Here is an 81864-nt window from a genome sequence, read left to right as displayed (position 1 = left end):
GCGGGTGTAGCTCAGTCGGTTAGAGTGCCGGCCTGTCACGCCGGAGGTCGCGGGTTCGAGCCCCGTCACTCGCGCCATTTCTTCTTCTTACACTCCTCCTGTTTTTGCGTGCGCTAGCCCTGATTTGTGCACTGCGGCAATCTGTCTCTCCTTGCCGCTGTTTACGGTAAAGTCGGTCACGGCTTGCGATTCCGAGCTTTGTCGTCTCCACCCATTCGATCCTGTGTCGCGAACCGGTTTAATTGACCCTTGAAGGCTTGCGCACGGGCGCGGGCTGCGCTAACCACTCTGGCGTTGCAACATATTTTTCGGCCTGCGAGATCTGTTGTTCTGGCGCTCTCCCATGCGCCCTCCCGCAGGCAGGGACGGATAACAATGACTGAACTTCTCGGTTCCTACGTTCCGATCGCGATTTTCATTGGAATCGCATTGGTGATCGGTGTGGCGCTTCTGATTGCTCCCTTCGCCGTCGCCTTCAAGGCTCCTGATTCGGAAAAACTGTCGGCCTACGAGTGCGGCTTCAATGCGTTCGATGACGCCCGCATGAAGTTCGACATCCGCTTCTATCTCGTGTCGATCCTCTTCATCATCTTCGACCTCGAAGTGGCCTTCCTCTTCCCCTGGGCGGTCTCGTTCCATGAGCTGGGCTGGTTCGGCTTCTGGTCGATGATGGTCTTCCTCGGCGTGCTGACGATCGGCTTTATCTATGAATGGAAGAAGGGAGCGCTGGAATGGAACTAGCAGCATCCGGCACTACGCTCGTTGCGCCCAAGCCGAAGGGGATCATCGATCCCTCCACCGGCAAGCCGATCGGCAGCAATGATGCATTCTTCGGCGAGATCAACAATGAACTCGCCGACAAGGGTTTTCTCGTCACCTCGACGGATGAGCTCATCAACTGGGCCCGCACCGGCTCGCTGATGTGGATGACCTTCGGTCTCGCCTGCTGCGCGGTCGAGATGATGCAGATGTCGATGCCGCGTTATGACGCCGAGCGTTTCGGTTTCGCGCCGCGCGCCTCACCGCGTCAGTCCGACGTCATGATCGTCGCCGGCACGCTGACCAACAAGATGGCGCCTGCGCTCCGCAAGGTCTACGACCAGATGCCGGAGCCGCGTTACGTCATCTCGATGGGTTCTTGCGCCAACGGTGGCGGCTACTACCATTATTCCTATTCGGTTGTTCGCGGCTGCGACCGCGTCGTTCCCGTCGACATCTATGTGCCAGGCTGTCCTCCCACAGCAGAAGCGCTGCTTTACGGCGTGCTTCTGCTGCAGAAGAAGATCCGCCGGACCGGCACGATCGAGCGCTAAGGGCAGGGGGTCTTTGATATGAGTGAAGCCCTGAACGAGCTTGCGTCCTACCTGCGCGAAACACGCGGTGCGCTGATCTCCGACGCGTCGCTGAACTATGGCGAACTGACGCTGACGACGACGTCTGCGAACCTCATCGCGCTGCTCACCTTCCTGCGCGATGACGTGCACTGCGCTTTCATCAACTTCGTTGACGTCTGCGGCGTCGACTGGCCGCAGCGTCCCGACCGTTTCGATGTCGTCTATCACCTGCTGTCGCCGCGCCAGAACCTGCGCGTGCGCATCAAGGTCCAGACCGGCGAGAACGAGCCTGTGCCGTCGGCGACGCCGGTCTATCCCGGCGCTGACTGGTTCGAGCGTGAAGCCTACGACATGTACGGCATTCTGTTCACCGGCCATCCGGACCTGCGCCGCATCCTGACGGACTACGGTTTCGAAGGACATCCGCTGCGCAAGGACTTTCCGGTCACCGGTTTTGTCGAGGTCCGTTACGACGACGAAGCCAAGCGCGTCGTCTACGAACCCGTCGAGCTGAAGCAGGAATTCCGCAACTTCGACTTCCTCTCTCCCTGGGAAGGTACGGATTACGTCCTGCCCGGCGACGAGAAGGCGAAGGCACGGTGAGACTAAATGGCCCGCGGTAGCCGTTGAACGGCTGCCGTCCGGCCTGGAGCAATCGGTATGACCGAACATAACGTCCGCAATTTCAACATCAACTTTGGCCCGCAGCATCCGGCGGCGCACGGCGTTCTTCGTCTGGTGCTCGAGCTTGATGGCGAGATCGTCGAGCGCGTCGATCCGCATATCGGCCTGCTGCATCGCGGCACCGAGAAGCTGATCGAGACCAAGACCTATCTGCAGGCCGTGCCCTATTTCGACCGCCTCGACTACGTGGCGCCGATGAACCAGGAGCACGCCTTTGCGCTGGCGATCGAGAAGCTGACGGCCACGGAAGTGCCGATCCGCGGCCAGCTCATCCGCGTCCTCTACTCGGAAATCGGCCGCATCCTCTCGCACCTGCTGAACGTGACCACGCAGGCCATGGACGTCGGTGCGTTGACGCCGCCGCTCTGGGGTTTCGAAGAGCGCGAAAAGCTGATGGTGTTCTATGAGCGTGCCTGCGGCGCGCGCATGCACTCGGCCTATTTCCGTCCGGGCGGCGTCCACCAGGACCTGCCGCACGAGCTGGTCGAAGACATCGGCAAGTGGATCGATCCGTTCCTGAAGACCGTCGACGACATTGACGAGCTCCTGACGGGCAACCGCATCTTCAAGCAGCGCAACGTCGATATCGGCGTCGTCAAACTCGATGACGCCTGGGCCTGGGGATTCTCGGGCGTGATGGTGCGTGGCTCGGGTGCTGCCTGGGACCTGCGCCGCTCGCAGCCCTACGAATGCTATTCCGACATGGAATTCGACATTCCGATCGGCAAGAACGGCGACTGCTTCGACCGCTACCTGATCCGCATGATCGAAATGCGCCAGTCGGCGCGCATCATGCGCCAGTGCGTCGATCGCCTGCTCGGCGATGCCAAAGTCGGCCCGGTTTCGTCGCTCGACGGCAAGATCGTTCCGCCGAAGCGCGGCGAGATGAAGCGCTCGATGGAAGCGCTGATCCACCACTTCAAGCTCTACACCGAAGGCTATCACGTGCCGGCCGGCGAAGTTTACGCCGCCGTCGAAGCGCCGAAGGGCGAGTTCGGCGTCTACCTCGTCTCCGACGGCACCAACAAGCCCTATCGCTGCAAGATCCGTGCGCCGGGTTACGCGCATCTCCAGGCGATGGATTTCCTCTGTCGGGGACACCAGCTTGCCGACGTTTCGGCCGTGCTGGGCTCCCTCGATATCGTGTTCGGTGAGGTGGACCGCTGATGCGTCTCGTGCCCCTGGCCACGCTTGCTCTTCTCGCGTTTGCATCGACCGCTTCCGCACAGGAATCGGTCGATAGCGGCGCGACGTCGGGCGGCATGCGCGGGGGCTCGATGGCCGACCTTGTGGCCAAGGGCTACGAGATCAAGGCCGCGGTCGCCAATGGCACGCGCTACATCGTATTTTTGCAGAAAGACCAGTCAGCCTATGCCTGCGAATTCGTCTCTGTGACGAAATCGCGGTGCGGTTCGATTAACTGATAAGGTGTCCACTAGAATGTCCGTTCGTCGACTAGCCGAAGACACCGTCCAGCCAGCGAGCTTTGCCTTCAGCAAGGAGAACGCCGCCTGGGCGAAGGAAACGATCAAGAAATACCCCAAGGGTCGTGAGCAGTCTGCCGTCATCCCGTTGTTGATGCGCGCTCAGGACCAGGACGGCTGGGTCACGAAGGCCGCCATCGAGTCGATCGCCGACATGCTCGGCATGGCCTATATCCGCGCGCTCGAAGTCGCGACCTTCTACACCCAGTTCCAGCTGAAGCCGGTCGGTACGCGTGCGCACGTTCAGGTTTGCGGCACGACGCCGTGCATGCTGCGTGGCGCCGAAGACCTGATCAAGGTCTGCAAGAGTAAGATCGCCCACGATCCCTTCACCCTCAATGAGAGCGGCACGCTCTCCTGGGAAGAAGTCGAATGTCAGGGCGCCTGCGTCAACGCGCCGATGGTCATGATCTTCAAGGATACCTTCGAAGACCTGACGCCCGAGCAACTCGAGCAGATCATCGACCGTTTCGAAGCAGGCAAGGGTGCCGAAGTCACCCCCGGTCCGCAGATCGACCGTATCTATTCCGCACCGGAAGGCGGTCTGACGTCGCTGATGTTGGCTGATCTGGCTCCGGCCAAGGCGGCGACCAGCGCCAAGAAGGTCAGCGACGCGCCGGCCGTCTCCGTGCCGCCGTCCAACGCCGGCCGTGTCAAGACGGCTGCCAGCGAGACCAATGCTTCCCTGAAGACGCCGGCGACGGCAAAGGCCGAGGCTGCCGCCAACGCCAAGGTCGAAGGCGACACCGTCGACAAGTCGAAGCCGGTCAAGGCTGCAGCCGTTGCCGGCAAACCGTCGCTTGAGGACAAGAACCGCCCGGCCGGCATCGAAAAACCGGCTGCCGTCGACGACCTCAAGCTGATCTCGGGCGTCGGTCCGAAGATCGAGGGCACGCTGAACGAACTGGGCATCTACACCTACGCGCAAGTTGCTTCGTGGAAGAAGGCGGAGCGCGAGTGGGTCGACGGATACCTGAATTTCAAGGGCCGCATCGAACGCGACGACTGGGTCAAGCAGGCCAAGGCGCTCGCCAAGGGCGGCGAAGCCGAATACATCAAGGTCTTCGGCAAGAAGCCGCGGTAAAGAGGTGAATTATGCTCAGAGATGAAGACCGCATCTTTACCAACATCTACGGCCTCAAGGACAAGTCCCTGAAGGGCGCCATGGCGCGCGGCCACTGGGACGGCACCAAGCAGCTGCTCGAAAAGGGCCGTGACTGGATCGTGAACGAAGTGAAGGCCTCCGGCCTTCGCGGTCGTGGCGGCGCCGGCTTCCCCACCGGCCTCAAGTGGTCCTTCATGCCGAAGGAAAGCGACGGCCGTCCGCACTATCTCGTCGTCAACGCCGACGAGTCGGAGCCCGGCACCTGCAAGGACCGTGACATCATGCGTCACGATCCGCACACGCTCATCGAAGGCTGCGTCATCGCCAGCTTCGCCATGGGTGCGCATGTCGCCTATATCTACGTGCGCGGCGAGTTCATCCGCGAGCGCGAGGCGCTGCAGGCCGCTATCGACGAGTGCTACGCCTACGGCCTGCTTGGCAAGAACAACAAGCTCGGCTACGACATCGACATCTACGTGCACCATGGTGCCGGCGCCTACATCTGTGGCGAAGAGACGGCCCTGCTCGAAAGCCTCGAAGGCAAGAAGGGCCAGCCGCGCCTGAAGCCGCCGTTCCCGGCCAATATGGGCCTCTACGGCTGCCCGACGACGGTCAACAACGTCGAGTCGATCGCCGTCACCCCGACCATCCTGCGCCGCGGCGCCGGCTGGTACACGAGCTTCGGCCGGCCGAACAACCACGGCACCAAGCTCTATTCGGTTTCCGGCCACGTCAATCGTCCGTGCACGGTCGAAGACGCGATGTCGATCCCGTTCCATGAGCTGATCGAAAAGCACTGTGGCGGCATTCGTGGCGGCTGGGACAACCTGCTCGCCGTCATCCCCGGCGGTTCGTCCGTTCCCTGCGTGCCCGGCGCGCAGATGAAGGACGCGATCATGGATTTCGACGGGCTGCGCGAAGTCGGTTCCAGCCTTGGAACCGCCGCCGTCATCGTGATGGACAGGTCGACAGATATCATCAAGGCGATCTGGCGTCTCTCGGCCTTCTACAAGCACGAGAGCTGCGGCCAGTGCACGCCGTGCCGCGAAGGTACCGGCTGGATGATGCGTGTCATGGAACGCATGGTTCAGGGTCGCGCCCAGAAGCGCGAGATCGACATGCTGTTCGACGTCACCAAGCAGGTGGAAGGCCACACGATCTGCGCGCTTGGCGACGCAGCCGCCTGGCCGATCCAGGGTCTGATCAAGCATTTCCGTCCGGAAATGGAAAAGCGCATCGACGAATACACGCGCAATGCCTCGTCGCACGGCGCGGTTCTGGAAGCGGCGGAGTAACAGGCGATGGCCGGTGCACGCGAGGAGGGACAGATGAAAGGGCAGGCCGAAACAGGCATTCCATTCGCGCGTCCGCTCGGCGGTGATCCGGCCGATCCGTTCGGCATGGCCGAATGGATGAAGGGCCTGCCGCAGGTGTCGCTGCACCCGCTGATGGTTCACCCGGCTGCCGCTGTGGCGGCGGTAACAGCCATCGGTTTCGGTCTGACCAGCCACTTTGCTGGCGCCATGTTCGGCGCGATGCAGGGTGCGGTCGAGGCGGCTCAGAAGCGGGTGGAACCGGCAGAGCAGGACGTTACCGCCGTTGTCGCCGAGACGGCGCTCCCGACAGAAGCAGAAGCGAAAACGGTCGTGAAGCCCGCCGCTTCGCCAAATCGTATTGCGGCAAAACCGGTCGATGAGAAGGTCGCCGTCGAGAAGCCGGTCAAGGTTCGCGCGGCGCGCGCCAAGGCGCAAGCTGCTGACGACCTCAAGCGGATTTCCGGTATCGGCCCGAAGCTGGAGCAGGTGCTCAACGCGAAGGGCATTCGCGGTTTTGCCGATATCGCCGGCTGGAGCGAGGCGGACGTTGTTCGCTTTGACGACGAGCTCGGTTTCGGTGGCCGCATCAAGCGGGACGATTGGGTTGGACAGGCCAAGGCGCTGAAGGGCGCGTGAGACAATAGGGGCGGGAACCTGAGACGGTCATCGCCCGCAAGCAGCAAGGCTGTGTTGGAATTGTCCGTCGCCGGAAGGCCGATGGACGGAAGACAGGATTGAGTACGAAGATGGCAAAGCTGAAAGTCGACGGAAAAGAGATCGAGGTACCGGATCATTTCACGCTGCTTCAGGCGTGCGAAGAGGCCGGAGCCGAGGTTCCGCGCTTCTGTTTCCATGAGCGGCTGTCGGTCGCCGGCAACTGCCGCATGTGTCTGATCGAGGTGAAGGGAGGGCCACCCAAGCCCGCCGCTTCCTGCGCCATGGGCGTGCGCGACCTGCGTCCGGGCCCGAACGGCGAGACGCCGGAAGTCTTCACGACCACGCCGATGGTCAAGAAGGCCCGCGAAGGCGTGATGGAATTCCTGCTGATCAACCACCCGCTCGACTGCCCGATCTGCGACCAGGGCGGCGAATGCGACCTGCAGGACCAGGCGATGGCCTTCGGTATCGACAGCTCGCGTTATCAGGAAAACAAGCGCGCCGTCGAAGACAAGTATATCGGCCCGCTGGTCAAGACCGTGATGAACCGCTGCATTCACTGCACGCGTTGCGTCCGTTTCACGACCGAAGTCGCCGGTATTGCCGAGCTTGGCCTGATTGGCCGCGGCGAAGACGCCGAGATCACCACCTATCTCGAGCAGGCGATGACGTCCGAACTGCAGGGCAACGTCGTTGACCTCTGCCCGGTCGGCGCGCTGACCTCGAAGCCATTTGCCTTCACTGCTCGTCCGTGGGAGCTGAACAAGACCGAATCCATCGACGTGATGGATGCACTCGGTTCTGCGATCCGCGTCGACACCCGCGGTCGCGAAGTCATGCGCATCATGCCGCGCGTCAATGAGGACATCAACGAAGAGTGGATCTCCGACAAGAGCCGCTTCATCTGGGACGGCCTGAAGACGCAGCGTCTCGATCGTCCCTATGTCAAGAAGGACGGCCGACTGCAGCCGGCGACCTGGGGCGAAGCCTTCCAGGCGGTCAAGGCTGCCGTTGCCAAGACCTCCGGCGACAAGATCGGCGCCATCGCCGGCGACCTCGCTTCGGTCGAAGAAATGTACGCGCTGAAGCAGTTGATCGCAGCACTCGGCTCCGAGAGCGTCGATTGCCGCCAGGACGGCGCCGCACTCGACCCGTCGCTTGGCCGCGCCAGCTACCTTTTCAACCCGACCATCGCCGGCATCGAAAGCGCTGATGCGCTGCTGATCATCGGCTCCAACCCGCGCTTCGAGGCTTCGGTCCTCAACGCCCGTATCCGCAAGCGCTACCGCATGGGCAACTTCCCGATCGCCGTGATCGGGGAGCCCGGCGAGCTGCGCTACGAATACGAATATCTCGGCGCCGGCACCGAAACGCTCGCCGAACTCGTCTCCGGCAAGGGCAAGTTTGCCGCGACGCTCAAGAAGGCGCAGCGCCCGATGATTCTCATCGGCCAGGGCGCGATTGCAGGGGAGGGCGGCGCTGCCGTTCTTGCTGCCGCCGCCAAGCTCGCGGGCGCCGTCGGTGCGGTCACTGCCGAGTGGAACGGCTTTGCCGTTCTGCACACGGCCTCTTCCCGCGTCGGTGGTCTCGACCTCGGCTTCGTACCGGGTGCGAACGGCAAGACGGCGGCCGAAATGGTCACCGCTTCCGACGTTCTCTTCCTGCTCGGCGCCGATGAGATCGACCTTGCCGGTCGCAAGTCCGGCTTCACCGTCTATATCGGTTCGCACGGCGACAACGGCGCGCATGCCGCCGACGTCATTCTGCCGGGTGCGACCTACACCGAAAAGTCCGGCACCTGGGTCAACACGGAAGGTCGCGTTCAGGTCGGCAACCGTGCCGGCTTCGCACCGGGTGATGCGCGTGAGGACTGGGCGATCATTCGCGCACTCTCCGACGTTCTCGGCAAGAAGCTGCCCTTTGATTCGCTTGGCGAATTGCGCTCGAAGCTCTATGCGGCTCACCCGCATTTCGCGGATGTCGACGCGATCGCGACCGGCAACGGCGACGAAATTGCCGCACTTGCTCAAAAAGCCGGTGAGATGGGCAAATCCGTGTTTGCGTCTCCGGTCAAAGACTTCTATTTGACGAACCCGATAGCGCGCGCATCCGCCGTCATGGCCGAATGCTCGGCTTTGGCACGCAACAACTTCAAAGCTGCGGCGGAATGAGCGCGAGGGAATAGAGTATCATGGACGCTTTCGTTTCGACCTATGTCTGGCCCACGATCATCATGGTCGCCCAGTCGCTGCTGCTCCTGGTCGCGCTGCTGCTTTTCATCGCCTACATTCTGCTTGCCGACCGTAAGATCTGGGCTGCAGTTCAGCTCCGCCGTGGTCCGAATGTGGTAGGCCCGTGGGGACTTTTCCAGTCCTTCGCCGACCTTTTGAAGTTCGTCTTCAAGGAGCCGGTGATTCCGGCTGGCGCCAACAAGGCGATCTTCCTGCTCGCACCGCTCGTTTCCGTGACGCTGGCGCTTGCCGCCTGGGCGGTGATCCCACTCAACGCCGGCTGGGTCATCGCGAACGTCAACGTCGGCATCCTCTTCGTGTTCGCCATATCTTCTCTTGAAGTTTATGGCATCATCATGGGCGGCTGGGCGTCGAATTCCAAATATCCCTTCCTCGGCGCGCTCCGCTCCGCGGCACAGATGGTCTCCTACGAAGTCTCTATCGGCTTCGTCATCGTTACCGTCCTGCTCTGCGTCGGCTCGCTGAACCTGACGGACATCGTCAACGCTCAGTCCACGGGCATCGGCACGAATCTCGGCCTGCCGGCGTCGTTCCTCGACTGGCATTGGCTGGCGCTGTTCCCGATGTTCATCGTGTTCTTCATTTCGGCACTTGCCGAAACGAACCGCCCGCCCTTCGACCTGCCGGAAGCCGAATCCGAACTCGTCGCCGGCTTCATGGTCGAGTACGGCTCGACCCCGTACATGATGTTCATGCTCGGCGAATATGCCGCCATCTGCCTGATGTGCGCGCTGACGACGATCCTGTTCCTCGGCGGCTGGCTGCCCCCGGTTGACGTCTGGTTCTTGAACTGGGTTCCCGGCATCATCTGGTTCGTTCTGAAGGCGTCCTTCGTGTTCTTCATGTTCGCAATGGTGAAGGCTTTCGTTCCGCGCTACCGCTACGACCAGCTGATGCGTCTCGGCTGGAAGGTCTTCCTGCCGATCTCTCTTGCAATGGTCGTGATCACTGCATTCGTTCTCAAGCTGACGGGAGCCGCATGACGATGGCTCACGTTTGGCAGCATACCGCCGGTCGCTCCCAGGCCGGCAATTCTGGAGGTAAATGATGGCCGGTCTTTCGCAAGCCGTCAGCTCGCTGTTCCTGAAGGAATTCGTCGGCGCGTTCTTTCTGTCGATGCGCTATTTCTTCAAGCCGAAGGCGACGTTGAACTACCCCTTTGAAAAAGGGCCGGTCAGCCCGCGCTTCCGTGGCGAGCATGCGCTGCGCCGCTACCCGAATGGTGAAGAGCGTTGCATCGCCTGCAAGCTCTGCGAGGCGATCTGTCCTGCACAGGCCATCACCATCGAAGCTGGACCGCGCCGCAATGACGGCACCCGCCGTACGGTGCGCTACGACATCGACATGGTGAAATGCATCTATTGCGGTTTCTGCCAGGAAGCCTGTCCGGTTGATGCCATCGTCGAGGGCCCGAACTTCGAGTTCGCCACCGAGACGCGCGAAGAGCTTTACTACGACAAGGACAAGCTCCTCGCCAACGGCGACCGTTGGGAGCGCGAAATCGCCCGCAACATCGCAATGGACTCGCCCTATCGCTGAGGCCAGAGCGTCGCGCCGCCCCGGGGAGGGCGGTGCATGTGACATAGGTTTGGGCAACGGCCGGACGCGTGTCCGGCTTTGCCTGTGGAGTGGGGCCTGAAGCGCCTCACGCCGTGCAAGACGAAGAAGGCACCGATCATGGGTCTGCAGGTTCTTTTTTTCTATCTCTTTGCCTTCATCGCGGTGGCGTCGGCATTTATGGTCATTGCGGCCAGGAACCCGGTTTATTCGGTTCTGTTCCTGATCCTGACCTTCTTTAACTCGGCAGGCCTGTTCCTGCTGACCGGCGCCGAATTCCTCGCGATGATCCTGCTGGTCGTCTATGTCGGTGCGGTCGCGGTGCTGTTCCTGTTCGTCGTCATGATGCTCGACATCGACTTCGCGGAATTGCGGGCGGGCGTGCTCGAATACGCGCCGATCGGCGCGCTGATCGGCCTGATCCTGGCTGCCGAGCTTATCATCGTGGTCGGCGGCGCAACGTTCTCGCCTGAGATCGCCAAGGCGATTTCGATGCCGATCCCGGCCGTCACCGAGCGGACGAACACGGCAGCCCTCGGCGACGTGCTCTATACCCACTACGTCTACTTCTTCCAGATCGCCGGCCTTGTGCTGCTCGTCGCCATGATCGGCGCCATCGTGCTGACCCTGCGCCACCGCGAAAACATCAAGCGCCAGAATATCCCGCAGCAGGTTGCCCGTACGCCCGAGACCGCCGTCGAAGTGGTCACGGTCAAGCCGGGCCAGGGCATCTAAGTCGGACGCGAGATCGAGGAACATAAAATGGAAATCGGAATCTCCCACTATCTCACCGTCAGCGCCATCCTGTTCACGCTGGGCGTCTTCGGCATCTTCCTGAACCGGAAGAACGTCATCGTTATCCTGATGTCGGTCGAACTCATTCTTCTCGCGGTCAACATCAACATGGTCGCCTTCTCGGCGTTCCTGAATGACATCACTGGCCAGGTCTTTGCCCTGTTCATCCTGACCGTCGCGGCTGCGGAAGCGGCTATCGGACTTGCAATTCTCGTCGTCTTCTACCGCAACCGCGGCTCGATCGCTGTTGAAGACGTCAACATGATGAAGGGCTGATTGGGCTATGGATACCATCATCAAGGCTATCGTCTTCCTGCCTTTGATCGGCTTTCTGATCGCCGGCCTCTTCGGTAGTTCGATCGGCGCCAAGGCATCGGAATACGTCACCAGCGGTCTGATGATCATCGCCGCTGCGCTGTCCTGGTACGTCTTCTTCGACGTCGCCCTGGGCCACCAGGAGATGATCAAGGTTTCGGTGCTGCGCTGGATCCAGTCCGGCAGCTTCGATGTCGAATGGGCGTTCCGCGTCGATACGCTGACATCGGTCATGTTCGTCGTCGTCAACACGGTGTCGACGCTCGTGCATGTCTATTCGATCGGATACATGCACCACGATCCGCATCGTCCGCGCTTCTTTGCCTATCTGTCGCTCTTCACCTTCGCGATGCTCATGCTCATCACGTCGGACAACCTGGTGCAGATGTTCTTCGGCTGGGAAGGCGTGGGTCTCGCGTCCTACCTGCTCATCGGCTTCTGGTACAAGAAGCCGTCGGCGAATGCTGCCGCGATGAAGGCCTTCATCGTCAACCGCGTCGGCGACTTCGGCTTCTCGCTCGGCATCTTCCTCGTCTTCGTGCTGTTCGGCTCGGTCAACTTCGAGACGATCTTCGCCGTCGCCCAGACCTATCTGCCGGCCGAAGGCGCTGCAGCAGGGGAGGCGGTTGTCACCCTGTTCGGCATGCACCTCGACAAGGCTGACGCGATCACCGCGGCCTGCTTGCTGCTCTTCATGGGCGCGATGGGTAAATCGGCGCAGTTCCTGCTGCACACCTGGCTTCCGGATGCGATGGAGGGCCCGACCCCGGTTTCGGCTCTTATCCATGCCGCAACCATGGTTACCGCCGGCGTCTTCCTCGTCGCCCGCATGTCGCCGCTCTTCGAACTGTCGCCGGATGCACTGACCGTCGTGACGATCATCGGTGCCATCACCGCCTTCTTCGCCGCGACCGTCGGTCTCGTGCAGAACGACATCAAGCGCGTGATCGCCTATTCGACCTGCTCGCAGCTCGGCTACATGTTCGTGGCGCTCGGCGTCGGCGCCTATGGCGCAGCGATCTTCCACCTGTTCACACACGCCTTCTTCAAGGCTCTCCTGTTCTTGGGTGCCGGTTCGGTCATTCACGCCGTCGATGGCGAGCAGGACATGCGCTACATGGGTGGCCTCAGGAAGCACATCCCGGTCACCTACTGGATGATGTTCATCGGTACGATCGCGCTGACCGGTGTCGGTATTCCCGGTACGCTCTTCGGTACGGCTGGCTTCTTCTCGAAGGACGCGATCATCGAGTCGACCTTTGCCGCGCACAGCTCGGTATCCGGTTTCGCCTTCGCCCTGCTGGTGGTCGCCGCGCTCTTTACGAGCTTCTATTCGTGGCGCCTGGCGTTCATGACGTTCCATGGCAAGCCCCGTGCGTCGTCGGATGTCATGCATCACGTGCACGAGTCGCCGCAGGTCATGCTGGTGCCGCTCTACATTCTCGCCGCCGGCGCACTGGTCGCAGGTTTCCTCTTCCACGACCACTTCTTCGGCGAAGGCTATGCCGAGTTCTGGAAGGGTGCGCTGTTCACGTCGGCTGAAAACGAAGTCCTGCATGAGTATCACCACGTACCGCTGTGGGTTAAGTGGAGCCCGTTCTGCGCCATGGCGCTCGGCCTCTTCACCGCCTGGTACATGTATATCCGCCGGCCGGAACTGCCGAAGTATCTGGCAGAGCAGCACCGTGGCCTCTACCAGTTCCTGCTCAACAAGTGGTACTTCGACGAGCTCTACGACCTGCTGTTCGTGCGCTCCGCCAAGTGGCTCGGCACCTTCCTCTGGAAGGAAGGCGACGGCCGCGTGATCGATGGTTACGGCCCGAACGGCATTGCCGCGCGTGTGCTCAACGTCACTGACCGCGTTGTCCGCCTGCAGACTGGTTACCTCTATCACTACGCGTTCGCGATGCTGATCGGCATCGCCGCGCTTGTTACTTGGATGATGTTCAGGAGTTCCTTCTGATGACCGATTGGCCCGTACTTTCCGCGGTCACCTTCATGCCGCTCGTCGGCGTACTGCTTCTCTTGCTCACAAGGGAAGACAGCGCCTACGGCCGCCGGAACATCCTGAACGTTTCGCTGCTGACGACGATCTTCACCTTCGCGGTGTCGGTCTACATCTGGTACCAGTTCGATGCATCGAACCCCGGCTTCCAGATGCTCGAAAAGCACGAGTGGCTCGGCACCGGCATTTCCTACCATCTCGGAGTCGATGGCATCTCGGTGCTCTTCGTCGTGCTCTCGGCCTTCCTCATGCCGTTCTGCGTGCTCGCAAGCTGGCTGTCGATCGAGAAGCGTCTCAAGGCATACATGATCGCGTTTCTGGTCTTGGAAACGTTCATGATCGGCGTCTTCGTGTCGCTCGATATCGTGCTGTTCTACGTGTTCTTCGAAGCTGGCCTGATCCCGATGTTCCTCATCATCGGCGTCTGGGGTGGCAAGGACCGCGTTTACGCCAGCTACAAGTTCTTCCTCTACACGCTGCTCGGCTCGGTGCTGATGCTGCTCGCGATCATGGCGATGTATTGGCAGGCCGGTACCACCGACATCACGCAGCTGCTCGCCTACAACTTCCCGCGCCAGATGCAGACCTGGTTGTGGCTGGCCTTCTTCGCCTCCTTCGCGGTGAAGATGCCGATGTGGCCAGTCCATACCTGGCTTCCGGACGCGCACGTTCAGGCGCCGACAGCGGGCTCGGTCATCCTGGCGGGCATTCTCCTGAAGCTCGGCGGCTACGGCTTCCTGCGCTTCTCGCTGCCGATGTTCCCGCTGGCATCCGACTATTTCGCTCCGTTCGTCTTCACGCTGTCGGTCGTCGCTATCATCTACACTTCGCTGGTGGCGATGATGCAGACCGACATCAAGAAGCTGATCGCCTATTCGTCGGTGGCGCATATGGGCTATGTGACGATGGGCATCTTCGCCGCCAATGTTCAGGGCGTTCAGGGCGCGATCTTCCAGATGCTGTCGCACGGCATCGTCTCCGGCGCACTCTTCCTTTGCGTCGGCGTCGTCTATGACCGTTTGCACACCCGCGAGATCGCGGCCTATGGCGGTCTCGTCAACAATATGCCGAAATACGCCGTCGCCTTCATGGTGTTCACCATGGCCAATGTTGGCTTGCCGGGCACGTCTAGCTTCGTCGGTGAAGTGCTGACCTTGGTCGGCGCCTTCCGCGCCAACACCTGGGTGGCGCTCTTCGCCACGTCCGGTGTGATCCTTTCGGCCGCCTATGCGCTCTGGCTCTACCGACGAGTGATCTTCGGTGCGCTGGAGAAGGAAAGCCTGAAGTCTCTGCTCGATCTTTCCGGTCGTGAAAAGGCGATCCTCTATCCGCTGGTGATCCTGACGATCTTTTTCGGCGTCTATCCGGCACCGATCTTCGATGCAACCGCGGCTTCCGTGGATCTGCTCGTCAACAACTACTCCGCAGCCCTGCAGGCAGCGCAAAACGTTGCGCTTTCGGTGCAATGACCACAGGACGTGATTGGACATGACTGCTGAAACCCTCCTTGCAAGCCTGCAACTCTCGATCCCCGAGTTGATCCTCGCGGTCGGCGCGATGGCATTGCTGATGATCGGCGTGTTTGCCGGCGAAAAATCGGCGTCGACGGTCACCGGCCTTGCGGTTGCCGTTCTGATCATCGCCGGTCTCTGGCTCGTGCTAAAGACCGGCGAAGGCTCGGCCTATGGCGGCGCCTTCCTGTCGGATCCCTTCGCCAAGTTCATGAAGGTGCTGGCGTTGATCGGTTCGATCACGGCACTGGTGATGACAGTCGGTCACGCGCGTTCCGCCCAGATTGATCGCTTCGAGTTCCCGGTGCTTCTGGTGCTGGCAACGCTCGGCATGCTGTTGATGATCTCGGCCAACGACCTGATGTCGCTGTACCTCTCGCTGGAACTGCAGTCGCTGGCGCTCTACGTCGTCGCTGCGATCAACCGCGACAGCATTCGCTCGACCGAGGCCGGCCTCAAGTACTTTGTGCTCGGTGCGCTTTCCTCGGGCATGCTGCTCTATGGCATGTCGCTGATCTACGGCTTCACTGGCCACACCGGCTTTACCCAGATCGCCGCTGCACTGACGGCGGAGGGACGTTCGCTCGGCCTGATCTTCGGTCTCGTCTTCGTGCTCGCCGGTCTCGCCTTCAAAATCTCGGCCGTGCCGTTCCACATGTGGACGCCTGATGTTTACGAAGGTGCGCCGACGCCGGTCACCGCCTTCTTCGCGGCAGCGCCGAAGGTTGCGGCCATGGCGATCCTTGTGCGTATCGTCATCAATGCCTTTGATCCCGTCGTTGCCGACTGGCAGCAGATCATCGTCTTCATCTCGATCGCTTCGATGCTGCTCGGTTCCTTCGCGGCGATCGGCCAGAAGAACATCAAGCGTCTGATGGCTTATTCCTCGATCGGCCACATGGGCTACGCGCTGGTCGGCCTTGCTGCCGGCTCGATGGCGGGTGTTCGCGGCGTGCTACTCTACATGCTCATCTACATGGTCATGACGCTCGGCACCTTCGCCTGCATCCTGGCGATGCGGCGCAAGGAAGGCGAAAACGTCGAAAACGTCGACGACCTCGCTGGTCTCTCGCAGACAAACCCCTTCATGGCGACCGTCCTGACCGTCCTGATGTTCTCGCTCGCCGGCATTCCGCCGATGGCAGGCTTCTTCGGGAAGTACTTCGTGTTCATGGCCGCAATCGAAGCGCAGCTCTATGCACTCGCCATCATCGGCGTCCTCGCATCCGTTGTCGGCGCCTATTACTACCTGCGCGTCATCAAGGTGATGTGGTTCGATGACGCCAAGGGCGAGTTCGCCCGTACGGCTGGCGAACTGAAACTGGTGTTCGGTCTCTCGGGTCTGTTCGTCCTTGGATACGTCCTGATCGGCGGTCCGCTTGGAAGCGCTGCCGAGGCCGCGGCGCGGACCTTCTTTTGATCGCCCTTGAAAGCGGCGGCCGGATATCGCCCGACGATTTCCGGCACGTCGCTCTCGATGCGGTTGGATCAACAAACAGCGAATGCCTGGCGCGTGCGCGCCAGGGCGACCCGGGCAATCTCTGGGTCACCGCTGTCAGGCAGACCGGTGGCCGGGGACGCCGCGGTCGCGCCTGGTTCTCTGAGCCCGGCAATCTCTACGCATCGCTTCTCCTGATTGATCCGGCGCCGATCGAGCATTTGCATTCCCTGCCGCTCGCGGTTGCCGTTGCCGTGCACCGGGCAATCCGCCAGGTGATGCCGCCGGGCGCTGCACCGGTCGAGATCAAATGGCCGAACGATATTCTCATCGACGGCAAAAAGACCTGCGGCATCCTGCTCGAGGGTGAGGCGCTTGCAGATGGGCGCCAGGCACTGGTCATTGGCTGTGGCATCAACATTGCCGTGCAGCCGGATGAAGCCCTCTATCCCGTGACCTCGTTGAGGAAGGAAGGCGCTTCGGTTTCTCCGGACGAACTTTTCGCGCGGCTGTTCATGACGATGGCGGAGACGTTGTCGCTGTGGGAGCGCGGCGCGGGTATTGCAAAGACCATCGAGCAGTGGCGGTCGGCCGCCCGCGGCATCGGTGAGACGATAACTGTGAATCTGCCGGACCGGTCGCTTTCGGGCCGCTTTGCCGGTATTGATGAGACCGGGCGGTTGATGCTCGATACCGGGTCAGGCACGATGCACGCGATTGCCGCCGGCGACGTATTTTTCGGATAATTCCTAGAACAAGGGCGCGTTACAATATGGCGCAAGACGAAGAACTGGTGTTCTTGCCGCTTGGCGGCGTCGGCGAAATCGGCATGAATCTTGGCCTATACGGCTACGGGCGGCCCGGAAGCCGCCAGTGGATCATGGTCGATTGCGGCGTCACCTTTCCGGGGCCGGACCTTCCAGGCGTGGATCTGGTTCTCGCAGATATCAGCTTCCTGGCGGAAGAGCGCCGCAATCTCAAGGGCATCATCATTACCCACGCCCACGAGGACCATTATGGCGGCCTGAACGATCTTTGGCCGGGCCTCAACGTTCCGGTCTATGCCTCGCCGTTCACGGCGGGCATGCTGGAAGCCAAGCGCGATTTCGAGAGAAGCCGCAGTGAGATCCCGGTGACGATCTTCAAACAGGGCGACCGCATCAATGTCGGCCCGTTCGAGATCGAGGCGGTCGGTGTCAACCATTCGATCCCCGAGCCGATGTCGCTGATCATCCGCACCCCGGTCGGCACTGTCGTCCACACCGGCGACTGGAAAATCGACCTGCATCCGTCGCTCGGGCCCCTGACCGACGAGACGCGTTTCCGCCAGATTGGCGACGAAGGCGTCTTGGCGCTTATCTGCGATTCCACCAATGCGATGCGTGATGGTGTTTCGCCGTCGGAACAGGAAGTCTCCGAGAGCCTGACGAAGATCATCGCCAACGCCGAGGGCCGGGTCGCGATAACGACTTTTTCCTCGAATGTCGGGCGCATCCGCTCGATCGCCGAGGCGGCGGAAGAGGCGGGCAGGGATGTGCTGCTGCTCGGCAGTTCGATGAAGCGGGTCGTCGCCGTGGCTGCGGATCTCGGCCTGATGGAAGGGATCAAGCCTTTCCTTGCCGAAGACGAGTTCGGCTACGTGCCGCGCGACAAGGTCGTGGTCATCCTGACCGGTAGCCAGGGTGAGCCTCGGGCAGCACTCGCCAAGATTGCCCGCGACGAGATGCGCAACGTGGCTTTTTCCGCTGGCGATACGGTCGTTTTCTCCTCGCGCACCATCCCCGGCAACGAGAAGGCGATCAACGACATCAAGAATGGCCTGGTCGAGCAAGGCATACACATCATCACCGACAGTGAGGCGCTGGTGCATGTGTCCGGTCACCCGCGCCGCACCGAGCTGCAGCAGATGTATCAATGGCTGCGCCCGCAGATTCTCGTTCCGGTTCATGGCGAAGCCGCGCATCTGACGGCCCATGCCGAACTTGGTCAGCAGTCGGGCATCGCCAGCGTTCCGCGCCTTCGGAACGGTCAAATGCTGCGTCTTGCACCAGGCCCGGCCGAGGTCATCGACGAAGCGCCGCATGGCCGCATCTACAAGGACGGCAACCTCATCGGCGATTTCGAAGAGATGGGCATCGGCGAACGCCGCAAGCTCTCCTTCGCAGGGCACGTCGCCGTCAACGTCGTTCTTGATGGCCGCTACGATTTCCTTGGCGACCCGGACATCGTTGCGATCGGTCTGCCGGAATTCGATGACGAGGGCGAAGACATGGAGGATACGCTCTATGACGCGATCCTCGGTGCGGTCGAGAGCATTCCGCGGGCAAAGCGCAAGGATCTGGCCATGCTGCAGGAGGCGGTGCGCCGCGCCGTTCGCAGCACAGCCAACCAGACGTGGGGCAAGAAGCCGATTGTGACGGTGTTCGTCACCAAAGTCTGATTGGCGGTCGCCTCGCGGCAGTGTAAGCGGGGCCGGTACAGGACGCGGGAGGATCGCAATGCTGGGAAGAGTGAACCATATCGCCATCGCCGTGCCGGATCTTGCCTCCGCCGCCGAAAGCTACCGCTCGACGCTTGGTGCATGCGTCACCGAGCCGCAGACGTTGCCGGAACACGGCGTAACCGTGGTGTTCGTCACGCTGGCCAACACCAAGGTCGAGCTGTTGGAGCCGATCGGCGAGACCTCGCCGATCGCCGCTTTCCTGGCGAAGAACCCTTCGGGCGGGATGCATCACATCTGCTACGAGGTGGACAATATCCTCGCCGCGCGCGACGCGCTGCGTGCGGCCGGCGCTCGCGTTCTGGGGGACGGCGAGCCGAAAATCGGTGCGCATGGCAAGCCGGTGCTTTTCCTGCACCCCAAGGATTTCCAGGGTACGCTGATCGAACTCGAAGAGGTGTGACAGTTGACCGCGCGATGCGCATTTGTCTGATCGGGCAGGCGGCGCTATAAGGCGGACAGAATGTCGCGGAAGTCGCGGCGAAACGGCCTGCGGTCGTTGCGTCGATCGCCTTCACCGGGAGCCGGAAATGCCACTGTTTTCAACTTTTGCTATTTACTTCATCATTTGGTGGATCACGCTGTTTGCCGTTCTTCCCTTGGGAGTGCGCACGCAAGCGGAAGAAAACAGCGTCGTCCCGGGAAGCGTCGAAAGCGCGCCGGCCAAGTTCAATGCGAAACGGGTCGTGCTTTTGACCACGGCCATCGCGGCTGTCATCCAACTCGCCTGGTATATCGTCTCCGTCAAACTTGGCTACGGGATCGATTCTATTCCGCGGTTTTACCCGAAATTCTATTGAGAATTTCGGCAAGGCGGATGGGCTGAGCCGAACCGCAAGGCAATCGGAGAGTTTTCAGGATGCCGAGTGCTGGATTTCTGCGTCATGATGACGCCGCGCGCGATGCTGTGGGTGGAACCAGCGCAATTGCAGGATTGACCGCCGCCGAATTGACATAGTTCAATTTCTACACCTGCTTCGTGCTCGCGACGGAGTCGAGAAAAGCAAAAAAAAACAAGGCTAAAAGCCTTGTTTTTCAAGTTTCGCGTGATCCTAATCCGTTTCCGGCGGCAGCGACGAGGCGCGCCTAAGATCTTATCCTCCCAAGACTTGACCGCGAAAGTCGGCAAGAATTTAGTCTTCATGCCTGTTTTGTGAGCCGAAATTAGCCCAAACATTAAGCTGTGTCATCCTGTTTTTTTGCATTTTTGCTACAGTTGGGTAAAATATTCCCGTTGACAACTCCTGTCGTAATCTTGTTACTAGCGTGCTCTTTGACGCAGGCTTTTCCGGTCTTTTCCCCTCAAAATCAGTGGCTCCGATCTTTCCGGCGATGGCCTGAGAGTAGGGTTTTCTTCCGCCTGCGAAGCAGCTATGAACGCAAGGCTCATAAAGGTTCACGTTGGCTTTGCCGGCGATGGATAATGGAGAGCTCGACCCCGAGAAGCAACGGTCGCCCTTGCCAGTCTACCGGCGAAGAAGGCACCCGAGCTCAACGTCATTTCGCCCGAATCCGCCGATAGTGCGACGTTCATCAAGTTCTGGAACCCGTCATGCGCCTGTCCCGCTTTTTCATGCCCATCCTGAAGGAAAATCCTAAGGAAGCGGAAATCGTTTCCCACCGCCTCATGCTCCGTACCGGCATGATCCGGCAGCAGTCCTCGGGCATCTATACCTGGCTGCCACTGGGCAAGCGGGTTCTCGACAAGGTCAATGCGATCATCCGCGAAGAGCAGAACCGCTCAGGCGCAATCGAACTCTTGATGCCGACGCTGCAGTCCGCAGAGCTCTGGCAGGAAAGCGGCCGCTACGACGCCTATGGCAAGGAGATGCTGCGCATCAAGGATCGCCAGGACCGGCCGATGCTTTACGGCCCGACGAACGAGGAAATGATCACGGACGTCTTCCGGTCCTACGTGAAGTCCTATCGTGACCTGCCGCTCAACCTCTACCATATCCAGCTGAAGTTCCGCGACGAGATCCGTCCGCGCTTCGGCACCATGCGTTCGCGCGAGTTCCTGATGAAGGACGCCTATTCCTTCGATCTCGATCGCGAGGGGGCAGAACACGCCTATAACCGCATGTTCGCGGCCTACTTGCGCACGTTTGCGCGCATGGGTCTTCGCGCCATTCCGATGCGTGCCGACACCGGCCCGATCGGCGGTAACCTCAGCCACGAATTCATCATCCTCGCCGACACCGGCGAATCTGAAGTCTACTGCCACAAGGACTTCCTCGGCTTCGATATTCCGGGCGAAGAAACCAACTTCGAGGACGTCGCCGGCCTGAAGGCGATCTTCGACAAGTGGACCTCGCGTTACGCCGCAACATCGGAAATGCACGACGAGGCCGCCTTCAATGCGGTTGCCGAAGGCGACCGCCTGTCGGCCCGCGGCATTGAGGTCGGCCACATCTTCTACTTTGGCACCAAGTATTCCGAAGCCATGGGCGCCAAGGTTCTCGGCCCCGACGGCAAGGAGCATGCCGTGCACATGGGCTCCTACGGCATCGGCCCGACCCGCCTCGTGCCGGCGATCATCGAAGCGTCGCATGACGACAACGGCGTCATCTGGCCGAAGTCGATCTCGCCGTTCGATGGCGTCATCATCAACATGAAAGCGGGCGATGCCGCTTGCGACGGCGCCTGCGAGACGCTCTACTCCGAACTCGGCAAGGCGGGATTCGACACACTGCTCGACGACACGGACGACCGCGCCGGTGCAAAGTTCGCGACTGCGGACCTGATCGGTGTCCCGGTCCAGATCATCGTCGGCCCGCGTTCGATCGCCAACGGCGAAGTCGAGGTCAAGGATCGCAAGACCGGCGAGCGCGAGACCATGACCGTCGAAGCTGCGATCAACAAGCTGATCGCAACGAAGTGAAGAGGCGAGGGAAGGCAGGATGACCGCCGTGACTGAAGATCAGGTGCAGGCCGCAACGCAGCCTGAAAAGTCCTCCAGCCGTCCCTTTTCCGCCTTTGAGCGCATGGTGGCGTGGCGCTACCTGCGTTCCAGGCGCAAGGAAGCCTTCATTTCGGTTATCGCCGGCTTCTCCTTCATCGGCATCATGCTCGGCGTTGCGACGCTAATCATCGTCATGGCCGTGATGAACGGGTTCCGCACCGAGCTCATTTCCCGCATTCTCGGCATCAACGGTCACATGATCGTGCAGCCGATCGACGGGCCACTCAACAACTATGCGGAGCTGGCGACCAAGTTCTCGGGCGTCAAGGGCGTCACCATGGCAATCCCGTTGGTCGAGGGCCAGGTTCTGGCGCAAGGCATCGGCGACAGTTCTACTGGTGCTCTGGTGCGCGGCATCCGCGCCGACGATCTCGGCAAGATGAAGTCGGTCTCCGACCATATCCAGTCCGGCGACATGGTCGGCTTTGCCTCCGGCTCCGGTGTCGCGATCGGCTCCCGCATGGCCGAGCAACTCGGCATTCGCGTCGGCGGAACAATCACGCTGACCTCGCCCAATGGCGACGTGACGCCGCTTGGCATGAATCCGCGCGTCAAGGCTTACACCGTCTCGGCGATCTACGAGATCGGCATGTCGGAATACGACTCGACGATCATCTTCATGCCGCTTGAAGAGGCGCAGCTTTTCTTCAACGCGGAGGGGCTTGCGCAGTCGATCGAGATCTTCGTCGAGCATCCTGATGTCGTCGACGAACTGCGCCAGCCGATCGAGGATGCCGCGGGACGACAGATCTTCATTACCGACTGGCGCGACCGCAACAAGACCTTCTTCTCGGCGCTCGAAGTCGAGCGCAACGTCATGTTCATGATCCTGACGCTGATCGTGCTGGTCGCCGCGCTGAACATCATTTCCGGCCTGATCATGCTGGTGAAGGACAAGGGCAGCGACATCGCGATTCTCAGAACGATGGGCGCGACCTCCGGCTCGGTGATGCGCATCTTCTTCATGACGGGTGCCGCGATCGGCGCGGCGGGAACGGTCGCGGGCGTGGCGCTCGGCGTCGTCGTCTGCCTCAACATCGAATCCATTCGGCAGTTCTTCTCCTGGATCTCTGGAACCACACTTTTCAGCCCAGAGCTCTATTTCCTGAGCCAGCTTCCGGCCGACATGAATGCCGATGAGACCGCGCTCGTCATCGTCATGGCACTCACCCTTTCCTTCCTCGCCACAATCTTCCCGGCCTGGCGTGCTTCGCGCCTCGATCCGGTGCAGGCCCTGCGTTACGAATGACAAGGACATCAACTGAATGAATGCGCGCGTGGCACTGCAGCTTTCCGGCGTCGAGCGACACTACGGGGAAGGCGAAACGTTCCTGTCCATCCTCAAGGGTGCGGATTTTACCCTGAGAAGTGGCGAGACGGTTGCGCTGGTCGCGCCTTCGGGAACCGGCAAGTCGACGCTCCTGCATGTCGCCGGCCTGCTGGAGCGCCCGGATGGCGGCGAAGTGCTGGTCAACGGCGTCTCCTGTGGTGGCCTCAACGACGATCGGCGCACGGCGATCCGCCGCAACGAGATCGGCTTCGTCTACCAGTTTCACCATCTGCTTCCCGAGTTCTCGGCACTTGAGAACATCATGATGCCACAGCTGATCGCCGGCTTGCCCAAGGCTGAGGCCGCCGATAGGGCAAGGGCGCTGCTCGACTACATGCGCATCGGTCACCGTGCCGATCATCGCCCGACGGAGCTCTCCGGCGGCGAGCAGCAGCGCGTCGCGATCGCGCGCGCCGTCGCCAACGCGCCGCTCGTGCTTCTTGCGGACGAGCCGACAGGCAATCTCGATCCGGAAACCGCCGGCTATGTCTTTGAAGCGCTTGAGGCGCTCGCGCGCCAGTCGGGTCTCGCGGCCCTGATCGCCACGCACAATCATGAACTCGCCGGGCTGATGGATCGGCGCGTGACGATCGAGGACGGCAAAGTCGTCGAGATGAACTGATGGCACCGGCCGAGCGGGCGCATTGATCGCCCAGCGCCGTTGCCGCTCACTGTCTTTGGCCAGCGCGGAAGAAACGTCTCACAGTTCACGTCCCACGCCGCCCTGGGCGCGGCGTACGCGTCTTCTGGCGCCGCTTTTAACGCCGGATCAGCCCGCCACGATAGTCGAGTTCGTAAGCTTCCTCGCCATCGACGAAGATGACCTCGCGGCCGGAAAAATGTTCGGTGTCGCCGCGGCTGCTATCGATGTAGTAGCCATGTGCATGCCGAAACTCCATACCGCCGAGGAAGTGCCGCTTCTCACGATACATCGCCTGTAGCGCAGCCTTGATGACCAGACCTGCCTTCTCTCCAGTTATGAGCTCGGGGCGCATAATCCGGCCGAAGTAGTTCATCGCCCAGCGCGGTTCGCCATCCTGCCAGACCGTTTCCTGTCCTGCAAAATCGGTTCCGCCGTAATAGCTGTCGAGATAGCGCCAACTGCCCGTTTCGTAGCCGATGTCATGGGAGCCTTGGCGAGAGGAAGGCCGCGGCACGCCGCCGCCGACATAGGTTTTCGATTTGGCTTCGACGATAAAGTCCTTCAGTTGTTCGAGCGCGGCCATGTGGGTTCCTCATATGTTCTGGCCGAGGATGCCGTGGTCCGTGTTGGTTGTAAAGAACAAATAGAGAACAATCACCTGATTACTGAACGCCGCAAGCCTTCTGGCCGCGATCGTCGTTCCAGTCCTTGAGCAGGACGAGTTCGCCCTTGGTGGCTATGGCCTTGTCGTTGGATTTGCCCTTGCCTGTCAGAACGTTGAGGTCGCACTTCAACGTGTTGTCTAGATCGAGTGTATCGTAGGATGAGTAGGTATAGCCGGCGACCACGAACTCGAAATTGCGGTAGGCGACCGTCAGTTTCTGTTCCCAGCGGTCACGTCCGATGGAATCGTTGTGGCTGGAGATGAGCAAAGAACCGCTCGGCAGCGCCTCGACCCACGGCGCCTGTCCGGCAAAGTCAAAGTCGCCCCAAATCTTGTTCGGGATCGCCGCCTTCAGCTCAAGAGCGCCATTCTCACCGGTCAGATAGAGATAGACACCGTTGTCATCGTCGCTTCCATCTGCGGGGCGCACGATCAGGGCGAGGTCCGCGTCACCGTCCTTGTTCCAGTCGCCGGTCGCCGCGGAGACGATGCGGGCAGGGTCGATCGTTTCGGCCGCGGAGGCGACGGCCGGAACCAGAAACAGCAATGGCAGAATCAGGCGTGCATGCATGTCGGAACGCTCCGCTTGGTTGTTCCTCTTGATATGCGGGCGCGGCGCTTTCCTCAAGCGGCTTCCTGGCAGTTAACCTGCATTCGACTGCCGTGTTAACCATCGTCAACAGAACGTCTGTGCTTGGCTTGACGCGTGAACAAAAATAGAACAAAGTAAAAACATAACGGAAAAGGAGCCATGTTATGACTGATTTTGTTCGTGACCTCGCCGCCTTCGCTTCGATGAGCCTGTTCATCGCAAGCATCTCTTTCATCGCGCTCGGCCTCTGAGGAGCGTCGATATTTCCTCTCAAGCACCTCCCGAAATGCGCCCCCTGGATTGAATAAGGGGGACGACGTGTCAGGTGAAACTGGACATGTCGGGTGATAAACGGGATATCCTGCCGACCAGACAGGAATCAGGGTGCGAATAATGGCAGACGACGGCAAAGCAGCATCGAGCGAGGCGCTTGGTTCGGACCCGCAGTTTGTGCATCTGCGCGTCCACTCGGCCTTCTCCCTGCTCGAAGGTGCGCTGCCGCTGAAGAAGGTCATCGGCAAGGCGGTTGCCGATAATCAGCCGGCGATCGGGATCGCCGACACCAACAACCTCTTTGCCGCGCTCGAGTTTTCGCAGAAAGCAGCCGACGACGGACTGCAACCGATTACCGGCTGCCAGCTTTCCATCGACATGGAAGACGAGGCGGATGGCGAACGGCGCGGCCACGCGCAACATCTCGCGAAGCTGCCCGCGATCGTCCTGATCGCCGCGACCGATGATGGTTACACCCGGCTCGTGGATCTGGTGAGCCGTGCCTATCTCAGCGGCGAGGGCAGCCAGGCGACTCGGATCACGCGCTCCTGGCTTGCCGAAAACGGTACGGACGGATTGATCGCGCTGACCGGTGCGTCGGGCGGCCCGGTGGACCTGGCCCTGAAGGCGGGCTCGACGGCACTGGCCGAAGCGCGTCTCGAGGCGCTGCATGATCTCTTCGGCGACCGGCTCTATATCGAGCTGCAGCGGCACGGCGGATTTGACCGCCGCCATGAGAGCCGGATTATCGACCTTGCATACAAGTTCGACATTCCGCTGGTTGCCACCAACGAAGCCTTCTTTCCGTCACCGTCCGACTATGACGCCCATGACGCCCTGATGGCGGTCGCGCACAACGCGATGGTTTCGGACGACAGCCGCTTCCGCCTGACGCCGGACCACTACCTCAAGAGCCGCAAGGAGATGGCTGCGCTTTTTGCCGATCTGCCGGAGGCGCTGGAAAACACTGTCGAGATCGCACGGCGCTGCTCTTTCATGCTGAAGACCCGCGGACCGATCCTGCCGCGCTTTACCGGCGCCACCGCAGATCCGGAAGAGGCGGAGCGCGCCGAGGCGGACGAACTGCGCCGCCAGGCGGAGGAGGGGCTCGAAGAGCGTCTCGCCAGGCTCGGCATGGCGCCCGGCTATAGCGAAGAGGAGTATCGCGAGCGCCTGGCCTTCGAACTCGGCGTTATCGAGCGCATGAAGTTCCCCGGCTACTTCCTGATCGTTGCCGACTTCATCAAATGGGCGAAGCAGCACGATATTCCCGTTGGGCCGGGCCGTGGTTCGGGTGCAGGGTCGCTCGTTGCCTATGCGCTGACGATCACCGACGTCGATCCGATGCGCTTCTCGCTGCTGTTCGAGCGCTTCCTCAATCCCGAGCGCGTCTCGATGCCCGACTTCGACATCGACTTCTGCCAGGACCGGCGCGAAGAGGTGATCCGCTACGTGCAGCGCAAGTATGGTCGCGAGCAGGTGGCGCAGATCATCACCTTCGGTTCGCTGCAGGCGCGTGCCGCACTGCGCGACGTCGGCCGCGTGCTCGAAATGCCCTATGGCCAGGTCGACAAGATCTGCAAGCTGGTGCCGAACAACCCGGCCAATCCGACGCCGCTCTCCAAGGCGATCGAGGAAGAGCCACGCCTGCAGGAGGAAGCCGAGAAGGAGCCAGTCGTCGCGCGGCTTCTCGACATCGCCCAGAAGATCGAAGGCCTCTATCGCCACGCCTCGACCCACGCCGCCGGTATCGTGATCGGCGACCGTCCGCTGTCTCAGCTCGTGCCGATGTATCGCGATCCGCGCTCCGACATGCCGGTCACCCAGTTCAACATGAAATGGGTGGAGCAGGCGGGCCTCGTCAAGTTCGACTTCCTCGGCCTGAAGACCCTGACCGTATTGAAGGTCGCGGTCGATTTCGTGAAGCAGCGCGGCATCGAGGTTGATCTGGCGAGCATCCCGCTCGACGACCCGAAGACCTATGAGATGCTGTCGCGCGGCGAAACGGTTGGCGTGTTCCAGGTGGAAAGCGCCGGCATGCGCAAGGCGCTGATCGGCATGCGGCCCGACTGCATCGAGGATATCATCGCGCTGGTGGCGCTCTATCGCCCGGGCCCGATGGAGAACATTCCGGTCTACAATGCCCGCAAGCATGGCGAGGAAGAAGTCGAGTCGATCCATCCGAAGATCGATCATCTGCTCAAGGAAACGCAGGGCGTTATCGTCTACCAGGAGCAGGTGATGCAGATCGCCCAGGTGCTCTCGGGCTACTCGCTCGGCGAGGCCGATCTTCTGCGCCGCGCCATGGGTAAGAAGATCAAGGAGGAGATGGACAAGCAGCGCGCCCGCTTCGTCGACGGCGCGGTGAAGAACGAGGTGTCGAAGCCGCAGGCGGACCTGATCTTCGACCTGCTCGCCAAGTTCGCCAACTACGGCTTCAACAAGTCGCACGCAGCGGCCTACGCCATCGTCTCCTACCAGACCGCCTATATGAAGGCGCACTATCCGGTGGAGTTCCTGGCGGCGTCGATGACGCTCGACATGTCCAACACGGAAAAGGTCAACGACTTCCGTCAGGACGCAAAGCGCCTGGGCATCGAGGTGATTGCACCGTCGGTGCAGTCCTCATTCCGACATTTCCAGACGGGCGAAAACCGCATCTATTATTCGCTTGCCGCAATCAAGGGCGTGGGCGAATCCGCGGTTGAGCATATCGTCGAAGTGCGCGGCGACCGGACCTTCGTGAGCCTTGAGGATTTCTGCCTCAGGATCGACCCCAAGCTTCTCAACCGTCGCGTCTTCGAAAGCCTGATCGCTGCCGGTGCGTTCGAATGCTTCGGCTATGACCGTGCGGAACTGGTCGGCGGGCTCGACCGCATCCTCGGCTTCGCCCAGCGTGCGCAGGAGAACAAGACGAGCGGCCAGAGCGATATGTTCGGGGCAGGGGCGGCAACCGGGCCGGAGCGTATCGCGCTCCCGACCTACACGCCCTGGCTCGCTTCGGAGAAGCTGCATCGCGAATTCCAAGTGCTGGGTTTCTACCTCTCCGCCCACCCGCTCGACACCTACAATGCGCTGCTCGCCAAGATGCGCGTGCAGACCTTCGGCGATTTCGCCGGCGCGGTGAAGAAGGGGGCAACCGCCGGCCGGCTTGCCGGCACAGTGACCTCGAAGCAGGAGCGCAAGACGCGCACCGGCAACAAGATGGGAATCGTCGCCTTCTCGGACTCTTCGGGCCAATTCGAGGCCGTGCTGTTCTCCGAAATGCTGCACCAGTATCGCGACCTCTTGGAGCCGGGCAAATCGCTGGTCATGACCGTTGCCGCCGAGGAGCGGCCGGAAGGCATCGGGCTGCGCATCCAGACCCTGCGCTCGCTCGAGGAAGAATCGCTGCAACTGCAGAAGGCGCTGCGCGTCTATGTGCGCGATTCCGGCCCGCTGAAATCGGTCGCCTCGCACCTCAACACCAGGGGCGACGGTCTCGTCTCCTTCGTCGTCATCAAGGACAACGGTCAGCGCGAGATCGAGGTGGAACTGAGCGAAAAGTTCCGGATCTCGCCGGAGATCGCTGCGGCGCTGCGCTCCGCGCCGGGCGTGGTCGACGTCGAGTTGGTTTGATCGGCGGACTTCTCCGTTTCGTTCGAAGCGAAGAAATCACACCGATCACCTTGAGGGTGGGCAGCTGGGACAGAAAGCGCACATTGTGCTTTCCTGCGGTTGCTGGGGATCAGTCACCGGGACGCGATCGGGTGACGGTGATGAAATCGGTGCCCTGGCCAGTCTCCAGCCCGCTTTCCGTGTCGGCGATCGAGAGCGACGAGCCCTCAGCCAGCAGTCCTTCAACCCGCTTGCGAACGTCGTCGGATATCGTCATTCGCGCCAGCGTGCGCTGTATGCCGTTATAAGCGAAGGGGTCGGCCTCAATGGAAATGCCGAGCCGCTTCTTCATCGAGGCGGGCAGGTGGTTTTCAAGCGAGACGCCGAACCATTTGCCTTCGGCGCCTTCTTCTTCATTGTGCCGGAACTGGAGGAAATGCGTCCCAAGGGCCTCTTCCGGTTTGTCGATGGTGAGGCCGGCTTCGAAAAGCGGCTTGAAACCTTGCCGTACGAGGATCTTGCCGTTCTGCGGCGGCGTTCGGCCGGCCTTACGCAGGAGCTTGTCGGTCAGTTCCGGCGTCAGCTTGCCATCACTCTCGAGACCTTCGCCCGTCTGGAAGGCGCGGAGCGCCGCAATGGTTGCCGTGCCTGCATGGCCGTCGATCGAGCCGGGCGCGTATCCGAGGAATTCCAACGAGGTTTGAACCTCGCGCATGGTGTCGCGCGCGTCGCTGCGCGTGATCAGGATGCGGATCGGCTCTTCCATCGATCTGGAGGTGCCGGCACCGCCGGTCGGCTCCCTCATCGCCACTTCCACCGGCGTATCTCCGGCCTGGCTGATCGCCGGTCTGAGCGGAACATCGGAAAGCGGCGGCTGGATATCTACCGGAACCGGACGGAAGAGCAGCGCGCTTTTAACCTCTGCGGGCGATATCTGCCGGTCCGAGATCAGCACATGCACGCCGCGCTCGGTCATCTTGTAGAGCGAGGCGGCGAAAGCGCTCGGCAGGCGCACGCAGCCATGCGAGGCGGGGTAGTCGGGCACGTGGTTGGAGCCGTGCAGCGCAATACCCGACCAGGTGAGCCGCTGCATGAACGGCATCGGCGCGTTCGAATAGATGTTCGACTTATGATGGCGTCGCTTTTCCAGGATAGAGAAGATACCGGTCGGCGTCGCATGGCCGGCCTTGCCGGTCGACACCGGTGACGTCGCAATCACGGCATCGCCGTCATAGACGACGAGCGATTGCTGGTCTTTCGAGACAATGATTTGCAGCGGCCCGCGACTGCCTGCAAAGCCGGTGGCCGGCGACAAAAGCAGAGCGACGAAGCTGGCGGTGAGAGCGAAACGCGATACCATACACTCAACCCAACACGTGACTTGGCGAACGAGCCTAGCCGGCAATCTTTAAGGAATTCATCCAGTCCGTGTGTGGGCCACATCAAGGTTGCGTGATCGCCGTGTATCTACGTTCAGTGATCGCGTTTGCGGGTACCGAAGGTATAGCCGGTCTCGACGCTCTCCTTACCGAACTTGTCGCGCAGCTTGTTCATGGCGTCTTCGGCCGCTGCCCGGCGGGTTGCCGCCGGATCGACAAGGTCCGGAGGGTCGGCCAGATCCGGGGCGGATAGATCGCTGACGCCAATCCCGATCAGGCGATACTTCGTGCCATCCGCCTCTTTCTCCAAAAGCTGAAGCCCGGTGCGGAAAATGCGGTCGGCAAGCCGGGTGGGGCTGTCGAGCCGCCGGTTGCGGGTGCGAAGCTTGAAGTCGGTGGTTTTGAGCTTCAGAACGACGGTCTGGCCCGCGAGTTCGGACTTTCGCAGCCGGTGGGCCACCTGCTCGCTCAGGCGCCTAAGGTGCGTGACCAGGTCGTCGTAGCGTGCGATGTCGTCATTGAACGTCGTCTCCGCGGAAACGCTCTTCGCCTCGCCGTCGATTTCGACCGCCCTCTCGTCGAGCCCGCGCGACAGGCGATAGAGCCGCTGCCCCATGGTGCCATAGCGGCGCATCAGGTCGGCTTCCTCCATGGTCTGCAATTGCCCGATCGTGCGCACGCCATAGCGTTCCAGGGTGGCGGCGAAGGCCTTGCCGACGCCCCAGATCAGAGTGACCGGTTTTTCCCTCAGGAACTCCAGCGCCTCGGCCTGACCGATGACGGAAAAGCCGCGCGGCTTTTGCAGATCGGAAGCCACCTTGGCGAGGAACTTGCAGTAGGAGAGGCCAACCGAAACGGTGATGCCGATCTCCTGCTCGACACGGCGGGCGAAGCGCGCGAGGGTGCGGGCCGGCGGATCGTGATGCAGTCGCTCGGTGCCTCTGAGCTCAAGAAATGCTTCGTCGATCGACAGTGGCTGCACCAGCGGCGTCAACTCCTGCATCAGCGTGCGGACCTCGCGGCCGACGCGCGCATATTTCTCCATGTTGGGTTTGATGACCACGGCCTGCGGGCAGGCCTCCAGCGCCTTGAACATCGGCATTGCCGAGCGCACGCCGTGAATGCGGGCGATGTAGCAGGCTGTGGACACCACGCCACGCTTGCCGCCGCCGATGATCACCGGCTTGTCGGCAAGCTCCGGATCATCGCGTTTCTCGATCGACGCATAGAAGGCGTCACAATCGATATGCGCCAAGGTGAGATCGTAGAGCTCGCTATGGCGCAGCAGGCGCGGACTGCCGCAGGCCGTGCAGCGCCGCGCGCTAGCGGCCTGTTCCTTGAGGCAGTCGCGGCAGAAGCCTGGAGATTGAGCAGCGCTGTCGGGCATATCAGGAACAAATATTGAACATCGCGACCTTACGCTCTACGCTAGTGAGTCTCAAGGGAGGCTCTGTTGGAAATCACACTCCAGTTCTCACCTGTCACGGCAGATAGTTGGGCGGATTTCGAGCAGCTTTTTGGGCCGAACGGTGCCTATGGCGGTTGCTGGTGCACCGCGTTGCGCCTGCCGCATTCCGTTCGAACGGCGATGCCGGCAAGGGAGCGCAAGGCCTTTATCAAGGCTCGTATCGATACCGCGCCGTCGCCCGGTATCCTCGGCTATTTCGAGGGAACGCCGGTGGCCTGGGTTCAGGTTGGTCCGCGCCAGGATGTTCCGCAGTTCAATTCGCCGCGCACGGTCGCGCGACCGCTGGAGGACCGTGAAGCGACCGATCCGACGATCTGGGCGCTGAGCTGTCTGTTCATGCAGTCGAAGCTGCGGGGCAGGGGGTTGAGCCATCAAATCGTGCGCGCCGCGATCGACCACGCCAGGGCGGGCGGCGCGCGCTATCTCGATGCTTGTCCGATCGATCGTGCCAAACAGTCCAAGTCAGTCGCCCTTTGGGTCGGCGCGACGACGGTCTTCGAGGCTGCAGGATTCGACATCGTGGCGCGCCGCAAGGATGGTAGACCGCTGATGCGATTGGATTTGAACTGATGGGAACCGGCGCTGAACTGGCCCTCGAAATGCGCGCGGATGGTGGCCGCCGCTTCCGGCCAGTCGGCCACAGCGCGGATGCCGGCGTCCGGTTTTGGTGCAAGCGCGCGAAACTCCGCGTTAACCATCAGGTTGATCAGCAGGCAGGACGGCGTGTGATGCTGGACCGACTGCAGGTTGCGAAGAATATCATCCACGAAGACCAGCGGAACCGGGCGTCCGCCGTGCAAATTTTGGACGATCGGTCCCTTCGGTTCCTCGGAGGCAAGCAGCGGATAGGGAAGGCCAAGCCGGTCGAGCAAGGCACGGCGGACCGCCGCGTGATGCGGCGGCATCGCCGTCAGGAAAACGATGTCCGCTTCCTTCGACAGAGCAGCCAAAGTCTCGACGACCTGTGCAGCCGGCGTCTGCCAGCGATCCTGCGTCCCGTAGAAGGAATCAAGCAGGGCTTTGACCTCCGCCTCCGCCAGCGGTTGTTCGTTCGCGCGATCGATGATGTTGCCGGTCAGGCGGAACGATCGGGGCAGCAGCACGTGGCCGCAGCTATCGAGAAAGGCTTTGAAGGGATTGATGAATTCGAGCACGACCTCATCGACGTCGCTGACGATCAGCGGGCGCTCTCGAAGCTGTATGCGGTCGTCTATAGACCTGCCTGGCACGCTCAATCCTCAAAACCCGAATGGCCCGAAAGCGCCGCATGGGCGCTCACGACATCTTCCGGTGCCGTGCCGGTTGCCTGGCAGAATGCCATCAGCGTCGGCTCGTGGTCCATGAGAAAGGCGATGAGACCGCCCATGAAGCCGGGTTCGGCAATGGCATTGCGCAACGCCGTTGGATCGGTGCCCGTCAGTGCCAGGAAACGGGACAGAAGCTCAGGCTCGCCCGCGAGCCAGGCAAGGATGTCGATGGCGATTTCGTCAGCGCTCTTCAATGCTTCGTCCCCGTATGGTTTTTACGTGCGGAGTTACCTATTTTTCAACCAAATAGGCCTATCTCTGAAGTTGAGGAAATGGGTCGAGTCGTCGGCTCTGCAAGTTAAATGTCCTGAGGAGACTTGCAAGACGATGATGGACAGCAAGGGATCGACATGCCCAAACAGGTAATGATTGTTGAAGACAACGAGCTGAACATGAAACTGTTCCGCGACCTGATTGAGGCTTCCGGCTACGCGACGATCCAGACGCGCAACGGCATGGAGGCGCTCGAGCTCGCGCGCAAGCACCGGCCCGATCTCATTCTCATGGACATCCAGTTGCCGGAAGTATCCGGTCTGGAAGTGACGAAATGGCTGAAGGAAGATGACGAGCTTCACGTCATTCCGGTCATTGCGGTCACCGCATTTGCGATGAAGGGCGACGAGGAACGGATCCGCCAGGGTGGATGCGAAGCCTATGTTTCCAAGCCGATTTCCGTACCGAAGTTCATAGAAACGATCAAAACCTACCTGGGCGATGCCTGAGCGGCGGGAAAATTGATATGACTGCGCGTATTCTTGTCGTTGATGATGTTCCGGCCAATGTGAAGTTGCTCGAAGCCCGGCTGCTCGCCGAGTATTTCGATGTACTGACGGCCAATGACGGCTATTCGGCGCTGGCGCTTTGCGAGAAGACGCCCATCGATCTCGTGCTTCTCGACGTTATGATGCCCGGCCTCGATGGCTTCGAGGTCTGCGAACGTCTGAAGGCCAATCCGCGCACGGCGCATATTCCCGTCGTCATGGTGACGGCGCTCGACCAGCCGTCGGATCGCGTGCGCGGCCTGAAGGCCGGCGCCGACGACTTCCTGACCAAGCCCGTCAACGATCTCCAGCTAATGTCGCGCGTGAAGAGCCTGGTGCGGTTGAAGAATGTCAGCGATGAATTGCGCCTGCGCGCCCAGACGGCGCAGACCATCGGCCTCGAAGACGTCGGCGGTGCGGATCGTCCGGACGAGCCGGGCAATGTTCTGCTCGTCGATGGCCGTGGCTCGTCACAGGAGCGGCTGCAACGCGCCCTCAAGCCGATCGCCGATGTTTCGGTGATTTCCGATCCGCAGGCAGCGCTCTTCGAAGCGGCCGAGAACAACTTCGACCTGGTCATCGTCAATGCGAATTTCGACGACTACGATCCCCTGCGGCTGTGTTCGCAGTTGCGCTCGCTGGAGCGGACGCGCTTCATCCCGATCCTCTTGATCGCGGAGCAGGGCAGCGACGAGATGGTGGTGCGTGCGCTCGATCTCGGCGTGACCGATTATCTGATGCGGCCGGTTGATCCCAATGAACTGATTGCCCGCTCCATGACCCAGATCCGGCGCAAGCATTGCAATGACAGGCTGCGCTCGAGCGTGCAGCAGACCATCGAACTTGCCGTCACCGATGGCCTGACAGGCTTGCACAACCGCCGCTATTTCGACACCCACCTGAAACTGTTGATGGACCGGGCTGCGGCGCGCGGCCGGCCGCTCTCCATCTGCATGACCGACATCGACCGTTTCAAACAGGTCAACGATACCTACGGCCATGATGCCGGCGACGAAGTGCTGCGGGAGTTCGCCAACCGCATTCGCACCACCGTGCGCGGGGCCGATCTTGCCTGCCGCTTCGGCGGAGAGGAATTCGTCGTCGTGATGCCGGATACGTCGGCTGAAATGGCGGCGGGCGTCGCCGAGCGCTTGCGCATGATTATCGAAAGCCTGCCGTTCCCGGTTCCGCAGGCGGATGGCGTTTTGAAGGTAACGGCGTCGATGGGAATAGCGACGCTCAGGCCGGGTGCTGACACGGCCGAGGCTCTGCTGAAGCGCGCGGATACGGCGCTCTACCAGGCCAAGCACGAGGGCCGCAACCGCGTGGTGGCGGCGGCCGCCTGAGCGTTTGTCCGTCCAATCCGGGCGCTCCGCGACCCAGTGATTTTCTTGGGTCACCTCTTGCGGGTTGCATTTAAAGTTGTATTCTCGCCACAGCCGATGCTACCGGGGAGATTGGGTAGCCGCGGCGCCCATGCGTGTGCCTGTCTCAGTCTGATACAAAATTAACCATGCGCTTAGCGGCACCGCTTCGCGCATTAAGAATTCGTTGATTTTTTTCCATTTTCAGGTGATGCTGATGAACAAGTAGGCATCGCCTACCAACATTTTACTTACCCCATGATGCTCAGGTCCGCCGCATCTCCTGGGTCGTGGGGTCGGTCGGTTGGCTTTTGACTTCTGCGGAATCCTCGTGCCGCAGTCAGACGCCAGCCGACCCCCTTTTCCGAAGCGCCGTCCCATCTTGGGGCGGCGTTTTTGCTTTCTCGGCACCGGGCGAGGGGGCGCCGTGTCGGCATGTCTTTCAAGCATCCTTTGACCTGTCACCGAAGCCAGCGGTGCCTTGCGCGCCGTTTCCCGGACGTCCAAAAGGAAAGGGCGCCTGACCTTGCGGTCGGCGCCCTAAATTCCCGAGAAACGGTCGATCTTACTTGATCTTGGTTTCCTTGAACTCAACGTGCTTCTTGACGACCGGGTCGTACTTGGTCTTGGTCATCTTTTCCGTCATCGTACGGCTGTTCTTGGTCGTGACGTAGAAGAAACCCGTGTCGGCTGTCGAAAGCAGCTTGATCTTGATGGTGGTGGCTTTTGCCATGGTCGTCCTGCCTTTGTAACAATGAAAGCCGTGGACAACCGGTTGCGGGCCACGGGCAAGGTTGGCGCGAAACTACAAATCGCGGCCGAAAAGTCAAGGCCGTTTTGGCTTCAAAACGATCCTGACCACCGAAAGCGCGACATAGAGGCCGAAAAAGCCGGCGATCGCCCAGGCAAAGCCATTGTTGCCGGTGGCATCCATTGAAGCACCGATGGCCTGCGGCCCCGCAACCGTGCCGACGGCATAGGAGAACACGAAAGCGGCGTTGGCGGCGGCAAGATCGGCGCCCTGCAGCCGCGAGCCAAGGTGGCTGAGACCGACCGTGTAGAGCCCGGAGACGCAGCCGCCCCAGAACAGCAATACGATCGCCATCAGGAACCAGCTTTCGACCAGAAGCGGCAGGAACAGCGCGCCAACAAGGCCGATAACAGTCATGGCCGAGAGCAGGGTTCGCCGGTCTTTGACGCGGTCGGACAACATGCCGACCGGGATCTGGAAGATGAAATTTCCGACCCCCATGACAGTCAGCAGGAGGGCCGCCTGCGATTCGCTGAAACCGGCTCTCGTGCCGAAGATGAGGAACAGCGAAAGACCGCCTGATTCGACCGCGCCGAAGATGAACACGGCGGCGGTTGCGGTGGGCACGAGGAAGACGTAGCGCAGGAAATGCCGCTCCGGCTTCTCGTCTATGACGGGGCTTTCGTCGCGTGCGAGGAAGATCGGCACCGAGGCAAGCAGGATGACGCCGGCGCCAACCATGAAAGGCAGGATGCCTTCACTGCCGAGGATTGAAAACAACAGCGGCCCGGTCAGGAAGCCCAGCGACAGGAACGTGCCATAGATGCCGAGCACGAAGCCGCGCTTTGCCGGCGGCGCCGTGGCGTTGATCCAGAACTCGGAGAGAATGAAGAGGACGGTGATCGCCCCATGGAAAACGATCCGCAGCGGGAACCAGAGCCAGAAGTTGGTAATGTAGTAAAAGCCGAACGAACTCGTTGCTGCGATCAGGACGGCCCACAGCATTGTCGGCGCGACGCCGTGTCTATGAGCGAACTTGGTCGTGAACGGGGCGGCAACCATCGATGCCACGCCAGCCATGGCGGAGTTCAAGCCGATCAGCGTCGAGGAGATTCCGCGCTTCTCCATGATGATCGACAGGAGCGGCAGACCGAGACCAATTGCAATGCCGACCGCACTGATCGCTGCAACGGCGGCGATCAGCGACCGCCAGTGAATTTCCTCAACCGGTGCAACTGTACCGGGCGACGGCTGTGACATGCGACGAGGGTCCTTAGAGCAACGTGCGGACGAGGCGCCCACGGCGCGCGGCATAAAGTGGCACCTCTCGTTCGCAGGGGAGCGACGGATCGGTGTCGAGACTGCTTCTGAGGTCAGCAAGTATGATGGCGGTGATGTCGGGTATCCGTAGAGACGGAGAATCGTTCACATCGATCCACTGCAAATCCTGAAGCTCCCGGCTGTCCAGGAAGCGTGTCGGATCGATTTTGGCCTCGTCCGCAAACAATGCGAAGAAGCGCGTATCGAACCGCCGCGCGTGGCCCGGAGGGGTAATGGCCCGAGCCATATAGCGCAACTTTGCAAGATCGGGAAGAAATGGAACCGGCGCTGTGGCAGAGGGAGCCGGTTGCCCGACGGCGATGCCGGCCTCTTCGTAAAGTTCGCGCAGTGCGGCAAGGGCGAGCGCGCGTGCGCGTGCATCCGTCAGCTCGCGCGTGCCGGCCGCCTTCAGCGCATGCAGGACGGAAGGGTGCAGGTCGGAGCCGAAGCCGATGCGGTGATCGCCGGCATCGCGCCGCCCACCGGGGAAGACATAGAGATCCGGCATGAAGACATGGGCGCTGTGCCGTTTGCCCATCAGGACGCGCACGCGTCCCCCTTGGCGGTCAAGCAGCATGACGGAGGCCGCATCGCGTGGCCTGACGGCTGCGGAACGTTGGCGTTCGACCTCGCCGCCCAGGCCCCGCGCAGACGTCATGCCCTGTCGTCTCGCGGCGGCAGGACATCTTCCGGTGCGTCTTCGTGGCCGCCGAAACCGTGCATCCTGAGCGCCCATTGCAAGCCGATGACGGCACCCTTGATCGGCTGCAGCAGCGCCAACGAACTGATCACGGTGATCGGTGCCCAGATTGCCAGATGCTGCCACGTTGTCAGCGGCAGGATGAGATCGGTCATCATGTAGCCCGCAAGCACGACGTGGCCGACGATCGTCACGACGATATAGGGCGGGAAGTCATCGGCGCGGTGATGGTCCATGCGTTCGCCGCAGGCGGCGCAGGCATCGACGGACTTGACGTAGCTGCGAAACAGCTTGCCGCTGCCACAGGCCGGGCAACGGCCGAGAAAGCCGCGCTTCATCGAAAGGCCAACGGAGCGCTTGTCGCTTTCGCTACCGCCCAGTTGAAGTGTTTCGCCTGCCGCTGCTTTCATGCCTAATCCTCTGCCTTACGGGAGTTCTAACGCCTGCCTCGCGGCGGCCGCGTTCCCGGCGTCTTACGTGCTCCGGTGCGATCGCGCCGGCCGGACTTGTGGAAGGAGCGCGTTGCCGTCGGCATCTTGCGCCCCTCGCTTTGCATCTCGAACCTGAGCGCACCCGCAAGCGGCACAGCTTCAACGAGCTTAACGCGCACCGGATCGCCGAGGCGATAGCCGAGCCCGGTCTTTTCGCCGGAAAGCGCCTGATGCGCCTCATCATAGATGAAGTAGTCGCGCCCGAGCGTAGATATCGGAACGAAGCCATCGGCGCCATAGGCGGGCAGGGTGACAAAGAGTCCCGCCTTGGTGACGCCGGAGACGCGGCCTTCGAATTCCTCGCCGACACGGCCATTCAGATGGTGTGCGATCAGCCGGTCGACGGTGTCGCGCTCCGCCGCCATGGCGCGACGCTCGAAGGTCGAGATCTCGGCGGCGATGTCGTCGAGCACGCCCTCTTCCTGCGGCGTCAGCCCGCCTTCGCCAAGGCCGAGCGAGGCAACCAGCGCCCGGTGCACGATCAGGTCGGCATAGCGCCGGATAGGCGAGGTGAAATGTGCGTACTTCAAAAGGTTCAGGCCGAAGTGCCCGATGTTCTCGGGGCTGTAGATCGCCTGGCTCTGCGACCGCAGCACCATCTCGTTGACCATCGTCTCGAAGGGTTTTCCCTCGGCCTTGGCGAGAATGCCGTTGAAATGGTTCGAGCGCATGTTGCCGCCCTTGACGAGCGAGATGTCGAGCGTCGCCAGGAACTCGCGCAGGCTTTCCTGCTTGGCGAGCGACGGCTGGTCGTGCACGCGATAGATCAGCACCTGGCGCTTCTGCTCCAGCGTCTCGGCGGCCGCGACGTTTGCCTGGATCATCATCTCTTCGATCAGCTTGTGGGCGTCGAGGCGTTCCGGGACGAAAACGCGATCGACCGTGCCGTCGGGCTTCAGGATGATCTTGCGCTCGGGCATGTTGAGTTCGAGCGGCTGGCGCCGGTCGCGCCCGCGCGTGAGGATCCGATAGGCTTCCCAGAGCGGCTTCAGGATCGCGTCGAGGATCGGCCCGGTCTTGTCGTCCGGGTTGCCGTCGATCGCCGCCTGTGCCTGCTGATAGGAGAGCTTGGCAGCACTCTTCATCATGATGCGGTGGAAGGTGTGGCCGGCCTTGCGGCCTTCCTTGGAGAAGCGCATGCGCACGGCAAGCGCCGGACGATCGACGCCTTCCTTCAGCGAGCAGAGGTCGTTCGAAATCCGTTCGGGCAGCATCGGTACCACCCGGTCGGGGAAATAGACCGAGTTGCCGCGCTTCAGCGCTTCCAGGTCCAGCGCCGATTTCGGACGGACGTAATAGGAGACGTCGGCGATTGCGACCGTGACGATGACGCCGCCGGGATTGTCCTCGGACGGGTCGGGTTCGGCATAAACCGCATCGTCGTGATCTTTGGCATCGGCCGGGTCGATGGTGATCAGCGGCAGCGTGCGCCAATCCTCGCGATGGGCCATGGTGGCGGGACCGGCGGCGTTCGCCTCTTCGATCACACGCTCGGGGAAGATGTGGGGGATGCCATGCGCGTGGATGGCAATCATCGAGATTGCCTTCTCCGAGGCCACGGAGCCGATGACGTTTTGGACCTGGGCCCGTGGCAGACCGTAGCGACCGAGGCGCGAGAGCTGCACTTCGACCAGATCGCCATCCTGCGCGTTGCCGGTGAACTCCGGATCGACGAGCACTTCTTCGCCGCGCTTCTCGATCGGCATCAGCCGGCCGCCGCCGCCTGGAGTGGCGCGGAAGACGCCGAGCACGGCGTCCTTGCGCTTGTCGAGAACCTTGATGATGCGCGCCGTATAGGCAGGACCGCCACGCTCCTTGGCGGGGAAGATCTTGGCGAGCACCCGGTCGCCGAGACCGCCGACCGGTACCTTGCCCTTGGCCTTGCCGACAACCGACTGCTTGATCAGCACCGCCGGCGCGACGCCGTCATCGTCCAGCCACTCGGCGGGACGGCCGATCAGTTCGCCGTCGACGTCGCGGATGGTGATGTCGAGCACGGTCACCGGGGGCAGGGCGCCGGGACGCACCAGCGACTTGCGCTTCTTTTCGACGAGGCCGTCCACTTCCAGCGACTTCAGCAGCGCCTTGAGCTCGACACGGGTATCGCCCTTGAGCCCGAAGGCCTTGGCGATCTCGCGCTTGGAGGCGCGGTCCGGGTTTTCGGCAATGAAACGCATCAGCACGTCACGCGGCGGAACCGCGCCGTGGATGATGGGCTCGCTTGCCGGAGCCGGTCCTCCCTTGGCCGCGCGAGCAGGCTTCTTGCCCATGGCTCTTCTGCCGGACTGTTCGGTCGGATCGCGCGGTATTCTGGTCAAGATCAGCCCTTCTTGGCCTTGGCGGCCGTCTTCGTTTTGCTCTTGGCAGGTGCCTTGGCCTTGGTCGACTTGGTTGCGCCGTCCTCGGACTTTGCCGCCGCCTTGGTCGTCTTGGCCTTCACGGGCTTGCCCTTGGTAGTTCCACCCTTGGCGGCACGCTCCGAAATCAGCACGAGTGCCTCCTCGACCGTCACCGACTGCGGATCCTTGCCCTTCGGCAGCGTCGCGTTGACCTTGCCCCAGTTTACATAGGGGCCATAGCGACCGTCACGAACGGTGATGGAGCCGCCGTCCGGGTGGTCGCCAAGTTCCTTGAGCGAGGCGGCGGCGGTGCGGCCACGCCCGGCACCGGCCTTCGACTGCTTGTCGGCGAGAACCGACACGGCGCGATTGAGGCCGATCGAGAAGACGTCTTCGATCGATTCGAGATTGGCATAGGTGCCGTCGTGCAGCACGAACGGTCCGTAGCGGCCAAGGCCGGTCGAGATCATCTTGCCGCTTTCGGGGTGCGCGCCGATATCGCGCGGCAGCGACAGCAGCGCGACCGCCTTCTCATGGTCGATCGTCGATGGCGTCCAGCCCTTCGGCAGGCTCGAGCGCTTCGCTTCCTTGCCGTCGCCGCGCTGGACATAGGGGCCGAAACGGCCGCTGCGCAGGGTGATTTCCTCGCCGGTATGCGGATCCTTGCCGAGCGCCTGCGGTTCATTGGAGACCGCCGCTTCCTGGTCGCCGTTGCTTTCGGAGGAAAGCTGGCGGGTGAAGTTGCACTCCGGATAGTTCGAGCAGCCGACGAAGGCGCCATATTTGCCAAGCTTCAGCGACAGCTTGCCGGTGCCGCAGACCTGGCAGATGCGTGGATCACCGCCGTCTTCGCGCTTCGGGAAGACCAGCGGCGCCAGTTCCTCGTTCAGCGCATCGAGCACGTTGGTGACGCGCAGCTCCTTTGTTTCCTCGATCTGTGCGAAGAAATCCTTCCAGAAGTCGCGAAGTACATCCTTCCAGTTGACCTCACCGGCCGAGACCTGGTCGAGCTTTTCTTCGAGCGACGCCGTGAAGTCGTAGCCGACATAGCGCGTGAAGAAGCTTTCCAGAAACGCCGTCACCAACCGCCCCTTGGCCTGGGGTATGAGCTTGCGCTTGTCGTTGGTGATGTAGTCGCGGTCGAGCAGGGTCGTGACCGTCGCGGCATAGGTCGACGGCCGGCCGATGCCGAGCTCTTCCATCTTCTTGATCAGGCTCGCTTCCGAGTAGCGCGGGGGCGGCTCGGTGAAGTGCTGCGAGGCGTTGATCTTCTGCTTGGCGAGGTTTTCGCGCGCGTTGATTTCCGGCAGGCGGCCATCCTCCTCGCCATCATCCGTCTGCTCGCCGTCTTCCTTGGCATCCGTATAGGCGGCGATGAAGCCGTCGAAGCGGATGACCGAGCCGGTGGCGCGCAGGCCCGCCTTCTGGCCGCCGTTGTCGGCAGTGATTTCTGCCGTGGTGCGCTCGATCTCGGCCGATGCCATCTGGCTCGCGATGCCACGCTTCCAGACCAGATCGTAGAGGCGCAGCATGTCACCGTCGAGGAAGCGGCGGACCTGGTCCGGCGTCCGATTGAAGTCGGTCGGGCGGATGGCTTCGTGCGCTTCCTGGGCGTTCTTCGCCTTGGTCGAATAGAAACGCGGCTTTTCCGGCAGGTAGCGGTCGCCGAACTGGCTGGCAATCGCCTTGCGCGAGGCCTCGACCGCTTCCGGCGCCATCTGCACGCCGTCGGTACGCATATAGGTGATCAGACCGACCGTCTCGCCGCCGATGTCGACGCCTTCATAGAGCTTCTGCGCGACCTGCATGGTGCGCGATGCGGAGAAGCCGAGTTTGGAGGAGGCGGCCTGCTGCAGTGTTGAGGTGGTGAAAGGCGGCGACGGGTTACGCTTGACCGGCTTTGCCTCGATGCTGTCGACGACATAGGCGGCGCCATCGAGCAGGGTCTTCAGCCGGTTGGCCTCTTCGCCATTGCCGACAGCCCTTGGCGCGAGGCGCTTGCCATCGGCCGAGACGAGGCGGGCCTCGAACTCGTCGCCGCGCGGGGTCTTCAGCAGCGCGGAGATGTTCCAGTATTCCTCGGAGATGAAGCGCTCGATCTCGGACTCGCGATCGCAGACAAGGCGCAGCGTGACGGACTGCACACGGCCGGCCGAGCGGGCGCCCGGAAGCTTGCGCCAGAGGACCGGCGACAGGTTGAAGCCGACGAGATAGTCGAGCGCGCGGCGCGCCAGATAGGCGTCGACCAGCGAGATGTCGATGTCGCGCGGATGGGCGATCGCCTCGAGCACGGCCTTCTTGGTGATGGCGTTGAAGGCGACGCGCTTCACCGGCTTGTCGCCGAGCACCTTCTTTTTCTTCAAGAGGTCGAGCACGTGCCAGGAAATGGCTTCGCCTTCGCGATCCGGGTCGGTTGCGAGAATGAGGCCGTCAGCGGACTTTACCGCGTCGGCAATGTCCTTCATGCGCTTGGCCGAGGCGCCATCGACCTCCCAGGACATTTCGAAGTCTTCATCCGGACGGACCGAACCGTCCTTCGCCGGCAGATCGCGCACATGGCCAAACGAAGCCAGCACCTTGTAGTTAGGCCCGAGGTACTTGTTGATCGTCTTTGCCTTGGAAGGCGACTCCACCACTACAACATTCATCGTCATTTTCTGAGACAACCGGTTCTGGTTCGGGCGTCAGCGCTGTCAGCGCCGTGTGTCGCCTGGTATCGATGCCCCGAAATGGACAGGGATTCGTGCGGGGTCAAGAGGGTTCACCCAAAATAACGATGAGAGGAGGTGATGCAACTCATGCAAGATTGCATCGCATCTGCAATCTGGAATGGGTGCCTGCTCGCTTCCTCACGGCCGCGGGGTCGCCATCGCCGGTGCTCATTCGCTTGCCGTGAGAGACACGAGTCCTCCGGCGTGGCGATCGAGCCGCCCAGCGAGATCGAGCTCTAGGAGAAGAAGGTAGACCTGTGCCGGCGAAAGCCCGGTGTGCCTGACGATGTCGTCGGTTTCGACCGGCGTCGGACCAAGCGCATTGATGATGGCCGCACGGTCGCTGTCATTGGTCGCGGCAGGGGTGCTCGGTTGCGCATGCCCCTCCGGTTCCCTGACACTTGGCAAGCGTAGCTCGAACTGGCTGAGCGGCGCCAATGCTTCAAGGACATCGTCCGATGACGTCGTGACGATCGCGCCCTGCTTCAAAAGGTCGTTCGTGCCATGGCACCGGGGATCGAGTGGGGATCCCGGAACGGCAAAGACCAGCCGGCCGAAATCGGCGGCATAACGCGCGGTGATCAACGAGCCGGAGCGATTGGCCGCCTCGACGACGGTCACGCCGAGGCTGACGCCGGCAATCAGCCGGTTGCGCCGCGGGAAATCGCGTGCACGTGGCTCCCAGCCAAAGGGCATTTCGCTGATCGCCAGACCCCGGCCAGCGGTGATCTCATCCAGCAAGCCGATGTTTTCGGGCGGGTAGGGCCGATCCAAGCCGCCGGCAAGCGCGGCGATCGTGCCGGTTTCGAGGCTTGCGCGATGGGCGGCGGTATCGATGCCGCGCGCGAGACCCGAGGTGACGACATAGCCGGCGCGACCGGCATCGCGGGCAATCATCGCCGCGAACTTGGCGCCGCTGGCCGACGCGTTGCGCGAGCCGACAATGCCGAGCGACGGGCGGGTTGCTGCTTTGAGATCGCCCTTCATCGCGAGGAGAGGGGGAGCGCCGTCGATCTGCCGAAGCGCTGAAGGATAACCTGGCTCGCCGATGCCGACAAAGACCGCGCCGCAGCGTCGCGCCGCTTCCAGTTCCCGTTCGGCCTCGCTTACCGTTGCCACGCGATAGGCCTGTTTGGTCCCTCCGCGCCGGGATAGTTCTGGAAGCGCGTCGAGCGCGTTTTCCGCGGTGCCGAAGTGGTTGATCAGGTCCCTGAAGGCGATGGGGCCGACATTGTCGCTGCGGATCAGCCGCAGCCAGGATATTTTCTGTCGTTCAGTCAGCGCCACTCCGGTTCGTCCTGCGCTGTCCTCAGACATTATCCCTTGTCCCCGATCTTGCTTTCCGTGCCGGCGATCAGCCGTTGAATATTGGCGCGATGCTTCACCCAGCTAATGATGGTCATTGCCGCGAAGAGCAGGGCGACCTTTTCGTTCCCTACCGCGTAAAGTAGTACCGGAATGATAGCCGTTGCAACCAGGGCGGACAATGAGGAGTAACGGCTGATTTTCGCCATGGCGAGCCAGATCACCGCAAAGGCAAGCACCATGGCGGGAACGAGGCCGAGCAGGACGCCGATATAGGTGGCAACACCCTTGCCGCCCTTGAAGCCGAGCCAGACCGGATAGAGGTGGCCGATGAAGGCGGCGAAGCCGGCGGCGATCCCCGCTTCCACGCCCCAGTAGGAGGCGATGAAGGCCGCGGCGGTGCCCTTCAGGGCATCCAGAAGCAATGTTGCTGCCGCAAGTTTCCTGTTTCCGGTTCTCAGCACATTGGTCGCGCCGATGTTGCCCGAGCCGATCTTTCTGACGTCGCCCAGCCCGGCCATGCGGGTCAGGATCAGTCCGAATGGGATCGAGCCGAGCAGATAACCGAAGCCCAGGCTCAACAACGTCAAGGGCAGCCCAAGCTGCCAGGAAAATAGATCCACCGGTTCCCCTCCCGCGCGACCGCTTTGGGCTTATGCGGAATGCACAAGCTTGCCGGCAACATAGGTTTGCACAACCCGGCCGGTAAAGCGTGCATTTTCAAACGGCGTGTTCTTGGAGCGCGAGACGATGGCTTCCTTGTAGAGCACCCACGGCTCGTCGAGGTCGAGGACCGCGATATCGGCCTTGGCGCCCGGCCTCAGCGTGCCGGCGTTAAGACCGAAGATCGCCGCCGGGCGGGTCGACATGGCATCGATCAGGCGCATCAATGGAACTTGGCCGCTGTGGTACAGCCGAAGAGCGGCCGCTGCCAGCGTTTCAAGGCCGATCGCACCGTCGGCAGCGTCGGCAAACGGCAGGCGTTTGGTGTCGACGTCCTGCGGGTCATGCGAGGAGACGATGATGTCGATCGTGCCGTCGGCCAGCGCCTCGGCCATGGCCACCCGGTCGTCTTCGCTGCGAAGGGGCGGCGAAAGCTTGAAGAAGGTGCGGTACTCGCCGATGTCGTTTTCGTTGAGCGCCAGATTGTTGATCGAGATGCCGCAGGTGACGTTGGCGCCGCGCTGGCGTGCTGCACGAATGGCCTCAGCCGATTCGGGAACCGAGATTTGGGCGGCGTGGTAGGCGGCCTTCGTCAGGCCGGCGATGCGCAGGTCGCGCTCGAGCGGGATGATCTCCGATTCGCGCGGGATCCCGGCAAGGCCGAGCCAGCTTGCGAGCAGGCCTTCGTGCATGACGCCGTTGGCGCCGAGATACTTGTCGCGGGTCTCAAGAGAGATGACGGCGCCGAATTCGCGCGCATAGGTCATGGCGCGGCGCAGAACCAGCGTGTCGTGGATCGACCGTCGGCCATTGGTGAAGCAGACGGCGCCGGCTTCGCGCAGCAGGCCGAATTCGGTCATCTCTTCCCCGGCCAGTCCCTTGGTCAGGGCCGCGGCAGGATGGACATTGACGAGGGCCTTGTCGCGCGCCGTCTTCTTTACGTACTCGACCAGCGCGATATCGTCGATCACAGGATCCGTGTCGGGCATCGCAATGAAGGTGGTGACGCCACCGACCGCTGCTGCGCGCGACGCGGATTCGAAGGTTTCGCGATGTTCGCTGCCCGGTTCGCCGACGAACACGCGGGCATCGACGAGGCCGGGAACGGCGGTCAGGCCATCGCAGTCCTTGACGAAGGCGCCATCGGGCGCGCCCTGGTTCTGTGCATCCGCGCCGGCGGCCAGGATGCGGCCGTCGTTTCCGACGATGACAGTGCCGACCTCGTCAAGGCTGCGCGAGGGATCGACGATGCGGAGGTTCTTCAGAACGAGTGGTCTGGTCATAGGCGCGGCCCCTGGTTCTGCGAGAGAAGCAGCGTTTCCATCACCGCCATGCGTACGGCAACGCCCATCTCGACCTGCTGTTCGATCACGCTCTGCGGGCCGTCGGCGATTTCCGAGGCGATCTCGACGCCGCGGTTCATCGGCCCGGGGTGCATGACGAGCGCATCGTCCTTGGCCGCCTTCAGCTTCTGCGCATCGAGTCCGTAGTAGTGGAAGTATTCGCGCACCGAAGGCACGAAAGAGCCGGCCATGCGCTCGCGCTGGAGGCGCAGCATCATGACGACATCCGCATCCTTCAGGCCCTCGGCCATCGAGTGATAGACCTCGACGCCCATTTCGGCGATCCCCGAGGGAAGCAACGTCGCCGGAGCGACGACGCGCACGCGGGCGCCCATCTGGTTCAGGAGCAGGATGTTGGAGCGCGCCACGCGCGAGTGCAGCACGTCGCCGCAGATCGCCACGATGATGCGCGAGAGCTTACCCTTGGCGCGGCGGATCGTCAGCGCGTCGAGCAGGGCCTGGGTTGGGTGCTCGTGCTGACCGTCGCCGGCATTGACGACGGAGCAGGAGACCTTCTGCGCCAGGAGTGCGGCAGCACCCGCCGAGGAATGGCGCACCACCAGCACGTCCGGGTGCATGGCGTTCAGCGTCATCGCCGTATCGATCAGCGTTTCGCCCTTTTTCACCGAGGAGTTGCCGACCGACATGTTCATGACGTCGGCGCCAAGCCGCTTTCCGGCGAGCTCGAAGGACGATTGCGTGCGGGTCGAAGCCTCGAAGAAGAGGTTGATCTGCGTCAGCCCCCGCAGCGTGGAGGTCTTTTTCTCTCTTTGACGGGAGATTTGGACGGCTTCATCGGCGCGATCGAGCAGATAGGTTATATCCTGCTCCGTGAGCCCCTTGATGCCGAGCAGGTGGCGATGCGGGAAAGTGATCATGGGCCGCCCTTGCGCTCTGGAAATGTGGTCGCTCTATAAGACTTGGCCCCCGGTACGGCAAGGCTTGGGCGTCATCGTCCGCAGAAAACTTGCAACGGCCATCCTATCTTTTTCGCGCCCCGTTCCGTGGTCGAGAAACTTGCGCTAGAACCGGCCCATGAATCAGATGAACCGGACTGAACAGAAACTCGCCGAGCTGAACCAGCCCAAGCCCTGGTCCGGTGTCAACGCCTATCGCTCCGATCCGCTCGTGGTGGACATCACCTCGTCGATGAGCAAGACGCTGCGCGACGAATTCGATGTGCTCGGCCGTTACGTCACCTCGCCCGAAGCGCAGGAACTGGCGCGTATGGCGAATGAAGGTCCGCCGAAGCTGAAGACGCATGGCCCGCGCGGCGAGCGTCTCGATGTCGTCGAGTTCCACCCGGCCTGGCATGCGCTGATGCGCCGCTCAATGTCGTCGGGCCTGCATGCGTCGGCCTGGGAAAACCTGGCCGACGAGCGCAACCAGTCGCACAAGACACGCGCCATCCGCTTCTATCTGACGGCGCAGCTGGAATGCGGCCATCTCTGCCCGCTGACGATGACGAGCGCGTCGCTTGCCGCGATCACCGCGTCTCCGGCGGTGCAGAAGGAATGGGCGCCGAAGATCCTGTCACGCAAATACGACTCGACGAACCGTCCCTGGATGCAGAAGTCGGCCGTCACCGTCGGTATGGGCATGACCGAGAAGCAGGGCGGTACCGATGTCCGCGCCAATACCTCGACGGCCGAGCGTGTAGGCGAGGGCATCTATCGGTTGAATGGCCACAAGTGGTTCATGTCGGCACCGATGAGCGACGCCTTCGTCATGCTGGCGCAGACCCGCGAGGGCCTTGCCTGTTTCCTCGTGCCGCGTCTTCTGGAAGACGGCAGCGCCAACAGCCTGCGCTTCCAGCGGTTGAAGGACAAGCTCGGCAACCGCTCCAACGCTTCGTCGGAGGTCGAGTTCTCCGACACGTTCGGTTTCATCCTCGGCGCTCCGGACGCCGGCATCCGGACGATCCTCGACATGGTCACGCTGACGCGCCTCGACTGCGCGTTGGCATCCGCAGGCATGATGCGTGCCTCGCTTGCCGAAGCCGTGCACCACACCCGCGGCCGCAAGGTCTTCGGCAAGCCGCTCGTGAGCCAGCCGATGATGACGCGCGTGCTTGCCGACATGGCGCTCGATGTGGCGGCGGCAAGCGCCCTTTCGTTCCGTCTGGCTGAAGCGTTCGACAAGGCCCGCAACAGCCCTGAAGACGCGGCCTATGCGCGGATCATGACGCCTGTTGCCAAGTACTGGGCCTGCAAGATCGCCCCGGCACTGATTTACGAGGCGATGGAGTGCCTTGGCGGCAACGGCTATGTGGAAGAGCGCGCGCTGGCGCGCCATTACCGCGAAGCACCTGTCAACGCTATCTGGGAAGGGTCCGGCAACGTCATGGCGCTGGACGTGCTGCGCGTACTCGCCAAGGGCAAGGACCTCTTCGAGCAGCTCTTCGTCGTTTTGGCGCGCGATCTCGGACCAGCCGGCCGCAAGACGATCGACGTGTTGCGCGCCGCCATGTCGCTCTGCGAACGGGACGAGGGTGCTGCGCGCATGCTGGTCGAGCAATTGGCGCTCGCCGCCGCCGCCGCCGAACTCTATCGTCTCGGTGCCGGCCGCATCGCCGACGCTTTCCTCGAATCGCGACTGGCTGCCGGATGGCGCTCGACCTACGGCATGCTCGATTCGCGCTTCGATTCCGCCTACATCCTCGATCTTCTCTATCCCCCTGCGGCGTAGGCCGTCGGCCCCCTGCGACGTACGTCGTCAGGTCCCGGCGGCGTATGCCGTCAGCCGCTGCGACGTACGTCGTCAGTCCGCTGCCATGTACGTCGTCAGATCCCTGCGACGTAGGTCGTCAGGTAAAGGACGAGTGGTATCGTGAAGAACGAGACGACCGTTTGCACGGTTGCGACCGCCGCATAGAGTTCGGCGTCGCCATCCATCTGCTTGGCCAGCAGATAGCCGTTCATCGCCGTCGGCACGGCCGCGCCAAGCGCGATGACCAGCAGGGCGTCCCCCCGAATGCCGAGCAGATAGCTCGCGCTCACCATGAAGACCGGCATGACGATCAACTTGAGGAAGACCGCGAGCAGCGCCGTCGCGCTCGGCTTCAGCGCATCGGAAGCGCGCAAACCTGCCCCGACCATCACCAGCCCGAGGCTGAGCGAGGCGCTTGCCAGCATCTCGATCGTGGTCATCACGGGGCCGTAGATCTTAAGTCCGACCAGGTTGACGAGAATGCCGAGCACCGAGGCGACGATCAGCGGATTGGTGGCGATCTTTGCGAAGAAGCGCCTGAAGTCACGATTGCCCCCGCCGAACCAGACCAGCACGCCGATATTGTAGAGATTGATGGGGATGATCACGAGCGTCATCACCAGCGCGGTCAGCGTCAGGCCGATCGGTCCATAGAGTTTTTGCGCGATCGCCAGCGCCATGAAGCCGTTCCAGCGTGTTGCGGTCTGGAAGACTGAGGTGAACGAGGCGCCGGACACGTGCCGGTCTCGCAGCACTGGCCAGAGGAGCAGCACGAAGGCCGACATCAGGCTGACGCTGCCGATCGTCGCGATGGCCGTCGCGTCGGCTTTCAACCCGGCAAAGTCTGCCTGGGCAAGCGTCGAGAACAGCAGGGCAGGGAACAGGATGAAGTAGCCGAACTGCTCGAGCCCGAGCCAAAGGCTCTGGTCGACGAATGTCGAGCGTTTGAGCCAGACGCCGAGCAGAACCAGCAGGAAGATCGGAAGGATGCTTTCAAAGACGACGGTCATGGAGGAGGACCTGCGAGGGGGAGGGATACCGCTACCCGAATTTTGCAGAGACCGGAATGGGCTTGCAGCTTTGTGGTGAATGATCGGGCGCAACCGCAAGCGTGAGCGCAAGAAAACCTAGCTTGTGAAAATTAACCTTAACAAATGGTTTACGTTGCACGCCTTGCCTGTAGGCGCGAAATTGACCAGGAATTTCAACAGATCCGGAGTGGAGCGGTTCGGTGAGAACTGGTCTTTTGATCATCATGATGATGTTTTTCGCCGGACTGGCGCTGGATATTGCGGTCCCAACGATGGTCCTGCTTGCCTTGTTGCTGGCAGACCGCGCCATATATCCGCTAGTCTACCGCCGCATCTCGGAAAGGGGAGCCGCATGAAGTGGTTTCTGATCCTTTGGGCCTGCCCGGTCATGTTCCTCACGTCGTGGTATGGTCTCTCCTACTACGACATGAGCTTCGGCTTCTTCATGCTGACGCGGCAGACCCATGATCTCGTGTTCCAGGTCTACGGCCATGTCCTCGGCATTCCGCCAGAGACGATCCCGCCCCTCGTCGCGCGTGCGATCGTCTTCGATAGTTTTGTGGTTTTTGCCATTATCGGCTTTCGCAAGCGCCGTGAGATCGCAGCCTGGTATCGCCGTCGTTTCGGTGCCGGCGTAGCTCAGTCCGAAAGGCCGTCCCTCGCGAGCGAAGCCAGCCTGTCGAGCGCGCCCTGAAGAATGAAGGAGGCGGCGGCCGAATCGATGCGTTCGGCCCGCTTCCGTCGCGACACATCCATTTCGATCAGCACACGCTCGGCCGCAACGGTCGAAAGCCTTTCATCCCAGAAGATGAAAGGCAGCGGCGTCTTTTGCTCCATGTTGCGCACGAAGGCGCGGGTCGCCTGACAACGCGGTCCCTCGCTGCCGTCCATGTTGACGGGCAGGCCGATGACGAAGGCTGCGATCTTTTCTTTTCCTGCCACTGACAGCAGCGCTTCCGCGTCCACCCCGAACTTGATCCGGCGGATCACCTCTCGGGGTGTTGCGAACCTGCGGCCGAGATCGGAGACCGAAAGGCCGATCGTCTTGGTGCCGAGGTCGAGCCCGGCGATCGCCTGGTTCTGTTGAAGCTGGGATGCCAGCTCTTCGATGGTGAGAATTGCCATGTCGGTGTCGATTCGATCTTTGCGCGGAGGGCTGTCTGTTCCATATGCTGTTCCGACACGCAAATCATCAGGGAGATCGTCATGAAGATCAAATGGCTCGGTCATGCCGCCTTTCACATCGAAACGGCAAAGTCCAAAATCCTCATCGACCCCTTCTTCACCGGCAATCCCGCCTTCCGGGACGAGGATCGCAGGGACGCGACCGCCGGGCTCACCCACATCCTCCTGACCCATGGTCATGGCGACCATGTCGGCGATACGATTGCGATCGCCAAGGAGACCGGTGCGACCGTGGTCGCCAATGCCGATCTCGCCGCCTGGCTCGGGCGGCATGGCGTCAAGGCGCTCGAAATGGGAAATACCGGCGGCACCATCAACCTCGGCGCGTTTTCAACGACCTTCGTCAACGCGCTCCATTCCTCGGCGCAGCTCACCGAGGACGGCGTTTCCCATTCGCTCGGCAATGCCAATGGCCTGGTGCTGCATTTCGAGGACGAGCCGACGCTCTACCACATGGGTGACACGGACATCTTTTCCGACATGGCGCTGATCAACGAATTGCACCAGCCGGAAATCGGCATCGTGCCGATCGGCGACCGTTTCACCATGGGCGGCGCGGTGGCGGCACTCGCCTGCCAGCGCTTTTTCAAGTTCTCGACGGCGATCCCCTGCCATTACGGCTCGTTCCCGATCATCGACCAGACCCCCGCGACCTTCGTTGCCGGCATGGAAAGTGCATCCACCAAGGTGGAGACACCTTACGTCGGCGTCGTCGTCGAGGTCTGATGTTGCGCCGGGCCTTTTGACGAGAGGTCCGGTACTCCGGCAATTCCCCCGTTGCGTGGCTCGCCGTGCGCCATTATAGCGGGGGAAGTTCCAGTTACCGGAGACGATCATGTCCGTAGACCTTGCCACCGTGAAGCGCGTTGCGCGCCTTGCCCGTATCGCCGTCAGCGAAGAGGAAGCCGAGCGGATGATGGGCGAGCTCAATGGCATCCTCGGTTTTGTCGAACAGCTCTCCGAAGTTAATGTCGATGGCGTCGAGCCGATGACCTCGGTCACGCCGATGGAGATGAAGAAGCGGACGGACATCGTGTCGGACGGCAACAAGGCCGACGATATCGTTGCCAATGCACCGAATTCCGATCGCAATTTCTTCCTCGTTCCGAAGGTGGTCGAATAACCAGACCCCCTGCCGCCCCGACGTTCCCGATTGCGAAAGCCCGATTTCATCATGACCGACCTTATCAGCCTCACGATTGCCGAAGCCCGCGCGAAACTCGCCGCCAAGGAAATCACCGCCGTCGAACTGACGGATGCCTACATCGGCGCGATCGATGCCGCCAATGAGGCGATCAATGCCTACATCGCCGTAACGCCGGACAAGGCGCGCGAGATGGCGAAAGCCTCGGACGCGCGTATCGCCGCCGGCAAGGCCGGTGCGCTTGAAGGCATCCCGCTCGGCATCAAGGATCTCTTCGGCACCGAAGGCGTGCACACACAGGCCTGCAGCCATATCCTCGACGGTTTCGCGCCGCGCTACGAATCGACCGTGACCCAGAACCTCTGGAACGACGGCGCCGTCATGCTCGGCAAGCTGAACATGGACGAATTCGCCATGGGCTCGTCGAACGAGACCTCCTACTACGGTGCCGTGAAGAACCCGTGGCGCGCCAAGGGCTCCAATCTCGACCTCGTTCCGGGCGGCTCGTCCGGCGGTTCGGCTGCAGCCGTCGCTGCGCATCTCTGCGCCGGTGCCACGGCGACCGATACCGGCGGTTCCATCCGCCAGCCGGCCGCCTTTACCGGCACCGTCGGCATCAAGCCGACCTATGGCCGCTGCTCGCGCTGGGGCGTCGTCGCCTTCGCCTCGTCGCTCGATCAGGCCGGCCCGATCGCCCGTGACGTGCGCGATGCTGCGATCCTCTTGAAGTCGATGGCAAGCGTCGACACCAAGGATACGACCTCGGTCGATCTGCCGGTGCCGGATTACGAAGCTTCCATCGGCAAGTCGGTCAAGGGCATGAAGATCGGCATTCCCCGGGAATACCGCGTCGACGGCATGCCGGAAGAGATCGAGGCGCTCTGGCAGCAGGGCATCGCCTGGCTGAAGGACGCCGGCGCCGAGATCGTCGACATCACCCTGCCGCACACGAAGTATGCGCTGCCGGCCTATTACATCGTCGCTCCGGCCGAGGCTTCCTCGAACCTCGCCCGCTATGACGGCGTGCGCTACGGCCTGCGCGTCGACGGCAAGGACATCGTCGACATGTACGAGAAGACCCGCGCCGCCGGTTTCGGCCAGGAGGTCAAGCGCCGCATCATGATCGGCACCTACGTGCTTTCGGCCGGTTATTACGACGCCTATTATCTGCAGGCGCAGAAGGTCCGTACGCTGATCAAGCGCGACTTCGAACTGGCCTTCCACGCCGGCGTCGATGCCATCCTGACGCCCGCTACACCGTCCTCCGCCTTCGGTATCGCCGACGAGGACCTGGCGTCCGATCCGGTCAAGATGTACCTGAACGACATCTTCACGGTAACGGTCAACATGGCTGGTCTTCCCGGCATTGCCGTTCCCGGCGGCCTCGACCACAAGGGTCTGCCGCTTGGCCTCCAACTGATCGGCAAGCCGTTTGAGGAAGAGACGCTGTTCAAGACGGCGCATATCATCGAACAGGCCGCCGGTCGCTTCACGCCCACCAAGTGGTGGTAAGGCTTTGATGGCGGTGCCGGACAGGCGCCGCCACTGTTTCTGAAGGCGATCAGTCACTCTTGTCGCGGAAGGAGCCCGCGTCATGCCCGCCATCCGTCATGCCCGCGCCGGCGATGTCGACCGGCTGACGGCGATCGGTCTCGCCGCTTGGCAATCCGCCATTGCCGGTCTTGCCGATGGTGAGATAATGCGGCGTGTGGCAGAAGCCTCGTTTTTCCGTTTTCTTTCCGATCACTGGTTGTCTGTTTTGCTGATCGAAGCCGAAGGCGGCATTCGCGGTTGGGTGGCGCGAGAGGACTTCGACAACGCGATATCCGACCTGTGGATCGAGCCGGCAGTCCAGGGCAGGGGGCTCGGTGCTTTGCTCCTCGGCGAGATCGAGCGTTGCATCGTTGCGGACGGGTTCGATGTCGCCACCACCAAGACCCATGCGCGCAACGACCGAGCCGTGACCTTTTCCGCAACCGCGGCTACGGCGTGAGTTGGCTTTCCACCGCCTACGCCCCGCAACTCGACAGTGATGTCGAGTTTATCGGTCTGAGCAAAGTCCTCACCGAGCAAGACTAGAACCGCCGACCCTGCGCATATCCGTGCACGGCTGCCACCCGGAAATGCGCAGCTTCCGGTATTGATGCAAGATGAGGCTTCTCGTCGCTTCACCTTGCGTGAAGCGCCGGCGATACCGGACATCGTTCGATGTCCGTTATCGCCGTTTCAGCCGCTCAGCGGTTGTTGAATTCGGAGCGCACGAGCTGCAAACCGCGTTCCGTGATGCGATAGGGATTTCCGCCGGAAGACGATATCGCCTTCTTGCGCTTCAGTTTGCGGAAGAGCTCCAGGTCGAAGCCGGGGTAGACCCAGCCGTCACGGGTGAAGCAGCGGATCTCGGTGATCGCCTTGCTTTCGCGGATGATTTCGATGCGGCCGCCCTGGGCCAAATGATGAAGAATGCGCTGTTCTGCGCGCGAGATGTCCATTGTCTGAATGTTCCGGAAAAGCGTTCGGAAGAACGCAGGAAAACGTTCCGCAAATCACTGGGAAAGCGGGGTGACGTTTCCGGCCCGTGCGCGCAATCAAAGGAAGATTGCGGGGACGGGCCCTTACCGGGACTCAGGCGAATACGAGAACATCAAAACTCCAGAAAGACGGTGCTTTCCTAAAAGACGTTCGCGAGCGCGTCAAGATGCCCCTGCAACGCCAGGGTGCCGAACGCCGCGGCTGCCACCTGAAAGACGATGATGAGCGCCAGCCGGGTTCTGAATGGTTCCTTGCGTGTCTTGTGGCGAAATATGTGCCGGGCAGCCATCGCCCCCGGACTTCCGCCGAGAAAAGCAATCGTCAACAGCGTCTGTTCGCTGATGCGCCAACGGCCCGCGCGCGCCGCCCGTTTGTCAAACCAGAACAGCCCGAAGCTTAAGATGTTGATGTAGGCTGCGTACAAGGCGAGTGCGGTGGCGGTGGACATCGGCAAATCTTGGCGCAAGGGTGCTAAACGATGGTTAAGCGGCGCTCCCAACGCGCGGCTGTCCGGAGATGCGGCCGCATGCTGCCGAACAACTTGCACCGGCGGACCAATTGTTCTACCGAGAAACCAAGAATTCAGGCTTCAAAGAAGAGCATGATATGAGCATTGTCGACGTCCGCACCCCCGATCCGAAACGCTTCATCCCCGGCGCCACCGGCGACTGGGAAGTCATCATCGGCATGGAAGTCCATGCCCAGGTGCTTTCCAATTCGAAGCTGTTCTCGGGTGCCTCGACGGAGTTCGGCAATGCGCCGAATGCCAACGTTTCGCTGGTCGACGCCGCCATGCCCGGCATGCTGCCCGTCATCAACGAGGAATGCGTGAAGCAGGCGGTGCGCACCGGTCTCGGCCTCAAGGCCGCAATCAACAAGCGCTCGATCTTCGACCGCAAGAACTATTTCTATCCGGACCTGCCGCAGGGCTATCAGATCTCCCAGTTCAAGGATCCGATCGTCGGCGAGGGCAAGATCATGATTTCGATCGGCCCTGATCGCCAGGGCCAGTTCGAGGACGTCGAGGTCGGCATCGAGCGGCTGCATCTCGAGCAGGATGCCGGCAAGTCGATGCACGACCAGCATCCGTCCATGTCCTATGTCGACCTCAACCGTTCGGGCGTGGCGCTGATGGAGATCGTCTCCAAGCCGGACATGCGTTCGTCGGATGAGGCCAAAGCCTATATGACGAAGCTGCGCTCGATCGTGCGCTACCTCGGCACCTGCGACGGCAACATGGACGAAGGTTCCATGCGCGCCGACGTCAACGTTTCCGTGCGCCGTCCGGGCGAGGGCTTCGGCACCCGTTGCGAGATCAAGAACGTCAACTCAATCCGCTTCATCGGCCAGGCAATCGAGTACGAGGCGCGCCGCCAGATCGGCATCCTCGAAGATGGTGGCTCTATCGATCAGGAAACCCGCCTGTTCGATCCGAACAAGGGCGAGACCCGTTCGATGCGCTCCAAGGAAGACGCGCACGACTACCGTTACTTCCCGGACCCGGACCTGTTGCCGCTGGAGTTCGACGATGCTTTCGTTGAAGCGTTGAAGGCCGATCTGCCGGAATTGCCCGACGACAAGAAGGACCGGTTCGTTCGAGACCTCGGCCTTTCGGTCTACGATGCCTCGGTGCTCGTTTCCGAAAAGTCGATCGCGGACTACTTCGAGGCTGTAGCCGAAGGACGCGATGGCAAGATCGCCGCGAACTGGGTCATCAACGACCTGCTCGGCGCCTTGAACAAAGCCGGCAAAGCCATTGAAGAGACTCCCGTTTCCCCGGCTCAGCTCGGCGGCATCATCGATCTCATCAAGGCCGAGACCATCTCGGGCAAGATCGCGAAGGACCTCTTCGAGATCATCTGGAACGAAGGTGGCGACCCGGCCGAGATCGTCGAAGCCCGCGGCATGAAGCAGGTGACGGACACCGGCGCCATCGAAAAGGCAGTGGACGAGATCATCGCCGCCAACCCGGACCAGGTCGCCAAGGTCCAGGCCAAGCCCTCGCTTGCCGGCTGGTTCGTCGGTCAGGTGATGAAGGCGACGGGCGGCAAGGCCAACCCGCAGGCCGTGCAGGCCCTCGTGAAGGCCAAGCTCGGCATCGAGGAATAAGCGATGTTCTTCGTGCGGACGGCCAGCGAGCGTGATCTCGAAAAGGTTCGCGCCCTGCTGGTCGAGACGTGGCATGCGACCTACGACACCTTCTACGGCGTCGAGAAGGTCAACGAACTGACGGAGCGCTGGCATTCGCTGCCGGCGCTGAAAGCGCGGGTCGCGCGCAAGAACGCCGAGTTCCTGGTCGCAGATGACGGTCGCCAGATCGGCGGCATGGGTTTTGCGGCCATGTCCGACACGCAAGCCAAGACTGCCGTGCTGCATCAGCTCTATGTGCTGCCGAAGTTCCAGCGGCAGGGCATCGGCCGCGACATCTTCGCCGAGCTCGAAACCTGCTTCCCGGATGCCGAGCGCATGCGCGTCGAAGTCGAGCCGCAGAACCTGCACGCGCTTGCCTTCTATCGAACGCATGGCTTCGCCGAGGTCGGTGAGACGGCCAACCATGGTGACGAGCAATCCGGTCTGCCGGCGATCATCCTGGAAAAGCGGCTTCTCGGCTAAGTGCAAGTCCTGGCAGCTCCCTGTGGATAACTTCATCGGGGGCGGCTCTGTCATGAAACCTTTGCACTGCAGTGCTTGGTCCGCCGTCGATGAACGAAGCGAGCCGAGGGAACCATGGACGCGATAGCCGAACTCTTGATCCGCAAGGCCGAGCGCGAAGATCTGTCCGCCATCGTGGCACTCTTTGCCGATGATCAGCTCGGTGGTCATGGCGATACGACCGCTCCGGAAGCCTTCGGAGACTACGTCGCCGCCTTCGAACAAATCGAAGCCTCGTCGCTGCAGACACTCTTTGTCGCGGTTCTTGCCCGGGAGATCGTCGGTACCTTTCAGACGGCGCTGCATACGTCGCTTTCCGGTCGCGGCAGCTCGAGCCTGATCGTCGAAGCGGTTCAGACGCGCGAGGATATGCGTGGCCGTGGGATCGGCGAACGCATGATGCGCCACGCGATCGCCGAGGCTCGCGACCGAGGAGCGAAGAAGGTCCGGCTGACGTCCAATGCTGTGCGCACCGACGCGCACCGTTTCTACGAGCGGCTCGGCTTCACGCGCAGTCACTTCGGCTTCCTCATGCCGTTGAAATGACGGCCTTTGCCTCGGAATCACTGGACAAGCCATGAGCGGCGGGGCATAAGCGGGAACATAGTTTTGGTATCTGGCCGCCTTCCCAACGGCCGGTCAAGGACGGCATCCATGAAGCTCCTGCTGCAGATTTTCACCTGGTGGAACGAACAGACGATCGGAACGCGCTTTCACACCTGGCGCCATGGTCAACGGGTCGGTCAAGACGAACTCGGCAATGTCTACTATCAGGGCGGCAAGGACTCAGAAGGCCGCACCCGCCGCTGGGTGATCTACAATGGCTATGCCGAAGCCTCCGCCATTCCGGCCGGCTGGCACGGCTGGATGCATCACCGAACCGACGTCTCGCCGGCCGATGAGAAATACACGCCGCGCGAATGGCAGAAGCCGCATCGCGCGAACCCGACCGGTACGGCCAGCGCCTACCGCCCGCAGGGCTCGATTGCAGCCACCGGCAAGCGTCCGCGCGTGACCGGCGACTACGACGCCTGGACGCCTGGCTCCTGAATAATCTGTTCTCAGAGACGACGACGGGCCGCGGAATAGGTTCCTCGATCACGGCGCGGCCACAATTGATGGTTAGCGCCTGAAATCCATCGACGATGAACAGGGCACGCGGGAGACAGGCGACAATGGCAGGTTCTGATCTGCGCAAAGCAATCGGCCAAGGAGCACGGCGGTTGGGCTTGTCCCTGCTTGCCGGTTTGCCGCTGATCGCCTCGGCGGGAGCCGTTGACGCGGCGCGCCTCTCCAATGCCGTCGCTGTCTTCTCCGGCATCGACAAGATCACCGGCCGCATCACCACCTTCGACGTCTATATTGGCGAGACGGTCCAGTTCGGCGCCCTCCAGGTGACGCCGCGCGTCTGCTACAGCCGCGATGATACCGAAGCGCAAAAGATCACGACCTTTGTCGAGGTCGAGGAGATCACGCTCGACCGCAAGATCCGCCGCATCTTTACAGGCTGGATGTTTGCCGATAGCCCGGGCCTGAACGCTGTGGAGCATCCGGTCTATGACGTCTGGCTGCAGTCCTGCAAGGCGACGTCCGATCTGCCGCCACCGGATACCGCGGCGAAGCAGTAATTCGCTGAGGCTGCCGGACATAAGAGCGGCAGCCTAACCCGTAATCGATCTACCTCATCACCTTGGCGCTATGCGCTTGGCGGTTCCTTGCGGCCCAACAGGCCCTTGAAGAAACGCATAGCCGCAGCACCTGCAATCACGACCAGCACGCCGCCCTTTTTCAGAAAGGCCAGCGCGACGGCAAGCAAGCCGGCCTTGGCGGCGACCTTGGCGCCGGCGCCGGCTGCAATAAGGCCCGCCATTCCATAGGCCGCGACAGCATCGCCCTCCTTGAAGTCCGCGTAGGCCTGCCCGGCGTCGAACTGCACCATGCCCGTAACACCCGGCAGTCCCGACTTGATTTCGTCGAGCTGCTCCAGCCCCGAAACGAAGTTCATCTGCAGCACGCCTTCGCGGCTGAGGATGCGAACAGAATAGTTCAGGGTATGGGGCGCGTTTGGATCCTTGCCGAAGATCAGGTCGCGTGCCCAATGCATCGTGTGCGTTGCCAGATCGTAATGGGGAGGGGAGGCCCAGCCGACCAGCGTGATCGGATCGTAGCCCTGCTTCTCGCGCTCGATGTTGTTTTCGGCAGACGCTTCCTTCAGCTGTGCCAGCAGTTCGGTAAAATCGGTGGTCAGCGCATCCGCATCCGAGACGTAACCGTCCTTCAGGTAATCGATGACCGATCCCCAGGCTTTGTCGGCGTCAGGCGCATACTTGGCGGGAAACACCATGCCGAGATGACCCTCGGCAGAGCCCGGAGGATTGCCCCACAGGTCGACAAGGACCTTCTTTGTGTCGGCAGGATCCAGGAAATAGAACTCCGCTGGAATATCGAGCTGCGCCTGGGCTGCGGGCAGCGAGACCTTGCCCTGCTTGAAATCAAGCGACCCGACGATGGCCGAGTACTCAGGCGACAGGTTCGGTTCGCTGCCGAACATCTCGCGATATGTCTTTGCTTCCGCAATCGCGCTGGAAGCCATGAAAACCGACAATGCCAATATAAACTTGTTCATCCATGTGCCCTCGAAAACGGTTGAACTGTGGATGAACATGTGAGCGAAGTACATCTCCAGGTGGAGATATCCAACGAAGAGTATCCCGCTCTCAAGTGGAATCACTGGAAGCGGGAAGACGCTCTAGAAGGAAAGGTCTGGCGAGTTCATCGCGTTGCCGAGCATGATCTCGTACTCGGCCTTCGGCACATCGACCGCACCGAAAGATTTCAGATGCTCGGTCGTGAATTGGGTGTCCAGCAGCTCAAAGCCTCGGGCACGCAGGCGCTGCACCAGATGCACAAGGCAGATCTTTGAGGCGTCGGTGCGCCTTGAAAACATGCTTTCGCCGAAAAATGCCGAGCCGAGCGAGACACCGTAGAGGCCGCCGACCAACAGGTCGTCCTCCCAGGCCTCGACGCTGTGGGCGTAACCCATCGTGTGCAGCGTTGCGTAGAGGGTGCGGATCTTGTTGTTGATCCAGGTCGTCGGGCGGTCAGGGGCCGGGGCGGCGCAGCCTTCCATCACTGCTTCGAAGGCGGTGTTGAAGCGGATGTCGAAGGGTTTTCGGCGGATCGTCTTGGCGAGGCTGCGGGAGACGTGAAAGTCCGTGAGCGGGATAACGCCGCGAATTTCGGGCTCGACCCAGAAAAGCTCGGGGTCATCGGCCGAATCGGCCATAGGGAACAGGCCGATCGAATAGGCGCGCAGCAGCATGTCCGGTGTAATGTCGGGCTGCTTGCTGCGCGTCCCTTTCAATGTACGGTCCTTACTCGGACGTGGCGGCCAGATGCTTTTCCAGCCAATGGATATCGTAGTCGCCGTTGGCAATATCCTGATTATTGATCAGGTCCTGGAACAACGGAAGCGTGGTCTTGATGCCATCGATGACAAATTCATCAAGCACACGGCGCAGACGCATCATACATTCGACGCGGGTACGCCCGTGCACGATCAGCTTGCCGATCAGGCTGTCGTAGTACGGCGGGATGCGGTAGCCCTGATAGGCGCCCGAATCGACACGTACGCCAAGACCGCCCGGAGCATGGAAATGCGTGATCGTGCCCGGGGAGGGGACGAAGGTGCGCGGGTCCTCGGCGTTGATGCGGCACTCGATGGCGTGTCCGGAGAACACGATGTCTTCCTGCTTGACCGAGAGGCCGCCGCCGGAGGCGACGCGGATCTGCTCGTGCACGAGGTCGATGCCGGTGATCGCTTCGGTGATCGGATGCTCGACCTGAAGACGGGTGTTCATTTCGATGAAATAGAACTCGCCGTTTTCGTAGAGGAATTCGATCGTGCCGGCGCCGCGGTACTTCAGCTTCTTCATCGCGTCGGCGCAGACCTGGCCGATCTTCATGCGCTGGTCGACGTTGAGGGCTGGGGAGTTTGCTTCTTCCCAAACCTTCTGGTGACGACGCTGCAGCGAGCAATCGCGTTCGCCGAGGTGCACCGCGTTGCCGGCACCATCGCCAACGATCTGGATCTCGATGTGGCGCGGCTTGCCGAGGTACTTTTCCATGTAGACGGCGTCGTTGCCGAAGGCAGCAAGCGCCTCGGCGCGGGCAGTCGAGACGGCTTCTTCGAGGTCAGCCTCGGAGCGAGCGACCTTCATGCCGCGGCCACCGCCGCCGGCTGTTGCCTTGATCAGCACCGGGAAGCCGATCTTGCGGGCGACTTCAAGCGCGTTTTCCGGCTTCACTTCGCCATCGGAACCCGGAACGACCGGGATGCCAAGCTCCTGCGCCGTCTTCTTGGCGGTGATCTTGTCGCCCATGATGCGGATGTGCTCCGCCGTCGGGCCGATGAAGGTGATGTCGTGCGCTTCCAGGATTTCGGCGAACTTGGCGTTTTCCGACAGGAAGCCGTAGCCCGGGTGCACGGCATCGGCGCCGGTGATTTCGCAGGCAGCGACGATCTGGTGAATGTTCAGATAGCTATCGCGCGAAGGCGGCGGGCCGATGCAGACGCTCTCGTCGGCGAGGCGCACATGCATGGCGTCAGCGTCGGCCGTGGAATGAACGGCAACCGTAGCAATGCCGAGCTCCTTGCAGGCTCTGAGCACGCGAAGGGCGATTTCGCCGCGATTGGCAATGAGAATTTTCGAGATCATCGCCACGCCGCCTTATTCGATTACGATCAGCGGTTCGCCATATTCGACGGGGGCTGCGTCCTGGACGAAGATCTCGGTGACCTTGCCCGAGCGCGGAGCCGGGATCTGGTTCATCGTCTTCATGGCTTCGATGATCAGGATCGTCTGGCCTTCCTTGACGGTGGCGCCGACTTCAACGAAGGGGCGGGCGCCCGGTGCCGGAGACAGATAGGCGGTGCCGACCATTGGTGCGGTCACGGCGTTCTTCGATGCGCGGGCGCTCTCGGCGGCGGGAGCGGCGACAGCGTTTGCAGGGGCAACCGCTGCGGCTGCGGCAGGGAACTGGTAGGCCGGCATCTGCGGCATGGCCATCGGCATTGCAACCGGCGTGCCGTTGCGCGAGACGCGAATGCGCAAGTCGTCCTGCTCGACTTCGATCTCGGTCAGATCGGTGTCCTTGAGAATGTTGGCGAGATCGCGGATCAGCGCCTGGTCGATACCTGGTTTCTTGTCAGCCATGGAATATGAGCCTCTTGTGTTCTTTTTATTTCGACGGATGTGTCAGGTTCTTTAGCGCATGCAGCGCAAGAATGTAACTCTGGGCACCGAAGCCGCAGATGACGCCTTTGACAGCCGGCGCGATCATCGACTTGTGACGGAATTCCTCGCGCGCATGGATGTTCGAGAGGTGGAGTTCGACGACTGGAATGCCGATGGCGCGGATGGCGTCGTGAAGTGCGATCGACGTATGGCCGTATGCCGCCGGATTGATCGCCACGCCGGCGGCGACGTTGCCGGCTTCATGCAGCCAGTCGACCAGCGTGCCCTCATGGTTCGATTGGCGGAAATCGACCTCGAAACCGAGCGTCTTGCCCTCCGCCTTGCACATGGCCTCGATATCGGCGAGCGTCTGGCCGCCATAAATACCCGGTTCGCGCTTGCCCAGCGCATTCAGGTTGGGGCCGTTCAGCACGAAAATGGTCGATGGCATAAGGGATTCCGGTCCGGTGATGGAGGGTTACCTATAGACTGATGGTCCCGCGAGGAAAAGCCCTTTGGGCCCCCGCGGGATTTGTCCACAGTCATGGGAAGGTTTGTCAGCAGGCCGTCTTGCCGCATTCGCGCATATTGGAGACCTTGCCCTCGATCTCTTCGGCGCCGACGGCACCAAAGACCGCTTCGTTACCGATGACATAGGACGGTGTGCCGGTGATGCCGAGGTCGTTGGCAAGCCCATAGGCCTCGCGCACGGCCGCATCATGCGGCTCCTTTTCCATCTTGGCGCGCAGGTCCTTCTCCGAGACGCCAAGCTTTGCGGCAACCGCAATTGCGGTCTCTTCCGTGGCACGATCTTCGCCGCCGAGCAGCGCACGATGGAAGTCGCCGTACTTTTCCGGAGCGACCAGGCGGAACGCGGCGCTCACCTTATGGGCGGCAAGCGAATCCGGACCGAGGATCGGCAGTTCCTTCAGCACGAAACGGACGTTCTTATCCTTGGCGAGGATGTCATCCATGTCGGAGAGGGCGCGTTTGCAATAGCCGCAATTGTAGTCATAGAACTCGACGATGGTGACGTCGCCCTTGGGATTGCCAAGGACCATGTCATAGTCGGAGTTGAAGATCGCCTTCTTGTTCTCGGTGATCGCGCTCTCAGCCGCTTCCTGCTGTTTGGCGCGCTGTTTCGTCGTCAGCGCCTCCTGGACTTCAAGCATGATCTCCGGATTGGCGATCAGGTACTCCTTGATGAACGCGCCGATCTCTTCCTTCTGCTTCGCGTCGAGCGCAAACGCGCTTTGCGGCAGGCTGACCCCGGCCACGAGCGCTGCGAGCGTCCCGGCGGCAATCATCTTGGTGCTGAAATTCATTTCTACCTCGTTGTCCTTGCGTGTCCTGTGTGTCGTTCATCCCCCGTCGTCACGTCAACCGGCAGTTCTGAAAGACAACAGGAATCCTCGTATCCGCAATATGCTGGCAGCATAGGGTGGGTGCCGCGGAAACGAAACGGCAAAATCGGCAGAAATACGGCACTCGCGGACTTGTGAAGGTCAATTTCATCGGGCAAAGGGGCTGGATAACAGCCGCTTATCGAGGATTTTCCGTTGGTAGACTTGTCAAAACGCAGCGCCGTCGAACCTTTTCACGCGATGGATGTGCTGGCGGAGGCGACCCGCCGCCGTGATGCCGGCCACCCGGTGATCTCGATGGCCGTCGGGCAGCCTGCCCACCCGCCGCCGCAGGCCGCTCTCGAAGCTGCGCGCAACGCACTCCAACATGGGCGCCTTGGCTATACCGACGCACTCGGCACGCTATCGCTGCGAACCGCGATCGCCCGCCACTACGAGAAGCGCCACGGTATCGCGCTCGATCCGCAGCGGGTGGCCGTCACCACGGGATCGTCCGCCGGCTTCAATCTCGCCTTCCTTGCGCTGTTTGATCCTGGCGACTGCGTCGCCATCGCGCGGCCCGGCTATCCGGCCTACCGCAACATCCTCGCCGCTCTCGGGCTGACGGTGGTCGAGGTCGAGGCGAATGCCGAGACCGGCTTCACACTGACGCCGGAAAGCCTGAAGCGGGCCGCTGCAAAGGTCGGCCGACCGCTGAAGGGTGTGTTGCTGGCAAGCCCGGCGAACCCGACCGGCACCGTGACGGGGAGGGCCGGCCTCAAGGCGCTGGCCGACTGTTGCCGCGCGGAAAAGATCGCGTTCATCTCCGACGAGATCTATCACGGGCTGACTTTTGCCGGCGAAGAGGCGAGCGCGCTGGAGGTTACCGACGAAGTGATCGTCATCAACTCCTTCTCGAAATATTACTGCATGACCGGCTGGCGCATCGGTTGGATGGTGTTGCCCGCCGATAAGGTGCGGGGCTTCGAGCGCATCGCCCAGAGCCTTTACATTTCGCCGCCGGAACTGTCGCAGATCGCCGCTGAAGCGGCGCTTGACGCGCATGAGGAACTCGACCGCTACAAGGCCGCCTATGCCGTCAATCGGGAGATGCTGCTGAAGCGCCTGCCGGAGATCGGCTTCTCGATCGCCTCGCCGATGGACGGTGCCTTCTATGCCTATGCGGATGTCAGCCGCTTTACCAATGACAGCATGGCCTTTGCCCGGCGGATGCTCGCCGAGATCAATGTCGCGGCAACGCCGGGTTTCGACTTCGATCCGTTGGAAGGGCATCGCACGATGCGCTTTTCCTATGCCGGCGCGGAGGCTGACATGGTCGAGGCAATGGACCGGATCGCGCGCTGGCTTGCCTGATTGCCCGACTGGACGGGCAGGGGAGCGAAGACGCCCCGTCTGCTGTGGCCATCACCCGTAAAAGAAAAGGCCCGGAGCGATCCGGGCCTTTCTATTTGTGCTCTTTCGCGTCCAACGCTTCGGCGTCAGGATCCCGGTTCGGCTTCGAGCCGGGACCAGAGGCGACTTCTTAGAAGAAGCCGCGGCGCTGCCACCAGCCGCCCTTCTTGGGCTTGGTCGGGTCTTCTTCTTCGCCTTCGGCCTTCGGAGAGCTCGAGGTCACGACAGGCTCCGAGGCGATCTTCGAAAGGTCGCGGTTCGCGCGCGCCGGCTTGGTTTCCGCGAGGTCGGCCGCAGCCTCTTCCACCGCCTCGGCGGCGACATCGACGCCTGCCGGCTGGTCTTCGATAACCGCCTGAGCGACTTCATCGACGGTTGCGACCGGTTCTTCGGCTTTTACAGCCTTCTTGCGGGTCCGCTTCGGCTTGGCCGGCTTGGCCTCGACGGCCTCGGCTTCCGCGACGACTGCCGCGGTTTCCTCGACGGCGACGGCTACTTCGATCTCTGCGGCGACGGCCGGCGTGTCAACGGCTTCCGGCTCGTCGGCGTCATCACCTTCGGCATCGGCCTCGATCTGGCCTTCGCCTTCACCTTCGCCCTCCGGACGATTGCGGCGGCCACCGCGCTTGCCGCGGCGGCGGCGCTTGCGCTTCTGCTCGCCGTCAGCGGTTGTGGCCTCGGCATCGACGCCCTCGTCGTCCGCATCACCTTCGTCGGCGTCGTCATCGACATCGCCTGCCGCTTCGGACGCCTGGCCGACGGCACCTTCGGCCTGCTGGCCACCCTTGCCGCGACGGCGGCGACGGCGCTTGCGCTTGCGTCCACTCTGGTCGTCGGAGGACTGGGCAGCCTTCGGCTGCTCCTGGCGCGGCTCGCTGACGACTTCTTCGGCTTCTTCTTCGTCGAGATCCTCTTCGATCACGACGTCATCTTCTTCCGGCTCCGGCTGGAAGTGCAGGAGCTGCTCGATCTTGACCGGGTTTTCGACCGGTTCGCCGCGATCGATTGCGAAGTGCTGTGCGCCGACATGAGCGTCCGCCTCGATGATGATCGAAACGCCGAAGCGGGCCTCGTAATCCATGATCGTGCCGCGCTTCTGGTTCAGCAGATAGAGCGCGATATCCGGGATGGTGCGCACGGTGATGTCGTGCGTAGTGTTCTTGAGCAGATGTTCTTCGACGCCGCGCAGCACGTGCAGGGCGACGGAGGACTGCGAGCGAACGTGGCCCGTGCCGTTGCAGTGCGGGCAGGTCTGCATCGTCGATTCGAGCACCGAGGCGCGAATGCGCTGACGCGACATTTCGAGTAGGCCGAAATGCGAGATGCGGCCGACCTGGATGCGGGCGCGATCGTTCTTCAGGCAGTCCTTCAGCTTCTTCTCGACGGCGCGGTTGTTGCGCTTTTCTTCCATGTCGATGAAGTCGATGACGACGAGGCCGGCAAGGTCGCGCAGGCGCAGCTGGCGCGCCACTTCTTCGGCAGCCTCCAGGTTCGTCTGCAGCGCCGTGTCTTCGATCGAGTGCTCGCGCGTCGAACGGCCGGAGTTGACGTCGATCGAAACCAGCGCTTCGGTCTGATTGATGATGATGTAGCCACCGGACTTCAACGTCACCTGCGGCTGCAGCATGCGGTCGAGCTGCGCTTCGATACCGGAGCGCGAGAAGATCGGATGTACGTCGCGATAGGGCTGAACCACCTTGGCGTGGCTCGGCATCAGCATCTTCATGAAGCCCTTGGCTTCCTTGTAACCTTCCTCGCCGGAAACGATGATCTCGCCGATATCCTTGTTGTAGAGATCGCGGATCGAGCGCTTGATCAGGCTGCCTTCCTCATAGACGAGGCAGGGGGCCGTGGAGTTCAGCGTCAGCGTGCGGACGTTTTCCCACAGGCGCATCAGGTATTCGAAGTCGCGCTTGATCTCGACCTTGGTTCGGTTCGCACCCGCGGTGCGCAGGATGACGCCCATGCCCTGCGGCACTTCGAGGCCGCGCGCGATTTCCTTCAGGCGCTTGCGGTCCTGCAGGTTGGTGATCTTGCGGGAGATGCCGCCGCCGCGTGCCGTGTTCGGCATCAGGACAGAGTAGCGGCCGGCCAGCGACAGGTAGGTCGTCAGCGCCGCGCCCTTATTGCCGCGCTCTTCCTTGGCAACCTGGACGAGCAGGATCTGGCGCCGCTTGATGACTTCCTGGATGCGGTACTGCTTGCGCGGCTTGCGGACCTGGCGATCCGGAACCTCTTCCATGGCATCTTCGGCGCCGACGGATTCGATGATTTCCTTTTCGCCATCGTGGCTGTCGTCATCATCATCGTCGTCGTCATGGCGACGACGGCTGTCGACGTCTTCGGAGATCGCGTCGGTATCGACCATCGCGGCCATTTCGCCGCCGTTGCTTTCGTCGCCATCGACGGAAGCGGCAGCCGCTTCTTCCGCAGCCTTGGCCTTGGTTTTGCGGGTGCGCTTCGGCTTTGCCTTGGGCTTTTCGACCGGCACTTCCTCTTCGACCACCGGTTCGGCGGTGACGGCTTCTGCCGGCTGCGCGTCGACTTCGGTCTCCGCTACGACCTCGAGGTCGACGGGAACGGAAAGTTCGCTTGCCGGCGCCGCGGCGGTTTCGACATGTTCGATGTCGTCGTCGCGTCGCGCTTCTTCGGCTTCGGCCTTCAGCAGTGCCTGACGGTCGGCAAGTGGGATCTGGTAGTAGTCGGGGTGAATTTCGGCAAAGGCCAGAAATCCGTGGCGGTTACCGCCGTAGTCGACGAAGGCGGCCTGCAGCGAAGGCTCCACTCTGGTGACCTTCGCCAGATAGATATTGCCGCGGATTTGCTTCTTATGTTCCGACTCGAAGTCGAACTCTTCTATGCGGTTTCCGCGTACGACAACGACGCGCGTCTCCTCGGAGTGAGACGCATCGATAAGCATTTTCTCTGCCATCTAAGCTGTGCTCCTCGGCGCACCAGCGGAACGGGAGACAGACCTGCTTCCTTGGGAAGACTGCCAAACACGTCGGAAGGTGCGCCGGATATGAAAGTTCCTGTTTGGTGCAGGCGATGGTGCAGCAGCCAGACGACAGCCGGAACACCTGTGTCCCGGGGCCGCTCTACTTCTGACCGATACTGCTGAGTCAACATCAATGACCAAACAAGAATGCCAATGTCCAAGGTCTCATGAAGACCCAATGAATTCGCCCGCTTGCGGGCGTTGGTGAAAAATCACCATCAAGAACTCCGGCCACCGCCGGAAATTTGCGATCCAGTGTACGAGGAGGAAATGCAGCGACGGCGGATGAACACCTTGCGACCGCGGAAGTGCGATGCGTTTAACCGGTTGATCCGGTTCGACCACTCCCTGGCGCCAAGCTTTGGAGAAGCTCCGGCTGCCCGGTCGACTGTTCTATCCCGTCAACACTTTCTCCTTGTGACGCTTTTATGTTTTCTATGTCACATTGGCAAGGGAAAAGCCCGTGCCGCCACAATAATGATCGATTCGCTTGTCCACGTGGAGTAGGCCGGCAAATGATGAATCGATGGCGCCGGTGCGAGGCGGAAGATGACCTTTGTCAAGCTTTGGTTAACCATAAGGGTTCATTGATCAAGGTATGCGTTTGGTGGCCGCATCGGCCGCCCTCTGGTTTTGAGAAAGTGGCGGGGAGCCCAAGGTGAAGCCTTTGGCGGTTTGTATGCGCGGTTCGCTGTTGTCGTTGATGTCGCGGATGGGTTGGCGTTTGCTCGGTGCTTCGGTGCTCGTCGGCGGTCTCCTCCTGAGCGTGCCGGCCGCTCGTGCTGCCGAGCCGGGCCCGTTGCTCGCCTTTGGCGCGCGGATCGCCGGCGACGACGCGCGCACCCGGGTCGTCGTCGAGTTCGACCGCAAGCCGGATTTTTCCGTTCATTACGTGGCCGACCCCGTTCGCGTAGTCGTCGACCTGCCGGAAACAGCCTTCGGCCTGAAGGCGGATAGCCTCCAACCGCGCGGCCTGTTCGACGCGATCCGCTACGGCGGCATGGGCGCGGGTAATTCCCGTATCGTTCTTTCCGCGAAGGGGCCTGTTGCGGTAACCCATGCGGAGGTGATCGCGGAGGAGGGGGGCAAGGGCTACCGCCTGGTTATCGACGCCGAACGGGTCGACCAGACGCGCTTCGATGCACTTCTCGGCGAACAGCAATGGACCGGTTCCGTCGCTGCGACGAAAACCGACAGACCTGTGGCCGTTGCGCCCACGAAAGACGGCGGCCCCTTCATCATCGCGATCGATGCCGGCCACGGCGGCATCGACACCGGTGCGCTTGCCGCCGAGACGAAGACGGAAGAGAAACACGTCACGCTGGCCTTTGCCAAGGATCTCGTCGAGGCCCTGAACAAGGGTGCCGGGATCGAGGCTTTTCTCACCCGCGACAAGGATGTTTTTCTCTCGCTGCCGCAGCGCGTGCAGATTGCCCGGAACAAGGGCGCCAATCTTTTCATCTCGCTCCATGCCGATGCGCTCCGCCAGAAGGACATCCGCGGCGCTACGGTCTATACTATCTCCGACAAGGCGTCGGACCATCTGGCCGCAAGCCTTGCCGCTCGCGAAAACCTTTCGGACGAAATCGCCGGCGTACCGCTTCAGAGCGAGCCCGCGGAGGTCGCCGATATCCTGATCGATTTGACCCGCCGCGAGACGCAGGCCTTTTCCGTCAACATGGCGCGCGCGGTGGTTTCTTCCTTCGAGGGCCAGATCAATCTCATCAACAACCCGCACCGCTTCGCCGGGTTCCGCGTGTTGCAGGCACCCGACGTGCCGTCGATCCTGCTGGAACTGGGCTTCCTGTCGAACAAGGAGGATGAGAAATTGCTGCTGGATCCGGAATGGCGCAAGAAGGTTTCGGAGCGTCTTGCCGTCGCGGTTCGGCGTTATCGCGAGCAGGCGGTTGCCAGCGGCGGCTGACGTTTGAAGGCATGCCCAGGAACGAAGTGATTTGTGTCGCCTTGGTAACAGCGTTATGCTTTTCAACTGGATGCGCACGCGATAATCGGAAACAGCCCTATTTTACGCACATTCCGGGACCTAACCGGAATTGCGCCCGGATTTGTTGAGAAACGAGTTGAAGCCCGGGGTTCCTCGCCATATGAGGAGCCGGGCTTAGCGGGTTGCTGCGAAGCCAGACGATTTCTGACGGAAGAGTTTGGTCGGACTGACGCAATTAAGCCGGCGGGACAGAGCATGGACTGTCGCTCGGCGGTCCGGCAATTGAACGATAATTAAGGTACCGGTATCTGACTGATGATCAGGCTGATTGGATATTTCTTCGGGATTGGTGCGTTTCTGCTGCTTGGCGTGGCTGGAGCCGTGGCGCTTTATCTGGGCGTCGTCACCAAGGATCTACCGGACTACGAGGTGCTGGCGAAATACTCGCCGCCTGTAACGACGCGCTTTCATGCCGGCAATGGCGCGCTGATGGCGGAATATGCCCGTGAGCGGCGTCTCTATCTGCCGATCCAGGCGATTCCTGATCGCGTCAAGGCAGCCTTCATCTCCGCCGAAGACAAAAACTTCTACCAGCATCCGGGTGTCGATATCACAGGTCTCGCCCGCGCTATCGCGGTGAACCTGCAGAACTTCGGTTCCGGCCGTCGCCCGGTTGGCGCATCGACGATCACGCAGCAGGTGGCAAAGAACTTCCTGCTGAGCTCGGACCAGACGATCGACCGCAAGGTCAAGGAAGCGATCCTTTCGTTCCGCATCGAGCAGGCCTACAGCAAGGACCGGATCCTTGAACTCTATCTCAACGAGATCTTCTTCGGCCTGAATTCCTACGGTATTGCCGGTGCGGCGCTGACCTATTTCGACAAGTCGGTAACCGAGCTTACCATTGCCGAGACCGCCTATCTCGCAGCGCTCCCGAAGGGACCGGCCAACTACCATCCGTTCCGCAAGACCGAAGCCGCCATCGAACGCCGCAACTGGGTGATCGACCGCATGGTCGAGAACGGCTACGTCACCAAGGCCGACGGCGAAGAAGCCAAGAAGCAGCCGCTCGGTGTCAACCCGCGCCGCGGCGGCGCGCATCTCTTCGCCTCCGATTTCTTCGCCGAGGAAGTCCGCCGGCAGATCATTCAGAAATACGGCGACAACGCGCTCTATGAGGGCGGCCTGTCGGTTCGCACCTCGCTCGATCCGCGTCTGCAGATCGCGGCCCGCAAGGCGCTGCAGGCGGGTCTGCTGACCTACGACGAGCGCCGCGGCTTCCATGGTCCGGTGAAGTCGATCGAGATCGGTGGCGATTGGGGTGAGCCGCTTGGTGCCGTCGTCGCCTTCAGCGACGTGCCGGAGTGGAAGCTCGCCGTTGTTCTCTCAGTCGACGCACAGGGCGCCGAGATCGGCATCCAGCCGGAGAAGGAAGCATCGGGCAAAATCGTGGCCGAGCGCGTCACCGGACACATCTCCGCCAAGAACATGCAGTGGGCCTACCGTTCGGCGACTGGCGACCGCAAGTCGGCGAAATCCCCCGAAGGCGTCTTCGGCGCCGGCGACGTTGTCTACGTTGAGCCGCTCGCCGAAAAGGGCGAATATCGCCTGCGCCAGCCGCCGAAGGTGCAGGGTGGTCTCGTCGCGATGGATCCGAAGACCGGCCGCGTCCTGGCGATGGTCGGTGGCTTCTCCTATGGCCAGTCGGAATTCAACCGCGCGACGCAGGCGATGCGTCAGCCGGGTTCGTCCTTCAAGCCCTTCGTCTACGCCGCAGCACTCGACAACGGCTACACGCCGGCATCGGTCATTCTCGATGCCCCGATCGAAATCGTCGCGGGCGGTCAGGTCTGGCGTCCTGAAAACTATGGCGGCGGCTCCGCCGGTCCGTCGACGCTGCGCCTCGGCATCGAGAAATCGCGCAACCTGATGACGGTTCGCCTCGCCAACGACATGGGCATGAATCTGGTCGCCGAATATGCCGAACGCTTCGGCATTTACGACAAGATGCCGCCGCTGCTCGCGATGTCGCTGGGCTCCGGCGAAACGACGGTTCTGCGTATGGTCTCGGCCTATTCGGTGCTCGCCAACGGCGGCAAGCAGATCAAGCCGTCGCTGATCGACCGTATTCAGGACCGCTATGGCAAGACGATTTTCCGGCATGAGGACCGCACCTGCGACAACTGCAACGCGGGCGACTGGCAGAGCCAGGAAGAACCCGTCCTGACCGACAATCGCGAGCAGGTGCTCGACCCCATGACCTCCTACCAGATCACGTCGATGATGGAGGGCGTGGTGCTGCGCGGCACGGCCGCCGGCAAGATCAAGCTCGATCGTCCGGTTGCCGGCAAGACCGGCACGACAAATGACGAAAAGGACGCCTGGTTCGTCGGCTACACGCCCGACATGGTTGCCGGCCTCTACCTCGGCTTCGACAATCCGGCCCCGCTCGGCCGCGGTGCCACCGGCGGCAGCCTCGCGGTGCCGATCTTCAACGACTTCATGCAGGAAGCCGTCAAGGACACCCGCCCGAGCAAGTTCGTTGTGCCCGAGGGCATGAGCATGGTCGCCGTCAACCGCAAGACCGGCATGGCCGCCCAAGAGGGTGAGCCGGACACGATCATCGAGGCCTTCAAGCCCGGCACCGGCCCGGCTGACACCTTCTCGGTCATCGGCGGGCTCGATCAATACGTGCCGCCAGAGGAAATCCTGAAGAACTCGCCGCAGGCGAACCAGGCGGTGACCTCGGGCTCCAACGGTCTGTTCTAAGCCTTTCCCCTCTCGCGATGCCCGCCGCCTTTACATCAGCGGCGGGCATCGCTATTTGACGCTCAATTTCATATCGGGTTCACAAGAAGCAGGATTATGCGCAGCGAAATCGAGAACATTGTCGACGAAATCAAGCAGGCCATAAGCCTGCTGAGGAGGCATCTTTGACTGGGATCAAGCGGTAAGACGACTGGACTGGTTGAACAACAAGGCGGAAGATCCGACCTTGTGGAACGATGCTTCGGAAGCACAGAAGCTGATGCGCGAGCGCCAGCAACTCGACGACGGCATCAATGGCCTGCGCCGCTTCGAGCAGCAGCTCAACGACAACATCGAACTCATCGAGCTCGGCGAGGAAGAGGGCGACGCGGCGATCATCGCGGATGCCGAACAGGCGCTGCGTGAACTGCGCAACGAAGCGGCCAAGAAGCAGGTCGAGGCCATGCTTTCTGGCGAGGCCGATCAGAACGACACCTATCTCGAAGTGCATTCCGGCGCCGGCGGCACCGAAAGCCAGGACTGGGCCAACATGCTTCTGCGCATGTACACCCGTTGGTCCGAGCGCCAGGGATATAAGGTCGAGCTTCTTGAAATCCAGGACGGTGAAGAAGCCGGCATCAAGTCTGCGACGCTGCTCGTCAAGGGCCACAATGCCTATGGTTGGCTGAAGACCGAATCGGGCGTGCATCGCCTCGTTCGCATTTCGCCCTATGACAGCAATGCGCGCCGCCACACCTCGTTCTCGTCGATCTGGGTCTACCCGGTGGTCGACGATTCGATCCAGATCGACATCAACGAGAGTGACTGCCGCATCGACACCTACCGGTCGTCTGGTGCCGGTGGCCAGCACGTCAACACGACCGACTCGGCTGTGCGTATTACGCATATGCCGTCCGGTATCGTCGTGCAGTGCCAGCAGGAGCGCTCACAGCACAAGAACCGGGCCAAGGCCTGGGACATGCTGCGTGCGCGTCTCTACGAGTCGGAGTTGAAGAAGCGCGAAGAGGCGGCAAACGCCGAGGCTGCGTCAAAGACGGATATCGGCTGGGGCCACCAGATCCGCTCCTACGTTCTGCAGCCTTACCAGCTGGTCAAGGACATGCGCACCGGGGTCGAGAGCACCGCACCGGGCGATGTGCTCGACGGCGAGCTCAACGAGTTCATGGAGGCGGCGCTTGCGCACCGTGTCAGCGGTGGCGCGGATGCAGTCGTCGACGATTTGAACTAAGCGTCGCTGCGAGAGTTCTTGAATTGAAGAAGGCCGGGTGGTTCGCACCCGGCCTTTTCTTTTGCTCAGTTCGAAGCGCGCTCGACCTTGATGTCGCCGAGATCATCGATGAGCACGGTCCAGGTCTCCGGTTCGCGGGCGGTCGGATCTGTCTTCAGATAGACGGTCGCGAACATGCCCGGCTGCGCGGTGACGCCGGTTGAGGTCTCCGGGCGAATGTCGGTGACATAGGCCTTGAGCGCCGAGAACTCTTCGAGCTCCGCCGAGGAAACCACCACCGGTCCGGCTGGCGTCGCTTCGATCTGCTGCAGATGGACCTGTGCGGTGCCATCCGTCTGGCGAAGCGCGATCAGCTTGTAGTAACCGCGGCGGGCGTCGCTTTGCTTCTCGGCGGCGGCATTGGGGTCGAGTGATGAAAGCGGCGCTCCGCTTTCCTCCCAGTAGCCGGTGCTCGTGACAAAGGTAGCCTGCGGCGGCACGACGTTGGCGTCCTCGGCCTTGGCGCCGGCGGTGCTCACGAACAGGAGGAGCGCGAGGAGGGCGGATCTTTGCATTGGGGATTGTCGTCCTTTCAAACCGCAGCTCCGCTGCCGCCTCGCTCCTACAGCGCCGCGCGTCTTTTCAGACGCGCAAAGGTCGCTGTAGCACTTTGAATTGCTGCATGTTTTTGTCCTTTAATCGGGTACGATTAAAGGAAACATGCATTAGCCGTCGGAAAACGAGCCATGGAGGATCATAACATACCGCGCGGAGAACGTGCGTTCAGTTCGAAAATTGCTCGGCTAGGATGCGGTCCGACCAGGAATGATCGGGATCCGAGAGGATGCGCGCCGTCATGTTCTCCGATTCGGCGATCCGCACCTTGACCACCGACTTTACTTCCTGATGGTCCGCCACGGCGTTCACCGGCCGCTTGTCGGCTTCCAGGATTTCGATCTCGACCGTGACATGGTTCGGCAAGAGCGCGCCGCGCCAGCGGCGTGGACGGAAGGCGCTGACCGGCGTCATGGCCAGAAGCGGTGCTTCGAGTGGCAGGATCGGGCCGTGAGCGGAGAGGTTGTAGGCGGTGGAACCTGCTGGTGTCGCCACCAGCAGGCCGTCGCAGGTCAGCTCCTGGAGCCTTGTCTTTCCGTCGATGAGGACGCGAAGCTTTGCAGCCTGATAGGACTGGCGGAAGAGGTAGACTTCGTTGATCGCAAGCGCCGTGAAGCTCTCGCCGTAGACGTCGGTCGTCTGCATCTCCAGCGGATGGAACGCGTTCTCGACTGCCTGGCAGATGCGGTCCGTCAGGTTCTCGGTGCTGTAGCGGTTCATCAGGAAGCCGACGGAGCCGCGGTTCATGCCGTAGACCAGTTTGCCGCTGTTCATGGTCTGGTGCAGCGTCTGCAGCATGAAGCCGTCACCGCCGAGCGCCACGATCACGTCGGCCTTCGCCGGATCGTTGTCACCATAGATCGCCTTGAGATCAGCCGCAGCCTTTTGCGCCTCCTCCGCAGAAGAGGCGAGGAAGGCGAAGGAATTGAACGTTCGGGCCATCAACTCTAGTCCGTTCGATGCGTTGCATGCCGCTTGCGGCGATCTCTGTCTATCGTTTCTGGCATGGCCCGAAGCCGAACGCATCTGAAAAATTGGGAGAATTCGCAATTTTGCTTTACACCGGATGAGATTATGGTAACTCCCACCGCAGCAAGTGCCCTTATAGCTCAGTTGGTAGAGCGGCTGATTTGTAATCAGTAGGTCGGGAGTTCGAGTCTCTCTGGGGGCACCACATCTGCCTTTTTCTGCTGAAATCGCGCATTTTTTGAAGCTTTAACCGCATTCGGATTTGAGACGCGGGGCGAAGCTGCGAATTGAGCAGTCAATCACGTTCAGCAAGGATCGCCATAAAAACGGGCGAGCCGATCCAGGTCGACGAACCGGAAACCGTGCACGGCCACCTCGCGGTCTTTCCAAAGGGTAGCGGCGCACGATTGATTCTCGATGCGGAAATATTCGCTCTCGGGAGGCCGCAGGATGCGCCGCTCTTTCATTTCGATACCGAAGATGTGGCTGCAGCACATCATCACGCGGTCGCCCTCGGTGTCGAGATCGTCACGCCGGTGCAATTCGAGCAATGGTTCACGATCCGCGACCCCGACGGCAATGTCTTGATGATTTGCCGGTGCTGAGCGGGACTGCCTCGCGATGTCAGATGTCGAACGAGGGGGCCATGCGCATCGGAACCTCCCGGCATTTCTGCAGGGCGTTGAGAAGGTTTTCGGCGAGATAGTCGATCAGTGCCCGGGTCGCTGGCAGCATGCCCTGGCGAGACGGGAAGACGAGGTGCACCACGACGTCGTTCGAGGTCCATTCCGGAAGCACTGGCACGAGCACGCCGGCGCGGAAGGCACGCTCGCAGATATGGTCCGGCAACAGCGCCACGCCCATGCCTTCGATCGCGGCGCGTTCGAGGATCAGGAAGTCGCTGCAGCCGATGATCGGACGATGGGAGATCTCCGTCGTGTTTCCGTCGGATGAGACGAGCCGCCAGACGTCGGTCGGGTGTTGTTCGTTCATCGACAGCGTCGCCTGCTGGCTGAGGTTGTCGATTGTGATGTCGCCCGAGCGGGCAAGGAACGTCGGGCTGGCGGCGAGCCGCTCGCGAACCTCGCCGAACTTGCGGATGATCAGCTGATTGTCGGTATCGAGCTGGCCGCGGGCGCGGAGCGCCACGTCGATCCGTTCTTCTATCAGGTCGATGCGCCGGTTCGTGGCGGTGATCAGGAGCCGCACGCCGGGATAACGCCGGTGAAACGCCGGCAGGATATCCGCGAGCATCGGGGTGAAGCCGAGTGGGCAGGCGAGCCTGACGGTGCCCGAAGGTTCAGCCCGCACCGCCGCAATTTCGGCTTCGGCGGCCGCGACGCCGTCGAGCAGCCCCTGGCAATGTTCATAGAAAACCCGGCCGATGTCGGTGACACGCAGCTTGCGGGTCGAACGTTCAAGCAACCGCACGCCGAGCTGTTCCTCGAGGCGGGCCACATGTTTGCTGAGTTTGGATTTGGGTATATTGAGATCGCGTGCGGCAGCGCTGAAGCCGTTGTTGCGCACGACGGCGGCAAAGAGCCCGAGATCGTTCAGATCCTGCATTGTCCTGTCTCCGAGGTCCGGATGCTTTGCCCGATTGTTTCCGTCTGGAAACAGTATGTCAAATATCCACTGGCTTATCGGTCGATTGTTTTCCCCTCATATGTGGAGCACCGCAACGCAAACACAAAGGTGTTCCCATGAACGTTCTTCATATCGACTCTGGTATCCTCGGCGATCACTCGGTTTCCCGTCGCCTGACGGCGGCACTCGCCGCTCAGATCAAGGCTGACCGCCCGGATGCCACCGTAACCTATCGTGACCTCGCCGCCAGCTCGCTCCCGCATTTGACCGGCGCCCAGATCATGGCTCCCGCCGATCTCGCAGGCGTGGATGCCGACCTTGCCGCCGACGTCAAGCTTGGCCGCGACATGCTCGAAGAATTCCTGGCGGCCGACACGGTCGTCATCGGTGCCCCGATGTACAACTTTGGCATCCCGAGCCAGCTGAAAGCCTGGATCGACCGCATCGCCGTCTCCGGCAAGACGTTCCGCTACACCGAAAATGGTCCGGAAGGCCTCGCCAAGGGCAAGAAGATCATCGTCGCCTCGACCCGCGGCGGTCACTACTCCGCCGGCCCGGCCGCCGTCATGGACCACCAGGAATCCTACCTGAAGACGGTCTTCGGCTTCCTGGGCGTCACAGATGTGGAATTTGTCCGTGCCGAAGGTCTCAACCTCAGCGCCGATTCCAAGCAGTTTGCGATCGCTGAGGCTGAAAAGACCATCGCGGAAGGCAACGTCCTTCGCCTGGCGAGCTAACATATAGGTTCAGCGGGTCACTGACGTGATCCGGTGGAGGGGCCCAGGCCCTGCGTGCGGACGGTGCCGGTTGCAAACGCAGCCGGCATTGTCCGTTTTGGGATTTCACAATCTGCTTTATAATGCATCGATGGTGGACCGGCGGACAATTCTGTTGGGCATGACCGCTGCGGTGGCTGCACTGCTCGCCGCCGACGCGGCGCGCGCACACAATTGCACGTGCCGCAACCGCGACGGTTCGAAATATGAGCTCGGACAGATCGCCTGCCTAAGGGTCGACGGCAACGTCTATATGGCGCGCTGCGAAATGAACCTCAACGTCTCCACCTGGAAGAAGCTGCGCGACGGCTGCCCGACGGCGGCCGGCATGAGCACGCCGCTGAGCCCTACGGGGCAATTGGTCAGTTTCTGACGAGGAGCAGCGGCTTGCCGCCCTCATTACGGTCTTTTTCGAAGCCGGAAGGTGTGGCGGTGAACGCGAGCGAGCTGCCGTCTTCGCCGAGCAGGGTTATGCCAAGGCCGTTCGCCGTCCAGCTCTTCAGTTTCAATTTTCTGACGGCGCTATCGCATGGCTCTTCGACGGACAGTGCAAAATTGCCGTCACTGTCGGCAGCCTCCTTAAAGCGCACATGGCAGATGGCGGTTCCGCCCGGCCGTTTCATCTGCCACGCGCCTTTCATGTTTGCCGGCGCCGGCAGATGCGAGATGCCGTCCACCGCGGTTACGAGGGCCAGTCGAGGCCCGTCCTCGCCGTTCGTCAGGAGCGGGGATCCCTCGCTCTCTTCAAAGCGGGCATGGACTTTTCGCAGGACGTCGATCAGCAGCAGGCCGCCGTTCCCGTCGAAATTCCAGGCGGCGACGTCGGCAAGGGTTGGCACACTCTTGGCGCAACCCTCGGCTCCGGTAACTGCGTAGCCGCCGATCGCCTCATCGGCGGTGAGGGTGAGCTTGCATCCTTCGGCGCCATCGAGCGGCGCGACCAGATAGTCGCCCGCCTGCGCCGCGATGATCCCGGGATCGATGTCGCCGGCGGCGAAGGCGGTGTGTGAACCGAGGCAGACTGCACCCAGAACGAGCAGCCGAAACATAGGAACGCGTGACGCAACTGCGACAACCATGGAGCTCTCCGATCCCAACGCGCGGAGATTTCCACAGTCACATTTTCGCGTCAATGCGCCAGCCCTTGCAGCAGTGTGGGATGACGCCGTCGCCCGCTTGGTCGTCGCCATGGGCGGCCGGCTGCGCGTGGATGTCAGCGGTTCAGGAACTGGCGCGCGGCATACATGGCGATTGCTGCCGCGTTCGACACGTTCAGCGACTTGATCGCGCCCGGCATGTCGAGGCGGGCAAGGTCGGTCACGATCGAACGGGTCTTCTGCCGCAGTCCCTTGCCCTCGGAGCCGAGAACGAGCGCGATCTTCTCACCGCTGAATGTTCCTTCAAGCGGCTGCGGTCCTTCCGAATCGAGGCCGATCGTCTGGAAGCCCAGCCGATGGAGTTCTTCGATGGCATCCGCAAGATTGGTGATCTGGATATAGGGAATCATTTCCAGCGCGCCCGAGGCGGATTTGGCGAGAACGCCCGATTCGGTCGGGCTGTGGCGCATGGTGGTGATCAACGCACCGGCATCGAAGGCGACGGCGGAACGCATGATGGCGCCGACATTGTGCGGATCCGTCACTTGGTCGAGCACCAGAATCAGCGGGCAGTCGCGAAGCGCTTCGAGCTTGCGATGCGGCAAGGGGCGCGTCTCGAGCATCACGCCCTGGTGGATCGCATCGGGGCCGAGGATCTTGTCGAGATCCTGCGGCGTCACGGTTTCGACCGGGAAGGGCAGGGCCGAAAGCTCGTCGAGCTCCAATCTTGCAGCGGCGTTCGGCGTCACGCTGAGGCGAACGAACTGGCGCGCCGGATTGTCGAGGGCGGCGCGAACCGTATGCAGGCCGTAGAGCAGAACCTGCTCGGGCGCGAGCTGCGGTGGCTTCCAGTCGGCCGGCGCCTTGCGGCGCTTCTCGTGTTTTGGCGTTGGGATTTCGCCGCGTTCCCGCTTGGCGTCGCGGTGGGCGCGCCTGAGGTTGGCGTAATGGGTGTCCTTGGCGCTCTTGTCGCCGGTGTGATCTTTGCTCATGGGCGTCTTATAGAGGGGTTGCAGGCGTGGCGAAATGGTTTTCGATGAGCGGTCCGGAATTGTCGCTGTGGAGAAATTCGGAAATTTTCCACTGACCCGTGTTGACAGGAGGAAAGAGGGCGGTCATATACCCGGCCACAGATCGAGAGGCGGCAACGACGCGTCGCTGGTTGTCTCACGATCTCAAATGCTTGGTCGAAAGATCCCGACAGAATAATGGAGGGATGCCCGAGTGGTTAAAGGGGACGGACTGTAAATCCGTTGGCTCAGCCTACGTTGGTTCAAATCCAACTCCCTCCACCATTCTGCTTCTGGATCGAAGGCCCGCGGGTATAGCTCAATGGTAGAGCAGCAGCCTTCCAAGCTGAATACGCGGGTTCGATTCCCGCTACCCGCTCCAGCAGCGAACAGCCTCCTTATCCGAATTAATCCGATGCTCCAACGCTTCGCGGTAAGTCATTGTTTGTCTTGCTTGCGGAGCGATCCGTGATTCGCGCATGCCTGCCCTTGTGTCGGCGCTTCAGCGTTCTTACATATCGGCAGGAAAAGGCCGTCGGCGACCGGTCCGGGCGTACGCAATTAAGTCTTGCGCAAATCCCCTGAAACCCTTAAACGGCTCCACAAACCGGCCCTGCCGGCTGATCATTCATACTTGACCACAGGAAACGTACCCATGGCAAAGAGCAAATTTGAGCGCAACAAGCCGCACGTTAACATTGGCACGATTGGCCACGTTGACCATGGCAAGAC

Annotated in this window: 77 protein-coding genes, 4 tRNA genes and 1 pseudogene; 50 read left to right on the top strand and 32 right to left on the bottom strand. The window is 61.7% G+C overall.

Translation table 11 applies throughout. The features are described from left to right. The 24 genes from AC070A_RS18710 (at position 1) to AC070A_RS18595 (ending at position 23867) form a co-directional block, all read left to right on the top strand. A tRNA-Asp gene (locus AC070A_RS18710) sits at positions 1 to 77 on the top strand. Between the two features lie 298 nt (positions 78 to 375). Continuing rightward, positions 376 to 741, top strand: a complete 366-nt coding sequence (locus AC070A_RS18705) for an NADH-quinone oxidoreductase subunit A (protein WP_034803593.1) — start codon at positions 376 to 378, stop codon at positions 739 to 741. After that, entirely contained in the window at positions 732 to 1313 is a 582-nt protein-coding gene (locus tag AC070A_RS18700; RefSeq protein WP_057252335.1) for a NuoB/complex I 20 kDa subunit family protein, read from the top strand. Before AC070A_RS18705 ends, AC070A_RS18700 begins: the two co-directional genes overlap by 10 nt. Before the next feature lie 18 nt (positions 1314 to 1331). Next, a complete protein-coding gene (locus tag AC070A_RS18695; RefSeq protein WP_057252333.1) occupies positions 1332 to 1937 on the top strand; it encodes an NADH-quinone oxidoreductase subunit C in 606 nt (201 codons plus the stop codon). A 57-nt stretch (positions 1938 to 1994) separates the two neighbouring features. Further along, positions 1995 to 3185, top strand: coding sequence for an NADH-quinone oxidoreductase subunit D (locus AC070A_RS18690; protein ID WP_058321497.1), 1191 nt, complete (start codon positions 1995 to 1997; stop codon positions 3183 to 3185). Further along, positions 3185 to 3442 carry a hypothetical protein gene (locus AC070A_RS18685; RefSeq protein WP_093232255.1) on the top strand — a complete coding sequence of 86 codons (258 nt, stop codon included), beginning with the start codon at positions 3185 to 3187 and terminating at the stop codon, positions 3440 to 3442. The genes AC070A_RS18690 and AC070A_RS18685 overlap by 1 nt, the downstream gene beginning before the upstream one ends. Before the next feature lie 16 nt (positions 3443 to 3458). Next, positions 3459 to 4586 (top strand): NADH-quinone oxidoreductase subunit E, encoded by a 1128-nt coding sequence (locus AC070A_RS18680; protein WP_058321495.1) that lies wholly within the window; start codon positions 3459 to 3461, stop codon positions 4584 to 4586. Between the two features lie 11 nt (positions 4587 to 4597). Next, on the top strand, positions 4598 to 5902 hold the full coding sequence (nuoF, locus tag AC070A_RS18675; protein ID WP_058321494.1) for an NADH-quinone oxidoreductase subunit NuoF: 1305 nt from the start codon (positions 4598 to 4600) through the stop codon (positions 5900 to 5902). A gap of 6 nt (positions 5903 to 5908) precedes the next feature. After that, positions 5909 to 6559 (top strand): helix-hairpin-helix domain-containing protein, encoded by a 651-nt coding sequence (locus AC070A_RS18670; protein WP_113479297.1) that lies wholly within the window; start codon positions 5909 to 5911, stop codon positions 6557 to 6559. Positions 6560 to 6669: 110 nt separating this feature from the next. Continuing rightward, entirely contained in the window at positions 6670 to 8751 is a 2082-nt protein-coding gene (nuoG, locus tag AC070A_RS18665) for an NADH-quinone oxidoreductase subunit NuoG (RefSeq protein ID WP_113479296.1), read from the top strand. A gap of 20 nt (positions 8752 to 8771) precedes the next feature. Next, positions 8772 to 9815 carry an NADH-quinone oxidoreductase subunit NuoH gene (nuoH, locus tag AC070A_RS18660; protein WP_057252316.1) on the top strand — a complete coding sequence of 348 codons (1044 nt, stop codon included), beginning with the start codon at positions 8772 to 8774 and terminating at the stop codon, positions 9813 to 9815. A gap of 64 nt (positions 9816 to 9879) precedes the next feature. Then, positions 9880 to 10371: an NADH-quinone oxidoreductase subunit NuoI gene (nuoI, locus tag AC070A_RS18655; RefSeq protein WP_025426590.1), complete on the top strand. Its 492-nt coding sequence runs from the start codon at positions 9880 to 9882 to the stop codon at positions 10369 to 10371. A 138-nt stretch (positions 10372 to 10509) separates the two neighbouring features. Next, complete coding sequence (locus tag AC070A_RS18650) at positions 10510 to 11124, top strand: NADH-quinone oxidoreductase subunit J (protein WP_057252871.1); 615 nt, start codon at positions 10510 to 10512, stop codon at positions 11122 to 11124. Between the two features lie 27 nt (positions 11125 to 11151). Then, positions 11152 to 11460 (top strand): NADH-quinone oxidoreductase subunit NuoK, encoded by a 309-nt coding sequence (nuoK, locus tag AC070A_RS18645; RefSeq protein ID WP_034803568.1) that lies wholly within the window; start codon positions 11152 to 11154, stop codon positions 11458 to 11460. A gap of 7 nt (positions 11461 to 11467) precedes the next feature. Continuing rightward, the gene (gene nuoL, locus AC070A_RS18640) at positions 11468 to 13462 is read left to right on the top strand and encodes an NADH-quinone oxidoreductase subunit L (protein WP_113479295.1); all 1995 of its coding nucleotides are present in this window, start codon (positions 11468 to 11470) and stop codon (positions 13460 to 13462) included. Further along, positions 13462 to 14973, top strand: a complete 1512-nt coding sequence (locus tag AC070A_RS18635) for an NADH-quinone oxidoreductase subunit M (RefSeq protein WP_113479294.1) — start codon at positions 13462 to 13464, stop codon at positions 14971 to 14973. Before nuoL ends, AC070A_RS18635 begins: the two co-directional genes overlap by 1 nt. A 19-nt stretch (positions 14974 to 14992) precedes the next feature. Further along, a complete protein-coding gene (gene nuoN / locus AC070A_RS18630; RefSeq protein ID WP_113479293.1) occupies positions 14993 to 16435 on the top strand; it encodes an NADH-quinone oxidoreductase subunit NuoN in 1443 nt (480 codons plus the stop codon). Next, entirely contained in the window at positions 16435 to 17199 is a 765-nt protein-coding gene (locus tag AC070A_RS18625) for a biotin--[acetyl-CoA-carboxylase] ligase (RefSeq protein ID WP_058321535.1), read from the top strand. Before nuoN ends, AC070A_RS18625 begins: the two co-directional genes overlap by 1 nt. A gap of 26 nt (positions 17200 to 17225) precedes the next feature. After that, positions 17226 to 18893: a ribonuclease J gene (locus tag AC070A_RS18620; RefSeq protein WP_058329350.1), complete on the top strand. Its 1668-nt coding sequence runs from the start codon at positions 17226 to 17228 to the stop codon at positions 18891 to 18893. Between the two features lie 58 nt (positions 18894 to 18951). Next, complete coding sequence (gene mce / locus AC070A_RS18615) at positions 18952 to 19356, top strand: methylmalonyl-CoA epimerase (RefSeq protein WP_113479292.1); 405 nt, start codon at positions 18952 to 18954, stop codon at positions 19354 to 19356. Positions 19357 to 19483: 127 nt separating this feature from the next. Continuing rightward, positions 19484 to 19753, top strand: a complete 270-nt coding sequence (locus AC070A_RS18610; protein ID WP_057252306.1) for a DUF1467 family protein — start codon at positions 19484 to 19486, stop codon at positions 19751 to 19753. A 752-nt stretch (positions 19754 to 20505) separates the two neighbouring features. Next, positions 20506 to 21834 (top strand): proline--tRNA ligase, encoded by a 1329-nt coding sequence (proS, locus tag AC070A_RS18605; protein ID WP_112995495.1) that lies wholly within the window; start codon positions 20506 to 20508, stop codon positions 21832 to 21834. 19 nt (positions 21835 to 21853) lie between these two features. Then, on the top strand, positions 21854 to 23164 hold the full coding sequence (locus AC070A_RS18600; protein ID WP_057252301.1) for a lipoprotein-releasing ABC transporter permease subunit: 1311 nt from the start codon (positions 21854 to 21856) through the stop codon (positions 23162 to 23164). Positions 23165 to 23180: 16 nt separating this feature from the next. After that, positions 23181 to 23867 (top strand): ABC transporter ATP-binding protein, encoded by a 687-nt coding sequence (locus AC070A_RS18595; RefSeq protein ID WP_057252300.1) that lies wholly within the window; start codon positions 23181 to 23183, stop codon positions 23865 to 23867. A 136-nt stretch (positions 23868 to 24003) separates the two neighbouring features. On the opposite strand, the gene AC070A_RS18590 is transcribed toward AC070A_RS18595, so the two are convergent. Both AC070A_RS18590 and AC070A_RS18585 read right to left on the bottom strand, forming a co-directional pair. Beyond that, positions 24004 to 24471, bottom strand: a complete 468-nt coding sequence (locus AC070A_RS18590) for a DUF5680 domain-containing protein (RefSeq protein ID WP_112995494.1) — start codon at positions 24469 to 24471, stop codon at positions 24004 to 24006. Between the two features lie 79 nt (positions 24472 to 24550). After that, positions 24551 to 25123 carry an FG-GAP repeat protein gene (locus tag AC070A_RS18585; protein ID WP_057252297.1) on the bottom strand — a complete coding sequence of 191 codons (573 nt, stop codon included), beginning with the start codon at positions 25121 to 25123 and terminating at the stop codon, positions 24551 to 24553. Between the two features lie 414 nt (positions 25124 to 25537). Here AC070A_RS18585 and dnaE point away from each other — a divergent pair, with 414 nt between their 5' ends. Then, entirely contained in the window at positions 25538 to 29035 is a 3498-nt protein-coding gene (dnaE, locus tag AC070A_RS18580; RefSeq protein ID WP_113479290.1) for a DNA polymerase III subunit alpha, read from the top strand. Between the two features lie 109 nt (positions 29036 to 29144). Here dnaE and AC070A_RS18575 read toward each other — a convergent pair whose 3' ends face one another. Both AC070A_RS18575 and AC070A_RS18570 read right to left on the bottom strand, forming a co-directional pair. Continuing rightward, on the bottom strand, positions 29145 to 30374 hold the full coding sequence (locus tag AC070A_RS18575) for a L,D-transpeptidase family protein (protein WP_113479289.1): 1230 nt from the start codon (positions 30372 to 30374) through the stop codon (positions 29145 to 29147). Positions 30375 to 30487: 113 nt separating this feature from the next. Beyond that, positions 30488 to 31780: a DNA polymerase IV gene (locus tag AC070A_RS18570; RefSeq protein ID WP_058329345.1), complete on the bottom strand. Its 1293-nt coding sequence runs from the start codon at positions 31778 to 31780 to the stop codon at positions 30488 to 30490. A 66-nt stretch (positions 31781 to 31846) separates the two neighbouring features. Between AC070A_RS18570 and AC070A_RS18565 the strand changes: the two genes are divergently transcribed. Next, positions 31847 to 32431, top strand: coding sequence for a GNAT family N-acetyltransferase (locus AC070A_RS18565; RefSeq protein WP_113479288.1), 585 nt, complete (start codon positions 31847 to 31849; stop codon positions 32429 to 32431). A 661-nt stretch (positions 32432 to 33092) separates the two neighbouring features. On the opposite strand, the gene AC070A_RS18560 is transcribed toward AC070A_RS18565, so the two are convergent. Further along, the gene (locus tag AC070A_RS18560; protein ID WP_113479287.1) at positions 33093 to 33362 is read right to left on the bottom strand and encodes a DUF3572 domain-containing protein; all 270 of its coding nucleotides are present in this window, start codon (positions 33360 to 33362) and stop codon (positions 33093 to 33095) included. Positions 33363 to 33518: 156 nt separating this feature from the next. Between AC070A_RS18560 and AC070A_RS18555 the strand changes: the two genes are divergently transcribed. Next, positions 33519 to 33890: a response regulator gene (locus tag AC070A_RS18555; RefSeq protein WP_003537642.1), complete on the top strand. Its 372-nt coding sequence runs from the start codon at positions 33519 to 33521 to the stop codon at positions 33888 to 33890. Between the two features lie 17 nt (positions 33891 to 33907). Then, a complete protein-coding gene (locus AC070A_RS18550) occupies positions 33908 to 35275 on the top strand; it encodes a PleD family two-component system response regulator (RefSeq protein WP_057252290.1) in 1368 nt (455 codons plus the stop codon). Positions 35276 to 35858: 583 nt separating this feature from the next. Here AC070A_RS18550 and rpmG read toward each other — a convergent pair. The 10 genes from rpmG to AC070A_RS18500 form a co-directional block, all read right to left on the bottom strand. After that, positions 35859 to 36026: a 50S ribosomal protein L33 gene (rpmG, locus tag AC070A_RS18545; RefSeq protein WP_034795357.1), complete on the bottom strand. Its 168-nt coding sequence runs from the start codon at positions 36024 to 36026 to the stop codon at positions 35859 to 35861. Between the two features lie 93 nt (positions 36027 to 36119). Continuing rightward, positions 36120 to 37304 (bottom strand): MFS transporter, encoded by a 1185-nt coding sequence (locus tag AC070A_RS18540; RefSeq protein WP_093232267.1) that lies wholly within the window; start codon positions 37302 to 37304, stop codon positions 36120 to 36122. A 13-nt stretch (positions 37305 to 37317) separates the two neighbouring features. Then, positions 37318 to 38022 carry an NUDIX hydrolase gene (locus tag AC070A_RS18535; protein ID WP_057252288.1) on the bottom strand — a complete coding sequence of 235 codons (705 nt, stop codon included), beginning with the start codon at positions 38020 to 38022 and terminating at the stop codon, positions 37318 to 37320. Further along, positions 38019 to 38474 (bottom strand): DUF983 domain-containing protein, encoded by a 456-nt coding sequence (locus AC070A_RS18530; protein WP_057252287.1) that lies wholly within the window; start codon positions 38472 to 38474, stop codon positions 38019 to 38021. Before AC070A_RS18530 ends, AC070A_RS18535 begins: the two co-directional genes overlap by 4 nt. 26 nt (positions 38475 to 38500) lie before the next feature. Beyond that, positions 38501 to 40873, bottom strand: coding sequence for a ribonuclease R (rnr, locus tag AC070A_RS18525; protein ID WP_057252286.1), 2373 nt, complete (start codon positions 40871 to 40873; stop codon positions 38501 to 38503). A gap of 2 nt (positions 40874 to 40875) precedes the next feature. Continuing rightward, a complete protein-coding gene (topA, locus tag AC070A_RS18520) occupies positions 40876 to 43542 on the bottom strand; it encodes a type I DNA topoisomerase (RefSeq protein ID WP_112995488.1) in 2667 nt (888 codons plus the stop codon). Positions 43543 to 43773: 231 nt separating this feature from the next. Then, entirely contained in the window at positions 43774 to 44922 is a 1149-nt protein-coding gene (dprA, locus tag AC070A_RS18515; RefSeq protein WP_057252285.1) for a DNA-processing protein DprA, read from the bottom strand. Then, on the bottom strand, positions 44922 to 45533 hold the full coding sequence (gene plsY, locus AC070A_RS18510; RefSeq protein ID WP_057252284.1) for a glycerol-3-phosphate 1-O-acyltransferase PlsY: 612 nt from the start codon (positions 45531 to 45533) through the stop codon (positions 44922 to 44924). Before plsY ends, dprA begins: the two co-directional genes overlap by 1 nt. Before the next feature lie 30 nt (positions 45534 to 45563). Beyond that, positions 45564 to 46856: a dihydroorotase gene (locus tag AC070A_RS18505; protein ID WP_057252283.1), complete on the bottom strand. Its 1293-nt coding sequence runs from the start codon at positions 46854 to 46856 to the stop codon at positions 45564 to 45566. Then, entirely contained in the window at positions 46853 to 47794 is a 942-nt protein-coding gene (locus AC070A_RS18500; protein WP_057252282.1) for an aspartate carbamoyltransferase catalytic subunit, read from the bottom strand. The genes AC070A_RS18505 and AC070A_RS18500 overlap by 4 nt, the downstream gene beginning before the upstream one ends. Before the next feature lie 157 nt (positions 47795 to 47951). On the opposite strand from AC070A_RS18500, the gene AC070A_RS18495 reads away from it, so the two are divergent. Next, a complete protein-coding gene (locus tag AC070A_RS18495) occupies positions 47952 to 49604 on the top strand; it encodes an acyl-CoA dehydrogenase family protein (RefSeq protein ID WP_113479286.1) in 1653 nt (550 codons plus the stop codon). A gap of 95 nt (positions 49605 to 49699) precedes the next feature. Here the strand turns inward: AC070A_RS18495 and AC070A_RS18490 are convergent, their stop codons facing one another. Together AC070A_RS18490 and AC070A_RS18485 are read right to left on the bottom strand one after the other, a co-directional pair. After that, complete coding sequence (locus tag AC070A_RS18490) at positions 49700 to 50635, bottom strand: AEC family transporter (protein ID WP_093232273.1); 936 nt, start codon at positions 50633 to 50635, stop codon at positions 49700 to 49702. Between the two features lie 31 nt (positions 50636 to 50666). Further along, a complete protein-coding gene (locus AC070A_RS18485; RefSeq protein WP_156414687.1) occupies positions 50667 to 50882 on the bottom strand; it encodes a hypothetical protein in 216 nt (71 codons plus the stop codon). A 126-nt stretch (positions 50883 to 51008) separates the two neighbouring features. Between AC070A_RS18485 and AC070A_RS18480 the strand changes: the two genes are divergently transcribed. After that, a complete protein-coding gene (locus AC070A_RS18480; RefSeq protein ID WP_057252279.1) occupies positions 51009 to 51350 on the top strand; it encodes a DUF6105 family protein in 342 nt (113 codons plus the stop codon). Here AC070A_RS18480 and ruvX read toward each other — a convergent pair. After that, a complete protein-coding gene (gene ruvX, locus AC070A_RS18475) occupies positions 51296 to 51781 on the bottom strand; it encodes a Holliday junction resolvase RuvX (protein WP_057252278.1) in 486 nt (161 codons plus the stop codon). The two genes, AC070A_RS18480 and ruvX, sit on opposite strands and share 55 nt — an antisense overlap. An 81-nt stretch (positions 51782 to 51862) precedes the next feature. Between ruvX and AC070A_RS18470 the strand changes: the two genes are divergently transcribed. From AC070A_RS18470 to AC070A_RS18455, 4 genes are all read left to right on the top strand, one after another. Then, positions 51863 to 52567, top strand: a complete 705-nt coding sequence (locus AC070A_RS18470) for a metal-dependent hydrolase (RefSeq protein WP_057252277.1) — start codon at positions 51863 to 51865, stop codon at positions 52565 to 52567. 109 nt (positions 52568 to 52676) lie between these two features. Further along, positions 52677 to 52964, top strand: a complete 288-nt coding sequence (gatC, locus tag AC070A_RS18465) for an Asp-tRNA(Asn)/Glu-tRNA(Gln) amidotransferase subunit GatC (RefSeq protein ID WP_057252276.1) — start codon at positions 52677 to 52679, stop codon at positions 52962 to 52964. A 51-nt stretch (positions 52965 to 53015) separates the two neighbouring features. After that, a complete protein-coding gene (gene gatA / locus AC070A_RS18460) occupies positions 53016 to 54497 on the top strand; it encodes an Asp-tRNA(Asn)/Glu-tRNA(Gln) amidotransferase subunit GatA (RefSeq protein WP_057252275.1) in 1482 nt (493 codons plus the stop codon). A gap of 82 nt (positions 54498 to 54579) precedes the next feature. Next, positions 54580 to 54978: a GNAT family N-acetyltransferase gene (locus tag AC070A_RS18455; protein ID WP_244495674.1), complete on the top strand. Its 399-nt coding sequence runs from the start codon at positions 54580 to 54582 to the stop codon at positions 54976 to 54978. Positions 54979 to 55219: 241 nt separating this feature from the next. Here the strand turns inward: AC070A_RS18455 and AC070A_RS18450 are convergent, their stop codons facing one another. Together AC070A_RS18450 and AC070A_RS18445 are read right to left on the bottom strand one after the other, a co-directional pair. Beyond that, positions 55220 to 55474 (bottom strand): YjhX family toxin, encoded by a 255-nt coding sequence (locus AC070A_RS18450; RefSeq protein ID WP_057252273.1) that lies wholly within the window; start codon positions 55472 to 55474, stop codon positions 55220 to 55222. 179 nt (positions 55475 to 55653) lie between these two features. After that, a complete protein-coding gene (locus tag AC070A_RS18445; RefSeq protein ID WP_112995485.1) occupies positions 55654 to 55962 on the bottom strand; it encodes a DUF1294 domain-containing protein in 309 nt (102 codons plus the stop codon). Between the two features lie 158 nt (positions 55963 to 56120). Here AC070A_RS18445 and gatB point away from each other — a divergent pair, with 158 nt between their 5' ends. The 5 genes from gatB (at position 56121) to AC070A_RS18420 (ending at position 59794) form a co-directional block, all read left to right on the top strand. Then, positions 56121 to 57623, top strand: coding sequence for an Asp-tRNA(Asn)/Glu-tRNA(Gln) amidotransferase subunit GatB (gene gatB, locus AC070A_RS18440; RefSeq protein WP_057252865.1), 1503 nt, complete (start codon positions 56121 to 56123; stop codon positions 57621 to 57623). Positions 57624 to 57626: 3 nt separating this feature from the next. Beyond that, positions 57627 to 58127 (top strand): GNAT family N-acetyltransferase, encoded by a 501-nt coding sequence (locus AC070A_RS18435; protein WP_057252271.1) that lies wholly within the window; start codon positions 57627 to 57629, stop codon positions 58125 to 58127. Positions 58128 to 58241: 114 nt separating this feature from the next. Then, positions 58242 to 58712, top strand: coding sequence for a GNAT family N-acetyltransferase (locus tag AC070A_RS18430; protein ID WP_093232281.1), 471 nt, complete (start codon positions 58242 to 58244; stop codon positions 58710 to 58712). A gap of 108 nt (positions 58713 to 58820) precedes the next feature. Continuing rightward, complete coding sequence (locus tag AC070A_RS18425; RefSeq protein WP_057252270.1) at positions 58821 to 59216, top strand: NADH:ubiquinone oxidoreductase subunit NDUFA12; 396 nt, start codon at positions 58821 to 58823, stop codon at positions 59214 to 59216. A gap of 125 nt (positions 59217 to 59341) precedes the next feature. Further along, positions 59342 to 59794, top strand: a complete 453-nt coding sequence (locus AC070A_RS18420; RefSeq protein WP_057252269.1) for a DUF2155 domain-containing protein — start codon at positions 59342 to 59344, stop codon at positions 59792 to 59794. A 68-nt stretch (positions 59795 to 59862) separates the two neighbouring features. Here AC070A_RS18420 and AC070A_RS18415 read toward each other — a convergent pair whose 3' ends face one another. The 6 genes from AC070A_RS18415 to AC070A_RS18390 all read right to left on the bottom strand — a co-directional run bounded on the left by AC070A_RS18415 (position 59863) and on the right by AC070A_RS18390 (position 64728). Continuing rightward, entirely contained in the window at positions 59863 to 60792 is a 930-nt protein-coding gene (locus tag AC070A_RS18415) for a DUF2167 domain-containing protein (RefSeq protein WP_057252861.1), read from the bottom strand. 123 nt (positions 60793 to 60915) lie between these two features. Further along, positions 60916 to 61530 (bottom strand): leucyl/phenylalanyl-tRNA--protein transferase, encoded by a 615-nt coding sequence (aat, locus tag AC070A_RS18410; RefSeq protein WP_057252268.1) that lies wholly within the window; start codon positions 61528 to 61530, stop codon positions 60916 to 60918. A gap of 10 nt (positions 61531 to 61540) precedes the next feature. Further along, the gene (accC, locus tag AC070A_RS18405; protein ID WP_057252267.1) at positions 61541 to 62884 is read right to left on the bottom strand and encodes an acetyl-CoA carboxylase biotin carboxylase subunit; all 1344 of its coding nucleotides are present in this window, start codon (positions 62882 to 62884) and stop codon (positions 61541 to 61543) included. 12 nt (positions 62885 to 62896) lie between these two features. Further along, positions 62897 to 63382 carry an acetyl-CoA carboxylase biotin carboxyl carrier protein gene (accB, locus tag AC070A_RS18400; protein ID WP_057252266.1) on the bottom strand — a complete coding sequence of 162 codons (486 nt, stop codon included), beginning with the start codon at positions 63380 to 63382 and terminating at the stop codon, positions 62897 to 62899. A 25-nt stretch (positions 63383 to 63407) separates the two neighbouring features. Beyond that, entirely contained in the window at positions 63408 to 63854 is a 447-nt protein-coding gene (gene aroQ, locus AC070A_RS18395; RefSeq protein ID WP_057252265.1) for a type II 3-dehydroquinate dehydratase, read from the bottom strand. A 106-nt stretch (positions 63855 to 63960) separates the two neighbouring features. Continuing rightward, positions 63961 to 64728, bottom strand: a complete 768-nt coding sequence (locus AC070A_RS18390; protein ID WP_057252264.1) for a DsbA family protein — start codon at positions 64726 to 64728, stop codon at positions 63961 to 63963. A gap of 234 nt (positions 64729 to 64962) precedes the next feature. Here AC070A_RS18390 and AC070A_RS18385 point away from each other — a divergent pair, with 234 nt between their 5' ends. Then, on the top strand, positions 64963 to 66120 hold the full coding sequence (locus tag AC070A_RS18385) for a pyridoxal phosphate-dependent aminotransferase (protein WP_113479285.1): 1158 nt from the start codon (positions 64963 to 64965) through the stop codon (positions 66118 to 66120). A 169-nt stretch (positions 66121 to 66289) separates the two neighbouring features. Here AC070A_RS18385 and AC070A_RS18380 read toward each other — a convergent pair whose 3' ends face one another. After that, the gene (locus tag AC070A_RS18380) at positions 66290 to 69091 is read right to left on the bottom strand and encodes an Rne/Rng family ribonuclease (RefSeq protein WP_113479284.1); all 2802 of its coding nucleotides are present in this window, start codon (positions 69089 to 69091) and stop codon (positions 66290 to 66292) included. A 778-nt stretch (positions 69092 to 69869) separates the two neighbouring features. Here AC070A_RS18380 and AC070A_RS18375 point away from each other — a divergent pair. From AC070A_RS18375 to prfB, 3 genes are all read left to right on the top strand, one after another. After that, a complete protein-coding gene (locus AC070A_RS18375; RefSeq protein WP_246805868.1) occupies positions 69870 to 71081 on the top strand; it encodes an N-acetylmuramoyl-L-alanine amidase in 1212 nt (403 codons plus the stop codon). A gap of 336 nt (positions 71082 to 71417) precedes the next feature. Then, positions 71418 to 73871 (top strand): penicillin-binding protein 1A, encoded by a 2454-nt coding sequence (locus AC070A_RS18370; protein WP_057252260.1) that lies wholly within the window; start codon positions 71418 to 71420, stop codon positions 73869 to 73871. A 96-nt stretch (positions 73872 to 73967) separates the two neighbouring features. After that, positions 73968 to 75099 (top strand): peptide chain release factor 2 gene (gene prfB / locus AC070A_RS18365; protein WP_112995481.1). Its coding sequence is split into 2 segments (ribosomal slippage): positions 73968 to 74036 and positions 74038 to 75099, totalling 1131 coding nucleotides; the frame shifts between segments, so codons are not numbered across the junction. A 65-nt stretch (positions 75100 to 75164) separates the two neighbouring features. Here the strand turns inward: prfB and AC070A_RS18360 are convergent. Together AC070A_RS18360 and AC070A_RS18355 are read right to left on the bottom strand one after the other, a co-directional pair. Continuing rightward, entirely contained in the window at positions 75165 to 75653 is a 489-nt protein-coding gene (locus AC070A_RS18360) for a hypothetical protein (RefSeq protein ID WP_110878289.1), read from the bottom strand. Between the two features lie 208 nt (positions 75654 to 75861). Then, a complete protein-coding gene (locus AC070A_RS18355) occupies positions 75862 to 76635 on the bottom strand; it encodes an NAD kinase (RefSeq protein WP_057252257.1) in 774 nt (257 codons plus the stop codon). Between the two features lie 156 nt (positions 76636 to 76791). On the opposite strand from AC070A_RS18355, the gene AC070A_RS18350 reads away from it, so the two are divergent. Then, positions 76792 to 76867 (top strand) — tRNA-Thr (locus tag AC070A_RS18350). A gap of 157 nt (positions 76868 to 77024) precedes the next feature. Further along, positions 77025 to 77267, top strand: a complete 243-nt coding sequence (locus tag AC070A_RS18345) for a VOC family protein (RefSeq protein WP_375293051.1) — start codon at positions 77025 to 77027, stop codon at positions 77265 to 77267. Positions 77268 to 77286: 19 nt separating this feature from the next. Here AC070A_RS18345 and AC070A_RS18340 read toward each other — a convergent pair whose 3' ends face one another. Beyond that, on the bottom strand, positions 77287 to 78228 hold the full coding sequence (locus AC070A_RS18340) for a LysR family transcriptional regulator (RefSeq protein WP_057252255.1): 942 nt from the start codon (positions 78226 to 78228) through the stop codon (positions 77287 to 77289). A 137-nt stretch (positions 78229 to 78365) separates the two neighbouring features. Between AC070A_RS18340 and AC070A_RS18335 the strand changes: the two genes are divergently transcribed. Continuing rightward, positions 78366 to 78986 (top strand): FMN-dependent NADH-azoreductase, encoded by a 621-nt coding sequence (locus AC070A_RS18335; protein WP_057252254.1) that lies wholly within the window; start codon positions 78366 to 78368, stop codon positions 78984 to 78986. Between the two features lie 160 nt (positions 78987 to 79146). Then, positions 79147 to 79398, top strand: a complete 252-nt coding sequence (locus tag AC070A_RS18330) for a hypothetical protein (protein WP_162730582.1) — start codon at positions 79147 to 79149, stop codon at positions 79396 to 79398. Here the strand turns inward: AC070A_RS18330 and AC070A_RS18325 are convergent. Both AC070A_RS18325 and AC070A_RS18320 read right to left on the bottom strand, forming a co-directional pair. Continuing rightward, positions 79388 to 80104: an AprI/Inh family metalloprotease inhibitor gene (locus AC070A_RS18325; RefSeq protein WP_082615946.1), complete on the bottom strand. Its 717-nt coding sequence runs from the start codon at positions 80102 to 80104 to the stop codon at positions 79388 to 79390. The genes AC070A_RS18330 and AC070A_RS18325 overlap by 11 nt on opposite strands. A 134-nt stretch (positions 80105 to 80238) precedes the next feature. After that, positions 80239 to 81114 (bottom strand): TrmH family RNA methyltransferase, encoded by an 876-nt coding sequence (locus AC070A_RS18320; RefSeq protein WP_113479280.1) that lies wholly within the window; start codon positions 81112 to 81114, stop codon positions 80239 to 80241. Between the two features lie 218 nt (positions 81115 to 81332). Between AC070A_RS18320 and AC070A_RS18315 the strand changes: the two genes are divergently transcribed. From AC070A_RS18315 to AC070A_RS18305, 3 genes and pseudogenes are all read left to right on the top strand, one after another. Next, positions 81333 to 81417: transfer RNA gene (locus AC070A_RS18315), tRNA-Tyr, on the top strand. 23 nt (positions 81418 to 81440) lie between these two features. Continuing rightward, positions 81441 to 81514 (top strand) — tRNA-Gly (locus AC070A_RS18310). Positions 81515 to 81787: 273 nt separating this feature from the next. Beyond that, a pseudogene (locus tag AC070A_RS18305) lies at positions 81788 to 81864 on the top strand (GTP-binding protein); the annotation flags it as partial.

It is taken from the genome of Ensifer sp. GW101-20A05 (assembly GCF_059424735.1).
Note: the sequence above shows the minus strand (reverse complement) of the source record. Positions and strands in the feature narration are given on the sequence as shown.

Excerpts from the sequence above, each read along its gene's own strand:
- AC070A_RS18705 (WP_034803593.1), top strand. The coding sequence starts at position 376 with ATGACTGAACTTCTCGGTTCCTACGTTCCGATCGCGATTTTCATTGGA.
- AC070A_RS18700 (WP_057252335.1), top strand. The coding sequence starts at position 732 with ATGGAACTAGCAGCATCCGGCACTACGCTCGTTGCGCCCAAGCCGAAG.
- AC070A_RS18695 (WP_057252333.1), top strand. The coding sequence starts at position 1,332 with ATGAGTGAAGCCCTGAACGAGCTTGCGTCCTACCTGCGCGAAACACGC.
- AC070A_RS18690 (WP_058321497.1), top strand. The coding sequence starts at position 1,995 with ATGACCGAACATAACGTCCGCAATTTCAACATCAACTTTGGCCCGCAG.
- AC070A_RS18685 (WP_093232255.1), top strand. The coding sequence starts at position 3,185 with ATGCGTCTCGTGCCCCTGGCCACGCTTGCTCTTCTCGCGTTTGCATCG.
- AC070A_RS18680 (WP_058321495.1), top strand. The coding sequence starts at position 3,459 with ATGTCCGTTCGTCGACTAGCCGAAGACACCGTCCAGCCAGCGAGCTTT.
- nuoF (WP_058321494.1), top strand. The coding sequence starts at position 4,598 with ATGCTCAGAGATGAAGACCGCATCTTTACCAACATCTACGGCCTCAAG.
- AC070A_RS18670 (WP_113479297.1), top strand. The coding sequence starts at position 5,909 with ATGGCCGGTGCACGCGAGGAGGGACAGATGAAAGGGCAGGCCGAAACA.
- nuoG (WP_113479296.1), top strand. The coding sequence starts at position 6,670 with ATGGCAAAGCTGAAAGTCGACGGAAAAGAGATCGAGGTACCGGATCAT.
- nuoH (WP_057252316.1), top strand. The coding sequence starts at position 8,772 with ATGGACGCTTTCGTTTCGACCTATGTCTGGCCCACGATCATCATGGTC.
- nuoI (WP_025426590.1), top strand. The coding sequence starts at position 9,880 with ATGGCCGGTCTTTCGCAAGCCGTCAGCTCGCTGTTCCTGAAGGAATTC.
- AC070A_RS18650 (WP_057252871.1), top strand. The coding sequence starts at position 10,510 with ATGGGTCTGCAGGTTCTTTTTTTCTATCTCTTTGCCTTCATCGCGGTG.
- nuoK (WP_034803568.1), top strand. The coding sequence starts at position 11,152 with ATGGAAATCGGAATCTCCCACTATCTCACCGTCAGCGCCATCCTGTTC.
- nuoL (WP_113479295.1), top strand. The coding sequence starts at position 11,468 with ATGGATACCATCATCAAGGCTATCGTCTTCCTGCCTTTGATCGGCTTT.
- AC070A_RS18635 (WP_113479294.1), top strand. The coding sequence starts at position 13,462 with ATGACCGATTGGCCCGTACTTTCCGCGGTCACCTTCATGCCGCTCGTC.
- nuoN (WP_113479293.1), top strand. The coding sequence starts at position 14,993 with ATGACTGCTGAAACCCTCCTTGCAAGCCTGCAACTCTCGATCCCCGAG.
- AC070A_RS18620 (WP_058329350.1), top strand. The coding sequence starts at position 17,226 with ATGGCGCAAGACGAAGAACTGGTGTTCTTGCCGCTTGGCGGCGTCGGC.
- mce (WP_113479292.1), top strand. The coding sequence starts at position 18,952 with ATGCTGGGAAGAGTGAACCATATCGCCATCGCCGTGCCGGATCTTGCC.
- AC070A_RS18610 (WP_057252306.1), top strand. The coding sequence starts at position 19,484 with ATGCCACTGTTTTCAACTTTTGCTATTTACTTCATCATTTGGTGGATC.
- proS (WP_112995495.1), top strand. The coding sequence starts at position 20,506 with ATGCGCCTGTCCCGCTTTTTCATGCCCATCCTGAAGGAAAATCCTAAG.
- AC070A_RS18600 (WP_057252301.1), top strand. The coding sequence starts at position 21,854 with ATGACCGCCGTGACTGAAGATCAGGTGCAGGCCGCAACGCAGCCTGAA.
- AC070A_RS18595 (WP_057252300.1), top strand. The coding sequence starts at position 23,181 with ATGAATGCGCGCGTGGCACTGCAGCTTTCCGGCGTCGAGCGACACTAC.
- AC070A_RS18590 (WP_112995494.1), bottom strand. The coding sequence starts at position 24,471 with ATGGCCGCGCTCGAACAACTGAAGGACTTTATCGTCGAAGCCAAATCG.
- AC070A_RS18585 (WP_057252297.1), bottom strand. The coding sequence starts at position 25,123 with ATGCATGCACGCCTGATTCTGCCATTGCTGTTTCTGGTTCCGGCCGTC.
- dnaE (WP_113479290.1), top strand. The coding sequence starts at position 25,538 with ATGGCAGACGACGGCAAAGCAGCATCGAGCGAGGCGCTTGGTTCGGAC.
- AC070A_RS18575 (WP_113479289.1), bottom strand. The coding sequence starts at position 30,374 with ATGGTATCGCGTTTCGCTCTCACCGCCAGCTTCGTCGCTCTGCTTTTG.
- AC070A_RS18570 (WP_058329345.1), bottom strand. The coding sequence starts at position 31,780 with ATGCCCGACAGCGCTGCTCAATCTCCAGGCTTCTGCCGCGACTGCCTC.
- AC070A_RS18555 (WP_003537642.1), top strand. The coding sequence starts at position 33,519 with ATGCCCAAACAGGTAATGATTGTTGAAGACAACGAGCTGAACATGAAA.
- AC070A_RS18550 (WP_057252290.1), top strand. The coding sequence starts at position 33,908 with ATGACTGCGCGTATTCTTGTCGTTGATGATGTTCCGGCCAATGTGAAG.
- rpmG (WP_034795357.1), bottom strand. The coding sequence starts at position 36,026 with ATGGCAAAAGCCACCACCATCAAGATCAAGCTGCTTTCGACAGCCGAC.
- AC070A_RS18540 (WP_093232267.1), bottom strand. The coding sequence starts at position 37,304 with ATGTCACAGCCGTCGCCCGGTACAGTTGCACCGGTTGAGGAAATTCAC.
- AC070A_RS18535 (WP_057252288.1), bottom strand. The coding sequence starts at position 38,022 with ATGACGTCTGCGCGGGGCCTGGGCGGCGAGGTCGAACGCCAACGTTCC.
- AC070A_RS18530 (WP_057252287.1), bottom strand. The coding sequence starts at position 38,474 with ATGAAAGCAGCGGCAGGCGAAACACTTCAACTGGGCGGTAGCGAAAGC.
- topA (WP_112995488.1), bottom strand. The coding sequence starts at position 43,542 with ATGAATGTTGTAGTGGTGGAGTCGCCTTCCAAGGCAAAGACGATCAAC.
- dprA (WP_057252285.1), bottom strand. The coding sequence starts at position 44,922 with ATGTCTGAGGACAGCGCAGGACGAACCGGAGTGGCGCTGACTGAACGA.
- AC070A_RS18505 (WP_057252283.1), bottom strand. The coding sequence starts at position 46,856 with ATGACCAGACCACTCGTTCTGAAGAACCTCCGCATCGTCGATCCCTCG.
- AC070A_RS18500 (WP_057252282.1), bottom strand. The coding sequence starts at position 47,794 with ATGATCACTTTCCCGCATCGCCACCTGCTCGGCATCAAGGGGCTCACG.
- AC070A_RS18495 (WP_113479286.1), top strand. The coding sequence starts at position 47,952 with ATGAATCAGATGAACCGGACTGAACAGAAACTCGCCGAGCTGAACCAG.
- AC070A_RS18490 (WP_093232273.1), bottom strand. The coding sequence starts at position 50,635 with ATGACCGTCGTCTTTGAAAGCATCCTTCCGATCTTCCTGCTGGTTCTG.
- AC070A_RS18485 (WP_156414687.1), bottom strand. The coding sequence starts at position 50,882 with ATGATGATCAAAAGACCAGTTCTCACCGAACCGCTCCACTCCGGATCT.
- AC070A_RS18480 (WP_057252279.1), top strand. The coding sequence starts at position 51,009 with ATGAAGTGGTTTCTGATCCTTTGGGCCTGCCCGGTCATGTTCCTCACG.
- ruvX (WP_057252278.1), bottom strand. The coding sequence starts at position 51,781 with ATGGCAATTCTCACCATCGAAGAGCTGGCATCCCAGCTTCAACAGAAC.
- AC070A_RS18470 (WP_057252277.1), top strand. The coding sequence starts at position 51,863 with ATGAAGATCAAATGGCTCGGTCATGCCGCCTTTCACATCGAAACGGCA.
- gatC (WP_057252276.1), top strand. The coding sequence starts at position 52,677 with ATGTCCGTAGACCTTGCCACCGTGAAGCGCGTTGCGCGCCTTGCCCGT.
- gatA (WP_057252275.1), top strand. The coding sequence starts at position 53,016 with ATGACCGACCTTATCAGCCTCACGATTGCCGAAGCCCGCGCGAAACTC.
- AC070A_RS18455 (WP_244495674.1), top strand. The coding sequence starts at position 54,580 with ATGCCCGCCATCCGTCATGCCCGCGCCGGCGATGTCGACCGGCTGACG.
- AC070A_RS18450 (WP_057252273.1), bottom strand. The coding sequence starts at position 55,474 with ATGGACATCTCGCGCGCAGAACAGCGCATTCTTCATCATTTGGCCCAG.
- AC070A_RS18445 (WP_112995485.1), bottom strand. The coding sequence starts at position 55,962 with ATGTCCACCGCCACCGCACTCGCCTTGTACGCAGCCTACATCAACATC.
- gatB (WP_057252865.1), top strand. The coding sequence starts at position 56,121 with ATGAGCATTGTCGACGTCCGCACCCCCGATCCGAAACGCTTCATCCCC.
- AC070A_RS18435 (WP_057252271.1), top strand. The coding sequence starts at position 57,627 with ATGTTCTTCGTGCGGACGGCCAGCGAGCGTGATCTCGAAAAGGTTCGC.
- AC070A_RS18430 (WP_093232281.1), top strand. The coding sequence starts at position 58,242 with ATGGACGCGATAGCCGAACTCTTGATCCGCAAGGCCGAGCGCGAAGAT.
- AC070A_RS18425 (WP_057252270.1), top strand. The coding sequence starts at position 58,821 with ATGAAGCTCCTGCTGCAGATTTTCACCTGGTGGAACGAACAGACGATC.
- AC070A_RS18420 (WP_057252269.1), top strand. The coding sequence starts at position 59,342 with ATGGCAGGTTCTGATCTGCGCAAAGCAATCGGCCAAGGAGCACGGCGG.
- AC070A_RS18415 (WP_057252861.1), bottom strand. The coding sequence starts at position 60,792 with ATGAACAAGTTTATATTGGCATTGTCGGTTTTCATGGCTTCCAGCGCG.
- accC (WP_057252267.1), bottom strand. The coding sequence starts at position 62,884 with ATGATCTCGAAAATTCTCATTGCCAATCGCGGCGAAATCGCCCTTCGC.
- accB (WP_057252266.1), bottom strand. The coding sequence starts at position 63,382 with ATGGCTGACAAGAAACCAGGTATCGACCAGGCGCTGATCCGCGATCTC.
- aroQ (WP_057252265.1), bottom strand. The coding sequence starts at position 63,854 with ATGCCATCGACCATTTTCGTGCTGAACGGCCCCAACCTGAATGCGCTG.
- AC070A_RS18390 (WP_057252264.1), bottom strand. The coding sequence starts at position 64,728 with ATGAATTTCAGCACCAAGATGATTGCCGCCGGGACGCTCGCAGCGCTC.
- AC070A_RS18380 (WP_113479284.1), bottom strand. The coding sequence starts at position 69,091 with ATGGCAGAGAAAATGCTTATCGATGCGTCTCACTCCGAGGAGACGCGC.
- AC070A_RS18375 (WP_246805868.1), top strand. The coding sequence starts at position 69,870 with ATGGGTTGGCGTTTGCTCGGTGCTTCGGTGCTCGTCGGCGGTCTCCTC.
- AC070A_RS18370 (WP_057252260.1), top strand. The coding sequence starts at position 71,418 with ATGATCAGGCTGATTGGATATTTCTTCGGGATTGGTGCGTTTCTGCTG.
- AC070A_RS18360 (WP_110878289.1), bottom strand. The coding sequence starts at position 75,653 with ATGCAAAGATCCGCCCTCCTCGCGCTCCTCCTGTTCGTGAGCACCGCC.
- AC070A_RS18355 (WP_057252257.1), bottom strand. The coding sequence starts at position 76,635 with ATGGCCCGAACGTTCAATTCCTTCGCCTTCCTCGCCTCTTCTGCGGAG.
- AC070A_RS18340 (WP_057252255.1), bottom strand. The coding sequence starts at position 78,228 with ATGCAGGATCTGAACGATCTCGGGCTCTTTGCCGCCGTCGTGCGCAAC.
- AC070A_RS18335 (WP_057252254.1), top strand. The coding sequence starts at position 78,366 with ATGAACGTTCTTCATATCGACTCTGGTATCCTCGGCGATCACTCGGTT.
- AC070A_RS18330 (WP_162730582.1), top strand. The coding sequence starts at position 79,147 with ATGACCGCTGCGGTGGCTGCACTGCTCGCCGCCGACGCGGCGCGCGCA.
- AC070A_RS18325 (WP_082615946.1), bottom strand. The coding sequence starts at position 80,104 with ATGGTTGTCGCAGTTGCGTCACGCGTTCCTATGTTTCGGCTGCTCGTT.
- AC070A_RS18320 (WP_113479280.1), bottom strand. The coding sequence starts at position 81,114 with ATGAGCAAAGATCACACCGGCGACAAGAGCGCCAAGGACACCCATTAC.